The organism is Escherichia sp. KTE96, from assembly GCF_000408525.1.
In the GTDB taxonomy this organism is placed as follows: domain Bacteria; phylum Pseudomonadota; class Gammaproteobacteria; order Enterobacterales; family Enterobacteriaceae; genus Escherichia; species Escherichia marmotae.
This window is the reverse complement of sequence record NZ_KE137149.1, coordinates 2,505,039-2,596,584: the sequence shown is the minus strand read 5'-3', so window position 1 is coordinate 2,596,584 and position 91,546 is coordinate 2,505,039. Positions and strand designations below refer to the sequence as shown.

Below are 91,546 nucleotides of genomic sequence, written 5' to 3'. Positions count from 1 at the left end.
CTAACGCCGAGCCGGAAGAACAGGTTGATCCGCGCAAGGCTGCCGTCGAGGCCGCTATTGCCCGCGCCAAAGCGCGTAAACTGGAACAACAGCAGGCTAACGCCGAGTCAGAAGAACAGGTTGATCCGCGCAAAGCGGCAGTTGCCGCGGCTATTGCCCGCGTTCAGGCAAAAAAAGCCGCCCAGCAAAAGGTTGTAAACGAGGACTAAATGGTATTCAGAATAGCTAGCTCCCCATATACCCATAACCAGCGCCAGACATCGCGCATTATGCTGCTGGTACTGCTCGCAGCCGTGCCTGGAATCGCGGCACAACTGTGGTTTTTTGGCTGGGGCACTCTCGTTCAGATCCTGCTGGCATCGGTCAGTGCATTGTTAGCCGAAGCGCTTGTGCTTAAGCTGCGCAAGCAGTCAGTAGCCGCAACGTTAAAAGATAACTCAGCATTACTAACAGGCTTATTGTTGGCGGTAAGTATTCCACCTCTCGCGCCGTGGTGGATGGTCGTGCTGGGTACGGTGTTTGCGGTGATCATCGCTAAACAGTTGTATGGCGGTCTGGGGCAAAACCCATTCAACCCGGCAATGATTGGTTATGTAGTATTACTGATCTCCTTCCCGGTACAGATGACCAGTTGGTTGCCGCCGCATGAGATTGCGGTCAACATCCCTGGATTTATCGACGCTGTGCAGGTTATCTTCAGCGGCCATACCGTCAGCGGCGGTGATATGAACACGCTACGCTTAGGCATTGATGGTATCAGCCAGGCGACGCCGCTGGATACGTTCAAAACCTCTGTCCGCGCCGGTCATTCGGTTGAGCAAATTATGCAGTATCCGATCTACAGCGGTATTCTGGCAGGCGCTGGCTGGCAATGGGTAAACCTCGCCTGGCTGGTTGGCGGCGTGTGGTTGCTATGGCAGAAAGCGATTCGCTGGCATATTCCCGTCAGCTTCTTAGTGACGCTGGCGCTATGCGCAACGCTGGGCTGGTTGTTCTCACCGGAGACGCTGGCATCACCGCAAATTCATCTGCTGTCTGGCGCGACCATGCTTGGCGCATTCTTTATTCTGACCGATCCGGTGACCGCTTCTACGACTAATCGTGGTCGTCTGATTTTTGGCGCACTGGCGGGCTTATTAGTCTGGTTGATCCGCAGTTTCGGCGGCTATCCTGACGGCGTGGCTTTTGCTGTCCTGCTGGCGAACATCACGGTTCCTCTGATCGATTACTATACGCGTCCGCGCGTTTACGGCCATCGCAAAGGATAAACCATGCTGAAAACTATCCGAAAACACGGTATTACGCTGGCACTGTTTGCCGCCGGTTCAACAGGTTTAACGGCGGCCATCAACCAGATGACCAAAACGACGATTGCTGAACAGGCCAGCCTGCAACAAAAGACGTTATTTGATCAGGTGTTGCCAACCGAACGCTATAACAATGAGCTGGCACAAAGTTGCTATTTAGTGAATGCGCCTGAGCTGGGTAAAGGTGAACATCGGGTTTACATCGCTAAACAGGATGGCCAGCCGGTAGCTGCCGTTCTGGAAGCGACTGCGCCGGATGGCTATTCAGGCGCGATTCAGCTACTGGTCGGAGCCGATTTTAACGGCACTGTACTTGGCACACGCGTGACAGAACATCACGAAACGCCAGGGCTTGGCGATAAAATCGAACTGCGCCTCTCTGACTGGATCACTCATTTTGCGGGTAAAAAAATCAGCACCGCAAATGACGCTCACTGGGCGGTAAAGAAAGATGGCGGTGATTTCGACCAGTTCACCGGCGCGACCATTACGCCTCGCGCGGTGGTGAATGCGGTAAAACGCGCCGGGTTGTACGCCCAAACGTTACCAGAACAACTTTCTCAACTTCCTGCCTGTGGAGAATAGACCGTGAGCGAAATTAAAGACGTTATTGTTCAGGGGTTATGGAAGAACAACTCCGCACTGGTTCAGTTGCTCGGTCTCTGCCCGCTGCTGGCAGTCACGTCAACTGCCACCAACGCACTGGGTTTAGGGCTTGCGACTACGCTGGTGTTGACTCTCACCAACCTGACTATCTCGACGCTGCGTCACTGGACGCCAGCCGAGATCCGTATCCCTATTTACGTGATGATCATCGCCTCGGTGGTCAGTGCCGTACAAATGCTGATCAACGCCTACGCCTTTGGTCTGTATCAATCGTTAGGAATTTTTATTCCGCTGATTGTCACTAACTGTATCGTTGTTGGTCGCGCTGAAGCCTTCGCTGCAAAAAAAGGTCCGGCGCTTTCGGCGCTGGACGGATTTTCGATTGGCATGGGTGCAACCTGCGCAATGTTCGTGCTGGGTTCACTGCGCGAAATTATCGGCAACGGAACGTTATTTGACGGTGCCGATGCGCTGTTGGGTAACTGGGCAAAAGTATTGCGCGTGGAGATCTTCCACACTGATTCCCCTTTCCTGCTCGCAATGTTACCACCAGGGGCATTTATTGGCCTGGGACTGATGCTGGCAGGAAAATACCTGATTGATGAAAAAATGAAAAAGCGCCGCACTGAAGCAGCCGCTGAACGCGAGTTGCAAAACGGTGAAACAGGGAATGTCTGATGAACAAAGCAAAACGACTGGAGATCCTCACCCGCCTGCGTGAGAACAATCCTCATCCCACAACCGAGCTTAATTTCAGTTCGCCTTTTGAATTGCTGATTGCTGTACTACTTTCTGCCCAGGCCACTGATGTCAGCGTTAATAAAGCAACAGCGAAGCTCTACCCGGTAGCCAATACGCCTGCCGCGATGCTCGAACTGGGTGTTGAAGGCGTGAAAACGTATATCAAAACCATTGGGTTATATAACAGCAAAGCGGAAAATATCATCAAGACCTGCCGTATCTTACTGGAGCAGCATAATGGCGAAGTTCCGGAAGATCGCGCTGCGCTGGAAGCATTGCCCGGCGTTGGACGCAAAACAGCTAACGTGGTGTTGAATACCGCTTTCGGCTGGCCGACCATTGCTGTAGATACCCACATTTTCCGTGTCTGCAACCGCACCCAATTTGCTCCCGGGAAAAACGTCGAACAAGTTGAGGAAAAACTGCTAAAAGTAGTTCCTGCAGAATTTAAAGTCGACTGCCATCACTGGTTAATCCTTCACGGGCGTTATACCTGCATTGCCCGCAAACCGCGCTGTGGCTCCTGCATTATTGAAGATCTTTGTGAATACAAAGAGAAAGTTGACATCTGACACAAACAGGTACTGCCGTTTCTTCATCCATTACCGCTACTCATCCTCTTCAAAAACAACTTTCTAACGTTAATGATGCCGCCTCGCTGCGGCATCATTAGGCAATCCGTTTGTGAATAACCAAAAATGCAGGTTAATTGTTTTTTAATAGCGAAATTTTCTATTCATTTGTGATCGAAATCACACTGATACACAAATGTAAAAATAATGCACCTCAAAAGTTAAATTTGACAAAGCATTGATTCAATCCGACCTGAAACCTACAAAACATTACACTGGCTATTTTTCAGATAATGGACTATCCCACTACATGAAACACCTTATAGCAGAACATATCGCCAAAGAGGAATTATTACCCGGCTCCAGTAGTGAAAAAATCTGCCGTTACGTTTTTTGAAAAATTTAACGCTGGATAACATTTCCCAAAGCCGATGAATTCTCCAGGCCAGTTATATGTAACAGATTATTACAAAGGACTTGTCTGAAAGTGCAAGATGGTGAACATTACCTGCCGTTTCCCCTCCCACTATAACAATTGCGCGTATGTTTTTTAGACATCACGCGAGAATGCACCCCCGTTAATATGGGATGTAAAAAAAGAGGTAAAAGTGTCCACTGCAAACCAAAAACCAACAGAAAGCGTTAGTTTGAACGCTTTCAAACAACCGAAGGCGTTCTATCTCATCTTCTCGATTGAGTTATGGGAACGTTTTGGTTATTACGGCCTACAAGGAATTATGGCTGTCTACCTGGTTAAACAACTGGGTATGTCTGAAGCGGATTCAATCACACTTTTCTCTTCCTTTAGTGCCCTGGTTTATGGTCTGGTCGCTATCGGCGGCTGGTTAGGTGACAAGGTACTGGGTACTAAACGCGTCATTATGCTTGGCGCTATCGTGCTGGCGATTGGCTATGCGCTGGTTGCGTGGTCTGGTCACGACGCAGGTATCGTCTATATGGGTATGGCGGCAATTGCTGTCGGTAACGGCCTGTTTAAAGCCAACCCGTCTTCGCTGCTCTCGACTTGCTATGAGAAAAACGACCCGCGTCTGGACGGTGCATTTACCATGTACTACATGTCCGTCAACATCGGTTCTTTCTTCTCTATGATTGCAACCCCGTGGCTGGCGGTTAAATACGGCTGGAGCGTCGCGTTTGCGCTTAGCGTAGTCGGTCTGTTGATCACCATTGTTAACTTTGCCTTCTGCCAGCGCTGGGTTAAACAGTACGGTTCGAAACCTGACTTTGAACCAGTCAACTACCGTAACCTGCTGCTGACCATTATTGGCGTTGTGGCACTGATCGCGGTTGCAACCTGGCTGCTGCACAACCAGGAAGTTGCGCGTATGGCGCTGGGCGTTGTTGCCTTCGGTATCGTTGTTATCTTCGGTAAAGAAGCGTTCGCCATGAAAGGTGCTGCGCGTCGTAAAATGATCGTTGCCTTCATTCTGATGCTTGAAGCAATCATCTTCTTCGTGCTGTACAGCCAGATGCCGACGTCGCTGAACTTCTTTGCGATTCGTAACGTTGAACACTCCATTCTGGGGATGGCGGTTGAACCTGAACAGTATCAGGCTCTGAACCCATTCTGGATCATCATTGGTAGCCCGATTCTGGCCGCTATCTATAACAAGATGGGCGACACTCTGCCGATGCCGACCAAATTTGCAATCGGTATGGTGATGTGTTCCGGCGCATTCCTGATCCTGCCAGTGGGCGCGAAATTCGCTTCTGACGCCGGTATCGTTTCTGTAGGCTGGCTGGTAGCAAGCTATGGCCTGCAGAGTATCGGTGAACTGATGATCTCCGGTCTGGGTCTGGCAATGGTTGCTCAGCTCGTTCCTCAGCGTCTGATGGGCTTCATTATGGGTAGCTGGTTCCTGACCACTGCCGGTGCAAACCTGATTGGTGGTTATGTTGCGGGCATGATGGCTGTTCCGGATAACGTAACCGATCCGCTGATGTCGCTGGATGTGTATGGCCGCGTGTTCTTGCAGATTGGTGTCGCCACTGCCGTTATCGCAGTGCTGATGCTGCTGACCGCACCGAAACTGCATCGCATGACTCAGGACGATGCTGCAGACAAAGCAGCGAAAGCTGCCGTAGCATAAATTTCAGGGAAACTCTTTTACAAGCCGCTAACTTTTCGTTAGCGGCTTTTTTTTATTCAACAACGCACTACCATTCTTTAAACCACAGCCAAAAGGAGTTACCGATGAAACTGTTCTATAAACCGGGCGCCTGCTCTCTTGCTTCCCATATCACCCTGCGTGAGAGCGGAAAGGATTTTACGCTCGTCAGTGTGGATTTGATGAAAAAACGCCTCGAAAATGGTGATGATTACTTTGCCATTAACCCTAAGGGACAGGTTCCTGCGTTACTGCTCGATGATGCCACGCTACTGACAGAAGGCGTGGCGATTATGCAATACCTTGCCGATAGCGTACCCGACCGTCAATTACTGGCTCCGGTAAATAGTATTTCGCGCTATAAAACCATCGAATGGCTGAACTATATTGCCACCGAACTACATAAAGGCTTTACCCCGCTGTTTCACCCGGCTACACCAGAAGAGTTCAAACCGATTGCGCGCGCACAACTGGAGAAAAAACTGCAGTATGTTAACGACGCGCTGAAAGATGAGCACTGGATCTGTGGGCAACGTTTTACTATTGCTGATGCCTACCTGTTTACGGTTCTGCGCTGGGCATACGCGGTGAAACTGAATCTGGAGGGTTTAGAGCACATTGCGGCATTTATGCAACGTATGGCTGAACGTCCGGCGGTGAAAGCTGCGTTGACGGCGGAAGGATTGCAGTAATAGTCATCGGCCCACAGGAAACTGTGGGCCGAAAAGAGGTATTTCAGAGTTTCGTTGCGCTGAAATAATGTTCCGGTTTGGCTATACGATCTTGTGCTGCAACCACCTGCAGCTCATATTCCTGCATTGCTTTGGTGGTCACCATAATTTCGTATACTGCGGCAGTCACATGTTCCAGCGCCTGTTGCAACGTTGCGCCCTGCAACAGTTTCACCAACAGTAAACCGCTCGTCACATCACCAACACCGACCGGCTGACGCATACCAAAATCTACCAGCGGACGGCTGATATGCCAGGCTTCATCGGCAGTAACCAGCAGCATTTCAAAACGATCGCGGCTGTAACCCGCACGCGCCAGGTGTTTAACCAACACAATTTGTGGCCCTTGCGTAATGAGTTCGCGCGCAGCTTTAACGGCTTCTTCGACGGTATGTACCGGATGCTCACAGAGGATTTCCAGCTCCACCAGATTCGGCGCGATGATATCGCTGGCAGGCAGACCGTGACGCACATGAAACTCCGCCACACCCGGCGCGACGATGCAACCTTTTTCAGGATGCCCCATTACCGGATCGCAAAAATATTTCGCCTGTGGATTCGCCGCTTTCACCTGACGGACAATACCGAGGATATGTTCCCCCTGTTCCGCCGACCCCAGATAACCACTGAGTACAGCATCACAGGTATGTAATTTATCGATGGCGGCAATGCCCTGAACAATTTCGGTTAAATGGCTGGGCGGCATTACGCAGCCAGTCCATTTGCCGTATTGGGTGTGATTAGAAAATTGAACGGTATTCAACGGCCAGACATTCGCGCCCAGGCGGCGCATCGGAAACTCTGCCGCACTGTTACCCGCATGACCATAGACAACGTGAGACTGGATAGCGAGAATATTTTTCATCGTGTTCCCTGTATAAAAACCAGGGGAGTGATTTCTCACTCCCCTTTTCCACTTAGTGCATTATTTCCAGCAAATCAGACAGTAATTCTTTTTGCCACGACGCAGTAAGGTATAACGACCAAACAGACGATCTTCTTCTTTAAAGAAGTATTCAGGATCGGACTGTTTTTCACCGTTAATGGTGATGGCATTGGACGCGATAGTTTTACGCGCCTGACCACGGGACGGTTGGAGCTCAGAATCGACCAGTGCCTGCATCAGATCAGCGCCTTTTTCCATCTCAACCATCGGTACGCCGTCCTGCGCTAGCTGTTCGAAGTCCGCTTCACTAAGCGCACTCAAAGAACCGCTGAACAGGCATTCGGTAATACGTTTCGCGGCTTGCAAACCCTCTTCACCGTGAACCAGACGCGTCACCTGCTCCGCCAGTACATACTGGGCGCGTGGTGCTTTACCACTGTTCTTATCTTCCTCTTCGAGGGCATTGATCTCTTCAATGCTCATGAAGGTGAAGAACTTCAGGAAGCGGTAAACGTCGGCATCAGCGGTATTGATCCAGAACTGGTAGAACTTGTACGGACTGGTTTTCTTCGGATCCAGCCATACGGCTCCGCCTTCAGTTTTACCAAACTTAGTGCCGTCAGCCTTGGTGATCAAAGGAACGGTCAGGCCAAACACCTGATTCTGATGCAGACGGCGAGTCAGATCGATACCAGAGGTGATGTTCCCCCACTGGTCAGAACCGCCAATCTGCAACGTCACACCATACTGTTTATTCAGGCAGGCGAAGTCATAGCCCTGCAACAGGTTATAAGAAAACTCGGTGAACGAAATACCTTGATCTTCACGGTTGAGACGCTGCTTAACCGCTTCTTTGTTGATCATCTGGTTAACGGAGAAGTGCTTACCGATATCGCGCAGGAAGGTCAGCACGTTCATATTGCCGAACCAGTCATAGTTGTTCGCGGCGATAGCAGAATTTTCTCCACAGTCGAAATCGAGGAACGGGGCAACCTGCTTGCGGATTTTGTCCACCCACTCCTGAACAGTTTCTTCGGTGTTCAGCTTACGCTCGGCAGCTTTGAAGCTCGGGTCGCCAATCAGACCCGTCGCGCCGCCTACCAGCGCAACCGGCTTGTGGCCCGCTTGCTGGAAGCGTTTCAGGCATAACAATGGAACAAGATGCCCCAAATGCAAGCTGTCAGCGGTAGGATCGAAGCCGCAATAGAGCGCGATCGGGCCTTGCGCCAGTCGCTCTGCTAACGCTTCTTCGTCCGTCACCTGGGCCACCAGCCCCCGCTCTTGCAATTGTTTAATCAAGTTACTGCTTGCCATCAAAATCTCCATGTATATAACGACTGCACCTTTGCCGGTACACGACTTTTCGCCAGATGCGAAAGAGACATAGAATAAAGTGCCGGAATCAGGAGTGCCAGCGATTAAAGCAAGATTTTTGCATCTTTTCAGGGTGCGAGACGATCGATTTTCCACGCCTCATTTTCACGCTGGTACAAAAAGCGGTCATGCAGACGATGCTCACCACCCTGCCAGAACTCAACCTGCTCAAGACTGACGCGGAAACCGCCCCAGAAACTCGGTAAAGGGACTTCACCCTGCTGAAACTTCTGCTTCAGCTCAAGGAATTTACTCTCAAGGATCCCGCGCGCGGAAATACGGCTGGACTGCTTCGATACCCACGCGCCAATCTGGCTGTCACGGGGACGGCTATGAAAATATTTCATCACTTCGAGAGTCGAAAGACGTTCCGCTTTACCGATAACCATCACCTGGCGCTCAAGAGTATGCCAGGGGAAAAGCAGGCTAACGCGCGGATTTTGTTCGATTTGATGCGCTTTGCGACTACCAAGGTTAGTGTAAAACACCATACCTTTTTCGTCGTAATGTTTGAGTAAAACGATGCGCTGATAAGGCTGACCATGTTCATCAACGGTCGCGACGACCATCGCTGTAGGATCAGCCAACTTAGCTTCACACGCCTGGGAGAGCCAGCGTTCGAAAAGGGTTAATGGATCGGCGGGAAGATCGCGGCGGCGTAAACCGCCTTTGGTGTATTCACGCCGCAGATGCGCGATTTGCTGCAATTCGTCGTTATCAGACATGGTTTTCTTTACGGATTGTCAGTGGGTGACGCTATTGTGCGCCGCCCCTGGAAAAATCTCAACGCTGTGGATTTTGTAACTGACAGTTATTCAAGACAATGCGGTCACGCTTATAGACCGTCGCCTCATTGCCTTTCGACCAGAAAACGTAGATACCGTCGGTATAACGCGCGCCTGATGCTGAAATGCCCTGTTTAAGGTGCAGTAATTGATTGTCGTAGACAAAACTGACTTCCTGACGTGGATTATTCAGTTTTACCGTCAACGGTTTTTCATCACACTGGTATTCCAGCGTATCGGTTTGCATGCGCTCAACCAGTTGATTGAACGCGCTACAGCCGGTGAGAAGCACCGGTAAACAGATCAGTAACAGTTTTTTCATAAACATATCCCAAAGACTTTCCTGGTCCGGAGAGCAAAACGCTCTCCTCAACATCCAAGTGTAACGGCAGACGCAGTAGGAAAAATTCAGTTAACTCTGATATCGCGGGTTTGCGGGAAAAATTGCGCCCAATACCGTCGCCTCGCTTGCGCCAGTGACCGAGGGCAGATTGCCAGGCAGCCCCGCCAGCGTCCGCCAGGCAAGCCAGGCGAAGGCCAATGCTTCCATGTCATCACCGCTAATGCCGACAGCATCAGTGGTGGTCACTTCCGTTCCTGGCAGCAAGGCAGCAAGTCGCGTCATCACTAATGGATTACGGCTTCCGCCACCACATACCATCAAACGATCACAACCACCACTCAATAACACCTGTTCAGAAATGGTCACTGCTGTCAGTTCCACCAGCGTCGCCTGGACATCGCGCGCATCAACGCCCGGGAATTGACGCAGGTGACGCTCCAGCCAACCGTAGTTAAAGTATTCACGCCCGGTGCTTTTTGGCGCAGGCTGGGAAAAATACGCATCACTAAGCATATTTTGCAGCAGAGGGAGAATGACCTTGCCCGCGCGTGCCCACTCAGCGTCTTTATCGTAAGGTTTACCCGCCTGACGCCAGATCCACGCATCCATCAGCATGTTACCCGGTCCGGTATCGTAGCCACCCACCGGTTGCCCAGGAATGAGCAGTGACAAATTGGCAATACCACCAATGTTGAGCACCATACGCCGCTCAGTAGGATGAGCCAGCAATGCATGATGAAACGCTGGCACCAGCGGTGCGCCCTGTCCACCCAGGGCGATATCGCGACGGCGAAAATCCCCGACGACAGTAATTCCAGTGCGCGCCACAATTTGGTTGTTATCCCCAATCTGTAGAGTATGCGGCGCGACGCCCGTGGGTTCGTGCCATACAGTCTGACCGTGACAACCAATAGCAACGATATCTTTCGGCTGCAAATTTTCTTCTTTGAGCAATGCGTTAACGGCATCGGCAAACAGGCGACCAAGTTGAGTATCCAGTTGACCAAACTGCGAAAGTGTAAGCTGCTGTCCCTGGCAAATATCCAGCACCGCTTGTTTAAGTGATGGAGGGATCGGCCAACTCAAACTTGCCAACTGCGCCACCCTGTGTTCATCGATTGTCGCCAGCACAACATCGACACCATCCAGACTAGTGCCTGACATTACGCCAATAAAGCGGCCTGATTTCATAGTTCATCCTTTTTCAACCTGACGTTTGCGCTCCACTCAAACACAAACCTCTCGCGAATTCCATGCATGAGTGCCGATTTTTACCGTTGGTAGGAAAACATTATATTTATATCAATAACTACTATGAATGTTTTGTTTATACTTGGTTAACCGTATTCTAATTATGATTCCATCATGTTTTAGTGGAACATGTAATCATAGTTATACCAATGCCATTTACTTTGGCCATGAGGGATGCTTGTGAGGCGTTTCATGGTAATCAGGAGATTTTTCAATGATTAAGCGCGTACTGGTTGTATCAATGGTCGGTCTGTCTCTTGTCGGTTGTGTCAACAACGATACCCTTTCTGGTGATGTCTATACCGCCTCTGAAGCGAAGCAAGTGCAGAATGTCAGCTATGGCACAATCGTTAATGTACGACAGGTACAAATTCAGGGTGGTGATGATTCCAACGTTATCGGCGCAATTGGCGGTGCGGTTCTCGGTGGCTTCCTTGGAAATACCGTTGGCGGCGGAACCGGGCGTTCTCTGGCTACCGCGGCAGGTGCTATCGCAGGCGGTGTAGCCGGTCAGGGCGTGCAGAGCGCAATAAACAAAACCCAGGGTGTGGAGTTGGAAATTCGTAAAGATGATGGCAACACCATCATGGTGGTACAGAAACAGGGCAATACCCACTTCTCTCCGGGACAACGTGTCATTCTGGCCAGCAACGGCAGCCAGGTGACTGTTTCCCCGCGCTAAACACGTTAACGTGTGGTCAGGTAACTGGCCACACGCCTCCTTCATTTCACCCTTTGGCCTGTAACTCTATGATGTTATGCTCAATTTTTACAATGAGCTTAATCAATTGTTCCAGCTCCTCTGCGGAAATCCCATGCAAAATTTCCGCCCGGGTTTTGTTAATCACAGCTTCCATTTCGCTAATCAGCGGCTCCGCCTTTTCCGTCAGTTTAATGCGTTTGGCCCGACGATCACTGGCACAAGTTTGACGCGAAATTAACCCTTTTTCTTCCAGTTGGTCCAACGTACGAACCAGTGAAGGCTGCTCAATGCCGATCGCTTTTGCCAGTTGAATTTGCGACTGGTCTGGAGGTAACTGATGGATATTGTGCAACGTTACCCAATGGGTTTGCGTTAACTCCAGCGGTTTCAGGCGATGGTCTATCAGAGCACGCCATATGCGCACCAACCGTGCCAGATCAGAACCTAGTGGCGATTCCAATTTCATCTCCTTATAATTAGCTTGCTAAGATATTATACAGCTTTTAGAATAGTGTGCAGCAATTGTATTGCTAAAACAAATGTATTGCTGCATTTGCTTACCATCAGACATGCTTTTCAGAAATAGCGAGTAACTTTCTCGCACATAAAGAATATTTATTAATCTAAAGCAATATATTCAGCCGTAAAGGAATCTATTTTGTGAAGTTTATGCATAGTGCAACAGGATTACCCTTACAAGATCTGGTGTTCGGTGCATCCATCTACTTTCCTCCGTTTTTCAAAGCGTTCGCGCTTGGATTTGTCATCTGGCTCGTTATACACCGCCTGCTTCGCGACAAAATCTACGCCGGAGACATCTGGCATCCCTTGTTAATGGATTTGTCGCTGTTTGCGATTTGCGTTTGCTTTGCCCTGGCAATACTGATTGCGTGGTAACTATGTCAATTAAAACCATTAAATATTTCTCAACAATTATTGTAGCGGTTTTTGCAGTTCTTGCCGGATGGTGGCTATGGAACTACTACATGCAGTCCCCATGGACACGCGACGGAAAAATACGCGCAGAACAGGTTTCTATCACGCCACAGGTGTCTGGACGTATTGTTGAGCTGAATATAAAAGACAACCAGTTGGTTAACGCGGGTGATATTCTGTTCTCTATCGATAAAACGCCCTTTCAGATTGCTGTGCTTAATGCCCAGGCTCAGTTGGCAAAAGCGCAATCTGACCTCGCCAAAGCCAATAATGAAGCTAACCGTCGCCGCCATCTCTCACAAAACTTTATCTCTGCCGAAGAGCTGGATACCGCTAACCTCAATGTTAAAGCGATGCAGGCAAGTGTCGATGCCGCACAAGCAACGCTGAAACAGGCACAATGGCAACTGGCGCAAACGGAAATTCGCGCCCCGGTGAGTGGATGGGTCACTAATCTCACCACCCGCATCGGTGACTACGCCGACACCGGAAAACCACTGTTTGCTCTGGTGGACAGCCACTCGTTTTACGCCATTGGTTATTTTGAAGAAACCAAATTGCGCCATATCCGGGGCGGTGCGCCAGCACAAATTACACTCTACAGCGACAATAAAACGTTACAGGGTCACGTTTCCAGTATTGGTCGGGCGATTTATGATCAGAGTGTGGAAAATGATTCCAGCCTGATTCCCGACGTTAAACCTAACGTTCCCTGGGTTCGTCTCGCCCAACGTGTTCCTGTTCGTTTTGCTCTCGATAACGTCCCCGGCGATGTCACGCTGGTATCCGGCACCACCTGTAGTATCGCTGTAGGCCCGTAATGAACGTACCGCCATGGTCGCTGCACAATTTCCCCTGGTTCAGAGCCACGCTGGCGCAATGGCGTTATGCGTTACGCAACACCATTGCCATGTGTCTGGCGCTGACGGTTGCCTATTATTTAAATCTTGATGAACCTTACTGGGCAATGACCTCGGCGGCGGTGGTCAGCTTCCCCACCGTTGGCGGTGTCATCAGCAAAAGCATGGGACGTATTGCTGGCAGTTTGCTCGGAGCTATCGCGGCACTGATTCTTGCCGGACATACTCTCAACGAGCCGTGGTTTTTTCTGTTGAGCATGTCTGCGTGGCTTGGCTTTTGTACCTGGGCCTGCGCGCATTTCACGAATAACGTGGCCTATGCATTTCAACTGGCGGGCTATACTGCGGCCATTATCGCCTTTCCGATGGTCAATATTACTGAAGCCAGCCAGCTATGGGATATCGCTCAGGCACGTGTTTGTGAAGTGATTGTCGGTATTCTTTGCGGCGGCATGATGATGATGATCCTGCCGAGCAGTTCTGATGCCACCGCTCTTTTAACCGCACTGAAAAACATGCATGCTCGTTTACTGGAGCATGCCAGTTTGCTTTGGCAGCCCGAAACGACCGATGCCATTCGCACAGCACATGAATCGGTAATTGGGCAAATACTGACCATGAATTTGCTGCGTATTCAGGCGTTCTGGAGCCACTATCGTTTCCGCCAGCAAAATGCACGCCTGAATGCACTACTCCACCAGCAATTACGTATGACCAGCGTCATCTCCAGCCTGCGACGTATGTTGCTCAACTGGCCCTCACCGCCCGGTGCCACACGGGAAATTATCGAACAGTTACTGACGGTGCTCGCCAACTCGCAAACAAATTTTTACACCGTTGCGCGCATTATTGCCCCGCTACGCCCAACCAACTTAGCCGACTACCGGCACGTCGCCTTCTGGCACCGATTACGTTATTTTTGCCACCTTTATCTGCAAAGTAGTCAGGAATTGCATCGCCTGGAAAGCAGCTCAGATGATCATACCAGGCTCCCTCGCGCATCTGGTCTGGCACGTCATACCGATAATGCCGAAGCTATGTGGAGCGGACTGCGTACATTTTGTACATTGATGATGATTGGCGCATGGAGTATTGCCTCGCAATGGGATGCTGGTGCCAATGCATTAACGCTGGCAGCAATTAGTTGCGTACTTTACTCCGCAGTCGCGGCACCGTTTAAGTCGTTGTCGCTACTGATGCGCACGCTGGTATTACTTTCGCTATTCAGTTTTGTGGTTAAGTTTGGCCTGATGGTTCAGATTAGCGATCTGTGGCAATTTTTGCTGTTTCTCTTCCCGCTACTGGCGACAATGCAGCTTCTCAAGTTGCAGATGCCAAAACTGGCCGCGCTGTGGGGACAACTGATTGTATTTATGGGGTCGTTTATCGCTGTCACTAATCCTCCGGTGTATGATTTTGCTGATTTTCTTAACGATAACCTGGCAAAAATCGTTGGCGTGGCGCTGGCATGGTTAGCATTCGCCATTTTGCGACCGGGGTCCGATGCCCGCAAAAGCCGCCGTCATATTCGCGCACTGCGACGGGATTTTGTCGATCAACTTAGCCGTCACCCAACCCTGAGTGAAAGCGAATTTGAATCGCTCACTTATCATCACGTCAGCCAGTTGAGTAACAGCCAGGACGCGCTGGCTCGCCGTTGGTTATTACGCTGGGGCGTGGTGCTGCTGAACTGTTCACATGTTGTCTGGCAATTGCGCGACTGGGAATCACGTTCCGATCCTTTATCGCAGGTGCGAGATAACTGTATTTCATTGTTGCGAGGAGTGATGAGCGAGCGTGGCGTTCAGCAAAAATCACTGGCGGCCACACTTGAAGAGTTACAGCGAATCTGCGACAGCCTTGCCCGCCATCATCAACCCGCTGCCCGTGAGCTGGCGGCGATTGTCTGGCGACTGTACTGCTCGCTTTCGCAACTTGAGCAGGCACCACCACAGGGTACGCTAGCCTCTTAATTAATAACACCACAGGCATAGCGTTCACCGCCGCCGCCCAGCGGTTTTGGTTGATCGGACATATTATCGCCGCCAACGTGGATCATCAGCGCCTTGTCTTTAACTTCGTCGAGTGATTTCAGACGAGGCGCAATGACGGCATCGGTTGCTTTACCGTCATTATTGACCACCAGCGCAGGCAGATCGCCTAAATGCCCTGCACCTTCTGGCCCTTCATGTTTACCGGTATTTTTGGGATCAAGATGTCCGCCTGCAGATTGCGCCGCAGTAGCTTTGCCATCTTTCGTTGCTGGCTGGCAGCTTCCTTTGGCATGAACATGGAAGCCATGCTCACCGGGCGGTAATGCTTTCAGATCGGGCGAAAATTCCAGACCTTTATCGGTTTCAGTAATCGTTATGCTGCCAATTGACTGCCCAATCCCCTGTGATGTGACGAGGTTCATCTCGACTTTTTCACTGGCGGCTTGCGCGCCGGTCGCAACAACCAGCGTCAGAATAGCCAGACTAAAACGTTTCATAAGACCTCCGCTCAATGTGCATACCTGAATAAGTGTAAACCAGTGACACATATTTGAACGGAGGCGATTCCGAAAGTGCTTACGGGACGTCGTAACCTAATGCCGCTTTACGGATACGGAACCACTGCTGGCGTGTCATTTTCAGGGATTCCGCTTCAACGGCGGCACGCACACGCTCAATTTTACCGGAGCCAATAATCGGCAGCGGCTGCGATGGCAGACGCAATATCCAGGCATAAACCACCTGCTCGATAGAACCCGCGTTTAATTCTTCCGCCACCACAGCAAGTTCATCACGTAGCGGCCTGAAATAATCATCATTAAATAAACGGCCACCGCCAAGACAAGACCAGGCCATCGGGCGAATACGCAGTTGTTGTAGTTGATCGAGCGTACCATCCAGCAACAACGGCTGATGCACCGGAGAAATTTCCACCTGATTAGTGGCTAGAGTAAATGGCAAACGCGATTGCAGCAGGGCAAATTGCGCAGGCGTGAAGTTCGATACGCCAAAATGGCGCACTTTGCCGCTCTGATGCAAATGTTTAAACGCATCCGCCACTTCATCGGCATCCATTAACGGGTCGGGACGGTGGATTAACAGTAAATCCAGATGATCGGTCGCGAGATTAATTAGCGACTGTTCGGCACTTTTAATAATATGGTCGCGATCGGTGATGTAATGACCAATAACGTTTTCTTCACGCGCAGTCGTCGCGATGCCGCATTTGCTGACAATTTCCATCCGTTCACGCAAATGCGGTGCCAGTTTCAGCGCCTCGCCAAATGCCGCTTCGCACTGATAGCCGCCATAAATATCAGCGTGATCCACGGTGGTCACACCGAGATCCAGATGCTCTTCAATAAAACTAACTAACTGGCGTGCGGACATATTCCAGTCCATCAGTCGCCAGTAGCCCATCACAAAACGGGAAAACTCCGGGCCTTGCGGCGCAATAGTAATACGCTGAACCATAATCGCTTCCTCTTATCAGATATGAGAGGAGTATACGCAAGATTGCTCTCAAAAGAGTGATGGTTGCTCTGGTTCGTCTGATGACGTTGGCCTGTTCGCGCGTAATTTACGCATAAGTCGTTGTCGGCAAAGTCGCAGAACCTCCTGTTTTTCACCATCACTCATTTTATTCCAGTTAAAACGCTCATCCCGGCTACGAAAACAGCCACGGCAAAATCCGCGTTCGTCAGACTGGCAAATTCCCCGGCATGGGCTCTGGACGGGAAAGAACTCTAATTGCTCCGCCACCTCGCCCTCCTTATATAAGATTATTACCACTATTGAAGCTGTTAATGCCCAAAGTAGCAACTTTGCTTGCACTAGACCGACCGGTCTACTACACTCAAGCGCATGAACAAACATCCTGAACACGATACTCGCGAACACCTCCTGGCAACCGGAGAGCAACTCTGCCTGCAGCGTGGGTTTACCGGAATGGGGTTAAGCGAATTACTGAAGACCGCCGAAGTGCCAAAAGGGTCTTTCTACCACTACTTTCGTTCTAAAGAGGCGTTTGGTGTTGCCATGCTTGAACGCCATTACGCGGCATACCACCAACGACTGACGGAGTTGCTGCAATCTGGCGAGGGAAATTACCGCGACCGTATTCTGGCCTATTACCAGCAAACGCTGAACCAGTTCTGCCAGCATGGGACGATCAGCGGCTGTCTGACAGTAAAACTTTCTGCTGAAGTGTGCGACCTGTCAGAAGATATGCGCAGCGCGATGGATAAAGGTGCGCGCCAGGTCATCGCTCTGCTCGCCCAGGCGCTGGAAAATGGCCGCGATAGCCACTGTTTAACCTTTTGCGGAGAACCGCTGCAACAGGCGCAAGTTCTCTATGCGCTGTGGCTGGGGGCCAATCTGCAAGCCAAAATTTCGCGCAGCTCCGGGCCTCTGGAAAACGCGCTAACACATGTCAAAACCATTATTGCGACGCCTGCCGTTTAGCAGGCATTTTTTATTTTATCACCAGACGACCGGGAGTCTTTATGTCATCTGAAAAACTGTATTCCCCACTGAAAGTGGGCGCAATCACGGCGGCAAACCGTATCTTTATGGCTCCTCTGACGCGCCTGCGTAGCATTGAACCGGGTGATATCCCTACTCCGTTGATGGCGGAATATTATCGCCAACGCGCCAGTGCAGGTTTGATCATTAGCGAAGCCACCCAGGTTTCCGCCCAGGCAAAAGGGTATGCGGGCGCGCCAGGCATTCATAGTCCGGAGCAAATCGCCGCGTGGAAAAAAATTACCGCCGGTGTTCATGCTGAAAATGGTCATATCGCCGTGCAACTTTGGCACACGGGGCGCATTTCTCACGCCAGCCTGCAACCTGGTGGCCAGGCACCGGTAGCGCCTTCTGCACTTAGTGCGGGTACACGAACTTCTCTGCGCGATGAAAATGGTCAGGCGATCCGCGTCGAAACCACCATGCCGCGTGCGCTGGAGCTGGAAGAAATCCCGGGTATTGTCAACGATTTCCGCCAGGCTATCGCCAACGCCCGTGAAGCCGGTTTTGATCTGGTGGAACTCCACTCCGCTCACGGTTATTTACTGCATCAGTTCCTCTCTCCATCCTCCAACCATCGTACCGATCAGTACGGCGGCAGCGTGGAAAATCGCGCTCGTCTGGTGCTGGAAGTTGTTGATGCCGGGATTAAAGAATGGGGTGCCGATCGCATTGGTATTCGCGTTTCGCCAATTGGTACTTTCCAGAATACCGATAACGGCCCGAATGAAGAAGCCGATGCGCTGTATCTGATTGAACAACTGGGTAAACGCGGCATTGCTTATCTGCATATGTCCGAACCAGACTGGGCAGGCGGCAAACCATATACCGAGGCGTTCCGCGAAAAAGTACGCGCCCGTTTCCACGGCCCGATTATCGGGGCTGGTGCATATACGGTAGAAAAAGCAGAAACGCTGATCGGCAAAGGGTTAATTGATGCGGTGGCGTTTGGTCGTGACTGGATTGCAAACCCGGATCTGGTCGCTCGATTGCAGCGCAAAGCTGAGCTTAACCCACAGCGTGCCGAAAGTTTTTACGGCGGCGGTGCGGAAGGTTATACCGACTACCCTACGCTGTAATCCAACATTGCGAGCGGCGCAAAACCGCCGCTATACTAAAACAACATTTTGAATCTGTTAGCCATTTTGAGGATATAAAGATGCGTCTTCTTCACACCATGCTGCGCGTTGGCGATCTGCAACGCTCCATCGATTTTTATACCAACGTGCTGGGCATGAAACTGCTGCGTACCAGCGAAAATCCGGAATACAAATACTCGCTGGCGTTTGTTGGCTACGGCCCGGAAACAGAAGAAGCGGTAATTGAACTGACCTATAACTGGGGCGTGGATAAATACGAACTTGGCACCGCTTATGGTCACATCGCCCTTAGCGTCGATAACGCCGCAGAAGCTTGCGAAAAAATCCGTCAGAACGGCGGTAACGTTACCCGTGAAGCGGGTCCGGTAAAAGGCGGTACTACGGTTATCGCTTTTGTGGAAGATCCAGACGGTTACAAAATTGAATTGATTGAAGAGAAAGACGCCGGTCGCGGTCTGGGCAACTAATCTCCTGCCGGGCGTGAACTCATCGCGCCCGCATCTTTACTGCATCAGCGGGTAATATTTGTCATAATGCACGCTGCAATTTTTCCGTATTAAGAGAATCAGATGTCCGATAACGCTCAACTTACCGGTCTGTGCGACCGTTTTCGTGGTTTTTATCCTGTTGTGATCGATGTCGAAACCGCCGGATTTAACGCCAAAACCGATGCACTGCTTGAGATCGCCGCCATCACCCTGAAAATGGATGAACAAGGCTGGCTGATGCCGGACACCACATTACATTTTCACGTCGAGCCGTTTGTCGGCGCTAATTTGCAACCAGAAGCCCTCGCCTTCAATGGTATTGACCCGAACGATCCCGATCGCGGTGCAGTCAGCGAATATGAGGCGTTGCATGAGATTTTCAAAGTTGTCCGTAAAGGCATTAAAGCGAGCGGCTGTAACCGCGCCATTATGGTGGCGCACAATGCCAATTTCGACCACAGTTTTATGATGGCTGCCGCAGAACGCGCCTCACTGAAACGTAACCCGTTCCACCCTTTTGTCACTTTCGACACCGCGGCACTGGCCGGGCTGGCTCTCGGACAAACCGTATTATCAAAAGCCTGCCAGACCGCTGGCATGGATTTTGACAGCACCCAGGCGCATTCCGCGCTGTACGACACTGAACGCACCGCCGTGCTGTTTTGTGAAATCGTCAACCGCTGGAAACGACTGGGCGGCTGGCCGCTCCCTGCCGCTGAAGAGGTGTAATCGAGTCGATGCCTGATGACATGTAATGACTCAGGCATCTATAGTGAGGCTATTCCACGAATCATGCATGATATTCACGGGGAATAGCGTTAATTGTTGTTCCGGGAAGTCGCCACCTGGTTCTCGAACGCTGTCACGATGAAATTGGCGACTGGCGTATTATTTTACACTCCCCTTATGGGCGGCGAGTGCATGAACCGTGGGCGGGGGCGCTGGTAGTCATTGCTGGCGGAAAATTGTTGCTCTACCTGGCACAAGGCGGCAAGAAGATGCTGGTATGGTAAGAAAAAGATGAACTGCTCCCCCCAGAAGTATTCCACGCACTGGCAACCGCACTACGCCGCGAACCACGGCTACGCTTTACATTGACAGAAGTGAATGATCAACCGGTACGGCAAACGCCGATGTTTACGCTGCTGCGTGAGGCGGAATTTTCCAGTTCGCCACAAGGGCTGGATTGGGGATAAAAAACACTGACGGATGCCCGTTAGCCTCCGTCAGTATTGCGGGACGGATTATTCCGCGTCCGGCTCTTCAGACTTGTATTTAGCGGCGGTTTCTTTGATTAGCTGCTGCAGTTCGCCACGCTGATACATTTCGATCACGATATCACAGCCACCTACCAGCTCGCCGTCCACCCACAACTGTGGGAAAGTCGGCCAGTTAGCGTATTTCGGCAGTTCCGCGCGAATGTCCGGATTCTGCAGGATATCAACGTAGGCAAAACGTTCGCCACATGCGGCAAGCGCCTGAACTGCCTGGGCAGAAAAACCGCAGCTTGGCAGTTTCGGTGAACCTTTCATGTACAGCAGGATCGGATTTTCAGCAATCTGGCGTTGGATTTTTTCGATAGTGGTGCTCATTGTCTTGCTTCCTCAAACTTCTTTACGGCAGTAATCTGACATTGTAGCGGGTCAGTGCGGCAACGGAAAATAACATTTTCATCACGCTTTTGCTATTTTATCCCTTTGCTCTATTTGTTGCATTTCAAATATTCGTTTCTTCGCTGTTGCGCTGCAAACTGGCGTATTTATGACCATTTCCAGCTTTCACTGCTGCATTTTTTTACGCTCACCGACGAAATATATTTTTTAACAATAAAAGCTATTAACTTTCTCTTCTCCTATGCATTAGAATCATCAAGTTTTGTAAATCAGACGCAGGCATGATAGACCTGCCTTAACAGAGGGACGCTCAGTGGCGCGGATAAACCGTATTTCGATCACGCTCTGTGCTTTACTTTTTACCACCCTGCCTTTAACGCCTATGGCCCATGCTTCAAAGCAAGCCAGGGAGAGTTCTGCTACTACTCACATCACCAAAAAAGCAGATAAAAAGAAAAGCACGGCAACCACCAAAAAGACCAATAAAGCCAGCCAGAAAACAGCGAAAAAAGCCGCCAGTAAAAGTACCACTAAAAGTAAAACTGCTTCTTCCGTAAAAAAATCCTCCATTACCGCTTCTAAAAACGCCAAAAACCGCAGCAAACAAGTTGTGAATAAAACAGCGGCAGCCAGCTTTACGGAAAAGTGCACTAAACGTAAGGGTTATAAAACACATTGCGTGAAAGTTAAAAATGCCGCACCAGGAACCCTCGCTGACGCGCATAAAGCCAAAGTACAGAAAGCCACTACCGTGGCAATGAATAAACTGATGCAACAAATTGGCAAGCCATATCGCTGGGGCGGCAGCTCACCGCGTACCGGTTTCGATTGTAGTGGGCTGGTTTATTACGCCTATAAAGATCTGGTGAAGATCCGTATTCCACGTACAGCTAACGAAATGTATCACCTGCGTGACGCCGCACCGATCGATCGCAGTGAATTGAAAAATGGCGACCTGGTCTTCTTCCGCACTCAGGGTCGCGGAACCGCCGATCACGTTGGCGTGTATGTTGGCAACGGCAAATTTATTCAGTCTCCGCGCAGTGGACAGGAAATTAAAATCACTTCTTTAAGCGAAGATTACTGGCAGCGCCACTATGTAGGTGCTCGTCGGGTAATGACCCCAAAAACACTTCGCTAAAACTTTACCCTGTTGTTACAGCAACAGGGTAAGTTCATCTTTTGTCTCACCTTTTATTTTGCTACCCTATCCTCACGCACAATAAGGCTATTGTACGTATGCCAATTAATAATAAAGGAGAGTAGCAATGTCATTTGAATTACCTGCACTACCATATGCTAAAGATGCTCTGGCACCGCACATTTCTGCGGAAACTATCGAGTATCACTACGGCAAACATCATCAAACTTATGTCACTAACCTGAACAACCTGATCAAAGGTACTGCGTTTGAAGGTAAATCACTGGAAGAGATTATTCGTAGCTCTGAAGGTGGCGTATTCAACAACGCTGCTCAGGTCTGGAACCATACTTTCTACTGGAACTGCCTGGCACCGAACGCCGGTGGCGAACCGACTGGTGAACTGGCTGACGCTATCGCCGCTTCTTTTGGTAGCTTTGCCGATTTTAAAGCGCAGTTTACTGATGCTGCGATCAAAAACTTTGGTTCTGGCTGGACCTGGCTGGTGAAAAACAGCGATGGCAAACTGGCTATCGTTTCTACTTCTAATGCCGGTACTCCGCTGACCACCGATGCGACCCCGCTGCTGACCGTTGATGTCTGGGAACACGCTTACTACATCGACTATCGCAATGCGCGTCCTGGCTACCTGGAACACTTCTGGGCGCTGGTGAACTGGGAGTTCGTGGCGAAAAATCTCGCTGCATAATAACTGATGGCAAATGCAACATTGCCTGATGCGTTACGCTTATCAGACCTACGCGGATGAGGCGTTAACACCACATCTGGCAAGATAAATCGCACTTTGCCTGCAAACTGTAACGCAGAAGGTTATCCTTCTGCGTTTTTGTTTTATTAGCTGTTGGCAACGCAAACTGCTTCAGGTTGTTTTCTGGCTGACATAAACACCAACAATAATGCCAGTCCCGCGACAATCGCCCCCATCACCGGCACAAAACTGTACCCCAGACCACCGGAAATCACCGCACCACCAGCAGCCGCTCCCAATGCATTTCCAAGGTTAAAGGCACCAATATTCACCGATGATGACAGACCCGGCGCTTCGCTGGCGACTCGCATCACTCGCATCTGCAAGGGCGGTACGACCGCAAAGGTTGCCGCGCCCCACACTACCATGCTGATTGCCGCACCGAACTCATTACGGGCCAGGAACGGGATTGCCAGCATAATCACCATCAGCAGCAACAAAAATCCCTTCAGCGTGCCGTTGACCGAACGATCTGCCAGTTTACCGCCGAGATAGTTACCGATAGAGAATCCGACACCAATCAGCACCAGCATGGCTGTAACAAACACCGGCGTCGCGTGGGTGATACTTTGCAGCACCGGAGAAATATAAGTGTAGAGCGTAAACATTGCGCCAGCCCCCAGCACCGTCGTCAGTAAAGCCGATAACACCTGCGGACGCAGCAGCACCGCCAGCTCTTTTTTCACTTCTGGTCGCGCCCCTGCGCCACCTTTCGGTAAAGAGAAGTACAGGCTAATCATCGAAATCACGCCCAACCCCGCCGTTGCCAGGAACGACATTCGCCAGCCAATAGTTTCACCCAGCCAGGTCGCCGCCGGAACACCGCCGATATTCGCCAAAGTTAAGCCCATAAACATGGTCGCAACTGCGCTGGCCTGTTTATGTTTTGGCACAACGCTTGCGGCCACAACTGACCCCAGGCCAAAAAATGCACCGTGATTCAGACTGGTCAAAATACGTGAAAGCAGCAGTGTCATGTAATCCGGGGCAATGGCAGAAAGTACATTACCAAGGGTAAAAATCGCCATCAGGAAAATCAGCGCGCTGCGGCGGGCACGATGAGAAAGTAATAATGTCATCAGCGGCGCGCCAACCATCACACCAACCGCATAGGCACTGATTAACATTCCGGCAGCAGGGATCGAGACATCCACACCGCGCGCAATGACGGGCAACAGGCCCATTGGCGAGAACTCCGTTGTCCCGATACCAAACGCGCCAATCGCCAGCGCCAGCAACGGATAGTTAATTTTCATGCCTAATCTCCACCTCTTCGCGTCATCACGCGATGTTCATCAAAGTGGCGAAAGCATGACATCAATCACAAAAGAATGAAAATAACAAAAAGAGAAAACACTTTTGCCATTTTGCTAACAAAGAGGAGAGAGATGCGAGGGAGAACGCGCTCCCTCGAGGGGAAATCAGTGCAGCGCGGCAGTCAAACCCACTGCCACGATCAAACCAAGAACGATAATGGTTGTTACCAATGAAAATTTAAGGTCGGTGCTCATCAAGTTTTCTCCTTTTTTATTACCACACAAAAAATGATATTACTCATTTTTACACAGTGTGATGAAAAAATCTCCCGGCATTTATAATGATAAGTGTTTTTACTACTTCCCCTTTTCATCAAGATCGGCCAAAATTCCACGCTTACACTATTTGCGTACTGGCCATTGACCCCTTCCTGACGCTCCGTGTCATTTTTCCGGCGTACCGCAACACTTTCGTTGTGCGTAAGGTGTGTAAAGGCAAACGTTTACCTTGCGATTTTGCAGGAGCTGAAGTTAGGGTCTGGAGTGAAATGGAATGGCAACAATAAAAGATGTAGCGAAACGAGCAAACGTTTCCACTACAACTGTGTCACACGTTATAAACAAAACGCGTTTTGTCGCGGAAGAGACTCGTAACGCTGTGTGGGCAGCGATTAAAGAATTACACTACTCTCCTAGCGCGGTGGCGCGTAGCCTGAAGGTTAACCACACCAAGTCTATCGGTTTGCTGGCGACCAGCAGCGAAGCGGCCTATTTTGCCGAGATCATTGAAGCGGTAGAAAAAAATTGCTTCCAGAAAGGCTACACACTGATTCTGGGCAATGCGTGGAACAATCTTGAGAAACAGCGGGCCTATCTGTCGATGATGGCGCAAAAACGCGTCGATGGCCTGCTGGTCATGTGTTCTGAGTATCCGGAACCATTGCTGGCGATGCTGGAAGAGTATCGCCATATCCCGATGGTGGTGATGGACTGGGGCGAAGCAAAAGCGGACTTTACCGATGCAGTTATCGATAACGCTTTTGAAGGCGGCTACATGGCCGGGCGCTATCTGATTGAACGCGGTCATCGCGAAATTGGCGTTATTCCTGGTCCGCTGGAGCGCAACACCGGCGCTGGCCGTCTGGCGGGTTTTATGAAAGCGATGGAAGAAGCCATGATCAAGGTGCCGGAAAACTGGATTGTGCAGGGTGACTTTGAGCCTGAATCGGGTTATCGCGCCATGCAGCAAATCCTGTCGCAACCGCACCGCCCTACTGCTGTCTTCTGTGGCGGCGATATCATGGCTATGGGCGCACTTTGCGCCGCTGATGAAATGGGTCTGCGCGTACCGCAAGATATTTCGCTGATCGGTTATGATAACGTGCGCAACGCCCGTTATTTTACTCCGGCGCTGACGACTATCCATCAGCCAAAAGATTCGCTGGGCGAAACGGCGTTCAACATGCTGTTGGATCGTATCGTCAACAAACGCGAAGAACCGCAGTCAATTGAAGTTCATCCGCGGCTTATTGAACGCCGCTCCGTGGCTGACGGCCCGTTCCGCGACTATCGTCGTTAATCATCCGTTGCGGGAGTCTCTTCCGGCTCCCGCAGCCATTCCTTATTCAGCGTCTCGCTATCACCGAGATACTCCAGCAGCCAGGTTAACGCAGGCGACATATCATTCTGCTGCCAGGTCAGACAACATGCCGAATCAGGGAATGGATTTTCCAGTTTTAATGCTACCCACTTCCCCTCGTTCAGCCACGGTTTAGCGAAATGGGTCGGCACCATGCCAATGCATAACCCGGCCGAGATACAGGTTGCCGATGATTCCCAGTCCGGGACAACCAGGCGCTTTTGGTTATCGAGCAGCCAGGTAATACGTTTGGGCAGCGTCCGTGACGTGTCTTCGCGCACCAGTGACGGCCAGTTGCGCAACGTATCATCGCTGAACGGCCCATTCATCGACGCAAGCGGATGGTGGCGGGCAACAACACAACTCCAGCTCAACATTCCCATATCACGGAAGGCGTAACGCCCACCTACCGGAATCGCCCGTGTCGCACCAATCGCCAGTTCCACACGTCCGTCGGAAAGCGCATCCCAGACACCGTTAAACACCTCCTGAAAAACCAGAAGTTCGACGTCATCAAAATGGCGATAGAAATCAACAATCATCTGCCGCGTGCGTTCTGGCCTGACAATATTATCTACCGCGATGGCTAACTGACCGCGCCAACCGTTCGCTATCTGCTGACATTGCTGGCGAGTGATCTGCATTTTTTTGACAACAGAACGCCCTTCTTTGAGAAACCACGCCCCGGCAGCGGTCAGTTCCACGTCACGATGACGCCTTTCAAAAAGCGGCACTGCCAGCCACTCTTCCAACTGACGAACGGTATAGCTGACCGCAGAAGGAACGCGATGCAACTCCTGGGCCGCGGCGCTAAAACTACCATTACGCGCCACCGCATCAACCACTTCGAGAGAATACTCAGACCACATAGTTTGCCTGCAAAATTTTTGAAACCAGTCATCAAATATTACCGTTTCACAACACGAATTTCACTCCCTACACTTTGCGACGGTGTTTAATTGAGAAATTTAGAGAATATACATGCAACCTGGGAAAAGATTTTTAGTCTGGCTTGCGGGTTTGAGCGTACTCGGTTTTCTGGCAACCGATATGTATCTGCCTGCTTTCGCCGCCATTCAGGCCGATCTGCAAACGCCTGCGTCTGCTGTCAGTGCCAGCCTTAGTCTGTTCCTTGCCGGTTTTGCCGCAGCCCAGCTCTTGTGGGGGCCGCTCTCCGACCGATATGGTCGTAAACCGGTGTTATTGATCGGCCTGACAATTTTTGCTCTGGGTAGTCTGGGGATGTTATGGGTGGAAAACGCCGTCACTCTGCTGGTATTGCGGTTCGTGCAAGCTGTGGGGGTCTGCGCCGCGGCAGTTATCTGGCAGGCGTTGGTGACGGACTACTACCCTTCACAAAAAGTGAATCGTATTTTCGCCACTATCATGCCGTTAGTGGGGCTGTCTCCGGCGCTTGCTCCTCTTTTAGGTAGCTGGCTGCTGGTCCATTTTTCCTGGCAGGCGATTTTCGCCACCCTGTTTGCCATTACCGTAGTACTGATTCTGCCCATTTTCTGGCTTAAACCCACGACTAAAGCACGTAATGATAGCCAGGATGGTCTGACCTTTACCGATCTGCTGCGTTCAAAAATCTATCGCGGAAACGTACTGATTTATGCTGCCTGTTCAGCCAGTTTCTTTGCCTGGCTGACCGGTTCTCCGTTCATCCTTAGCGAAATGGGTTACAGCCCGGCCGTCATTGGTTTAAGTTATGTCCCGCAAACTATTGCGTTTCTGATTGGTGGTTATGGCTGTCGCGCCGCGTTGCAGAAATGGCAAGGTAAGCAGTTGTTGCCGTGGCTACTGATGCTGTTTGCTGTCAGCGTCGTGACAACCTGGGCGGCAGGATTCATTAGCCATGTTTCACTGGTCGAAATTCTGGTCCCATTCTGTGTGATGGCGATTGCCAACGGCGCAATCTACCCGATTGTTGTCGCACAGGCGTTGCGGCCCTTCCCACATGCAACCGGACGCGCCGCAGCCTTGCAGAACACTCTGCAACTGGGACTGTGCTTCCTCGCAAGCCTGGTGGTTTCCTGGCTTATCAGCGTTAGCACACCTCTGTTCACCACCACTAGCGTGATGTTATCAACTGTGGTGCTGGCCGCTCTGGGTTACATGATGCAACGTTGTAAAGAACGAGACTGCCAGAATCAAAGCAATGCCGAAGTCGCTCATAGTGAATCGCATTGATATATATCGATATCTTTATACTTAGGCCGCTAACAAAATTTTGTTGTATGATTGAAATTAGCGGCCTATACTAATTTTCAGTTGTTAAGATTACGATAAATATTATGTTTCTACGGGGACAGGAGTGTTCCCGGTTTACTATGGATGGTCATTTCGGCAAGGGTTCCTCCTTTCCCTCTGTTCTACGTCGGATTATAGACTCGCGGTTTTTTCTGCGAGATTTCTCACAAAGCCCAAAAAGCGTCTACGCTGTTTTAAGGTTCTGATCACCGACCAGTGATGGAGAAACTATGAGTTCATCGTGTATAGAAGAAGTCAGTGTACCGGATGACAACTGGTATCGTATCGCCAACGAATTACTTAGCCGTGCTGGCATTGCTATTAATGGCCCTGCTCCGGCAGATATTCGTGTTAAAAACCCCGATTTTTTTAAACGCGTCCTGCAAGAAGGATCGTTAGGGTTAGGCGAAAGTTATATGGATGGTTGGTGGGAATGTGACCGACTGGATATGTTTTTTAGCAAGGTCTTGCGCGCAGGTCTCGAAAACCAACTCCCCCATCATTTCAAAGACACACTGCGCATTGCTGGTGCACGCCTTTTCAATCTACAAAGTAAAAAACGTGCCTGGATAGTTGGCAAAGAGCATTACGATCTCGGTAATGACTTGTTTAGCCGCATGCTTGATCCCTTCATGCAATACTCCTGCGCTTACTGGAAAGATGCCGATAATCTGGAATCAGCCCAGCAAGCGAAGCTCAAAATGATCTGTGAAAAATTGCAGTTAAAACCGGGTATGCGCGTACTGGATATTGGCTGTGGTTGGGGCGGTCTGGCACATTACATGGCGTCTAATTATGACGTAAGTGTGGTGGGTGTCACGATTTCTGCCGAACAGCAAAAAATGGCTCAGGAGCGCTGCGCAGGTCTGGATGTCACCATCTTGCTGCAAGATTACCGGGACCTGAACGACCAGTTTGACCGTATTGTTTCGGTTGGAATGTTCGAACATGTCGGGCCGAAAAATTACGATACCTATTTCGAAGTGGTGGATCGTAATCTGAAACCGGAAGGTATTTTCCTGTTGCATACTATCGGCTCGAAAAAAACCGACCTGAATGTTGACCCGTGGATAAATAAATATATTTTTCCGAACGGTTGTCTGCCCTCTGTTCGGCAAATTGCTCGCTCCAGCGAACCGCATTTCGTGATGGAAGACTGGCATAACTTTGGTGCCGATTACGACACCACGTTAATGGCCTGGTATGAGCGATTCCTCGCCGCATGGCCAGAAATTGCTGATAACTACAGTGAGCGCTTTAAACGGATGTTTACCTATTATCTGAATGCTTGCGCTGGTGCTTTCCGCGCCCGCGATATTCAGCTCTGGCAAGTGGTGTTCTCACGTGGGATCGAAAGCGGTCTTCGGGTTGCACGCTAAATGTCATTCTATCGCCCCCGTTTTGGGGGCGATGTCATTTCAAATCAGGCTTCAGTATCTTATTGATTCAAGGCCTGCTCACGCATTGCCAGCACACGTTCTACCGTATCTACCACTGCCTGAGTTTGTGGATCGATTTCGATATTGACACGCGCGCCGAGTTTTTTCTTACCGAGGGTGGTACGTTCCAGCGTTTCCGGAATTAAATGCACACAGAAACGGGTCGACGTTACTTCGCCTACGGTCAGGCTAATACCGTCGATTCCGATAAATCCTTTATACAGGATATATTTCATCAACTGACTATCCTGCACTTTAAACCAGATCTGGCGATTATTTTCAGAGGTTAATATTTTCGCGACTTCGGCGGTGGTCATAATATGACCCGACATTAAATGCCCACCTATTTCATCACTGAATTTCGCCGCACGTTCTACATTTACCCAATCCCCAACCTGTAAATCGCCAAGATTGGTAATGCGTAACGTCTCTTTCATCAGGTCAAAACTGATATGGTTACCGTTGATTTCCGTCACGGTCAGGCAACAACCGTTGTGTGCTACAGACGCACCGGTCTCCAGACCATCAAGCATGTAGTCAGGTAACTCAACCACATGAGTACGAAAATTTGGTTTCTCGTCAATCGACACCAGTTTTGCAGTGCCCTGCACTATCCCCGTAAACATACTTACAACTCCTGAAATCAGTTAAGGCATTCTGTTCAGCACAATAGCAGGTGGGAAACACCCTTGCCAGTAAAGGGGGCTGAATGGTTATTTTTTCACTGGAGAATTAATAAATCCTCGCTACAATAGACTGAATTTCCCCTGCTTCTTCTTTTTGCTGCCCATTCAGGCGGCTTTTTAGTCTCTCATATAACAACAATATAAAAGGTGTTCACGTGCAGAAGTATATCAGTGAAGCGCGTCTGTTATTAGCATTAGCAATCCCGGTGATTCTCGCGCAAATCGCCCAAACCGCAATGGGTTTTGTCGATACCGTGATGGCGGGCGGCTATAGTGCCACCGACATGGCGGCGGTGGCTATCGGTACGTCAATCTGGCTTCCGGCCATCCTCTTTGGCCACGGACTGCTACTGGCATTAACGCCGGTTATCGCGCAATTAAATGGTTCTGGTCGCCGTGAGCGCATTGCGCACCAGGTGCGACAAGGTTTCTGGCTTGCCGGTTTCGTTTCAGTGCTCATTATGGTGGTACTGTGGAATGCGGGTTATATCATCCGCTCCATGCAAAATATCGATCCGGCGCTCGCTGATAAAGCGGTAGGTTATCTGCGAGCACTGTTGTGGGGCGCACCGGGCTATCTATTCTTCCAGGTCGCACGTAACCAGTGTGAAGGTCTGGCAAAAACCAAACCTGGGATGGTGATGGGTTTTATTGGCCTGTTGGTGAACATTCCAGTGAACTATATCTTTATTTATGGTCATTTTGGGATGCCAGAACTCGGTGGCGTCGGCTGTGGTGTGGCGACTGCGGCTGTGTATTGGGTGATGTTCCTCGCTATGGTTTCTTATATTAAACGTGCCCGCTCCATGCGCGATATCCGCAACGAAAAAGGCACCGCTAAACCGGATCCAGCCGCCATGAAACGCTTGGTGCAACTTGGTCTTCCTATCGCGCTGGCGCTGTTCTTTGAAGTGACGCTGTTTGCTGTGGTGGCGCTGTTGGTATCCCCACTCGGTATTGTCGATGTGGCAGGCCACCAGATTGCACTGAACTTCAGTTCGTTGATGTTCGTTCTTCCAATGTCACTGGCTGCAGCGGTAACCATCCGCGTAGGTTATCGTCTGGGCCAGGGTTCGACGCTGGATGCACAAACAGCCGCACGGACAGGGCTTATGGTTGGCGTTTGTATGGCGACTCTGACCGCAATTTTCACGATTTCACTGCGGGAGCAAATCGCCCTGTTGTATAACGATAACCCAGAGGTTGTGACGCTGGCGGCTCACTTAATGTTACTGGCAGCGGTGTATCAGATTTCTGACTCCATACAGGTGATCGGCAGTGGGATTTTGCGTGGTTATAAAGATACGCGTTCCATTTTCTATATCACCTTTACGGCTTACTGGGTGCTGGGTTTGCCGAGCGGCTACATTCTGGCTCTGACCGATCTGGTGGTTGAACCAATGGGGCCAGCAGGCTTCTGGATCGGTTTTATTATCGGCCTGACTTCTGCTGCCATTATGATGATGCTGCGTATGCGTTTTCTGCAACGTTTACCGTCAGCCATTATTCTGCAACGAGCCGCTCGTTAATAAAGACAAGGCGCAACCTTCGCGGGTTGCGCCTTTGTTTTCATGCAGGCCGGAGCGTTGCGCCAATCCCGTCTTCGTCTGGCTGAAGTTTAAGCGCGCTACAGACAGGTTGCCGACTGGCATCCGTTATCTCAACGTGAATATCACCGCTAACTTCCCCTTTCACACTGATAGAGTCAGGCGAAATCTCTTTCGCACTGGTTTGCAGGCAGATCGTTCCTTCTCCGCGCAGGCTTTTCGCTTTCAGTTGTACATGCGTTGCTGCCGCCGTGATCAGCCACACTTTTCCACCGTCAAGCTTTAACTCTCCAATACGAAAAGTGACACTGTCACCTTTCGCCGTGCTACCATCGAGGATTAACACGCCACCCTGCTGTACCGTAACCGTTGACTGCTGTAAATCGGCACCATAACCAATAATCAAAGAGCTACTTTCTTGTACGGCGACGTTACCCATCAGTTCAACTGGCGCACAATCCTCTTCCACTACAAATTTATCGTCCGCGCTGGTGGGAGACATAACAATCATCGTGCCACCTTTCACCACCACATTTTCCACCGTCCCCGCATGAATTTCAGCCCGTCCTCCCGTATTCACCGCCAAATCTTTGGCCTTACCGGAACTGTAGATCTGTAGACCGTCCGTCCCCAGGCGATAAACGGCGCTATTCTCAACCAGGGTGTGGATGTCTTCTCCACCAAGATTATTCATGGCACCGCCCACAAGTGTCGTATCGCTGGCTTTCCCCGCCAGCATAAAGACACCGCCCTGGTTAATCATACTGTTGGAAGCTTCTCCACCTGGGTAAACCAACAATTCACCGCCTTCATCCACTATCGCAGATGAAGTTGTTCCGTTAACCAACAAACCACCAGCCTGATCGAGAATGATTTTTTCTGCCCGATGACCTTCCAGTACGCGCAAGTTACCGCCGTTCTCCAGCAACAAACCGCAGGCATAGCCCTGATCAACGCTAAATTCACCTTCAGGATGGCGGCCATTAACAGTAGCGAACGTTGAAAGGCTAATTGCTCCACCGTCGGACTGAACAATATCTGTGGCAATGGCCCCGTCACTGACTGATAACGTGCCATTGTTGCCGTACTGTGCCCCCCTGGCGATCCCGCCTGCTTCCACTTTCAGCCAGCCCGCACCAGTCACTATGGTGTTTTCTGCCCTTCCGCCAGCCTCAATAATCAACTCACCGTCCGTAAGTTGAGTCGCACCGACGACCTCGCCTGTCTTAACAATTTGCACGTTCCCGTCGCTCATCAAATTTTTTTCATCAGATCCCATGATTTATTCCTTTGCTGCATCTGTGTGCCCTTATCACCACCTAAGTGTAAAGGCTACGAAGGATTTATCCACGCCAGAATTGATATGGAGGCAAACGGCACGGTTTACATCCTGATGCGCGAGGCCATTGACTGTGTCAGATGTAAATATGACTCTGAACAAAAACCGCCCTTTAAAATCAACAAAATATAGACAATTTGCTTAAAAGCTCTGCAAACGGTCGAAATGGTGCAGAAAATTACGTTTTACCTCTTGCCACCTTTCCACTCTGCCGCTAATATTCGTCCCCGTTGTCACCTACAACGTTGCGTTCATAGCTCAGCTGGTTAGAGCACCACCTTGACATGGTGGGGGTCGTTGGTTCGAGTCCAATTGAACGCACCATCCTGCGTCCGTAGCTCAGTTGGTTAGAGCACCACCTTGACATGGTGGGGGTCGGTGGTTCGAGTCCACTCGGACGCACCAGATTTTCTTAGTCTGGTCTCCTCATTTTTATTCCCTTATTTATTCTCTGTATCCAATACGTTAAAAGATTTACACTATTTTCGTATGTGTTATCAGAAGGAGAATAACGATGGCGACTTTGTTACAGCTTCACTTTTCATTTAATGGTCCCTTTGGCAATGAAATGGCCGAACAGCTTAAACCGCTTGCCGAGTCGATTAATCAGGAACCCGGTTTTCTGTGGAAGGTGTGGACGGAAAGTGAAAAGAACCACGAAGCCGGTGGCATCTATCTCTTTGCTGATGAAAAAAGCGCTCTTGCCTATCTGGACAAACATACAGCTCGCCTGAAAAATCTCGGTGTCGATGAAGTTATTGCCAAAGTTTTCGATGTCAATGAGCCACTGAGTCACATCAATCAGGCAAAACTCGCCTGACAGATCTTAATGAAGGGCGGTTAGCGCCCTTTTCATCCCTGTCTGAAATTTCTCATTTTATATAGATTTCAACCAAACTTATCTGATAACGCTAAATTCGAAAGAATGCACACAGGTAAGTAACAATGAAAAAAATCGCCATTGTGGGTGCCGGACCAACAGGGATTTATACTTTCTTCTCACTTTTACAGCAACAAACGCCGCTTTCTATTTCCATCTTCGAGCAGGCCGACGAAGCCGGTGTCGGTATGCCGTACAGCGATGAAGAAAATTCTAAAATTATGCTGGCAAATATTGCCAGTATTGAAATACCACCGATTTATTGTACTTATCTGGAATGGTTACAAAGGCAAGAGGCCAGTCACCTGCAACGTTACGGCGTTAAAAAAGATACCTTGCACGATCGCCAGTTTTTACCGCGTATTCTGCTGGGTGAGTATTTTCGCAATTGCTTTTTACAATTAGTTGAACAAGCCCGACAGTTGAATTTTGAGATAAACGTGTATGAATCATGTCAGGTGACCGATCTGCAGGTCACAGACTCCGGTGTCATTCTTGCCACAAATCAGGATCTACTCACAGAGACGTTTGATTTAGCGCTGATAGCTACCGGTCACGTCTGGCCTGATGAAGAAGAAGTCACCCGAACGTATTTCCCCAGCCCGTGGTCAGGATTACTGGAAGCGAAAATTGATGCCTGTAACGTCGGCATTATAGGCACATCCTTGAGCGGACTGGATGCAGCAATGGCGGTTGCCATTCAGCACGGTTCGTTTATTGAAGAAGATAATCAACACGTTCGCTTTCAACGCGATAGTAACAGTGAAAATCTGCATATTACGTTGATGTCCCGTACAGGTATTTTGCCGGAAGCCGATTTCTATTGCCCTATCCCCTACAAACCATTACGCATCGTCACAGAACAGGCTTTAAATAGAGAAATAGAAAAAGGTGCAGACGGTCTGTTGGATCGGGTATTCAAATTGATACAACAAGAAATTAGTTCTGCCGATCCTGACTGGAGTCAACGTATAGCGTTAGAGAGCCTCAATGTAGATACCTTTGCTCAAGCCTGGTTTGCCGAGCGTAAACAACATGATCCTTTTGGCTGGGCGGAAGAGAACTTAGCCGAAGTCGAGCAAAATAAACGGGAAAAACATACTGTCCCCTGGCGTTATGCCATTCTGCGTTTGCATGAAGCCGTACAGGAAATTGTGCCGCATCTGAATGAACACGACCATAAACGATTCAGTAAAGGACTTGCCAGAGTCTTTATCGATAATTATGCGGCAATCCCTTCAGAATCTATTCGTCGCCTGCTGGCCTTGCGCGAGGCTGGGATCATTCATATTCTCGCCCTTGGTGAGGACTACGAGATGGAAACCAACGAAACGCACACCGTTCTGAAAACAGCAGACAACAGCTACTCGTTTGATGTTTTTATTGATGCCCGGGGTCAACGTCCACTCAAAATACAAGATATTCCTTTCCCTGGGCTGCGCGAACAGTTGCAGAAAACAGGCGAGGAAATCCCTGATGTTGGTGAAGATTATTCGTTACAGCAGCCTGAAGAATTACGGGGGCGCGTGGCATTCGGCGCGTTACCCTGGCTGATGCACGACCAGCCTTTCGTTCAGGGGCTTACGGCTTGTGCAGAAATTGGCAAGGCTATGGCACAGGCCATCGCAAAGCCTGCTTCCCGTTCACGCCGGCGTCTTACGTTTGATTAAAGGTAAAGTTATCAGCACTCAACAAACTGATGTTGCTCATTGAGACGATAGCGAACTCCGGCACAAATATTATTTTCGCCTTCAACGGCGACGGCAAAGCGCACTCTTTCGCCGTCATGATATGCCAGCACGGCGCTGCAACCTGGACCGAGAATATTAGCCATGATTTTTCCTTTGCAAGACTCACACAGTAATATCTTTCCACTCGGTTATTTTTTACTTTTGGTATTTACGGTGGCCATCATCCACGGACATGCCGTAGTACAGGCACTACAGCCAATACGCTATAAATTAAAATACATATCGAAATTATGATAATTCCCTTTTATACCTTTCTTAAAACAAATCCTCATAGAGCAATAAAATAATAGAGGATGAAGTATTGCACTCCATCCCCGAACAATTATTTCACCAGTGCGTTAATAACTGTTTCCATCGCTTGCTTTTCCAATTCGCTACGCTGAATACGTTTATTTGCTAATGCTGTACGCAACACACCAGCGATGACTATGTGTTTTGGCTCCTGACCCAAATCGCGCATCTCCAGAACCACCTTCCCTACCACTCTGCACATTTCGCGGTACAGCTCGTCATCTTTTGTCCGGTTGCCCATTATTCATACCCATTTATCATGCCAGTCATCAGCATATATCAATCTCATCAATTAAACAAAAAACAAACAAAATCAAACAAATAACCCGATAAATTATTTTAATTGTATCAGTTGAATGGTATGACTTTGCGCCAGCAGACCTTCTCTCTCCAGCTATCGTTTTCACGTTGCGCAAACAGTGATGTTTTTGCGTAATCTCTTTCTGAGGACGTTAAATCTTTGATAACAATTTATTGTGAATATGGATGATTGTTTTTTGAAACGCTGTTTTTGTTTTCCTTTTGGATTAAATTCAGCGTATAATGCGCGCCAATTGACTCTTGAATGGTTTCAGCACTTTGGACTGTAGAACTCAACGACTCAAAAACAGGCACTCACGTTGGGCTGAGACACAAGCACACATTCCTCTGCACGCTTTTTCGATGTCACCTATCCTTAGAGCGAGGCATCATCACTTTCGTAATACCGGATTCGCTTTCCGGCAGTGCGCCCAGAAAGCAAGTTTCTCCTATCCTTCTCAACTTAAAGACTAAGACTGTCATGAAAAAGACCAAAATTGTTTGCACCATCGGACCAAAAACCGAATCTGAAGAGATGTTAGCTAAAATGCTGGACGCAGGCATGAACGTCATGCGTCTGAACTTCTCTCATGGTGACTATGCAGAACACGGTCAGCGCATTCAGAATCTGCGCAACGTGATGAGCAAAACCGGCAAAACTGCCGCTATCCTGCTCGATACCAAAGGTCCGGAAATCCGCACCATGAAACTGGAAGGCGGTAATGACGTTTCTCTGAAAGCAGGCCAGACCTTTACTTTCACCACTGACAAATCTGTTATCGGCAACAGCGAAATGGTTGCGGTAACTTATGAAGGTTTCACTACCGACCTGTCCGTCGGCAACACCGTGCTGGTTGACGATGGTCTGATCGGTATGGAAGTTACCGCTATCGAAGGTAACAAAGTTATCTGTAAAGTACTGAACAACGGTGACCTGGGCGAAAACAAAGGTGTGAACCTGCCGGGCGTTTCTATTGCCCTGCCGGCACTGGCTGAAAAAGACAAACAGGATCTGATCTTCGGTTGCGAACAAGGTGTAGACTTTGTTGCAGCTTCCTTTATCCGTAAGCGTTCTGACGTTATCGAAATCCGTGAACATCTGAAAGCGCACGGTGGCGAAAACATCCAAATCATCTCCAAAATCGAAAACCAGGAAGGCCTCAACAACTTCGACGAAATTCTCGAAGCCTCTGACGGCATCATGGTTGCACGTGGTGACCTGGGCGTAGAAATCCCGGTTGAAGAAGTTATCTTCGCCCAGAAGATGATGATCGAAAAATGTATCCGTGCACGTAAAGTCGTTATTACTGCGACCCAGATGCTGGATTCTATGATCAAAAACCCGCGTCCTACCCGTGCAGAAGCCGGTGACGTCGCGAACGCCATCCTTGACGGTACTGACGCAGTCATGCTGTCTGGTGAATCCGCAAAAGGTAAATACCCGCTGGAAGCTGTTTCTATCATGGCAACCATTTGCGAACGTACTGACCGCGTGATGAACAGCCGTCTCGAGTTCAACAACGATAACCGTAAACTACGCATTACCGAAGCAGTTTGCCGTGGCGCGGTTGAAACGGCTGAAAAACTGGATGCTCCGCTGATCGTCGTCGCAACCCAGGGCGGTAAATCTGCTCGTGCAGTGCGTAAATACTTCCCGGATGCAACTATCCTGGCCCTGACCACTAATGAAAAAACTGCACATCAATTAGTGTTGAGCAAAGGCGTTGTACCGCAACTGGTTAAAGAAATCACCTCTACTGATGATTTCTATCGTCTGGGTAAAGAACTGGCTCTGCAGAGCGGTCTGGCGCACAAAGGCGACGTTGTAGTAATGGTTTCTGGCGCACTTGTCCCGAGCGGCACTACCAACACTGCATCTGTTCACGTCCTGTAATATTGCTTTTGTGAATTAATTTGTATATCGAAGCGCCCTGATGGGCGCTTTTTTTATTTAATCGATAATCAGAAACAATAAAAAATCAAATCGGATTTCACTATATAATCTCACTTTATCTAAGATGAATCCGATGGAAGCATCCTGTTTTCTCTCAATTTTTTTATCTAAAACCCAGCGTTCGATGCTTCTTTGAGCGAACGATCAAAAATAAGTGCCTTCCCATCAAAAAAATATTCTCAACATAAAAAAGTTTGTGTAATACTTGTAACGCTACATGGAGATTAACTCAATCTAGAGGGTATTAATAATGAAAGCTACTAAACTGGTACTGGGCGCGGTAATCCTGGGTTCTACTCTGCTGGCAGGTTGCTCCAGCAACGCTAAAATCGATCAGCTGTCTTCTGACGTTCAGACTCTGAACGCTAAAGTTGACCAGCTGAGCAACGACGTGAACGCAATGCGTTCCGACGTTCAGGCTGCTAAAGATGACGCAGCTCGTGCTAACCAGCGTCTGGACAACATGGCTACTAAATACCGCAAGTAATAGTACCTGTGAAGTGAAAAATGGCGCACATTGTGCGCCATTTTTTTTTGCCTGCTAATGACTGCTATTGCGTCGCGCGTAACATATTTCCCTGCTCAGGCTCGCCATTCTGCGCTGACTCAACTGCGGACGCATTGCTGGCTGCGGGCGTCGCTCCGTTGCTCACCGCAACCGGATACCCTGCCCGACGATATAATGCTTTATCAACTAGCGTCTGATCTACCGCCTTATTATCTTTGAATTGTGTAAAACCAACGGGCAGTTTATACGGCATCGTCTGAACGTTCTGCTGTTCCTCTGCCGATAGCGGTCGATGCACTTCCACATAACGCATTCCGTTCGGTTCTACGGAGTATTTCACCGGCTCATTGATCACTTTAACCGGCGTTCCCGTTCTCACGCTGGAGAACAACGCTTTAATATCCGGCGCATTCATACGAATACAGCCCGAACTGACGCGCAAACCAACGCTGTCCGGCGCGCTGGTGCCATGAATGAGATACTCGCCATTACCATGCGCCAGGCGCAGTGCGTAGCGTCCTAGTGGGTTATTTGGCCCGGCGGGTACAACTGGCGGTAATTTGATGCCTCGCTCCAGTGAGCGTTGACGAATACCTGCAGTTGGCGTCCAGGTAGGATTCGGGATTTTTTGCCCTACCCGTGTTTCCATCACCGGCGTTTCCAGTCCCTGCAAACCAATTCCTATCGGGTAGACCTGTACGATATTTTCTCCCGGCGGATAATAATAAAGTCGCAGCTCAGCAAGGTTAACAATAATTCCCTGACGCGGCGCATCAGGTAATAATAATTGCGAAGGGATGGTTATCATCGTGCCAGGTTTTGGTACTGGTGCAATGGTGTTATTGGCTTCAAGGATCAACATTGCCGCAGTATCAAAACGTCGTGCGATAGCCTGAAGGTTTTTATCCCCCTCTTGAACCGTATAGGTTTGATTCTGCCCAACCAGTCGGCTTCCGGTTGGTGGAAGCGGATAATCTACCGCCCAGGCCGCGTGGATGGCGCTAAAAGCACCGATAAGAGTCAGTGTAAGCAGAGACGCGCGTTTCATTGTAAACCTCCTGTATTTGCCGGAGACTCACGCTGAGACGTCGGATGGTGCTTTTGCTTACCTGAAGCCAAAACACTCCTGTGCTGGCCAGAGTAAACATCGACCATCCGGCAATGTGAGTCATCCGGATGAAAGCTGTTCTTTTAGTTTAGCTAAGTGCAGCGGCTTTGGCGCGAATTGCACGAATCATCGCTTCCAGACCTTGTGAGCGAGACGGGGTGAGATGTTGGGTGAGCGCCATTTTTTCAAACCACGGACGCACGTCAAAATTAATAATATCCTGCGGCGTCATCTGGTCGTAGAGAATAAAGACGACCGCGATAAGCCCTTTCACAATGGCGGCATCGCTGTCGCCCTGTAATTCAATAATTCCCTGCGCATTCTGACGCATCACAATCCACACCTGACTCTGGCAGCCCTGAATGCTATTTTGCGGGCTTCTGTCTTCGTCACGTAATTCAGGCAGACGCTGGCCCAGCTCAATAATGTAGAGGTATTTTTCTTCCCAGTTGGTGCAACGTAAAAAATTACGCAGCAATTTTTCTTTATCTGGCAACACAGCCATAGAGCCTCCCTGTTATCCCAGCAGACGGTGAATACGTTGTAATCCTGTTACCAGACGATCCACTTCTTCATGGGTGTTATACATAGCCAACGATGCCCGACACATAGCGGGCACGTTGTAATACGCCATTAATGGCATCGCGCAGTGATGACCAGTACGCACAGCAATGCCATAGTTATCAAGAAAACTGCCGACGTCATAGGCATGATGTTTACCGAGATTAAAGGCAATAACGCCAAGTCTGTTCTGTGGGCCATAGAGAGTAAGATCCGGCACTGCTGCCAGTTGTGACAGCGCGTAATGCATCAGATTCTGTTCATACTCAGCAATGTGCTTAAGCCCCAGCGCCGAAACATATTCCAGCGCCGCGCCAAGTCCAATAATGCCGCCGGTATTGGGCGTACCTGCTTCAAACCGCCACGGCGCTTTGGCCCAGGTGGTGCCTTCGCTAAGACTAACGGTGGCGATCATTGATCCGCCCCCTTCCCACGGCGGCATCTCCTGCAACAAGGCTTCTTTAACATAAAGAATGCCAATCCCGGTGGGACCATACAGTTTATGCCCGGAGAAAACGTAGAAATCGCAATCCAGCGCCTGCATATCCACCGGATGATGCATCACTGCCTGAGCGCCATCCACCAGCACTTTTGCGCCATGCTGATGCGCAAGAGCAATCATTTCCGGTAGCGGATTTTCCGTCCCCAGCACATTAGACACGTGAGTAATCGCCAGCAGGCGGGTTTTCTCATCGAACAGATTAGGCAGCGTCTCCAGTTGCAGCGTACCATCGGGGTTGAGGGGGATCACCCGCAACTCTGCACCAACGCGCGCACAAAGCATTTGCCAGGGAACGATGTTAGCGTGGTGCTCCATCTGACTGATAATGATGTTATCGCCCGCCCGCACGTTGCTGTTGCCCCAGCTATTGGCCACCAGATTGATGCCTTCCGTTGTACCGCGAACGAACACCAGTTCTTCCGCCGAGCGGGCATTGATAAACAGCGACGCCCGCTTGCGCACGTTCTCCATTTTCTCGGTCGCCTGGGCGCTCAACGTATGAATACCGCGATGCACCGCCGCATAGCCGTGACGATAGAACCCGGCTTCAGCGTCAATCACCTGGCTCGGTTTCTGCGCGCTGGCGGCGCTGTCGAGATAAGCCAGCGGCAGACCGTTCACCTCACGCGAAAGTACCGGAAAGTCGGCCCGCACTTTGTCGACGGAAAAAGTCATCTTGCACCTCCCGGCAGCCGTTGACCGATACGGGCCAGCACCTGCTGTTTAAGCCCCTCATCACGCAATGCTTCTGTCAGTTCAGCAGCAAAGGCGTAGATAATCATCTGCAGGGCATCCTGCTGATTGATCCCGCGCGAACGCAGATAGAACATCTGTTCGTCATTGATGCGCCCGACCGTTGCGCCGTGGCTACATTTCACATCATCAGCATAGATTTCCAGTTGCGGTTTGGTATCCACTTCCGCCAGCTTGCCCATCAACAGATTATTGTTGGTCATCTGGCCGTCAGTTTTAATGGCGTGCTGCGCGACGTTAATCAAACCATTAAATACCGCGCGCCCTTTGTCGCTGACGATGGTTTTGTGCAACTGACGGCTGTTACAAAACCCTTTATTATGTTCAAGCCAGGTGCGGGTATCACATACCTCGTTTTTCACCGGCATCGCCAGGCTATTAATACGTAACGTGCTGTTTTCGCCATTGAGTTGCGTACTGGTGTTATGGCGTAAAACAGCGCCACCAAGCAGGAAACTGTGGCTAAATGCGGTGGCATCGCCCGCCAGCAGCAAATCGTTATGTGCAAAGTGGTGGCTTACAGGATTTTCAAACGCGAGCTTGATATGCTGCAAGTGGGCGTTCGCGGCAACGTTGATAGTGAACCGCGCTCCGGTAAAATGACGAGCGTCATTCAGGCTGACAAAATGTTCAATCACCGTGGCTTCGGCACCTTCCGCCAGATCCAGATGATGCCGATAGTGGGCGGTGTTCACTTCTTCACCTGCCACGCCCTGGGTAATATGCATTAACAGCAATGGCTTCGCGGGCCGTTGACCGCGCTTCACGGCAATATGTGTCACGCTTTGTGCCAGGCTTTCCGTCAGATGCAGAAACACTTCCGGCTGTATGGCATCAGGCAGTCCCTGACGTTCGTCGTTAATACTCACCTCATAGCCGCTGCCTTCGGTCGTATCGCTAAGTGATGGCACGTAGCGTCCATCGACAAACACCAGCCGCACGGCGTCTAAAGTGAGTGCTAAAGCATCTCGCTGTTGCGGGGATATCTCACCCGCAATGCTGACAAACTGGCTATTGGTCAGCCCTTCCAGTGGCGTATATTTCCAGTGCTCATGTTTACGTGTCGGCAGTCCGGTACGCAGCAGTTGTTGTAAATGCTGCTGTGCTTGCGGGGAGCGTTTCGCCCCTCCGACCTCAAACAAGTGATGCCACTGTTGCAGCATGTTACTGCTGTTCGCTAAGCCAGCCATAACCCTGCTCCTCCAGTTGTTTGACCAACGTGAAATCACCGGATTTCACAATTCGCCCCTGATACAAAACATGGACATAATCAGGTTTGATGTAATCAAGAATGCGCTGGTAATGCGTAACGATGATGAACGAGCGTTTGCCATCACGCAGCGAGTTCACACCATCAGCAACCACTTTTAATGCGTCAATATCCAGCCCGGAGTCCGACTCATCAAGAATACACAGTTCCGGCTCCAGCACGGCCATTTGCAAAATATCGTTGCGCTTTTTCTCGCCCCCGGAAAACCCAACGTTAACCGAACGGGTTAATAAATCTTCCGGCATTTTCAGCAGGGCGATTTTCTCTTCCATCAAATCCTGAAAATCGAAGCGGTCGAGTGTTTCCTGGCCGCGATAGCTGCGCACCGCATTGAGCGCCGTTTGCAGGAAAAACTGGTTACTGACGCCAGGGATTTCCACCGGATACTGGAAGGCCATAAAGATACCTTCACCTGCACGATCTTCCGGCGACAACTCAAGCAAATCTTTGCCTTTAAACTCAACCGTCCCCCCCGTCACTTCATAATCTTCGCGCCCGGCAAGCGTTGCCGATAAGGTACTTTTCCCCGAACCGTTTGGCCCCATAATGGCGTGAACTTCACCTGGACGAACGTCGAGGCTTAATCCGCGCAGGATAGCTTTATCTTCCACGCTGACGTGTAAATCTTTAATACTTAACATATTTATTCCTTATCCGACGCTATGTTCAAGACTGATGGCGAGGAGTTTTTGTGCTTCAACGGCAAATTCCAGCGGCAGTTCAGAGAACACATCTTTGCAGAAACCGTTAACAATCATCGAGATGGCGTCCTCTTCACTGATCCCGCGTTGCAGGCAATAAAACAACTGATCTTCGCCAATGCGCGACGTAGTCGCCTCGTGCTCCAGTTGCGCGCTGTTATTGCGACACTCGACATACGGGAAAGTATGCGCCCCGCAGTTAGCGCCAATCAGCATTGAGTCGCACTGAGTGAAATTGCGCGCATTGGTTGCCGTTGGCATGATTTTCACCAGGCCGCGATAACTGTTCTGGCTGTGCCCTGCGGAGATCCCTTTCGAGATAATGGTCGATTTGGTGTTCTTACCGATGTGGATCATCTTGGTGCCGGTATCAGCCTGCTGATGGCCACTGGTCAGCGCCACCGAGTAGAACTCACCGATTGAGTTATCGCCGCGCAGAATGCAGCTTGGGTATTTCCAGGTAATCGCTGAACCGGTTTCCGATTGCGTCCACGACATTTTACTGTTTTCTCCTTCACACAAGGCGCGCTTGGTGACGAAGTTGAGAATACCGCCAGTATTGTTATCGCCTGGGAACCAGTTTTGCACCGTGGAATATTTCACCTCGGCGTTTTTATGGATGATGACTTCCACCACCGCCGCGTGTAGCTGATAGCTATCTCGCACTGGTGCGGAGCAGCCTTCGATGTAGCTGACATAACTGTCTTCGTCGGCTATCAGAATAGTGCGCTCAAACTGCCCGGTTTTTTCTGCGTTAATACGGAAATAGGTCGAAAGTTCCATTGGGCAGCGCACACCTTTAGGTACATAAATAAACGTACCGTCGGAAGCTACTGCCGCATTGAGTGCGGCAAAGAAATTGTCATTACCTGGCACCACAGTGCCGAGATATTTCCTCACCAGTTCCGGGTGTTCATGAATCGCTTCGCCAAAGGAGCAGAAGATGATCCCTTGCTCTGCCAGTTTTTCACGGTAGGTGGTGGCAACCGAAACAGAATCGAAAATGGCATCCACCGCCACCTCTTTGCCTTCACGCACCGGTACGCCCAACTGCTCAAATGCCGCTTCCACCTCTTTACTTAAAAAAGCGTTCGCACCCGTTTGTTGCACGGCACCAGGTTCCGACGCACAAGTATCATCACAGTTACCGCACGATGGTGCCGAGTAATAGCTGTAATCCTGATAATTCAGCTTGTCATAGTGGCCTTTCAGCCAGTGCGGTTCTTCCATCTCCAGCCATGCGCGGTAGGCATTGAGCCGAAATTCCAGCATCCATTCTGGCTCATTACGCTTAGCCGAAATTGCGCGCACCACTTCTTCGTTTATGCCCTTAGCCAGCTCATCAGTGGCTAACTGGGTGAAGAATCCTTCTTTATAATTCAGTGGGCCGCCGGTCCAGGTTTTGACATCGTCAGTTGCTTCAGTATTACGAGACATAGTACCGCCTATACCCCAAAGCTTTCGCCACAGCCACATTCATTCTGGGCTTTCGGGTTGTGAAATTTGAATATCTGATTAAGTCCTTCGTGAACGAAATCGACTTCCGTGCCATCAATAAACGGCATCGCTTGCAGCGGGACGAACAACTTCGCGCCGTCGTGTTCAAACAGCAGATCGTCTTTGTCCGGCTCGCTGACGCTGTCGAGTACATAGCCAAAGCCCGCACAGCCCGTTTGTTTAACACCTAATCGCACGCCGACCATGCCCGACTGCTTCGCCACCAACTCACGGATGTGTGCTGCCGCTGCCGGTGTTAGCGTTAAGCCTTGCCAGGCGAAATCCTCTGGATTAAACGTTCCTGAATGCATGTCCATCGATTTACCTCACTTAAATCGCTTACCGCGGATAACAGCATGTTAGTGATAATGATTATCAGTTCAACCCAGCAAACGCAGGGGCTTTCCCGTAAAACATGCTTTTTGCCTGCATTTAATAAGCATAGACCCTGATTTGTGGGTTAACAGGTACGCTAAGAATTAGGTATCTCATTGTTAGATAATGATTATTATAGAAATAGAGTTAAGGCGGTGATGGAAAAGGAAAAGTTGTATCGAAAATGACTATTTAAGGGATAGGTAAAAAAGTAGCGAGTTCAGAAATAAGAAAACCCTTAAGTCTGTTCGACACAGACTTAAGGGTTTCTACCCCATCCGGCGCTTATCTCCGGCACTCACAGTGGCTTAGCTCTTGAAGGGGCGATAAGAATAATCTCATAAGACCAGGCCACCGTTTTAACACAAACTGCGATTTGTATTCTTTTTAAGCGAGATCAAGCGGGTAAAATAAGCAGCATTAAGGAAGCCGTCGAGCCTGGACGGAGGTTAATCCAGGTCGATTTGGCGAGCTTTCGGCATTACACCACAATCAATGCACGCCCAGACGCCAGGCGAAGTAGATTTCTTCTTTTAATTCAGCAGAAGAGAGTGTGAGCAGGTCAGCGAATTCAAGTTCTAATTGTTTCAGTCGTTTGAGATATTGGGCAGGAGAAAGATTGCTCTGGTCACGGCGTAAAAATTCCATAGCCAGTTGGGTGGGATCAAGTTGAGTAGACATAGCATCCTCGTTTGTAGACAAGACCTGCACAGTATACCACCGTTTACTGCGCAGATAATAACCAAAAACAATATGCGTCACATTTTTCTGGTGACAACGTCACAAAATGGCGGTCGTCAATCGTGACGAACAGCACAAACGCTCTTTCTCATCGAAGATTTCAATCTGCCAGACCTGGTGCCTTGAACCGAGATGCAGCGGTTTGCAAACGCCGCGAACCCGCCCTTCTCGCGCCGACCGGACATGGTTGGCATTGATTTCCAGACCAACGACTTTTTGCTCGCCTTCGGTACATAAATAACCGGCAACGGAACCGATACTCTCAGCCAGAACCACAGACGCCCCGCCATGCAGCAACCCAAAAGGCTGCTTCGTCCGCTGATCTACTGGCATTGTCGCTTCCAGCGTGTCATCACCAATATGTTCAAAGCGAATATCCAGTAACCCCACCATGTTTCCTTCACCCATGACATTTAGCGCCTCAAGGGTGATTTTACGTTTCCATATCATTTAATAATCTCCAGTAATGCCTGCACAGGATGGCGTACCCCCGTGCCTTCAACCCGTTTTACCTGGCTTCGGCAGGAATATCCGGTTGCCAGGCAGCGATTACGCGGCAGTCGCTGCATCGCCTGATGCCAGGATAACTCATAGATCCCGAGCGAATTTTTATGATTTTTCGCTTCATGTCCGTAAGTCCCCGCCATGCCGCAGCAACCCACACTGACATTTTCCAGCTTCGCGCCAAAACGGGCAAATATCGTGGCCCACTGCGCTGGCGCACCCGGCAAGGCGGTGACTTCGGTACAGTGGCCAAAGAAATACCACGGCTCGCCACTAACCGCTGCCACCGGCTGTGGCTGAAGTGCGTTTGCCAGCCATTCATTTGCCAGTAAGACCTGAAAATCACCGCGCTCCTCGCCCAGCGTCAGCTTATATTCGTCGCGATAACAAAGCACCAGAGCTGGATCGACGCCCACCATTGGCATTCCCAGCTTCGCCATGCGGTTGAGGAAATCCGCCGTCTTTTTCGCTGTCTTTGCAAAACGATTGAGAAAGCCTTTGATATGCTGCGCTTTACCATTTGGTGAGAACGGCAGTAACACGGGCTGGAAACCTAATTTCTCGACCAGACGGACAAAATCCGCTACCACCTGTGCATCGTAATAACTGGTGAAAGGGTCTTGCACCACCAGCACCGTGCGTGCTTTCTGCTCAGCATTAAGCACTTCAAGCTGTTCCAGCGTCATGTTTGCCGAGCGATGCCCCACCATTTGTTGTTGCAACGACGGCACCGAAAGCAGCGGCAAGTCGACCATGCCGATATGTTTTTTCGACAGTTTGCGCACCAGCGGTTGGTTAATGAAGAAGTTAAACGTCTTCGGCGCTCGCGCCATCAGCGGCGCATAACTCTCGACCGTCGCCACCAGATGGTCACGCAGCGGGCGTAAATAACGGGTGTGATAAAGTTGCAGGAAACGAGAGCGGAACTCCGGCACATCAATTTTGATAGGGCACTGGGTTGAACAGGCTTTACAGGCCAGGCAGCCAGACATCGCCTCTTTGACTTCGTGGGAGAAGTCATACTCACCTTTATTGGCATGCCAGCTATTACGAGTGCGGGCAATCAACGTGCGCAAACTGGCCCGCGTTTCAGGCAGTTCTTGTTCCAGTTTTAATGGGTCAACACCACGGTCAGCCAGCAAACGCAACCATTCGCGCACCAGCGTCGCGCGCCCTTTCGGTGAATGGATACGATTCTGGGTTATCTTCATCGACGGGCACATTGGGCTACGAGTATCAAAGTTGAAGCATAAACCGTTGCCGTTACATTCCATTGCCCCGCGCCACTGCTGACGAACTGCGATAGGGATCTGCCGGTCAAACGTACCGCGTTTCACCGCGTCCACTTTCATCATCGGCGCGTCGATACCTTCTGGCGGACAAATTTTCCCCGGATTAAGCCGATTATGCGGATCAAACGCCGCTTTAACTTTGCGCAGTTCAGCGAAAAGTTCCTCACCGAAAAACGCCGGGCTGTATTCGGCACGAAAACCTTTACCGTGCTCCCCCCACAACAAACCACCGTATTTCGCGGTAAGCGCCACCACGTCATCAGAGATTTGTTTCATCAAAATCTCTTGTTGCGGATCGCACATATCCAGCGCCGGACGGACGTGCAAGACCCCCGCATCGACGTGGCCAAACATACCATAGCTTAAATCGTGACTGTCGAGCAGTGCGCGAAATTCAGCAATATAATCCGCCAGATGTTCCGGCGGTACGCAGGTATCTTCGGCAAATGGGATCGGTTTGGCTGCCCCTTTAGCATTGCCAAGCAGGCCAACAGCTTTTTTACGCATCGCATAAATGCGCTCGACTCCAGCCAACTCACGACACACCTGCCAGCCGATCACGCCCGCTTGCTGGCTGGCGATCAGCTCATCCAGCCGCGCACAGAGTGCGTCTACCCGCTCGTCGATCAACGCCTCATCGTCCCCGGCAAATTCAACAATGTTCAGCCCGAGCATCTCTTTGTCGGGCACATCGGTAATCAGTTCGCTAACGGAATGCCAGACGATATCTTCCCGCGCCAGATTCAGCACTTTAGAGTCCACCGTCTCTACTGAAAGCGCGCGCGCCTCAACCATAAACGGCGCATTACGCAGCGCGGAGTCAAAAGAGTCATATTTGACATTCACCAGACGGCGCACTTTAGGCAAACGAGTAATATCCAGTCGCGCTTCGGTAATAAAGGCCAGCGTCCCTTCTGAACCCGTCAGAATACGAGTCAGGTCGAACTCGGTCATCTCATCGTTAAAGACATGGCGCAGATCGTAACCGGTAAGAAAACGGTTAAGTTTGGGGAACTTGTCGATAATTAACTGCCGCTGCTGGCGGCAGCGTTGATAAACCGTTTTATAGATACGCCCGATAGCGGTGTTGGTTTTACCCAGCGTTTCAGCCAGTTCTACGGGTAAAGGTTGCGTATCGAGAATATCGCCCCCCAACAACACCGCCCGCACGCCCAGCACGTGATCTGACGTTTTGCCATAGACCAGCGATCCCTGACCGGAAGCATCGGTATTAATCATCCCGCCAAGCGTTGCCCGGTTGCTGGTCGAAAGTTCCGGTGCAAAGAAATATCCGAACGGTTTCAGATACTGGTTAAGTTGATCTTTAATCACCCCAGCTTCAACGCGCACCCAGCCCTCTTCAGGATTAATTTCGATGATGCGGTTCATATGGCGAGACATATCAACAATAATCCCCTGGTTGAGCGCCTGACCGTTAGTGCCGGTGCCACCGCCGCGTGGGGTGAAGATCAGCGATGAATAGCGTTCCTGCGCAGCCAGACGGGCGATTAACGCCACATCTGCGGTTGAACGTGGAAATACCACCGCATCGGGGAGAAGTTGGTAAATGCTGTTGTCGGTCGACATTGTCAGACGATCGGCATAACTTGTCGCCGTATCGCCAGTAAAACCCTGTTGCTCCAGCTCTTGCAAAAAATTAAGCACCAGTTGAACGACGCCGGGTGCCTGGGAAATCTGTGGAATCATTATATTGACCCTTTCCTGCGGTCTGTGATGAGAGATTAATCGTTTGCGTGTTATGTCACTTGTTGTACCACATTTTTTTCTTACACGCCCATCAGAATTAAGGGCAGAATCGGCCTGTTAAAAACCGCTGAAATTGCTCATCATTATGCAGGTGAGTTTCACGTGTTCACGTCGCGTCGACGATTTGACGCACAAAAAAGGTGAAAAGTAGTTATGGTAAATGTTCGTCAGCCCAGGGATGTCGCACAAATTCTGCTTTCGGTGCTGTTTTTAGCCATCATGATTGTGGCATGTCTGTGGATTGTTCAACCCTTTATTCTCGGCTTTGCATGGGCCGGTACGGTGGTTATCGCCACCTGGCCGGTATTGTTACGTTTGCAAAAAATCATGTTTGGCCGCCGCTCTCTCGCCGTTCTGGTAATGACGCTGTTGTTGGTGATGGTGTTTATCATCCCTATTGCCTTACTGGTTAACAGTATTGTCGATGGCAGCGGTCCGGTAATTAAAGCCATTTCCAGCGGTGACATGACGTTACCCGATTTAGCGTGGCTTAATACCATTCCGGTGATTGGCGCGAAGCTGTATGCAGGCTGGCACAATTTGCTGGATATGGGGGGGACGGCGATCATGGCGAAAGTCCGTCCTTATATTGGCACCACCACCACCTGGTTCGTCGGACAAGCGGCACATATTGGTCGCTTTATGGTGCATTGTGCGCTGATGCTGTTATTCAGCGCCCTGTTGTACTGGCGCGGTGAACAGGTAGCGCAAGGTATTCGCCATTTTGCGACTCGTCTGGCAGGCGCTCGCGGTGATGCCGCTGTACTGCTGGCGGCGCAGGCTATCCGCGCAGTAGCGCTGGGCGTTGTGGTGACTGCGTTAGTACAAGCCGTTCTTGGTGGGATCGGTCTGGCCGTTTCCGGCGTTCCTTACGCCACGCTGCTGACGGTATTAATGATCCTCTCCTGCCTTGTCCAGCTTGGTCCGTTGCCGGTGTTGATTCCGGCGATCATCTGGCTTTACTGGACCGGCGATACCACCTGGGGCACGGTATTGTTAGTGTGGAGTGGCGTGGTCGGCACACTGGATAACGTTATTCGCCCGATGTTAATTCGCATGGGAGCAGATTTACCGCTCATCCTCATCCTCTCCGGGGTCATCGGTGGTTTGATTGCCTTCGGTATGATCGGCTTGTTTATTGGTCCGGTACTTCTGGCTGTTTCCTGGCGTCTGTTTGCCGCGTGGGTGGAAGAAGTCCCGCCGCCGACTGACCAGCCGGAGGAAATTATCGAAGAACTGGGCGAAATTGAAAAAACGAATAAGTAAATCTCTCATCAGGCGGCTTTGCCGCCTGATTGTTAATCAGGGCTAATTAATATTTCCTTTTTTTCATTCACCCTCTTGCTTACTGCCATTCAGCAACGCTTACCTGTCGCAAATCCTTTACAGTTTTTAAACTAATGAGACGAATCTGATCGACGCAAAAAGTCCGTATGCCTACTATTAGCTCACGGTTATAAATCAACATATTGATTTATAAGCATGGAATCCCCTGAGTGAAAAACGAATTGCTGTGTGTAGTCTTTGCCCATCTCCCATGATGGGCTTTTTTTTAACACTTTTTCGCCCCAACAACTCGCCTCTCGATATCTCCAGGAATATTGCACAAGATACTGTGATTCTCTTCAAGCCGTTAGCTGGCTGATAGTGTTATTTATATTTTATCCTTTTATTCATGCAGCCATTACACAATGAACGCTTATGAACTCCAGGCACTACGCCATATTTTTGCCATGACTATTGATGAATGCGCGACCTGGATTGCCCTGACGGGTGACAGTGAAAGCTGGAAACAGTGGGAAGACGGCAAACGTGCCATTCCTGATCGCGTTGTTGAACAACTGCTGGCTATGCGTCAGCAAAGAAAAAAACATCTTCACGCTATCATAAAGAAAATAAATAACCGCATCGGCAATAATACCATGCGTTCCTTCCCTGACTTAACTGCGTTTCAACGTGTCTACCCTGATGGCAATTTTATTGACTGGAAGATTTATCAATCGGTAGCCGCTGAATTATATGCGCACGATCTTGAGCGTCTTTGTTGATATTTTAACGGGAATCAATAGCCATTATTACAAGAATAATGACCGGATATTGACGCAACATCGCCACACTTTTTAAAGCAAAATTGCTAAGTGGAACTTATGAAAATGCTGTTTTTATTTGGTATTCCTGCCTGCCCGAATTTAACCCTCGCTTACTGTCTGGCTGTGTGCGTCGGTATCGCCAACTCAGCACTGGATACTGGTGGCTACCCCGCGCTGATGGAATGTTTCCCGAAAGCCTCCGGTTCAGCGGTAATTCTGGTTAAAGCGATGATCTCATTCGGGCAAATGTTCTATCCAATGCTGGTGAGTTATATGCTGCTGAATAACATCTGGTACGGCTATGGGTTAATTATCCCAGGCATATTATTTGTACTTATTACATTGATGCTATTGAAAAGCAAATTCCCCAGCCAACGGGTTGATGCTGGCGTTGCCGGAGAATTACCGCAAATGAACAGCAAACCGTTAGTCTGGCTGGAAGGTGTTTCATCGGTAGTGTTCGGTGTCGCGGCATTCTCGACCTTTTATGTGATAGTGGTGTGGATGCCCAAATATGCGATGGCATTTGCCGGTATGTCGGAGGCCGAGGCTTTAAAAACCGTATGGGTTCGCTGGTCTGTGTCTTTATCTTTGCTGCGCTACTGAAAAAATGGTACGCCCCATCTGGGCTAATGTTTTTAGCTCTGCGCTGGCAACGATCACTGCCGCCATTATCTATCTCTACCCTTCTCCGCTGGTGTGTAATGCCGGAGCCTTTGTTATCGGTTTCTCTGCTGCTGGCGGTATTTTACAGCTCGGTGTTTCGGTCATGTCAGAGTTCTTCCCAAAAAGCAAAGCCAAAGTCACCAGTATTTATATGATGATGGGGGGATTGGCTAACTTTGTTATTCCACTGATTACCGGTTATCTGTCGAATATCGGCCTGCAATATATCATCGTTCTCGATTTCACTTTTGCTCTGCTGGCTCTGGTGTTAATTATGGATGTTACGGCTAAATATGAATTAATTGGGCTGATGGCTTATCCTATCCGCCATAGCTTATCGCCTGAAATGCAGAATAAAGCCTTAGAAAAAGCGGGATTGCCATTTACCTATATGGCCTTTGAGGTGGATAACGACAGCTTTGCCGATGCAATTGAAGGATTAAAAGCCTTGAAAATGCGCGGAACCGGTGTGTCGATGCCAAACAAACAACTGGCGTGTGAATATGTTGATGAATTAACGCCAGCGGCAAAACTGGTGGGGACGATCAATACCATCGTCAATGATGACGGCTACCTGCGCGGCTATAACACTGACGGTACGGGTCATATTCGCGCTATTAAAGAGAGCGGTTTTGATATCAAAGGCAAAACTATGGTGCTTTTAGGTGCCGGTGGCGCATCAACGGCAATTGGCGCTCAGGGTGCAATTGAAGGTTTAAAAGAAATTAAACTCTTTAACCGTCGGGATGAGTTTTTCGATAAAGCCCTCGCCTTCGCGCAACGGGTTAATGAAAACACCGATTGTGTCGTAACCGTCACCGATCTTGCCGACCAGCAAGCCTTTGCTGAAGCGCTGGCTTCTGCCGACATTTTAACCAACGACACAAAAGTAGGAATGAAACCCCTTAAGAATGAGTCTTTAGTTAATGATATCAGTTTGTTACATCCAGGACTTCTGGTCACTGAATGCGTGTATAACCCGCATATGACGAAGTTATTACAGCAGGCGCAACAAGCAGGTTGCAAAACGATTGATGGATACGGCATGTTGTTGTGGCAAGGGGCTGAACAGTTCACGTTATGGACTGGCAAAGATTTCCCTCTGGAATACGTTAAACAGGTCATGGGGTTCGACGCCTGACAGGCTGACCGCGTGCAGAAAGGGTAAAAAATGAAAACCGTAACCGTAAAAGATCTCGTCATTGGCACGGGCGCACCAAAAATCATTGTCTCGCTGATGGCGAAAGATATCGCCAGCGTGAAATCTGAAGCTCTCATCTATCGTGAAGCGGACTTTGATATTCTGGAATGGCGCGTGGATCACTTTGCCGACCTCTCCTGTGTAGAGTCGGTCATGGCAGCGGCAAAAGCTATCCGTGAGATAATGCCGGAAAAACCACTGCTGTTTACCTTCCGCAGCGCCAAAGAAGGCGGTGAGCAGGCACTTTCGACAGAAGCGTATATTGCGCTCAATCGCGCAGCCATCGACAGTGGTCTGGTCGATATGATCGATCTGGAGTTATTTACCGGCGATGATCAGGTTAAAGAAACCGTCGCCTACGCTCACGCGCATGATGTGAAGGTTGTCATGTCCAATCATGATTTCCATAAAACGCCAGAGGCCAAAGAAATCATCGCCCGTCTGCGCAAAATGCAGTCCTTCGACGCCGATATTCCCAAAATTGCACTGATGCCACAAAGCACCAGCGATGTGCTGACATTACTTGCCGCGACCCTGGAGATGCAGGAACAGTATGCCGATCGTCCTATCATTACGATGTCGATGGCAAAAACTGGCGTAATTTCTCGTCTGGCCGGTGAAGTATTTGGTTCGGCGGCAACCTTTGGCGCAGTAAAAAAAGCCTCTGCGCCGGGGCAAATATCGGTGAATGATTTACGCACAGTATTAACTATTTTGCATCAGGCATAATAAATAACGCTCCGGCGGGAACTTCCTTACCCGCCGAAATAAAAGTAAGTATTTTAAGAGTATTTAATAAAAATATTCCGTGAATATCTGCGCGCTATTTTCTGGCTGACGCAGGGAAATTCACACCTGAATCAGGAAAAAAATAATGAAACCTGTAAAACCATCTCGTATTAATGGACGAGTGCCGATCCTGTCGGCACAGGAAGCAGTAAATTATATCCCCGACGAAGCAAGGCTTTGTATATTAGGCGCTGGCGGCGATATTCTGGAGGCCACCACATTAATTACCGTTCTTGCTGATAAATATAAGCAGCCCCAGACACTGCGTAATTTATCAATTATTAGCCCTACAGGGCTTGGCGATCGCGGTATTAGTCCGCTGGCGCAAGAAGGTCTTGTGAAATGGGCATTATGCGGACACTGGGGACAATCGCCGCGTATTTCTGACCTTGCAGAACAAAATAAAATTGTTGCCTATAACTATCCACAAGGTGTGCTCACCCAAACATTGCGCGCCGCCGCTGCCCACCAGCCGGGGATTATTAGCGATATTGGTATCGGCACATTTGTCGACCCTCGCCAACAAGGCGGAAAACTTAATGAAGTGACCAACGAAGACCTGATTAAACTGGTCGAGTTTGATAATAAAGAATATCTCTATTACAAAGCGATTGCGCCGGATATCGCCTTTATTCGCGCCACCACCTGCGACAGCGAAGGCTATGCCACCTTTGAAGATGAAGTGATGTATCTCGACGCATTGGTTATTGCCCAGGCGGTGCACAATAACGGCGGTATCGTGATGATGCAGGTGCAGAAGATGGTTAAGAAAGCCACGCTGCATCCCAAATCTGTCCGTATTCCGGGTTATCTGGTGGATATCGTTGTTGTCGATCCCGATCAAACTCAGCTTTATGGCGGCGCACCGGTTAATCGCTTTATTTCTGGTGACTTCACGCTTGATGACAGCACCAAACTTAGCCTGCCCCTTAACCAACGTACACCATCCGGTAAAATACAAAAGTTTTTGTTAAGGAAAGATATTATTCAGCGATTAACCCAGCGTTATTGCGAAATCATGGAATAAGTTTCGTATGCGGAAATAGCGTAAGCCCGGCGACAGGACGCCGCCGGGTATTTATTTTACTTCTTCAGTTCAGCCAGACTTAACCATGTTTGCACCACGGTATCCGGGTTCAGGGACAAGCTATCGATCCCTTCCTCCATCAACCATGCTGCAAAGTCCTCGTGGTCAGACGGGCCCTGACCGCAAATCCCGACATATTTGCCCTGTTTCTTCGCGGCACGGATCGCCATTGATAACAGTGCTTTCACGGCGTCATTGCGCTCATCGAACAGTTCAGAAACTACGCCGGAGTCACGATCCAGACCGAGCGCCAACTGTGTCATATCGTTTGAGCCAATAGAAAAACCATCGAAATATTCGAGGAACTGTTCAGCGAGCAAGGCGTTGGACGGAATTTCACACATCATGATGATCTTCAGCCCGTTCTCACCACGTTTCAGCCCCTGACGCGCCAGTTCTTCAACCACCGCTTTCGCCTGCTCAACGGTACGCACGAATGGGATCATGATCTCAACGTTGGTTAACCCCATGTCGTTGCGCACACGTTTCACCGCTTCACACTCCAGCGCGAAGCAGTCGCGGAAACTTTCGGAAACGTAGCGCCCCGCGCCACGGAAGCCAAGCATCGGGTTCTCTTCATGCGGCTCGTAACGCTCGCCGCCCACCAGGTTGGCGTATTCGTTAGATTTAAAGTCCGAGAGACGAACAATGACGCGCTTCGGATAAAACGCAGCGCCCAGCGTCGCGATCCCTTCGGTCAGACGACCAACATAAAATTCACGCGGAGAATCAAAACCTTTCATCATCTCGCGGATTTCGTTTTGCAACTGCGGTTCCTGGTCGTCAAACTCGAGCAGTGCGCGCGGGTGAACGCCAATCATGCGGTTGATGATAAATTCCAGACGCGCCAGACCCACGCCTTCGTTTGGCAGGCAGGCGAAGTCAAACGCACGATCCGGGTTACCGACGTTCATCATCACTTTCAGCGGCAGATCCGGCATGGTTTCCACGCTGGAGCTTTTCACGCTGAATTCCAGCAGTTCGGCATACACGTAACCGGTGTCGCCTTCGGCACAGGAAACGGTAACCTTCTCACCGTCTTTCATCCGTTCGGTTGCATCACCACAGCCGACTACCGCCGGAATACCCAGTTCACGAGCGATGATCGCCGCGTGACAGGTACGCCCACCACGGTTAGTGACGATGGCCGACGCTTTCTTCATGATCGGTTCCCAGTCCGGGTCGGTCATGTCGGTGACCAGCACATCACCTGGTTCGATGCGGTTCATTTCGCTGATGTCATGAATGACTTTCACCGGGCCTGCGCCAATGCGATGGCCGATAGCACGGCCTTCTGCGATAATCTTGCCCTGTGAATGCAGGGTATAACGTTCCGTGACCTGGCCGCGTGAACGCACGGTTTCTGGACGCGCCTGCACAATGAACAATTTGCCGGTGTGACCATCTTTTGCCCACTCAATGTCCATCGGGCGACCGTAGTGTTTCTCAATTTGTACGGCCTGTTTTGCCAGTTCCTGCACTTCTTCGTTGGTCAGCGAGAAGATGTCACGCTGTTCCTGTGGCACATCTTCAATTTTAACCTGTTTGCCATGTTCCTGAGTCGGCGCGTAGACCATGCGGATTTTTTTCGACCCCATCGTGCGGCGCACGATAGCCGGACGATTCGCCGCCAGCGTCGGTTTATGCACGTAAAATTCATCCGGATTAACCGCGCCCTGCACCACCATTTCACCGAGGCCCCATGCGGAAGTGATAAACACCACCTGGTCGAAACCGGATTCGGTATCAATGGAGAACATCACGCCAGAGGATGCGAGGTCGGAACGCACCATCCGCTGAACACCGGCGGAGAGCGCCACGCCACGGTGATCGTACCCCTGGTGAACGCGATAAGAGATAGCGCGATCATTAAACAGGGACGCAAAGACATGTTTCACAGCTACGAGGACGGCGTCAAACCCCTGAACGTTAAGGAAAGTTTCCTGCTGACCGGCAAAGGAGGCATCCGGCATGTCTTCTGCGGTGGCAGAGGAACGCACTGCAAAAGAGGCGTTTTCGTCATCGGCAGAAAGCTGGGCATAGGCTTCGCGGATGGCATTTTCCAGCTCAGGCTGGAAGGGAGTGTCGATAATCCACTGGCGGATTTGCGCGCCCGCTTTCGCAAGCTGGGTAACATCGTCAATATCCGTTTTATCCAGCAGTTCATAAATGCGCTGGTTTACGCCGCTTTGATCCAGAAACTGGTTAAACGCATCGGCGGTTGTGGCAAAACCATTCGGAACGGAAACACCCATTCCGGAAAGGTTAGTAATCATTTCACCCAGGGAGGCATTTTTGCCCCCAACCCTGTCTACATCATTCATGCCGAGTTGGTTATACCAAAGCACCAGCGGTGACGAGCCATTGTTGGACATCGAACAATCCTTTTGTGATAAATGAACGGTTTGAGAAACACATTTCTGCGCATTTATCTTTGCATATTTAACCGGATGAAAAAAACGGTGAATCGTTCAAGCAAATATATTTTTTTGCTTTTTAAGACTGCTCCCAGCGTTGCGCAAATCCACTATCTTCGATAATTCCCACATAAACCATCGGTATAAACGAAACCATAAAAATGAAATGCTATTTTCATAAAAAATAAAATTGAAGGTTCATTTTATAAACCAGTCATAACGTTCTACGCTTCTGTGCATTTTTAATTTATGCTTTCATAGAATTATGTCTGCATCTCGGGAAGAACAAAATGGATAATGCTGTTGATCGCCACGTTTTTTATATTTCTGATGGTACGGCAATTACTGCGGAGGTATTAGGTCACGCAGTCATGTCGCAATTTCCCGTTACTATCAGCAGCATTACGCTGCCGTTTGTCGAAAATGAGAGCCGTGCACGGGCGGTGAAAGATCAGATCGACGCGATTTACCAGCAGACGGGCGTGCGCCCGCTGGTCTTTTACTCCATTGTGTTACCGGAGATTCGCAACATCATTTTGCAAAGCGAAGGGTTTTGTCAGGATATTGTTCAGGCGCTGGTTGCTCCGCTACAACAAGAGATGAAGCTGGACCCGACACCAATTGCTCACCGTACCCACGGCCTGAACCCTAATAATCTTAATAAATATGATGCGCGCATTGCGGCGATTGATTACACCCTCGCCCATGATGACGGCATTTCGTTGCGCAATCTGGATCAGGCGCAAGTGATCCTGCTCGGCGTCTCTCGCTGTGGTAAAACACCTACCAGCCTTTACCTCGCGATGCAGTTTGGCATTCGCGCAGCAAACTACCCCTTTATTGCCGATGATATGGACAACCTGGTCCTGCCTGCGTCGCTCAAACCACTTCAGCATAAGTTGTTCGGCCTGACTATTGACCCGGAGCGGCTGGCAGCCATTCGCGAAGAACGTAGAGAGAACAGCCGCTATGCCTCGTTGCGTCAGTGCCGGATGGAAGTCGCAGAAGTGGAAGCGTTGTACCGTAAAAATCAGATCCCGTGGATCAACAGTACCAATTATTCGGTAGAAGAGATTGCCACCAAAATCCTTGATATCATGGGACTTAGTCGGAGAATGTACTAGAAAACTAGTATAGAAGTTCGTTTTTTTGTTACTATGCCGTCAATTGCGCGAGGTGTTGCCTGCCTCGCACTTGAAATCAGCAGGGATTGGTTTATCGTGATGCGCATCACTTCCTGGCAACCCTGCCGTTGAAGCAACAAATTTCTGAGACTTGTAATGAACAGAACTGACGAACTCCGTACTGCGCGTATCGAGAGTCTGGTAACGCCCGCTGAACTCGCGCTGCGGTATCCCGTAACGCCTGGCGTTGCCAGCCATGTAATTGATTCCCGGCGCAGAATTGAAAAAATATTGAATGGTGAAGACAAGCGACTGTTGGTCGTTATTGGTCCCTGTTCGATCCACGATCTTACCGCTGCAATGGAGTACGCCACCCGTCTGCAGGCGCTGCGTAATCAGTACCAGTCACGGCTGGAAATCGTAATGCGCACTTATTTTGAAAAACCGCGCACCGTTGTCGGCTGGAAAGGATTAATTTCCGACCCGGATTTAAACGGCAGCTATCGCGTAAATCACGGCCTCGAACTGGCGCGCAAGTTACTGTTGCAGGTGAATGAACTGGGTGTGCCCACTGCCACTGAGTTTCTCGATATGGTGACCGGTCAGTTTATTGCCGATCTGATTAGCTGGGGGGCGATTGGCGCACGCACAACCGAAAGCCAGATCCACCGTGAAATGGCTTCAGCTCTCTCCTGCCCGGTAGGTTTTAAAAATGGCACTGATGGCAACACGCGGATTGCCGTAGATGCAATCCGTGCTGCCCGCGCCAGCCATATGTTCCTCTCGCCAGACAAAAACGGCCAGATGACCATTTACCAGACCAGCGGCAACCCGTATGGCCACATTATTATGCGTGGCGGCAAAAAACCGAATTACCATGCCGATGATATCGCCGCCGCCTGCGATACATTGCACGAGTTTGATTTACCAGAACATCTGGTGGTGGATTTCAGCCACGGCAATTGCCAGAAGCAGCATCGTCGCCAGTTAGAAGTCTGTGAAGATATTTGTCAGCAAATCCGCAATGGCTCTACGGCGATTGCCGGCATTATGGCGGAAAGTTTCCTGCGCGAAGGTACGCAAAAAATTGTCGGCGGTCAGCCGCTCACCTATGGCCAATCCATTACCGACCCGTGTTTAGGCTGGGAAGATACCGAACACCTGATCGAAAAACTCGCCTCTGCGGTAGATACCCGCTTCTGAATGCGTGCCCATTCCGTCGGGAATGGGCATTTCTGCTCAACCTGTTGTCTTCTCAACGAATTATTACTTGCCCTGACGCAATATTATATTGATAATAAGAATCATTGTTATATCAATTATTATTAATTTTTATGAGCTATACGGATAGCAGCAGACTCACGCCTAAAACGGATGCAAATCAGAAGGCTCCTTCTCCACAGCCCATTCGGCGGATTGCCAGCCAGACACTGCTAGGTCCGGATGGCAAGCTCATCATTGATCATGACGGACAAGAATATCTGCTACGTAAAACACAGGCAGGCAAACTGTTGCTGACCAAGTAGCGTTTAACTTGAACAACTGACTTCCAGCCGTTTGCCCCAGTCCGGTGGACGGCTGACATAATCATCATCTCTGTCGCTGAAAGGATTTCGCAACGCCTCATGCAGGCGATGTAACTCCGTCATATCGCCTTGTTCTGCCGCCTCGATGGCCCGTTGTGCCAGCCAGTTACGCAACACCAGCGCCGGATTGACGCTCTGCATAAGTTGCTGACGTTCGCTGTCGGTGACTTCATCTTGCTGCAAACGCGCCCGATAACGCGCAAACCAGTTATCAAACGCCGCACGATCAATAAATTCATCACGCAGTGGTGATGCCGCGCTGTGCTGCCCGGTCAGACTCAACATGCGGAATGTGCGGGTATAATCGCTGCGCTCTCGCGCCATCAGGCTGAATAATTCACTCAGCAAAACGTTATCCTCTTTTTGTTCCGTCATGAAGCCCAGTTTTCGGCGCATCCGTTGCCCATATTGGCTCAACAAAACCTGCTGATAGCTGTCCAGTGCCTCATTCAACGCATCCACAGAAATAAATGGCGATAATGTCTGTGCCAGACGCTGTAAATTCCACAACGCGACGGCAGGTTGATTATCAAAACTGTAACGCCCTTGATGATCCGAGTGATTACAGATAAAGCCCGGTTCGTAATCATCAAGAAAACCAAACGGTCCGTAATCGAGCGTCAATCCGAGAATTGACATATTGTCAGTGTTCATCACGCCATGTGCAAAGCCGACTGTCTGCCAGTTAGCAATTAACGACGCGGTACGTGCGACAACATCGGTAAACCAGAGACGGTATTTGTTCTCATCATCCTGAAGGTGCGGCCAGTAATGACGAATGGCAAAATCAGCCAACTGGCGAACTTTTTCCGGCTCGCGGCGATAATAAAAGTGCTCGAAGTGGCCAAATCGTAAGTGACTGCGCGCCACACGCATCAGCATCGCGCCCGATTCCACCGTTTCCCGATAAACCGGCGTATCGCTGGTGACAATACTTAAAGCGCGCGTCGTTGGAATGCCCAGGTAATGCATCGCCTCGCTGGCGAGGCTTTCGCGAATCGTAGAGCGTAATACCGCCCGTCCATCGCCCATTCGCGAATAAGGCGTCAGCCCCGCACCTTTCAAATGCCAGTCCATTGTGGTGCCATCGGCAAGCTGTTGCTCACCAAGTAGAATGCCGCGCCCGTCACCCAACTGGCCCGCCCAGACGCCAAACTGATGACCACTGTAGACCTGCGCCAGTGGTGACATGCCCGGTAGTAATGTTTCTCCTCCCCAGACGCCCGCGCCACTTTCAAACAGCGACGATGGAATACCCAGCGTATTAGCCAGTTCGGCGTTATACCAGATCAGCCGGGCATTATTTAAAGGCGTGGGGGAAAGTGATGTATAAGTTGCAGGTAATTCATCACGCCAGCGAGTAATAAAAGACAGGGTCATAGATCCTCCTGTCTGATAGTGTAGACGGTAACCCTCGTCTTAAACACCAGCAAACAAAGGGGTTATCGCTGAACCAGAGTTGTTACCTTGCTTACGGGAACGGCTGGCCATAAGCTTCCTTGTAGGGCATGGAAACCATACGGCGTTATTTTCGCCAACATTCCTGAGGTATCAATACCCGCCGCAATGATATAGTTGCAACAGGGTGATATTTGCGCATGAATAGCACGAATAAATGGCGCGAAGGATGTATTAGCTATTTGTTGCTGAACAAAGCCTTTATCCAACATAACTCGGGTGAAAAGACCATCAAATATCGCTTTCATGGTACTGTTTCCCGCACCTAAATTTCCCAATACCAATGGAAAAATTTGCGATAAGTGCAAAAGGTTGTAATTATCTTTCCCCTCATTAAGCTGTGGATAATTTTCATTAATCCGCAATTCAACAAAGGGAATTTTTAATAGTTGGGCTGCGTAATTATTATCAATTAATAATAACCTTGCCACTTGCGGTGTCAAATTAACCCATGCAAAGAGTTTGTGTCGAATAAAAAAATGTTGGCATGATTTAAGTAATTCCAACTGCTCGACAAATAACTGCCAATGCTGCTCCTCGGAAAGTTGCGCCATAACCCGCGTCGTCGGGATGCGAACCGTACCGTCTTCACTGGAGAAATGGGTTATTAATTCAATCCCAACAAGATTTTGCTGACTATCTCTTATCGGCAGAAAATAGCAATCAGAATGATAAACATTCTCCAGTAGAACCTTCATGGTAACCACCCTTCTCCAGGAATGTTTTTGCAATTCCGGCTAAAAAAGATGAGACCATAAGGCATAAAAAATACAGATCGGATAACTTTCATTTTTTCCTTGTTAACCACTTTTTCAGGGGTCCCTTTTAAGATTATCCTAATTATAAACGAATATTCCATTTACGGAATTTTTGTCTGAAAAATACTACTTTATTCAGAAGTAAAAGGACGGCGATGTATCATCACCGTCCTTTTTGACATACTAGATCCGTCTTGCTTGCCAGAAATTTTTCTGCCAGTAGACATTATCAAGGGAAGAACGCATCACCCCTTTGCTGGTAGAAGCATGAATAAATTGGTTGTTGGTATCATAAATACCCACATGTAAACCATTTTGCCCGGAGCCAGTTTTGAAAAAAACCAGATCGCCTGGAAGCAACTCTTCTTTATCAATTTGAGTACCGATAGAGGCCTGCTGCTTTGTTTCACGCGGCAACTGCAAATCGAAACGATCGCGCATCGTTACGACCACAAAGCCTGAGCAGTCCACCCCACGACGACTCATGCCGCCATAACGATAAGGTGTACCATGCCAGCTTTGTAGTTGATCGTTCAAACCGGCAATGACGGTAATAGAGTCAGAAAGTCTGGCATTTGGCGGCGGCGCTTTGTGATGGCTACACCCAACCAGAAACAGTGCTGTGATTAAAATAAGGCAGAAACGCATTCCGTACGAATCCTCTGTTTTTTATTCTTGCATTAATTTAGCGTCGAAATTACCCGATTTTCAAGATGCTATTGCTATCAGGCAGTCGAAATCAGCATTCTGTGTCCTTCAATGTCCAGACGGCGGAAATTCATCCCGTAAGCCTGGGCCAGGTTCGGCGGCGTCAAAACTTCATCCCGGCGTCCACTGGCTAACAGTTTCCCTTGTTTAAGTAACCAGGCCCGATGCGCGTGACGCAATGTGTGATTGAGATCGTGACTGCTCATCACTATCGCCAGTCCTTGCTGGCACAGCGCGCTCAGAATTTTGTCTAACGCACTTTGCTGGGCAACATCAAGGCTGTTCATGGGTTCATCGAGAAGCAGCAATTGACCATCAGGATTGGCTTGCGGCGTGATTTGCAGTACCACCGCAGCAAGACGCACTCGTTGCCATTCACCGCCGGAAAGTTGATTAGTGTTACGTCCGAGTTTGTCATCAAGGGCCAGCGCCCCGGCAACATCATTTAGCAGGTCAGTACGCGTTTTATCATGCTGATGCATGGTCAGGTAATGCCATACCGGCATAGCAAATGGCGGCGTTTGTTGCTGCGAAAGGTAAGCACGATGCAGCGCGAGCTTCGCCGCGGACCATGCTTCCAGTGGCTGGCCAGCAAACTGAATGTTTCCCATACCGCTGGTCATTCCGGCCATCCGCGCCAGCAACGTACTCTTGCCTGCGCCGTTCGGCCCCACCAGATGCAGGATCTCCCCTGCCCGGACTTCGCCAGAAAGCGGCCCCAGGCGGGTTGATTCCGCAACATCCTGTAACTGCATCACAATAGACATTATTTCGCCAACGCCAGTTTAATGCTTTCCATCACAATAGGATCTTCCGGCGTCATATCCGGGGAAAAACGCTGGATAACCTTACCATCCCTGCCCACTAAGAATTTTTCAAAATTCCATAAAATATCATCAGGATACAGTGGTGCTCGCCCCTTACTGGCCAGGCGCGTATAGAATCCGCTTTCTTCCGGCGCAACGGCGGTCGGCGCTGCGGCAATCAATTTTTGGTACAGCGGATGACGACCTTCGCCATTAACTTCAACCTTACTGAACATCGGGAACGTCACACCCCAGGTCGTTGTACAGTAAGTTTTAATTTCTTCATCGCTGCCCGGCTCTTGCTCAAGAAACTGGTTGCACGGAAATCCCAATACTATAAAACCACGATCGGCCCAAGCTTTCTGAATGTTCTCTAACTGTTCATATTGCGGCGTTAAGCCACACTTTGAGGCGACATTGACAATCAGTAGCACATTACCGGCATATTTCTCCAGCGTGGTCACTTCACCGTCAATCGTCTTCACTACGGTGGTCAGTATGGAATCTTGCATCGTGTCTCCTGGATGAGGTCAGTAAAAATCTTAGCTTTTAATCATAGACCGTCTTTTGCGGCTAACGCCCTGCTTTTAACAATAACCAGATAAACACTGGCGCTCCCAGGGTTGCGGTGACCACACCAATGGGCAACTCGGCGGAAACCAGTGCCAGGCGAGCGACAATATCAGCGAGAAGCAATGCGGTAGCTCCCGCCAACGCACAGCCGGGAAGCAATACACGATGATCGGTTAACCCGCACAGCCGCAGAATATGCGGGATCACCAACCCAATAAATCCGATAGCACCAGCAAGCGCCACACTGACGCCGACCATCCAGCCGGTCGCGGCCACCAGCACATTGCGCCAGAACCACAGAGGCAAACCTAACTGTCGCGCCGGGATCTCACCAAGCGCTAACATATTCATCGGTCTGGACTGGCAGCAGACCCACAGCAGCACGGGAATCAACGCCAGCATCAACCAACTTTGCCGCCACTCAACGCCGCCAAAGCCGCCCATCATCCAATACATCAACTGCCGTAAATCAACAGAAGTGGAAAAGTAGATGGCCCACGTCATTAATGCACTACAGATAATCCCTAATGCAACCCCCGCCAGCAATAATCGGCTGGTCGAAAGATGACGACGAGCAAAACGTAAGAGAATTAAAGTGATAATGAGCGCACCAGCAATAGCACAAAGTCCCAGCGCCCACTCAGGTAATTGCCCTTGCCCCAGCAATACAGCAGCAATAAGCCCCACACCTGCACCGTTAGAGACGCCGAGTAGCCCGGGTTCTGCCAATGGGTTTTCAAATAACGCCTGCATCACTGCACCGGACAATGCCAGCGCCGCTCCAACCAATAGCACAGCCAGCGTGCGCGGAAGACGTATTTGCCAGATAAAAAGCTCGCCTCGGGGGGTAAACCAGTCATCTGGCGAGATCCATTGTTCACCAGCACAAAGGCTTAAAAGAAGCGCCAGCAGCATTAATGCTGACAAGGTAAATAACCAGCGTACATTTTGTCGCTGTTGTTGGCGGGCAAGTGTCAGCATGATATCCGTTCAGCTTCAGAATAATGCTGTTGATTTTACGGTGACTCAGCGGGAGTGAAAAGAAAAAAGGCCGCAGAGCGGCCTTTTTAGTTAGATCAGATTACTCGTCTTTGGGCGAAGCGTTTTCGACCCGGCTTTTTAACTTCTGCCCTGGTCTGAAGGTCACCACGCGCCGTGCTGTAATGGGAATATCTTCGCCCGTTTTCGGGTTACGTCCCGGACGTTGATTCTTATCACGCAGATCGAAGTTACCAAAGCCAGAGAGTTTTACCTGCTCGCCGTTTTCCAGAGCGCGACGGATCTCTTCGAAAAACAGTTCAACCAGTTCTTTGGCATCCCGCTTGCTAAGCCCAAGCTTATCAAACAGATATTCTGACATTTCAGCTTTTGTAAGCGCCATAGGTTCAATCCCTCAATGATGCCTGGAATCGCTCTTTTAATGCCTCTACACATTTGGCGACGGTAGCGGCAATCTCCTCTTCTTCGAGTGTACGGCTGGTATCTTGCAGGATCAGGCTTATGGCGAGGCTCTTATACCCCTCCGCAACACCCTTACCGCGGTACACGTCAAATAAGTTTACGCCAACTACCTGATTTACGCCAACTTTCTTACATTCGGATAAAATATCCGCAGCGGGAACGTTTTCTGCGACCACAACCGCGATGTCGCGACGGTTCGCCGGGAAGCGAGAAATCTCGCGCGCTTGAGGCACCACGCGGTCTGCGAGCTTGCTCCACTCCAGTTCGAACACCAGAGTGCGACCGTTGAGATCCAGTTTACGTTCCAGTTCAGGATGAACAACCCCAACAAAACCAATGCGTTCACCTTTCAGATAAATCGCTGCGGATTGTCCAGGATGCAGCGCCGGATTCGCTTCTGCACGGAACTCAACCTCATTCAGTTTACCAGTCAGGTCGAGAACGGATTCCAGATCACCTTTCAAATCATAGAAATCAACGGTCTCTTTTGCCAGGTTCCAGTGCTCTTCATAACGGTTACCGCAAATAACACCAGCTAACATCAGATCCTGACGAATGCCCAATGGTGCCTGGGTGTCCGGAACAAAACGCAGGCCACTTTCGAAAATACGCACACGGTTTTGCTGACGGTTCTGGTTGTACACTACCGTTGCCAGCAGGCCAGTCCACAAAGAAAGGCGCATTGCTGACATTTCAACCGAGATCGGACTTGGCAGCAGTAACGCTTCTGCACCCGGGTGGATCATCTGCTGAACTTTCGGATCCACGAAGCTGTAGGTGATCACTTCCTGATAGCCTTTGTCGTTGAGAAGCGTTTTCACACGCTTGAGCGACAGGTCAGCTTCGCGGTGAGTGCCCATAATCAGGCTCGCCTGCACCGGCTCGTCCGGAATGTTGTTGTAGCCATAAACACGAGCGACTTCTTCGACCAGATCCTCTTCAATCTCCATGTCGAAACGCCAGCTCGGCGCAACTGCCTGCCACTCGTCCTTACCTTCGGTCACTTTGCAGCCGAGGCGGCGCAGAATGTCGGTAACCTGCTCATCGGCAATATGATGGCCGATCAGGCGATCCAGTTTGCTGCGACGTAAAGTGATAGTCGCACGCTTCGGCAGCGTTGCTTCGTTGGTGATATCGATAACCGGACCTGCTTCACCGCCGCAAATGTCAATCAGCAGACGAGTCGCACGTTCCATTGCTTTATGCTGCAGTGCCGGATCAACACCACGCTCGTAACGGTGAGACGCATCGGTATGCAGGCCATGACGACGAGCACGACCGGTGATAGACAGCGGGCTGAAGAAAGCGCATTCCAGCAAAACGTTTTGCGTTTCTTCATTTACGCCAGAATGTTCGCCGCCGAAGATGCCACCCATTGCCAGTGCCTTGTTGTGGTCAGCAATAACCAGAGTGTCAGCATTCAGCTTCGCTTCAGTGCCATCGAGCAACACCAGCGTTTCACCCTCTTTCGCCATCCGCACCACAATACCGCCTTCAATGCGATCTTTATCGAAAGCGTGCATCGGTTGACCCAGTTCAAGGAGCACGTAGTTGGTCACGTCAACGACCGCATCGATAGAACGAATGCCGCAGCGACGCAGTTTTTCTTTCATCCACAGCGGAGTTGGGGCTTTAACGTTAATGCCTTTTACGACGCGACCAAGATAACGCGGGCAGGCTTCAGGCGCTTCTACTGCAATCGGCAACGTATCGTCAATGGTTGCACCAACCGGAATGATTTCCGGTTCAACCAGCGGCAACTGGTTCAGCACAGCAACGTCGCGCGCAACACCAATGATGCCTAAGCAGTCGGCACGGTTTGGCGTAACGCTGATTTCGATAGTGTTATCATCGAGTTTCAGGTATTCACGAATGTCAGTACCAATCGGCGCATCCGCTGGCAGTTCAATAATGCCGTTATGATCGTCAGAAATGCCCAGCTCGGAGAAAGAGCACAGCATCCCTTCAGACGGTTCGCCACGCAGTTTCGCCGCTTTAATTTTAAAATCACCCGGCAGAACAGCACCAATGGTCGCTACCGCCACACGCAGGCCCTGGCGGCAGTTTGGTGCGCCACAGACAATATCCAGCAGGCGATCACCACCAACGTTGACTTTCGTCACTCGCAGTTTGTCAGCGTTTGGATGCTGTGCGCACTCAACTACTTCACCAACAACCACGCCATGGAAGCTACCGGCAACCGGTTCTACACCGTCAACTTCCAGACCCGCCATAGTGATTTGATTCGCCAGCGCATCGCTATCAATCGCTGGGTTCACCCATTCGCGTAACCACAGTTCACTGAATTTCATAATCTATTCCTGCCTTATTTAAACTGTTTGAGGAAACGCAGATCGTTTTCGAAGAATGAACGCAGGTCGGTGACGCCGTAACGCAACATAGTCAGGCGCTCCATCCCCATCCCAAAGGCAAAACCGGAGTAAACTTCCGGGTCGATACCGACGTTACGCAGCACATTTGGATGCACCATGCCGCAACCCAGCACTTCCAACCATTTGCCGTTTTTACCCATAACGTCCACTTCTGCAGACGGTTCGGTGAACGGGAAGTAGGAAGGACGGAAGCGGATCTGCAAATCTTCTTCAAAGAAGTTACGCAGGAAGTCGTGCAGTGTGCCTTTCAGGTTGGTAAAGCTGATGTTGGTGTCAACAATCAGGCCTTCCATCTGATGGAACATCGGTGTGTGAGTCTGGTCGTAGTCGTTACGATAAACACGGCCAGGTGCGATGATACGAATCGGTGGCTGCTGGGCTTTCATGGTGCGGATCTGTACGCCAGACGTCTGGGTACGCAGCAGGCGAGTAGCATCAAACCAGAAAGTGTCGTGGTCAGCGCGCGCCGGGTGGTGACCTGGAATGTTCAGAGCATCAAAGTTATGATAATCGTCTTCGATTTCCGGCCCGGTAGCCACGGTAAAGCCAAGCTCACCGAAGAAACTTTCGATACGGTCGATAGTACGGGTCACCGGATGCAGACCGCCGTTTTCAATACGACGCCCCGGCAAGGAGACATCAATAGTTTCTGCTGCCAGACGCGCATTCAACGCCGCGCTTTCCAGCTCGGCTTTACGCGCATTCAGCGCCTGCTGCACCTGCTCTTTTGCTTCGTTGATAACCGCACCGGCTGCCGGACGCTCTTCTGGCGGCAGCTCACGCAGGGTCGTCATCTGAAGGGTCAAGTGCCCTTTTTTACCCAAATATTCGACGCGCACATTGTCTAACGCGGCAACATCTGACGCCTGGCTAATGGCCGCCTTCGCACTGGCAACCAGTTCTGCGAGATGTGACATGGTTTTCCTCATTGTGTCGGTGGTGACACTGGTTCGTTGGACTTAGAGCCTATCCCATCAGACTATTTTACTTGCCATTTTGTCCCGGGCAGTGCTCGAAATCCTCACGTACTTAAGTACGCTCCGGTTTCTCCGCACTGGCCGTGTCCAAACTGACTGCGACAGTTACGCCTGATGAGACAGGCTTTTTATTTTTCAGAACGCGCATACAAAAAAAGCCTCCACTGGGAGGCTTTCAGGCGCTGTTTTCCGTTTCTCTTCTCACGCGCTAGCCTCCTGGAGTCAGGTGCTAAAGTAAAAAAAGAAGCGGAAAATAGCAGCATTCATTGCTTGCGTTACCTTTTGGAACTTTTCAAAAGACCTTTATTGAAAAGGCTACGACGATAAAAGTCAATGTTCTGATAGTGTTGAAACGAAAAGAGGGAGACAAGCTCCCTCTTTCAACTGGCTTATGCCAGAGCTGCTTTCGCTTTTTCAACCAGAGCGGTGAACGCTACTTTGTCGAATACTGCGATGTCAGCCAGGATCTTACGGTCGATTTCAACAGAGGCTTTTTTCAGGCCATTGATGAATTTGCTGTAAGAAATACCGTTCTGACGTGCTGCTGCGTTGATACGCGCAATCCACAGTTGACGGAACTGACGCTTACGTTGACGACGGTCACGGTAAGCATACTGACCAGCCTTGATAACAGCCTGGAAGGCAACGCGGTATACGCGAGAACGCGCACCGTAGTAGCCTTTAGCTTGTTTCAAAATTTTCTTGTGACGTGCGCGTGCAATAACACCACGTTTTACGCGAGCCATATGTGCTCTCCTGTATCTATTCTAATTAAAAAGTTAAAAAACGTTAACGGCTTATGCGTACGGCAGGCACGCGATTACCAGGCCCAGATCGCCTTTAGAAACCATGGCTTTCGGACGCAGGTGACGTTTACGTTTGGTCGCTTTTTTGGTCAGAATGTGACGCAGGTTAGCGTGCTTGTGCTTAAAACCACCTTTACCGGTTTTTTTGAAGCGCTTAGCAGCACCGCGTACGGTCTTAATTTTTGGCATTTTAATAACTTCCACTTCGCATTGTTGATAAACAGAAACAAAGGCGAATCACCCTGTGAGCCGAGGCCCACAGGAATGATTACTTGATGGCCTTACTGTTTCTTCTTAGGAGCGAGCACCATGATCATCTGGCGGCCTTCGATCTTCGTTGGGAAGGATTCGACCACTGCCAGTTCTTGCAAATCGTCTTTCACGCGATTAAGCACTTCCATACCGATTTGCTGGTGCGCCATCTCACGACCGCGGAAACGCAGTGTGATTTTGGCTTTATCACCCTCTTCCAGAAAGCGAATCAGGCTGCGGAGTTTTACCTGATAGTCGCCTTCATCGGTACCAGGACGGAATTTAATTTCCTTAACCTGGATAACTTTTTGCTTTTTCTTCTGTTCCTTAGAAGACTTGCTCTTTTCATAGAGGAATTTGCCGTAATCCATGATACGACAAACCGGCGGCTCGGCGTTAGGGCTGATCTCGACTAAGTCTACTCCGGCTTCTTCAGCTTTCTCCAGAGCTTCTCTCAGACTCACAATACCAAGCTGCTCGCCTTCCAGACCTGTTAAGCGAACTTCCTGGGCGCGAATTTCGCCATTAATACGGTTAGGGCGCGCCGTTTGAACTCGTTTTCCGCCTTTAATACCTTATTCCTCCAATTGTTTAAGACTGCGGCTGCGAATCTCTTGTTGCAGCTTCTCGATCACTTCATTTACGTCCATGCTTCCCAGGTCTTTACCACGGCGGGTGCGAACGGCAACTTTGCCAGATTCCACCTCTTTATCACCACAGACCAACATATACGGGACGCGACGCAAAGTGTGCTCGCGGATTTTAAAGCCAATCTTCTCATTTCTCAAGTCTGCTTTAACACGAATGCCCGCATTTGATAGTTTTTGCGTCAATTCGTTAACGTATTCAGACTGCGAATCAGTAATGTTCATGATAACAACCTGAACCGGCGCAAGCCAGGTCGGGAAGAAACCAGCGAACTCTTCGGTCAGGATACCGATGAAACGTTCCATAGACCCCAGAATTGCGCGGTGAATCATTACCGGAACCTTACGCTCGTTGTCTTCGCCCACATAGGAGGCGCTCAGACGAGACGGCAAGGAGAAGTCCAGCTGTACCGTACCGCACTGCCATGCACGATCGAGGCAGTCATACAGGGTAAATTCAATTTTCGGACCGTAGAAAGCGCCTTCACCCAGTTGATATTCAAACGGGATGTTGTTTTCTTCCAGCGCAACTGCCAGGTCCGCCTCAGCACGATCCCACATTTCGTCGCTGCCAATACGTTTTTCAGGACGAGTGGAAAGTTTGACCACGATTTTCTCGAAGCCAAAAGTGCTGTACATATCATAGACTAAACGGATACATCCGTTAACTTCATCGCGAATTTGTTCTTCAGTACAGAAGATATGCGCGTCATCCTGGGTGAAACCACGTACACGCATCAGTCCATGCAGAGAACCTGACGGCTCGTTACGGTGGCAGCTACCGAACTCGGCCATACGCAGCGGCAGATCGCGATACGACTTCAGCCCCTGGTTGAAAATTTGTACGTGACCCGGGCAGTTCATCGGCTTAATGCAGTATTCACGGTTCTCTGAAGACGTGGTGAACATCGCATCTTTGTAGTTTTCCCAGTGTCCGGTTTTTTCCCACAGGACGCGGTCCATCATGAACGGACCTTTTACTTCCTGATACTGGTACTCTTTCAGTTTAGAACGTACGAACACTTCCAGTTCACGGAAGATTGTCCAGCCGTCATTGTGCCAGAACACCATACCCGGCGCTTCTTCCTGCATATGATACAGGTCAAGCTGCTTACCGATTTTACGGTGGTCGCGTTTCGCGGCTTCTTCCAGGCGCTGCAGGTAAGCGTTGAGGGCTTTTTTGTCTGCCCACGCAGTACCGTAAATACGCTGCAACATTTTGTTGTTGCTATCGCCGCGCCAGTAAGCCCCTGCCGTTTTCATCAGTTTGAAGTGATGGCAGAAACGCATGTTCGGTACGTGCGGACCGCGGCACATATCGACATATTCTTCATGAAAATAGAGACCCGGCAGGTCATCATGGGCAATATTTTCGTCCAGGATGGAGACTTTATAGCTCTCGCCGCGTTTAACAAACGTTTCACGCGCTTCGTGCCAGCTAACTTTCTTCTTAATGACGTCGTAGTTTTTCTCAGCAAGCTCATGCATCCGCTTCTCGAGTGCTTCGACATCTTCCTGGGTTAACGTGCGGTCAAGATCAACGTCATAATAGAAACCGTTGTCAATAACCGGGCCGATTGCCATTTTGGTATGCGGCCAAAGTTGTTTAATTGCGTGCCCTAACAGGTGCGCGCAGGAGTGACGAATGATCTCCAGACCTTCTTCGTCTTTAGCGGTAATGATCGCCAGTTTAGCGTCGTTTTCAATCAAATCGCACGCATCTACCAGTTCGCCATTAACGCGCCCTGCGATACAGGCTTTCGCCAGACCTGGACCAATGTCCAGCGCAACATCCATGGGGCTTACAGCGTGGTCGTAATGGCGTTGGCTGCCATCAGGAAGAGTAATAACAGGCATGTTATATCCTTATTTGCAGTGGTGACCCACACGAAAGATCACATACAAAGATTCATATGAAATTTACCAAAAAGGTTTGGGTTGATTCCCGCTTCACTCTGCGAAATATGTCACAGCATACCGGTTGGTGATGCCAGACCTACACCCACTTTCTGATAATACCGCCTGGCAGTTTACACGGTATTTGTTGTCGGGCAAAGCGACAATCACCATGATCGATATGATATAAATCAACACAGGCAACACCTGCCCATTTTGTTACACTCGATTATCGACTACTCGAAATACGCAGGAAAATCGCATGCCGACAAAACGTTTTGACAAAAAACACTGGAAGATGGTGGTGGTACTACTGGCTATCTGTGGCGCGATGCTGTTACTGCGTTGGGCAGCAATGATTTGGGGCTGAATGGTAAGACTCTATCCGCTAACGTAAAAGCCAGACCGCACGTCGCAGTCCGGCAGTAATAGTTACATTTTATATCCCAGCGATAACGTTGTTCGGCGGTCAGTATGTTCTGGGGCCGATTCAGGCGGTTCAGAGTTCCACGTGACGTTGTAAGCCACTTTAAGACCGAAATGCTCATTGATGGCAACATTCAGCGCACTTTCCGAGTTTAACGTCGTGTCTTCCGCGCCAAAGACGGAAACACCTTGGGTAAATTTAGTGTTGTCGGTCAACTGCCACGCATAAGCCCCGGAAGCATAACCCAGCGGCTGAGTTTCACTGGCATTGTCGGTATATTTGTCGTAACGCACGCCAGGACCGAATTCAAAGCGGAAACTGTGTACCGGACCATTCAAAAACTGGCGACCATAACCCGCAGTCAGCACATCGCGTTCGCGATAACCGTTATAACGGTCTGTCAGCCAACTAGCCTGACCAAATAAATAGTCATAGTCAGTTAAATTAAAACGGCTACGCCCGCCCACCGCATATTTTTCCGAAGAACGTTCATCATTAGAAGACGTATTGCTGGCGTTCCCCCACAGCGACCAGGCAGTAGTATACCCATACCAGGTCATAGTGGTATCAGCCGTTAGTGAAGAACTTTTCGTGTTACCTGATTGTGCAAGGTAACCTGCATTCAGATTACCTTCGAAAGGTTTTTTGGCGCTGGCAGGGTCGTCCATGACAGTAAAAACGGAATCATCGGCAGTTGCATTCAGAGACGCAAACATACCTCCCGCCAACATAACGATGGCAGGAACTGTCTTCAAAAGCTTCATTTATTAAAAGTCCGTACAACAAAAAAAGAGACCATCGCGGTCCCGGAAACTTTCTTGAGGATCAAAGAGTAGCGTCCCTGGAAAGGTAACAAATTATAAAAAGGAGTGAAAAACTTAGCAATGACTTCTTATTTCATTTTTTGAATAAGCACATTGCGAAAACAGATATTTATTTATATATCTTTACCCGATTAATTTTATATAAATATCCAATAAATCATATTGTTAATTTCTTCACTTCCCACTGATTCAGTGCCAGACTGAAATCAGCCTATAGGAGGAAATGATGGTACGTATCTATACGTTGACACTTGCGCCTTCTCTCGATAACGCAACAATTACCCCGCAAATTTATCCCGAAGGAAAACTGCGCTGTACCGCCCCGGTGTTTGAGCCTGGTGGCGGCGGTATTAACGTCGCCCGCGCCATTGCTCACCTTGGGGGTAGCGCCACGGCAATCTTCCCGGCTGGCGGCGCAACCGGCGAACATCTGGTTTCACTGCTGGCTGATGAAAATGTCCCGGTTGCCACTGTCGAAGCAAAAGACTGGACCCGCCAGAATCTGCACGTACATGTAGAATCTACGGGTGAGCAGTACCGATTTGTCATGCCTGGCGCGACGTTAAGTGAAGATGAATTTCGTCAACTTGAAGAACAGGTTCTGGAAATTGAATCTGGGGCTATCCTGGTCATAAGCGGCAGTCTGCCCCCAGGTGTGAAGCTGGAAAAATTAACTCAACTTATCTCCGCTGCACAAAAACAAGGGATTCGTTGCATTGTCGACAGTTCCGGCGATGCACTAAGCGCGGCACTGGCCATTGGCAATATCGAACTGGTGAAACCTAACCAGAAAGAGCTCAGCGCACTGGTCAATCGCGAACTCACCCAGCCAGATGATGTGCGCAAAGCCGCGCAGGAAATCGTAAATAGTGGTAAGGCCAAACGGGTTGTTGTTTCTCTTGGCCCGCAAGGGGCGTTGGGAGTGGACAGCGAAAACTGCATTCAGGTAGTGCCGCCACCGGTGAAAAGCCAGAGTACCGTCGGTGCAGGTGACAGCATGGTCGGCGCGATGACGCTGAAGCTGGCGGAAAATGCCCCTCTTGAAGAAATGGTTCGTTTTGGCGTAGCCGCAGGTAGTGCCGCCACGCTCAATCAAGGAACTCGCCTGTGCTCCCATGACGATACGCAAAAAATTTACGCTTACCTTTCCCACTAATAGAGATATTCCCCCAACATTGGGGGAATCACCACAAACCTGTCGGCAACGCGTTTCTCCGACTATGCTAAAAAATCACGTGATAACAAAGAGGTGAATTATGGCCGGTGGCGACCTTGTCCGCTATGTCATTACCGTCATGTTGCATGAAGACACATTAACTGAAATTAATGAGTTAAATAACTTTCTGACACGCGACGGTTTTTTACTGACCATGACGGATGATGACGGAAATATCCATGAGCTGGGAACGAACACCTTTGGGCTTATCAGTACTCAAAATGAAGATGAAATAAGAGAGCTGGTTGCCGGGCTTACCCAAAGTGCAACCGGCAAATCCCCGGAAATCACAATCACCACCTGGGAGAAATGGTATAGCGACAGAAAATAAATGGTTTTTGGGCAATAATCAGTCTGTGGTGTGCGTTAGCTCGTGTTTTTTCACCGCATTCTTGCGCTAACTTTATGATCTGGCAGACAACATGGGAGAGACATCATGTGGCAGGCAATCAGTCGTCTTTTGAGCGAGCAGTTAGGTGAAGGCGAAATCGAACTGCGTAATGAACTGCCTGGCGGGGAAGTCCATGCCGCATGGCATTTGCGCTATGCTGGACGTGATTTTTTCGTCAAATGTGATGAAAGGGACCTGCTTTCCGGTTTTACCGCCGAAGCCGATCAACTGGAATTATTATCACGCAGTAAAACCGTTACTGTGCCCAGAGTCTGGGCTGTTGGCGCTGACCGGGACTACAGTTTTTTGGTGATGGACTATCTCCCGCCTCGCCCGTTGGATGCACATAACGCATTTATTTTAGGGCAGCAAGTTGCGCGCCTGCATCAATGGAGTGATCAGCCACAATTTGGCCTCGATTTCGATAACGCACTTTCGACTACTCCACAACCCAATACCTGGCAACGTCGCTGGGCAACGTTTTTTGCTGAACAACGTATTGGCTGGCAACTGGAACTGGCGGCAGAAAAAGGGATCGCCTTCGGCAATATCGACGCCATCGTCGAACACATTCAGCAACGTCTGGCCTCACATCAGCCGCAGCCGTCACTGTTACACGGTGATTTATGGTCCGGAAACTGTGCGCTGGGTCCGAATGGCCCGTACATCTTCGATCCCGCTTGTTACTGGGGCGACAGAGAGTGCGATCTGGCGATGTTGCCGCTGCACACTGAACAACCGCCGCAAATCTATGACGGCTATCAGTCAGTTTCACCGCTACCGGCAGATTTCCTCGAACGTCAACCAATTTACCAGCTCTACACGTTACTTAATCGTGCAAGGTTGTTTGGCGGGCAGCATTTGGTTATTGCTCAGCAGTCACTGGATAGATTATTAGCGGCATGATGTGAGTTGATGATAATGGCCGCTTCGCGCGGCCTTTTGATTAAATAAACCCAAGCAGAGAAAAAAACACATACCCAGCAGCAATACAAATGACCGGCAAGATATAGAGTGAAAAAAACTGCAAGAAAATGGTATGGTGCGGAACAACAATGCGTGACTCAATCTGTTCACGCGTTAACCCCTCGTCTCCTTTAGCCTTCTCCAGAATGAGTTGATCCTCAACACCTTCACGTAAGAAACGCGCCTGGCGGCTCATACGGGCACCGGAATCTTGCAACGCAAGTCCAACAAATATCAGGATGAAAATCACCCAGAACATAATATTCACACCGCCATTAAAATTGGGCGTCGGTGAGTTGTACCAGAACAGATTCAAAAAAGGCGTATTCGCCTGCATCATATCGATCATGACATGGGTAAAGTCGAGCATGACCGCATTAATGCCTTCCTGATTTTCCTGCCGGGTATTCATAAATTTCAGCAAAGAAATCAGCGTAGAGATCAGTGCGGGTATAAAAATCACCCAACCGAAAATCCTTTTCAAAACAGCAATGCGTCCAGCTTGTTGATACGTCATGAGTTCTCCTTGATTAAGACGCGTCGATTCACTTAGTTTACCTGTAGATATCTGTTTTCGCCCATTCTTTAAAGGCGATATGATAGGCGCTTAATCATAAGCACTGCTTAATACCTTACACTTAATGCTCTAAAGGAGAGGTTGTAATGTCAACCCCGCGACAGATTCTTGCTGCAATTTTCGATATGGATGGATTACTTATCGACTCTGAACCTTTATGGGATCGAGCCGAACTGGATGTGATGGCAAGCCTGGGGGTGGACATCTCCCGTCGTAACGAGCTACCGGACACCTTAGGTTTACGCATCGATATGGTGGTTGATCTGTGGTACGCCCGGCAACCGTGGCGTGGGCCGGGTCGTCAGGAAGTGGTAGAACGGGTTATTGCTCGTGCCATTTCACTGGTTGAAGAGACTCGGCCATTACTGCCTGGTGTGCGTGAGGCCGTTGCGCTGTGCAAAGAACACGGTTTATTGGTTGGCCTGGCCTCTGCGTCGCCGTTACATATGCTGGAAAAAGTGCTGACCATGTTTGACTTACGTGACAGTTTCGATGCCCTCGCCTCCGCAGAAAAACTGCCTTACAGCAAACCGCACCCGCAAGTGTATCTCGACTGCGCAGCAAAGCTGGGTATTGATCCGCTGGCCTGCGTGGCGCTGGAAGATTCTGTAACCGGTATGATCGCCTCTAAAGCAGCCCGTATGCGTTCCATCGTCGTTCCTGCGCCAGAAGCGCAAAATGATCCACGTTTTGTGTTGGCAAACGTGAAGCTTTCATCTCTCACCGAACTCACCGCGGAAGACCTCCTCGGCTAATAAAAATCGGGCAGTGTCATCACTGCCCCTGGTTTTTTATCTGAATTTTTATTCAACTGGCGGATTTATCATCATTTTGTGATAAAGAGTTACACCGTCACCACTTCCGCGCACTGTATAAAAATCCTATACTGTACGTATCGACAGTTTAGTGAGTTTTATCATGACGGCGGAAGGTCACCTTCTTTTTTCTATTGCTTGCGCGGTATTTGCCAAAAATGCCGAACTAACGCCCGTGCTGGCACAGGGTGACTGGTGGCATATTGTCCCTTCCGCAATCTTAACGTGTCTGTTACCGGACATCGACCACCCAAAATCGTTTCTTGGGCAGCGATTAAAGTGGATATCAAAACCCATTGCCCGGGCATTTGGACACCGTGGATTTACCCACAGTCTGCTGGCGGTCTTTGCGTTGCTGGCGACCTTTTATCTTAAAGTTCCGGAAAGCTGGTTTATTCCGGCTGATGCTTTGCAAGGTATGGTGCTGGGTTATTTGAGCCATATCCTTGCCGATATGCTGACACCGGCTGGCGTTCCCCTCCTCTGGCCATGTCGCTGGCGCTTCCGCCTGCCAATTCTGGTGCCACAAAAGGGCAATCAACTGGAACGTTTTCTCTGCATGGCATTATTTGTCTGGTCGGTGTGGATGCCCCATTCATTGCCCGAAAACAGTGCCGTGCGTTGGTCATCGGAAATGATCAATACCTTGCAGATCCAGTTTCATCGCCTTATTAAGCATCAGGTTGAATATTAAAGCGGCAAAAACCGTCTTTCTGGAATAAGCAATTCCATTTGAATATAAGAGCCAGCTCACAGTTCTGTTAATCTTGCGACAACACTATGACTGTTACACAGTGATAGAAATAATAAGATCAGGAGAACGGGGATGAACTTTCCATTAATTGCGAACATCGTGGTGTTCGTTGTGCTGCTGTTTGCGTTGGCCCAGACTCACCACAAACAGTGGAGTCTGGCAAAAAAAGTGCTGGTGGGTCTGGTGATGGGCGTGGTCTTTGGCCTTGCTCTGCACACCATTTATGGTTCTGACAGCCAGGTACTTAAAGATTCTGTACAGTGGTTTAACATTGTCGGTAACGGCTATGTTCAGCTACTGCAAATGATCGTCATGCCGTTAGTATTCGCCTCTATTCTGAGCGCAGTTGCTCGCCTGCATAACGCATCTCAGTTAGGCAAAATCAGTTTTCTGACCATCGGTACGCTGCTGTTTACCACGCTGATTGCGGCGCTGGTCGGTGTGCTGGTGACCAACCTGTTTGGTCTGACTGCTGAAGGTCTGGTTCAGGGTGGCGCAGAGACGGCGCGTCTGAACGCTATCGAAAGCAACTATGTTGGTAAAGTTGCAGACTTAAGTGTTCCGCAACTCATTCTGTCCTTTATCCCGAAAAACCCGTTTGCCGATTTGACTGGTGCCAATCCGACGTCAATTATCAGCGTGGTAATTTTTGCCGCCTTCCTTGGTGTCGCCGCGCTAAAACTGCTGAAAGATGATGCGCCAAAAGGTGAACGCGTCTTAACCGCTATCGACACGCTGCAAAGCTGGGTGATGAAACTGGTTCGCCTGGTCATGCAATTGACCCCTTACGGCGTGCTTGCGCTGATGACCAAAGTCGTTGCCGGTTCCAATCTGCAAGACATCATTAAGCTGGGTAGCTTCGTTGTCGCGTCCTACCTGGGTCTTATCATTATGTTTGCGGTACATGGCATTCTGCTGGGTATTAACGGCGTAAGCCCGCTGAAATACTTCCGTAAAGTATGGCCAGTACTGACGTTTGCCTTCACCAGTCGCTCCAGCGCCGCGTCTATTCCGCTGAACGTAGAAGCGCAAACGCGTCGTCTGGGTGTTCCTGAATCCATTGCCAGTTTCGCCGCTTCTTTCGGTGCGACCATTGGTCAGAACGGCTGTGCTGGTTTGTATCCGGCAATGCTGGCGGTGATGGTTGCGCCTACAGTTGGCATTAACCCACTGGATCCAGTGTGGATTGCGACACTCGTCGGTATCGTCACGGTGAGTTCAGCAGGTGTTGCAGGTGTTGGTGGTGGTGCGACATTCGCCGCGTTGATTGTTCTGCCAGCAATGGGCTTACCGGTAACGCTGGTGGCTCTGCTAATCTCCGTTGAACCGCTTATCGATATGGGCCGAACTGCATTGAACGTTAGCGGCTCAATGACCGCAGGTACGCTGACCAGCCAGTGGCTGAAGCAAACCGATAAGTCCATTCTGGACAGCGAAGACGACGCCGAGCTGGCACACCGTTAATCCTGGTTTATAACGCAAAACGCCTGTCATCCGACAGGCGTTTATTTATTCTTCGATCTCATTTTCTTGCCGCACCTGATTTGCCCAACGCTGGGCCGACTCCGGTACGCTAAACGCCGGTGAGCGCAGGAATGATTCCCCCACCAGGACAAACGCCACATACTTGCCGCGCAGTATCCAGACATCACGAAACGAATCCATTTTAACCGCATGTTCTGGCGGCGCGGGTTCTGTGCGCGGAACATAGCTAATAATCGGGCGGTTTTGCTGACGTAGCGGTTTCTTCATTACTGGCTTCACTAAACGCATATTAAAAATCAGAAAAACTGTAGTTTAGCCGATTTAGCCCCCGTCCGTCCTGCTTTGCGTACATTCCCAAAAACCTTCTCTGGCACCACTTCCAGAGCGAGATCCCCCTGGTGGTCTATAGTTAGAAGGTTTTTTGACCAAAACAGCGGCCCTTTCAGCAATGAAATAAGGAGACGAGTTCAATGTCGCAACATAACGAAAAGAACCCACATCAGCACCAGTCCCCCCTGCACGATTCGAGCGAAGCGAAACCCGGGATGGACTCACTGGCACCTGAGGACGGCTCTCATCGTCCAGCGGCTGAACCGACCCCGCCTGGTGCGCAACCTACTGCGCCAGGTAGCCTGAAAGCGCCGGATACGCGTAATGAAAAAATAAATTCCCTGGAAGATGTGCGTAAAGGTAGCGAGAATTATGCACTGACCACCAATCAGGGCGTACGCATAGCCGACGATCAAAACTCCCTGCGTGCCGGTAGCCGTGGGCCTACGCTGCTGGAAGATTTTATTCTGCGTGAGAAAATCACTCACTTTGACCACGAACGCATCCCGGAGCGTATTGTTCACGCACGCGGTTCTGCTGCTCACGGCTATTTCCAGCCGTATAAAAACTTGAGCGACATCACCAAAGCCGATTTTCTGTCTGATCCGAACAAAATCACTCCGGTATTTGTGCGCTTCTCTACCGTTCAGGGAGGCGCTGGCTCGGCAGATACCGTGCGTGATATCCGTGGTTTCGCCACCAAGTTCTATACCGAAGAAGGTATTTTTGATCTCGTTGGCAACAACACGCCGATCTTCTTTATTCAGGATGCACACAAATTCCCCGATTTTGTTCATGCGGTAAAACCGGAGCCGCACTGGGCGATCCCACAGGGAGGCAGCGCCCACGACACTTTCTGGGATTATGTTTCCCTGCAACCTGAAACCCTGCATAACGTAATGTGGGCGATGTCAGACCGTGGGCTCCCCCGCAGTTATCGCACAATGGAAGGCTTCGGCATTCACACCTTCCGCCTGATTAACGCCGAAGGTAAAGCAACCTTTGTGCGTTTCCACTGGAAACCACTGGCAGGTAAAGCCTCGCTGGTATGGGATGAGGCGCAGAAACTGACGGGGCGAGACCCGGACTTCCACCGTCGCGAACTGTGGGAAGCGATTGAAGCGGGCGACTTCCCGGAATATGAACTTGGCTTCCAGTTGATTGCGGAAGAGGATGAATTCAAATTCGACTTCGACCTGCTTGACCCAACAAAACTTATCCCGGAAGAGTTAGTCCCCGTTCAGCGCATCGGTAAAATGGTGCTCAATCGTAACCCGGATAACTTTTTTGCCGAAAATGAACAAGTGGCTTTCCATCCTGGACACATTGTCCCCGGTCTGGATTTCACCAACGATCCGCTGTTGCAGGGGCGTTTGTTCTCCTACACCGACACACAAATCAGCCGTCTTGGCGGGCCGAATTTCCATGAAATTCCAATTAACCGCCCCACCTGCCCGTACCACAATTACCAGCGTGACGGCATGCATCGGATGGGAATCGACACTAACCCAGCAAACTACGAACCGAATTCGATCAACGATAACTGGCCGCGAGAAACACCGCCGGGGCCGAAACGCGGAGGTTTTGAATCCTATCAGGAGCGCGTAGAAGGCAATAAGGTGCGCGAGCGTAGCCCATCGTTTGGCGAATATTATTCCCATCCGCGCCTGTTCTGGTTAAGCCAGACACCATTCGAACAGCGCCATATTATCGATGCTTTCAGCTTTGAGTTGAGTAAAGTTGTACGCCCATATATTCGTGAGCGCGTTGTTGACCAGCTAGCGCATATCGATCTCAACCTGGCGCAAGCGGTAGCAAAAAATCTCGGTATCGCACTGACAGACGACCAACTGAACATTACGCCACCACCGGACGTGAACGGGCTGAAAAAAGATCCTGCGTTAAGTCTGTATGCCATTCCGGATGGGGATGTGAAAGGCCGTGTGGTCGCGATTTTGCTTAATGATGAGGTGAGATCGGCAGACCTTCTGGAAATGCTCAAGGCACTGAAAGCTAAAGGCGTTCATGCCAAACTGCTTTATTCACGGATGGGAGAAGTGACAGCAGATGACGGTACAGTATTGCCAATAGCCGCTACCTTTGCTGGAGCCCCCTCACTGACGGTTGATGCGGTTATTGTCCCATGCGGCAATATCGCGGATATCGCAGACAACGGCGACGCAAACTACTACCTGATGGAAGCCTATAAACACCTTAAACCGATAGCCCTGACGGGAGATGCACGCAAGTTCAAGGCAACAATCAAGGTCGATGACCAGGGTGAAGAAGGGATTGTTGAAGCCGACAGAGCTGACGGCAATTTTATGAATGAGTTACTGACTCTGATAGCGGCGCACCGCGTCTGGTCACGTATCCCTAAGATTGACAAAATCCCTGCCTGAATATAGGCGGCGCAGTTGCGCCGCCTTTGCCTGATGCGCTGCGCTTATCAGGTCTAGCGTAATAATTCATAATATATTGAAATTGCGACACTTTGCTGGCCGGATAAGGTATTTACGCTACATCCGGCAAAACAACATTACCTACACATCAAGATAACTACCCAACCGATAACCTCGCTCGGCAATGGCATACTTCAACGATGCTGATGTCAACACTTCCAGCTCCGTTAACCGTGGAAAACAGTAAGCACTCTGGCGAATCGTATTATCAATAAACGCCGGATGGCACATCACTTCCAGCGAGCGCTCACCGCGATGACTGGAATCATCCACCGCTTGCAGGAACAGGGACTCGCTGATCTCTTCACCATAGAATGCGCTACTGAAGCCCTGCGAACTGCGCAATTTAGCCGGTAAATCACTATCGTTAAATACTGGCTGACGATCGATGCGCAACGCAATCCCCTCTTCAGCGGCAAACCTGGCCACAATCGGGAAAATCTGCGGAAACATATGCACATGATGATGACTATCAAGATGGGTAGGTTTGCGCCCAAACAGCTCAATGAAACGCAGATACTGGCTGGCAAGTTCCTGAGCAATTTCCTCCAGTGGTAAAGCATCTTCTTTTGCCAGTTGCCAGATCCATTTCCCCAACACGCCTTCGCGGGTTAAACCGGGCATTGCAGTTAGCGGCTTGCCCAGGGTGAGGACAAAATGCATCCCGACGGCCAGGCTCGGCTCATCACGACTCAACTGCACCGCATGGTCGATGGCTTCACCATTTACCAGCGCCGTCGTCGACGTGACAATCCCGTTGCGACAGGCCTCGATAATGCCGTAGTTCTGACCTTTACTTAAGCCAAAATCATCTGCATTAACAATCAGTAAGCGTTCCATAATCAGCCCCGGTTAATGTGCTTTTTTGAGATCTACAATACAGTCAGCAAAGTTTGGTAGCCACTTCTCGTGCGCCAGAATCATCTCACGTGCCAGCAACTCTGCGTCATGATCGGAATGCACCAACGGGCTAAGGTTTAGCGCCAGTAACACATCGTTAAATTCACCGCTAAGTGCTGCGTTGCTGGCGGCAATTTCAAAGCCTTTAATGGTGTGGATCAGCCCCATGACTTTGTCATCAAAATGGGTAATTCGCGGATGTGGCGTCGCGCCATTGCGACCCAGCGTACAGGTCATTTCTACCGCCCAGTCAGGCGGAATATTATCAATATGCCCATGATGCGGGATATTAATGTAATGTTCCGTTTGCTTGTCGTTGTAGATAGCGTTAATCACCTCGCACGCCGCGTCTGAGTAATAAGCCCCACCGCGCTGCTCCAGCTCTTTCGGTTTAACTTTCAGCTCCGGGTTTTTATACAGATCAAAGAGTTGTTTCTCGACTTTCTGCACTATCTGCGCACGCGCACCGCCTTTGTAGTATTCACCCATTTCAATCGCCAGCATCTCTTTTTGCTTGAAGTAATAAAGCAGATAAGAACATGGCAACAGATTCAGCGAACGAATTAAGCCTTCGCTAAACGGCAGATCGAAAATGTTTTTTACGCCAGACGCTTTTAACTGCCCGGATGCCACGCCGTCGAGCAATTCGGCAAAGCGCGATTTGCCATTTACCAGCACATCCTTAATAAACACCATATGGTTCAGGCCGAACAGATCGATAGATAAATCATCGCTCTCATTCAACGCTAAAACATCGCTGATAAACATTTTCATACCCACAGGAATATTACACACGCCGATAAAGCGTTTAAATCCAGTGTGACGATAAACCGCTTCAGTGACCATTCCCGCCGGGTTAGTAAAGTTGATAACCCACGCATTCGGACATAGTTCTTCAACATCGTTCACAATATCGAAAATCACCGGAATGGTGCGCAGACCTTTAAACAGGCCTCCCGCACCGTTGGTTTCCTGGCCAAGATAGCCATGACTTAACGGAATGCGTTCATCCAGTTCACGTGCCGGTAATTGACCTACGCGCAGTTGGGTAGTGACAAAATCAGCCCCTTTCAGCGCCTCACGACGATCAAGCGTTTTATAAAGCTTTATCGGTACGCCAGCGTTATCAATCATGCGCTGACAGAGTTCAAAAATAATATCCAGTTTCGCTTTACCACCTTCGACATCCACCAGCCATAATTCAGTAACCGGCAATTCGTGATAACGCTTAATAAACCCTTCCAGTAACTCCGGGGTATAACTACTCCCGCCACCAATAGTGACGATTTTTAATTTCTGGTTCATAATTTCTCCCTTCATCAGGAAATACTGATATTCTTCATGCCTGCCTCTGTGTCAGGAATATCCCGGTTTCCCCAGGATAAACAAGGCACGCATGTAAATTTAATGATCAGCGATAACAGCTACTGATTAAATTCAGTCAATTTCTTACGATAGCTATTTGGCGTAAAAGACGTTAGTTTCTTAAACGTTTTAATGAACAGACTTGGGCTACTATAACCAGCTTCAAATGCAATATCCGTCACAGAATAGTTGGTCATTTCCAGTTGTTTTTTGGCAAAGTTAATGCGGATTTCATTAATAATCTGCATCGACGTTTTGCCATAGTATCGCTGAGTCGCACGCGTCAAATACTCCTGCGATTTAGCCGATAACGTCACCATGTTTTCCAACGCATTTTCACTGAACTGCACTTTATCATGCATCTTTTCAACCGTATTTTTTAGCCACTGTGGCACATCATCAATCACCTGTTCTTCGCGGTAATGGCGTAAACGGTTAATGACATAAAAAGTGACTATCTCAACAAATTCTTCCAGCCCGGTTTCACTGAAATTCAATGAAGAAATTACCGTTTCCACATAAGTGAGAAAAGCATTATTAGTGCGGTAAACCTGTGAAGCAACAAAGCAATAAGGTAACAACGGTAAATAATGCTGTTCAAAAAAATGTTTACTGATCCCAACGTTCAATATGCGCGTGGCACCAAACGCATAAAAACTTTGATGGTGTGATCCTAACGGAATAAAAACAAAATCGCCCCGTTCCAGCAACACACGCTTGCCGTTAATCTCCTGGAAATAACGACCGGTTAAAACCAGGGTAAATTCATAATAGTCATGCTGATGCAACCCAGTAATACTTTCGGTTTTATTGTAGATAAACACATGGAAATTTTTGCCATTAAATAATTGCTGCTCACGGGCAGTGGCAATTTCCGGCGCGTTAATCACTGGCTGCATCATTGACTCCTTATGCTTTCAGTTTTTCATGAAGCTCAATTAATTCACTAATCAGTTCACGCGCGAGCATTGAAGTCATTAAATGATCCTGCGCGTGGACCAGCACCAGGCTAACTTTCATCTTTCCTTCGCCCTGATCGCCTTCAATCAGCTTCGTCTGTACCAGATGCGCTTCATTCAAGGCCATCCGCGATTGATCCATCATCGTTCTGGCGGCTGCAAAATCGCCCTGCTTCGCCTGCTTCAGCGCGGCATACGCCAGACTACGTGCCTGTCCGGAGTTGATGATAAGCCCCATCACCACTTCTTCCAGTTCTTCGGCTTCGGTTTGCGTGTCAGGAATGTTTTCGAGATCCATCATACATCGTTCCTCTCTATTCTTACCGGCACGAGTTGCCCGCGCCGGTGTCGATTAAAATTTCAGGGCGTTAGCAATATCTTCTTCACTCTCTTCTTTATCAATCACGTTCTGCGCTTTGTTCGCCACCACAACAAATGGCAGATAAATCAGCGTTGCGATACCAAGGTTGAAGAGTGCGACCAGCAATGCGGCGACGCTACCGTTAGTATTAAAGAAGGCTCCCAGACCGGTTGGCATGGTCCACGGCGCAATGTTGGTCACCGGCGGGATAATGCCCATGTAGTACGTCGCCAGGGTAATTGCCGCCAGAATTGGTTGCACCAGCACGAACGGGATAAACATTACCGGATTCATGATAATCGGCAGACCAAACAGAATCGGTTCGTTAATCTGGAAGATGCCTGACGGCAGTGCCAGTTTTGCCACCTGACGATAGTCAGCACGACGAGAAGCGATAAAAATGGCCAGGATAAGCCCCAGGGTCGCGCCGCTGCCGCCGAGGAAAATAAAGGAGTCCAGCATCGGCTTGGCCCAGATATGGAAAGTCTTACCGGCTGCCAGCGCCGCTTCGACGGAACCATATTGCTGGTAGGTGGCGATGTTTTCCAGCGCCCACGGCGTCATAATGCCGTTGTCCAGGGCGGTCAACGCCAGCGCGCCATGAATACCGAAGAACCAGAGCAGCGGAACAAAGATCACATAGGCCCAGCCAACCACGCTACCCAACGATGCCAGCGGCGTCGAAATGGTATCCATAATAATCTGGTGGAAGTTAGTGCCCCAGGTAGTCAGCGCCCAGGCAATAATCCCCATCATGGAAAGAATAATAAAGCCGGGAATTAATGCAGAGAAAGAACGCGATACCGATGTCGGTACGCTGTCGGGTAATTTAATGACCCAGTTGCGGCGGACAATAAAGGTAAACATTTCTGCTACCACCAGGCCGATAATAATCCCGGAGATAATATTCGCGCCGCCTAACCAGTTTGCGCCGACCGCATAGGCTTCACCGACGCTATAAGGAGTGACGGTCATAAATGCCGCAACGGATAACAATCCTGCCGCCAGTGCATCGACTTTACGCTCTTCTGCCAGCGCCATGCCGATAAAGAACGGTGTCATTAAAGACATAATCCCTAACGTTCCGTTATAAACGTTGCCGCCAATACCCTTCAGCCCATTGAGTGTTTCAATAGTTGAGGCATCAAGGCGAATACCTAACGAGTAAAAAAACGACCCCTCCCCAAAGCTCAGAAAAACGTTATTGATTAATACAAACATGGCCCCTGCGAGGGTTAACGGCATTAAGCGAATAAAGCCGTTTTTGATTGCATTAACGTGTGGCTGCTTTCCTATTTTGACTGCAAAAGGGAGGAGTACCTTTTCAAGCGATGCAATAACATTACTCATAGAAAAATACCCTTAAAAACCGCAATTAAAATATTGCGGTATAGATTTATGAAATAACTCTTTGACGGAAAATTTAAAAATTAATTTGCTGCGGCTTTTTTAATTGCTGCAACTGCAGCCTTAAGCACGCCTAAACCATCGACTTTGCCATATAACAGTGAGTCAATTACTTCAACCGGTTTGTTGGGTAACAAACGCTGGATTTCGGGCAACATATAAGCAATCTGCGGCCCCAATAACACGACATCGGCATTCTGACCTTTTTCACCAGCCAGTGTTTCCGGAAATGCTTCAATAATGACCGGAACTTCATATTTTTCTGCCTGAGCGCGCATTTTTGATACCAGTAAAGAGGTAGACATGCCCGCAGAACAAAACAGATAAATGTGTTTCTTTTCCATAAAACTGCCCTCATCAACGACTATCTGTCAGCCAGACACTCCGCAAGTCTTAACCTGCTTCCATGCTCTGGGTAACTTGCGAAACCAACATGACTTTTTTTGGTGGCTGAAAAGAGTATACGGTATTGACCTGAACGATAGTATTTCCTTGACCTCATAAATTGTCTCTCCTTGACCTGCCGTTATGACCTTCTTCACATTTCAGTTAAATAATTCGCGACAATAAATAAGAACAAGGGTCAAAAAAAAACCGGCGCAATGGCCGGTTTCTGTTGTAACTCAAGCTTTCTGGCGAAGAAATTACTTCGCTGCTTGTGGATCGGTGTCGTATTCGGCACAGGTCTGATAGCCGGAGTTGATGACATGTCCGGTATCATCTAACGCGACAAAATAGGTTTCTGCTTTACCATCACGTTGACCCAGGATATAGGTCTGGCAAGTACCACGAGCATGGATCATGCTCACTTCAGACGAAGGTTTACCCGCAATTTGTGCAACCTGCGCCCGGCTCATGCCTTTTTTGACGTCTTTCACCACAGGCTGTACAAACTGGTCTTTGGTACGATCATACGCCGTACAACCTGCCAGCATGGTTAATACCGCCGCTGCACCCAGAATTCCTGCCATATTCTTGTTCATATTTCGTCCTCTTGTTTATCAGCGTGTTAGATAAGCCTGGAATACATCGGGGGCTTTTTCAAGCCCGTGAACGAAACGGCTCCGCTTTCAGAGGATTCCTGTATGACGTTTTAACCGCCATTCAACTTGCTGTCGCTTGTCGTTTCTGTAGCAACGGGTTAGCTTTAAGGAAGTTTTATTTTTTGTCTGGAGGGGTTCAATGACATTGCAACAACAAATAATAAAGGCGCTGGGCGCAAAACCGCAGATTAATGCCGAAGAGGAAATTCGCCGCAGTATCGATTTTCTGAAAAGCTATCTGCAAACCTATCCGTTCATTAAATCACTGATACTTGGTATTAGTGGCGGTCAGGACTCCACGCTTGCCGGGAAACTGTGTCAGATGGCGATTAACGAACTTCGTCAGGAAACGGGCAACGAGGCACTGCAATTTATTGCAGTACGCCTGCCCTACGGTGTTCAGGCCGATGAACAGGATTGTCAGGATGCCATTGCCTTTATTCAACCGGATCGCGTATTAACCGTTAATATCAAGGGCGCGGTATTGGCCAGCGAACAGGCACTGCGCGAAGCGGGTATTGAATTAAGTGATTTCGTTCGTGGCAATGAAAAAGCACGTGAGCGGATGAAAGCACAATACAGCATTGCAGGCATGACCCACGGCGTCGTGGTGGGCACCGATCATGCGGCAGAAGCCATTACCGGATTCTTCACTAAATACGGTGACGGAGGCACTGACATTAACCCGCTATACCGTTTGAACAAGCGTCAGGGTAAACAATTACTGGCAGCGTTAGGTTGCCCGGAGCATCTCTATAAGAAAGCACCAACCGCCGATCTGGAAGATGATCGTCCGTCACTGCCGGATGAAGTCGCGCTTGGCGTCACTTATGACAACATTGATGACTATCTGGAAGGGAAAACCGTACCGGAACAGGTCGCCAGAACCATTGAGAATTGGTATCTGAAAACCGAGCATAAACGCCGCCCGCCCATTACCGTTTTTGATGATTTCTGGAAAAAATAACGCAGACATGCTGTGTCAGATATCACCAGTGTTATCGGGCGCAGCATTCTAATAATGAATCACTGAACTTGATCCGGTGAATAGCCTGCAAGCCAGCTAATTTCACTGAACAGCAGTTTGCCTTGCGGTTGTAAAAGCCGCAGGGTGTGCCTGCCATCGTACCAGCATGCGCCCTGGTCGGTAGTCAACAGCTTGTCGCCCAGTTGCCACGCTCCGCTAATAACAAACACCACCCCACCACGTGAGCCAAAAGTGGTGAACGTGCGATCGGCAATTCTGACTTTCGCCTTACAGGCATCAAGGCGCGTCATAATGTTGAAATCCAACGACATCTGCCCTTCGGTCAGTTTTGCTTTTACCACCTGGTCCGCCGCGAAGGCAAAAGGCTGTAACGGTTTTAAGGTATGGCTAAAATGGCCTGCGCTTTCAAGGAGCATCTCGCCACCTTCCAACAGCGTCACACTCCTTTCCATGCCCGGAAACAAAGAAAACTCACCATTTGCGGCAATGGAAGCAATGCTGGCGCGCCAGTAAAAATCACGTTTTGCCGGGGGAAAGCTACAGATTTCGCGAGTTTCACCGGCAGCGTTTCGCCACAGGTTCACCGACATTTTACGCATATCAAAGTATTCCATACTCGCTCCCGGCATGCTCTTTTCATTGTTATCGTTCAGGCAACCGGGGATTGTTATCGGCAACTCGGGTGATTTACCTTAGTGGTGATTAGGCTTTTTTTGCAAAAGTTGAGCAGCAGAAAAGAAAACCGCCGATCCTGTCCACCGCATTACAGCAAGGTAGTGGACAAGACCGGCGGTCTTAAGTTGTCAGGCTGAAAG

The 91,546-nt window shown here is 49.7% G+C and carries 94 protein-coding genes, 2 tRNA genes, 1 other RNA gene, 5 pseudogenes and 1 other annotated feature; of the genes and pseudogenes, 48 read left to right on the top strand and 54 right to left on the bottom strand.

Going from position 1 to position 91,546, the window contains the following annotated elements; translation table 11 throughout:
* From A1WG_RS02445 to gstA, 7 genes and pseudogenes are all read left to right on the top strand, one after another.
* A pseudogene (locus tag A1WG_RS02445) lies at positions 1–209 on the top strand (electron transport complex subunit RsxC); the annotation flags it as partial.
* Positions 210–1,268, top strand: coding sequence for an electron transport complex subunit RsxD (gene rsxD, locus A1WG_RS02450; RefSeq protein WP_001516335.1), 1,059 nt, complete (start codon positions 210–212; stop codon positions 1,266–1,268).
* A 3-nt stretch (positions 1,269–1,271) separates the two neighbouring features.
* Positions 1,272–1,892, top strand: coding sequence for an electron transport complex subunit RsxG (rsxG, locus tag A1WG_RS02455; protein ID WP_001516334.1), 621 nt, complete (start codon positions 1,272–1,274; stop codon positions 1,890–1,892).
* Between the two features lie 3 nt (positions 1,893–1,895).
* Positions 1,896–2,591 carry an electron transport complex subunit RsxE gene (gene rsxE / locus A1WG_RS02460; protein ID WP_001289639.1) on the top strand — a complete coding sequence of 232 codons (696 nt, stop codon included), beginning with the start codon at positions 1,896–1,898 and terminating at the stop codon, positions 2,589–2,591.
* Positions 2,591–3,226 carry an endonuclease III gene (gene nth, locus A1WG_RS02465; protein ID WP_001030339.1) on the top strand — a complete coding sequence of 212 codons (636 nt, stop codon included), beginning with the start codon at positions 2,591–2,593 and terminating at the stop codon, positions 3,224–3,226. The genes rsxE and nth overlap by 1 nt, the downstream gene beginning before the upstream one ends.
* A 608-nt stretch (positions 3,227–3,834) precedes the next feature.
* Positions 3,835–5,337 (top strand): dipeptide/tripeptide permease DtpA, encoded by a 1,503-nt coding sequence (dtpA, locus tag A1WG_RS02470; protein WP_000100948.1) that lies wholly within the window; start codon positions 3,835–3,837, stop codon positions 5,335–5,337.
* Between the two features lie 104 nt (positions 5,338–5,441).
* Positions 5,442–6,047 (top strand): glutathione transferase GstA, encoded by a 606-nt coding sequence (gene gstA, locus A1WG_RS02475; RefSeq protein ID WP_000765734.1) that lies wholly within the window; start codon positions 5,442–5,444, stop codon positions 6,045–6,047.
* A gap of 43 nt (positions 6,048–6,090) precedes the next feature.
* Here the strand turns inward: gstA and pdxY are convergent, their stop codons facing one another.
* The 5 genes from pdxY to anmK form a co-directional block, all read right to left on the bottom strand.
* Positions 6,091–6,951 carry a pyridoxal kinase PdxY gene (gene pdxY / locus A1WG_RS02480; protein WP_000789755.1) on the bottom strand — a complete coding sequence of 287 codons (861 nt, stop codon included), beginning with the start codon at positions 6,949–6,951 and terminating at the stop codon, positions 6,091–6,093.
* A 60-nt stretch (positions 6,952–7,011) separates the two neighbouring features.
* Complete coding sequence (gene tyrS / locus A1WG_RS02485) at positions 7,012–8,286, bottom strand: tyrosine--tRNA ligase (RefSeq protein WP_001516333.1); 1,275 nt, start codon at positions 8,284–8,286, stop codon at positions 7,012–7,014.
* Between the two features lie 128 nt (positions 8,287–8,414).
* A complete protein-coding gene (gene pdxH / locus A1WG_RS02490) occupies positions 8,415–9,071 on the bottom strand; it encodes a pyridoxamine 5'-phosphate oxidase (RefSeq protein ID WP_001516332.1) in 657 nt (218 codons plus the stop codon).
* Positions 9,072–9,129: 58 nt separating this feature from the next.
* Complete coding sequence (gene mliC, locus A1WG_RS02495) at positions 9,130–9,459, bottom strand: C-type lysozyme inhibitor (protein WP_000480882.1); 330 nt, start codon at positions 9,457–9,459, stop codon at positions 9,130–9,132.
* An 84-nt stretch (positions 9,460–9,543) separates the two neighbouring features.
* Positions 9,544–10,665, bottom strand: a complete 1,122-nt coding sequence (anmK, locus tag A1WG_RS02500; protein ID WP_000835033.1) for an anhydro-N-acetylmuramic acid kinase — start codon at positions 10,663–10,665, stop codon at positions 9,544–9,546.
* A 274-nt stretch (positions 10,666–10,939) separates the two neighbouring features.
* Between anmK and slyB the strand changes: the two genes are divergently transcribed.
* Positions 10,940–11,407: an outer membrane lipoprotein SlyB gene (gene slyB, locus A1WG_RS02505; protein WP_000597202.1), complete on the top strand. Its 468-nt coding sequence runs from the start codon at positions 10,940–10,942 to the stop codon at positions 11,405–11,407.
* Positions 11,408–11,453: 46 nt separating this feature from the next.
* Here slyB and slyA read toward each other — a convergent pair whose 3' ends face one another.
* The gene (slyA, locus tag A1WG_RS02510) at positions 11,454–11,888 is read right to left on the bottom strand and encodes a transcriptional regulator SlyA (protein ID WP_001516330.1); all 435 of its coding nucleotides are present in this window, start codon (positions 11,886–11,888) and stop codon (positions 11,454–11,456) included.
* A gap of 200 nt (positions 11,889–12,088) precedes the next feature.
* On the opposite strand from slyA, the gene A1WG_RS02515 reads away from it, so the two are divergent.
* The 3 genes from A1WG_RS02515 to A1WG_RS02525 are packed head-to-tail and all read left to right on the top strand — an operon-like array spanning position 12,089 to position 15,197.
* Positions 12,089–12,325, top strand: coding sequence for a DUF1656 domain-containing protein (locus tag A1WG_RS02515; protein ID WP_000670973.1), 237 nt, complete (start codon positions 12,089–12,091; stop codon positions 12,323–12,325).
* Positions 12,326–12,327: 2 nt separating this feature from the next.
* Positions 12,328–13,185, top strand: a complete 858-nt coding sequence (locus A1WG_RS02520) for an efflux RND transporter periplasmic adaptor subunit (RefSeq protein ID WP_000023825.1) — start codon at positions 12,328–12,330, stop codon at positions 13,183–13,185.
* Complete coding sequence (locus A1WG_RS02525; protein ID WP_001516329.1) at positions 13,185–15,197, top strand: FUSC family protein; 2,013 nt, start codon at positions 13,185–13,187, stop codon at positions 15,195–15,197. The genes A1WG_RS02520 and A1WG_RS02525 overlap by 1 nt, the downstream gene beginning before the upstream one ends.
* Here A1WG_RS02525 and sodC read toward each other — a convergent pair.
* The 3 genes from sodC to A1WG_RS0122445 form a co-directional block, all read right to left on the bottom strand.
* Positions 15,194–15,715 carry a superoxide dismutase [Cu-Zn] SodC gene (sodC, locus tag A1WG_RS02530; RefSeq protein ID WP_000819798.1) on the bottom strand — a complete coding sequence of 174 codons (522 nt, stop codon included), beginning with the start codon at positions 15,713–15,715 and terminating at the stop codon, positions 15,194–15,196. The two genes, A1WG_RS02525 and sodC, sit on opposite strands and share 4 nt — an antisense overlap.
* A 79-nt stretch (positions 15,716–15,794) precedes the next feature.
* Positions 15,795–16,691 carry an aldo/keto reductase gene (locus tag A1WG_RS02535; RefSeq protein ID WP_000250649.1) on the bottom strand — a complete coding sequence of 299 codons (897 nt, stop codon included), beginning with the start codon at positions 16,689–16,691 and terminating at the stop codon, positions 15,795–15,797.
* Between the two features lie 48 nt (positions 16,692–16,739).
* Positions 16,740–16,979, bottom strand: coding sequence for a DUF1289 domain-containing protein (locus A1WG_RS0122445; protein ID WP_024191872.1), 240 nt, complete (start codon positions 16,977–16,979; stop codon positions 16,740–16,742).
* A gap of 102 nt (positions 16,980–17,081) precedes the next feature.
* Between A1WG_RS0122445 and nemR the strand changes: the two genes are divergently transcribed.
* From nemR to A1WG_RS25195, 5 genes and pseudogenes are all read left to right on the top strand, one after another.
* Positions 17,082–17,681, top strand: a complete 600-nt coding sequence (nemR, locus tag A1WG_RS02540; protein WP_001032896.1) for a DNA-binding transcriptional regulator NemR — start codon at positions 17,082–17,084, stop codon at positions 17,679–17,681.
* A gap of 41 nt (positions 17,682–17,722) precedes the next feature.
* Positions 17,723–18,820: an N-ethylmaleimide reductase gene (gene nemA / locus A1WG_RS02545; RefSeq protein WP_000093624.1), complete on the top strand. Its 1,098-nt coding sequence runs from the start codon at positions 17,723–17,725 to the stop codon at positions 18,818–18,820.
* An 80-nt stretch (positions 18,821–18,900) separates the two neighbouring features.
* Positions 18,901–19,308 (top strand): lactoylglutathione lyase, encoded by a 408-nt coding sequence (gene gloA, locus A1WG_RS02550; protein ID WP_001237802.1) that lies wholly within the window; start codon positions 18,901–18,903, stop codon positions 19,306–19,308.
* Positions 19,309–19,410: 102 nt separating this feature from the next.
* Positions 19,411–20,058, top strand: coding sequence for a ribonuclease T (gene rnt, locus A1WG_RS02555; protein WP_001282288.1), 648 nt, complete (start codon positions 19,411–19,413; stop codon positions 20,056–20,058).
* A 95-nt stretch (positions 20,059–20,153) separates the two neighbouring features.
* Positions 20,154–20,525: pseudogene (locus tag A1WG_RS25195) on the top strand (hypothetical protein); the annotation flags it as partial.
* Positions 20,526–20,573: 48 nt separating this feature from the next.
* On the opposite strand, the gene grxD reads toward A1WG_RS25195, so the two are convergent.
* Positions 20,574–20,921 carry a monothiol glutaredoxin 4 gene (gene grxD / locus A1WG_RS02560; protein WP_000108172.1) on the bottom strand — a complete coding sequence of 116 codons (348 nt, stop codon included), beginning with the start codon at positions 20,919–20,921 and terminating at the stop codon, positions 20,574–20,576.
* 334 nt (positions 20,922–21,255) lie between these two features.
* Between grxD and mepH the strand changes: the two genes are divergently transcribed.
* Together mepH and sodB are read left to right on the top strand one after the other, a co-directional pair.
* The gene (gene mepH / locus A1WG_RS02565) at positions 21,256–22,083 is read left to right on the top strand and encodes a peptidoglycan DD-endopeptidase MepH (protein WP_001516328.1); all 828 of its coding nucleotides are present in this window, start codon (positions 21,256–21,258) and stop codon (positions 22,081–22,083) included.
* Between the two features lie 127 nt (positions 22,084–22,210).
* Positions 22,211–22,792, top strand: a complete 582-nt coding sequence (gene sodB / locus A1WG_RS02570; RefSeq protein WP_000007276.1) for a superoxide dismutase [Fe] — start codon at positions 22,211–22,213, stop codon at positions 22,790–22,792.
* A gap of 146 nt (positions 22,793–22,938) precedes the next feature.
* On the opposite strand, the gene A1WG_RS02575 is transcribed toward sodB, so the two are convergent.
* Both A1WG_RS02575 and cydH read right to left on the bottom strand, forming a co-directional pair.
* On the bottom strand, positions 22,939–24,108 hold the full coding sequence (locus A1WG_RS02575; RefSeq protein ID WP_000701022.1) for an MFS transporter: 1,170 nt from the start codon (positions 24,106–24,108) through the stop codon (positions 22,939–22,941).
* Positions 24,109–24,273: 165 nt separating this feature from the next.
* Positions 24,274–24,363 (bottom strand): cytochrome bd-I accessory subunit CydH, encoded by a 90-nt coding sequence (cydH, locus tag A1WG_RS02580; RefSeq protein WP_000102278.1) that lies wholly within the window; start codon positions 24,361–24,363, stop codon positions 24,274–24,276.
* A gap of 298 nt (positions 24,364–24,661) precedes the next feature.
* Between cydH and purR the strand changes: the two genes are divergently transcribed.
* Positions 24,662–25,687, top strand: a complete 1,026-nt coding sequence (gene purR, locus A1WG_RS02585; protein ID WP_000190977.1) for an HTH-type transcriptional repressor PurR — start codon at positions 24,662–24,664, stop codon at positions 25,685–25,687.
* Here the strand turns inward: purR and punR are convergent.
* Complete coding sequence (gene punR, locus A1WG_RS02590; protein WP_001516327.1) at positions 25,684–26,616, bottom strand: DNA-binding transcriptional activator PunR; 933 nt, start codon at positions 26,614–26,616, stop codon at positions 25,684–25,686. The genes purR and punR overlap by 4 nt on opposite strands.
* A 112-nt stretch (positions 26,617–26,728) precedes the next feature.
* Between punR and punC the strand changes: the two genes are divergently transcribed.
* Both punC and cfa read left to right on the top strand, forming a co-directional pair.
* Positions 26,729–27,940: a purine nucleoside transporter PunC gene (punC, locus tag A1WG_RS02595; protein ID WP_001182378.1), complete on the top strand. Its 1,212-nt coding sequence runs from the start codon at positions 26,729–26,731 to the stop codon at positions 27,938–27,940.
* Positions 27,941–28,230: 290 nt separating this feature from the next.
* Positions 28,231–29,379, top strand: a complete 1,149-nt coding sequence (gene cfa, locus A1WG_RS02600; RefSeq protein WP_000098885.1) for a cyclopropane fatty acyl phospholipid synthase — start codon at positions 28,231–28,233, stop codon at positions 29,377–29,379.
* A gap of 59 nt (positions 29,380–29,438) precedes the next feature.
* On the opposite strand, the gene A1WG_RS02605 is transcribed toward cfa, so the two are convergent.
* Positions 29,439–30,065: a riboflavin synthase gene (locus A1WG_RS02605; RefSeq protein ID WP_000493961.1), complete on the bottom strand. Its 627-nt coding sequence runs from the start codon at positions 30,063–30,065 to the stop codon at positions 29,439–29,441.
* Positions 30,066–30,280: 215 nt separating this feature from the next.
* Here A1WG_RS02605 and mdtK point away from each other — a divergent pair, with 215 nt between their 5' ends.
* The gene (gene mdtK, locus A1WG_RS02610) at positions 30,281–31,654 is read left to right on the top strand and encodes a multidrug efflux MATE transporter MdtK (RefSeq protein WP_001174974.1); all 1,374 of its coding nucleotides are present in this window, start codon (positions 30,281–30,283) and stop codon (positions 31,652–31,654) included.
* Positions 31,655–31,694: 40 nt separating this feature from the next.
* On the opposite strand, the gene A1WG_RS02615 is transcribed toward mdtK, so the two are convergent.
* On the bottom strand, positions 31,695–32,951 hold the full coding sequence (locus A1WG_RS02615) for an AIDA repeat-containing protein (protein ID WP_001516326.1): 1,257 nt from the start codon (positions 32,949–32,951) through the stop codon (positions 31,695–31,697).
* Positions 32,952–33,258: 307 nt separating this feature from the next.
* On the opposite strand from A1WG_RS02615, the gene A1WG_RS02620 reads away from it, so the two are divergent.
* The 4 genes from A1WG_RS02620 to A1WG_RS02635 all read left to right on the top strand — a co-directional run bounded on the left by A1WG_RS02620 (position 33,259) and on the right by A1WG_RS02635 (position 35,561).
* Positions 33,259–33,335 (top strand) — tRNA-Val (locus A1WG_RS02620).
* A 4-nt stretch (positions 33,336–33,339) separates the two neighbouring features.
* Positions 33,340–33,416, top strand: a tRNA-Val gene (locus tag A1WG_RS02625).
* 109 nt (positions 33,417–33,525) lie between these two features.
* On the top strand, positions 33,526–33,831 hold the full coding sequence (locus A1WG_RS02630) for a monooxygenase (RefSeq protein WP_001516325.1): 306 nt from the start codon (positions 33,526–33,528) through the stop codon (positions 33,829–33,831).
* 125 nt (positions 33,832–33,956) lie between these two features.
* Positions 33,957–35,561, top strand: a complete 1,605-nt coding sequence (locus A1WG_RS02635) for an FAD-NAD(P)-binding protein (RefSeq protein ID WP_001516324.1) — start codon at positions 33,957–33,959, stop codon at positions 35,559–35,561.
* Positions 35,562–35,572: 11 nt separating this feature from the next.
* Here A1WG_RS02635 and A1WG_RS24905 read toward each other — a convergent pair.
* The 3 genes and pseudogenes from A1WG_RS24905 to fumD form a co-directional block, all read right to left on the bottom strand.
* A pseudogene (locus A1WG_RS24905) lies at positions 35,573–35,719 on the bottom strand (hypothetical protein); the annotation flags it as partial.
* Between the two features lie 54 nt (positions 35,720–35,773).
* A pseudogene (locus A1WG_RS25190) lies at positions 35,774–35,842 on the bottom strand (hypothetical protein); the annotation flags it as partial.
* A 122-nt stretch (positions 35,843–35,964) separates the two neighbouring features.
* Positions 35,965–36,174 carry a fumarate hydratase FumD gene (fumD, locus tag A1WG_RS02640; protein ID WP_000528337.1) on the bottom strand — a complete coding sequence of 70 codons (210 nt, stop codon included), beginning with the start codon at positions 36,172–36,174 and terminating at the stop codon, positions 35,965–35,967.
* Positions 36,175–36,512: 338 nt separating this feature from the next.
* Here fumD and A1WG_RS25185 point away from each other — a divergent pair, with 338 nt between their 5' ends.
* From A1WG_RS25185 to lpp, 3 genes are all read left to right on the top strand, one after another.
* Positions 36,513–36,707 (top strand): protein YnhH, encoded by a 195-nt coding sequence (locus A1WG_RS25185; RefSeq protein WP_242664678.1) that lies wholly within the window; start codon positions 36,513–36,515, stop codon positions 36,705–36,707.
* Positions 36,708–36,714: 7 nt separating this feature from the next.
* Complete coding sequence (gene pykF / locus A1WG_RS02645; protein ID WP_000751442.1) at positions 36,715–38,127, top strand: pyruvate kinase PykF; 1,413 nt, start codon at positions 36,715–36,717, stop codon at positions 38,125–38,127.
* Positions 38,128–38,437: 310 nt separating this feature from the next.
* Positions 38,438–38,674 (top strand): murein lipoprotein Lpp, encoded by a 237-nt coding sequence (gene lpp / locus A1WG_RS02650; protein WP_000648420.1) that lies wholly within the window; start codon positions 38,438–38,440, stop codon positions 38,672–38,674.
* Between the two features lie 64 nt (positions 38,675–38,738).
* Here the strand turns inward: lpp and ldtE are convergent, their stop codons facing one another.
* The 10 genes from ldtE to A1WG_RS02700 form a co-directional block, all read right to left on the bottom strand.
* Entirely contained in the window at positions 38,739–39,743 is a 1,005-nt protein-coding gene (gene ldtE / locus A1WG_RS02655) for a L,D-transpeptidase LdtE (protein WP_000817073.1), read from the bottom strand.
* A 148-nt stretch (positions 39,744–39,891) separates the two neighbouring features.
* Positions 39,892–40,308, bottom strand: a complete 417-nt coding sequence (sufE, locus tag A1WG_RS02660; protein WP_001516323.1) for a cysteine desulfuration protein SufE — start codon at positions 40,306–40,308, stop codon at positions 39,892–39,894.
* A 12-nt stretch (positions 40,309–40,320) separates the two neighbouring features.
* Positions 40,321–41,541 (bottom strand): cysteine desulfurase SufS, encoded by a 1,221-nt coding sequence (gene sufS / locus A1WG_RS02665; RefSeq protein WP_000144599.1) that lies wholly within the window; start codon positions 41,539–41,541, stop codon positions 40,321–40,323.
* Positions 41,538–42,809, bottom strand: coding sequence for a Fe-S cluster assembly protein SufD (gene sufD / locus A1WG_RS02670; RefSeq protein ID WP_000907679.1), 1,272 nt, complete (start codon positions 42,807–42,809; stop codon positions 41,538–41,540). The genes sufS and sufD overlap by 4 nt, the downstream gene beginning before the upstream one ends.
* Entirely contained in the window at positions 42,784–43,530 is a 747-nt protein-coding gene (gene sufC / locus A1WG_RS02675; RefSeq protein WP_000948879.1) for a Fe-S cluster assembly ATPase SufC, read from the bottom strand. Before sufC ends, sufD begins: the two co-directional genes overlap by 26 nt.
* Positions 43,531–43,539: 9 nt before the next feature.
* Complete coding sequence (sufB, locus tag A1WG_RS02680) at positions 43,540–45,027, bottom strand: Fe-S cluster assembly protein SufB (protein WP_001516322.1); 1,488 nt, start codon at positions 45,025–45,027, stop codon at positions 43,540–43,542.
* Between the two features lie 8 nt (positions 45,028–45,035).
* Positions 45,036–45,404 carry a Fe-S cluster assembly scaffold SufA gene (gene sufA, locus A1WG_RS02685; RefSeq protein WP_000367150.1) on the bottom strand — a complete coding sequence of 123 codons (369 nt, stop codon included), beginning with the start codon at positions 45,402–45,404 and terminating at the stop codon, positions 45,036–45,038.
* 550 nt (positions 45,405–45,954) lie between these two features.
* Positions 45,955–46,143, bottom strand: coding sequence for a YdiH family protein (locus A1WG_RS02690; protein ID WP_001516321.1), 189 nt, complete (start codon positions 46,141–46,143; stop codon positions 45,955–45,957).
* A gap of 99 nt (positions 46,144–46,242) precedes the next feature.
* Positions 46,243–46,653, bottom strand: coding sequence for a 1,4-dihydroxy-2-naphthoyl-CoA hydrolase (menI, locus tag A1WG_RS02695; RefSeq protein ID WP_000637992.1), 411 nt, complete (start codon positions 46,651–46,653; stop codon positions 46,243–46,245).
* Positions 46,650–49,706, bottom strand: coding sequence for a D-2-hydroxyglutarate dehydrogenase YdiJ (locus A1WG_RS02700; protein WP_016242632.1), 3,057 nt, complete (start codon positions 49,704–49,706; stop codon positions 46,650–46,652). Before A1WG_RS02700 ends, menI begins: the two co-directional genes overlap by 4 nt.
* Positions 49,707–49,919: 213 nt before the next feature.
* Between A1WG_RS02700 and ydiK the strand changes: the two genes are divergently transcribed.
* The 7 genes and pseudogenes from ydiK to A1WG_RS02720 all read left to right on the top strand — a co-directional run bounded on the left by ydiK (position 49,920) and on the right by A1WG_RS02720 (position 55,539).
* The gene (ydiK, locus tag A1WG_RS02705; protein WP_001516319.1) at positions 49,920–51,032 is read left to right on the top strand and encodes an AI-2E family transporter YdiK; all 1,113 of its coding nucleotides are present in this window, start codon (positions 49,920–49,922) and stop codon (positions 51,030–51,032) included.
* A gap of 184 nt (positions 51,033–51,216) precedes the next feature.
* Positions 51,217–51,322, top strand: an RNA gene (gene rprA / locus A1WG_RS23855) — antisense sRNA RprA.
* A 135-nt stretch (positions 51,323–51,457) separates the two neighbouring features.
* Positions 51,458–51,814 carry a YdiL family protein gene (locus tag A1WG_RS02710; protein WP_000995294.1) on the top strand — a complete coding sequence of 119 codons (357 nt, stop codon included), beginning with the start codon at positions 51,458–51,460 and terminating at the stop codon, positions 51,812–51,814.
* A 96-nt stretch (positions 51,815–51,910) separates the two neighbouring features.
* Positions 51,911–52,817 (top strand): annotated as a pseudogene (locus A1WG_RS24740) (MFS transporter); the annotation flags it as partial.
* Positions 52,797–53,663 (top strand): quinate/shikimate dehydrogenase, encoded by an 867-nt coding sequence (gene ydiB / locus A1WG_RS0122435; RefSeq protein ID WP_024191871.1) that lies wholly within the window; start codon positions 52,797–52,799, stop codon positions 53,661–53,663. The pseudogene A1WG_RS24740 and the gene ydiB, both read left to right, overlap by 21 nt.
* A gap of 30 nt (positions 53,664–53,693) precedes the next feature.
* The gene (aroD, locus tag A1WG_RS02715; RefSeq protein WP_001516316.1) at positions 53,694–54,452 is read left to right on the top strand and encodes a type I 3-dehydroquinate dehydratase; all 759 of its coding nucleotides are present in this window, start codon (positions 53,694–53,696) and stop codon (positions 54,450–54,452) included.
* Positions 54,453–54,597: 145 nt separating this feature from the next.
* The gene (locus A1WG_RS02720; RefSeq protein WP_001516315.1) at positions 54,598–55,539 is read left to right on the top strand and encodes a CoA-transferase; all 942 of its coding nucleotides are present in this window, start codon (positions 54,598–54,600) and stop codon (positions 55,537–55,539) included.
* A 56-nt stretch (positions 55,540–55,595) separates the two neighbouring features.
* Here the strand turns inward: A1WG_RS02720 and ppsA are convergent, their stop codons facing one another.
* Complete coding sequence (gene ppsA, locus A1WG_RS02725) at positions 55,596–57,974, bottom strand: phosphoenolpyruvate synthase (protein ID WP_000069391.1); 2,379 nt, start codon at positions 57,972–57,974, stop codon at positions 55,596–55,598.
* Positions 57,975–58,306: 332 nt separating this feature from the next.
* Here ppsA and ppsR point away from each other — a divergent pair, with 332 nt between their 5' ends.
* The 3 genes from ppsR to hemP all read left to right on the top strand — a co-directional run bounded on the left by ppsR (position 58,307) and on the right by hemP (position 60,666).
* Positions 58,307–59,140: a posphoenolpyruvate synthetase regulatory kinase/phosphorylase PpsR gene (ppsR, locus tag A1WG_RS02730; RefSeq protein WP_000368060.1), complete on the top strand. Its 834-nt coding sequence runs from the start codon at positions 58,307–58,309 to the stop codon at positions 59,138–59,140.
* Positions 59,141–59,296: 156 nt separating this feature from the next.
* A complete protein-coding gene (gene aroH, locus A1WG_RS02735) occupies positions 59,297–60,343 on the top strand; it encodes a 3-deoxy-7-phosphoheptulonate synthase AroH (protein WP_001516314.1) in 1,047 nt (348 codons plus the stop codon).
* A gap of 131 nt (positions 60,344–60,474) precedes the next feature.
* The gene (gene hemP, locus A1WG_RS02740; RefSeq protein ID WP_001516313.1) at positions 60,475–60,666 is read left to right on the top strand and encodes a hemin uptake protein HemP; all 192 of its coding nucleotides are present in this window, start codon (positions 60,475–60,477) and stop codon (positions 60,664–60,666) included.
* A gap of 3 nt (positions 60,667–60,669) precedes the next feature.
* Here hemP and selO read toward each other — a convergent pair whose 3' ends face one another.
* The 14 genes from selO to thrS form a co-directional block, all read right to left on the bottom strand.
* Positions 60,670–62,106, bottom strand: a complete 1,437-nt coding sequence (gene selO, locus A1WG_RS02745; RefSeq protein WP_001516312.1) for a protein adenylyltransferase SelO — start codon at positions 62,104–62,106, stop codon at positions 60,670–60,672.
* A gap of 62 nt (positions 62,107–62,168) precedes the next feature.
* Positions 62,169–62,882: an EAL domain-containing protein gene (locus A1WG_RS02750; protein WP_000866247.1), complete on the bottom strand. Its 714-nt coding sequence runs from the start codon at positions 62,880–62,882 to the stop codon at positions 62,169–62,171.
* A gap of 243 nt (positions 62,883–63,125) precedes the next feature.
* Positions 63,126–63,590 carry a C40 family peptidase gene (locus A1WG_RS02755; protein ID WP_001209789.1) on the bottom strand — a complete coding sequence of 155 codons (465 nt, stop codon included), beginning with the start codon at positions 63,588–63,590 and terminating at the stop codon, positions 63,126–63,128.
* A 77-nt stretch (positions 63,591–63,667) separates the two neighbouring features.
* The gene (gene btuD / locus A1WG_RS02760; RefSeq protein WP_000029478.1) at positions 63,668–64,417 is read right to left on the bottom strand and encodes a vitamin B12 ABC transporter ATP-binding protein BtuD; all 750 of its coding nucleotides are present in this window, start codon (positions 64,415–64,417) and stop codon (positions 63,668–63,670) included.
* Entirely contained in the window at positions 64,417–64,968 is a 552-nt protein-coding gene (gene btuE / locus A1WG_RS02765) for a bifunctional thioredoxin/glutathione peroxidase (protein WP_001154204.1), read from the bottom strand. The genes btuD and btuE overlap by 1 nt, the downstream gene beginning before the upstream one ends.
* Before the next feature lie 61 nt (positions 64,969–65,029).
* Positions 65,030–66,010 (bottom strand): vitamin B12 ABC transporter permease BtuC, encoded by a 981-nt coding sequence (gene btuC, locus A1WG_RS02770; RefSeq protein WP_000956546.1) that lies wholly within the window; start codon positions 66,008–66,010, stop codon positions 65,030–65,032.
* A 100-nt stretch (positions 66,011–66,110) separates the two neighbouring features.
* Positions 66,111–66,410, bottom strand: a complete 300-nt coding sequence (gene ihfA / locus A1WG_RS02775) for an integration host factor subunit alpha (RefSeq protein WP_001229265.1) — start codon at positions 66,408–66,410, stop codon at positions 66,111–66,113.
* A 4-nt stretch (positions 66,411–66,414) separates the two neighbouring features.
* Positions 66,415–68,802: a phenylalanine--tRNA ligase subunit beta gene (gene pheT, locus A1WG_RS02780; RefSeq protein ID WP_000672317.1), complete on the bottom strand. Its 2,388-nt coding sequence runs from the start codon at positions 68,800–68,802 to the stop codon at positions 66,415–66,417.
* A 14-nt stretch (positions 68,803–68,816) separates the two neighbouring features.
* Positions 68,817–69,800: a phenylalanine--tRNA ligase subunit alpha gene (gene pheS, locus A1WG_RS02785; protein ID WP_000018588.1), complete on the bottom strand. Its 984-nt coding sequence runs from the start codon at positions 69,798–69,800 to the stop codon at positions 68,817–68,819.
* A 208-nt stretch (positions 69,801–70,008) separates the two neighbouring features.
* Positions 70,009–70,133 (bottom strand) — a sequence feature (Phe leader region).
* Complete coding sequence (pheM, locus tag A1WG_RS24900; RefSeq protein ID WP_001386830.1) at positions 70,083–70,127, bottom strand: pheST operon leader peptide PheM; 45 nt, start codon at positions 70,125–70,127, stop codon at positions 70,083–70,085. (Overlaps the previous feature by 45 nt.)
* 116 nt (positions 70,134–70,249) lie before the next feature.
* A complete protein-coding gene (gene rplT, locus A1WG_RS02790; protein ID WP_000124850.1) occupies positions 70,250–70,606 on the bottom strand; it encodes a 50S ribosomal protein L20 in 357 nt (118 codons plus the stop codon).
* A gap of 51 nt (positions 70,607–70,657) precedes the next feature.
* Positions 70,658–70,855, bottom strand: a complete 198-nt coding sequence (rpmI, locus tag A1WG_RS02795; protein ID WP_001124225.1) for a 50S ribosomal protein L35 — start codon at positions 70,853–70,855, stop codon at positions 70,658–70,660.
* A 92-nt stretch (positions 70,856–70,947) separates the two neighbouring features.
* Entirely contained in the window at positions 70,948–71,490 is a 543-nt protein-coding gene (infC, locus tag A1WG_RS0122420; RefSeq protein WP_001700733.1) for a translation initiation factor IF-3, read from the bottom strand.
* Positions 71,491–71,493: 3 nt separating this feature from the next.
* A complete protein-coding gene (gene thrS / locus A1WG_RS02800) occupies positions 71,494–73,422 on the bottom strand; it encodes a threonine--tRNA ligase (protein ID WP_001144185.1) in 1,929 nt (642 codons plus the stop codon).
* Positions 73,423–73,723: 301 nt separating this feature from the next.
* Between thrS and yniD the strand changes: the two genes are divergently transcribed.
* The gene (gene yniD, locus A1WG_RS02805) at positions 73,724–73,831 is read left to right on the top strand and encodes a small membrane protein YniD (protein WP_001142445.1); all 108 of its coding nucleotides are present in this window, start codon (positions 73,724–73,726) and stop codon (positions 73,829–73,831) included.
* Positions 73,832–73,893: 62 nt separating this feature from the next.
* Here the strand turns inward: yniD and A1WG_RS02810 are convergent, their stop codons facing one another.
* On the bottom strand, positions 73,894–74,652 hold the full coding sequence (locus A1WG_RS02810; protein WP_000771407.1) for a DUF481 domain-containing protein: 759 nt from the start codon (positions 74,650–74,652) through the stop codon (positions 73,894–73,896).
* A 286-nt stretch (positions 74,653–74,938) separates the two neighbouring features.
* On the opposite strand from A1WG_RS02810, the gene pfkB reads away from it, so the two are divergent.
* The 3 genes from pfkB (at position 74,939) to A1WG_RS02825 (ending at position 77,225) form a co-directional block, all read left to right on the top strand.
* On the top strand, positions 74,939–75,868 hold the full coding sequence (pfkB, locus tag A1WG_RS02815) for a 6-phosphofructokinase II (protein WP_001516311.1): 930 nt from the start codon (positions 74,939–74,941) through the stop codon (positions 75,866–75,868).
* A 100-nt stretch (positions 75,869–75,968) separates the two neighbouring features.
* The gene (gene ghoS / locus A1WG_RS02820; RefSeq protein WP_000896961.1) at positions 75,969–76,259 is read left to right on the top strand and encodes a type V toxin-antitoxin system endoribonuclease antitoxin GhoS; all 291 of its coding nucleotides are present in this window, start codon (positions 75,969–75,971) and stop codon (positions 76,257–76,259) included.
* A 105-nt stretch (positions 76,260–76,364) separates the two neighbouring features.
* A complete protein-coding gene (locus tag A1WG_RS02825; RefSeq protein WP_001516310.1) occupies positions 76,365–77,225 on the top strand; it encodes a fructosamine kinase family protein in 861 nt (286 codons plus the stop codon).
* A gap of 40 nt (positions 77,226–77,265) precedes the next feature.
* Here A1WG_RS02825 and A1WG_RS02830 read toward each other — a convergent pair whose 3' ends face one another.
* The gene (locus A1WG_RS02830) at positions 77,266–77,802 is read right to left on the bottom strand and encodes a YniB family protein (RefSeq protein WP_000222161.1); all 537 of its coding nucleotides are present in this window, start codon (positions 77,800–77,802) and stop codon (positions 77,266–77,268) included.
* A 146-nt stretch (positions 77,803–77,948) separates the two neighbouring features.
* Here A1WG_RS02830 and hxpB point away from each other — a divergent pair, with 146 nt between their 5' ends.
* From hxpB to tcyP, 3 genes are all read left to right on the top strand, one after another.
* Positions 77,949–78,617 carry a hexitol phosphatase HxpB gene (gene hxpB / locus A1WG_RS02835; protein ID WP_001516309.1) on the top strand — a complete coding sequence of 223 codons (669 nt, stop codon included), beginning with the start codon at positions 77,949–77,951 and terminating at the stop codon, positions 78,615–78,617.
* A gap of 163 nt (positions 78,618–78,780) precedes the next feature.
* Positions 78,781–79,371 carry a metal-dependent hydrolase gene (locus A1WG_RS02840; protein ID WP_001516308.1) on the top strand — a complete coding sequence of 197 codons (591 nt, stop codon included), beginning with the start codon at positions 78,781–78,783 and terminating at the stop codon, positions 79,369–79,371.
* A gap of 132 nt (positions 79,372–79,503) precedes the next feature.
* Positions 79,504–80,895, top strand: coding sequence for a cystine/sulfocysteine:cation symporter (tcyP, locus tag A1WG_RS02845; RefSeq protein WP_001516307.1), 1,392 nt, complete (start codon positions 79,504–79,506; stop codon positions 80,893–80,895).
* Positions 80,896–80,940: 45 nt separating this feature from the next.
* On the opposite strand, the gene cedA is transcribed toward tcyP, so the two are convergent.
* Positions 80,941–81,204 (bottom strand): cell division activator CedA, encoded by a 264-nt coding sequence (gene cedA, locus A1WG_RS02850; protein ID WP_001241549.1) that lies wholly within the window; start codon positions 81,202–81,204, stop codon positions 80,941–80,943.
* A 182-nt stretch (positions 81,205–81,386) separates the two neighbouring features.
* Here cedA and katE point away from each other — a divergent pair, with 182 nt between their 5' ends.
* Entirely contained in the window at positions 81,387–83,648 is a 2,262-nt protein-coding gene (gene katE, locus A1WG_RS02855; RefSeq protein ID WP_001516306.1) for a catalase HPII, read from the top strand.
* A gap of 141 nt (positions 83,649–83,789) precedes the next feature.
* Here the strand turns inward: katE and chbG are convergent, their stop codons facing one another.
* The 7 genes from chbG to osmE form a co-directional block, all read right to left on the bottom strand.
* Positions 83,790–84,548: a chitin disaccharide deacetylase gene (chbG, locus tag A1WG_RS02860; RefSeq protein WP_000440424.1), complete on the bottom strand. Its 759-nt coding sequence runs from the start codon at positions 84,546–84,548 to the stop codon at positions 83,790–83,792.
* A gap of 12 nt (positions 84,549–84,560) precedes the next feature.
* Positions 84,561–85,913, bottom strand: a complete 1,353-nt coding sequence (celF, locus tag A1WG_RS02865; protein WP_001516305.1) for a 6-phospho-beta-glucosidase — start codon at positions 85,911–85,913, stop codon at positions 84,561–84,563.
* Between the two features lie 119 nt (positions 85,914–86,032).
* The gene (gene chbR, locus A1WG_RS02870; RefSeq protein WP_077633348.1) at positions 86,033–86,875 is read right to left on the bottom strand and encodes a transcriptional regulator ChbR; all 843 of its coding nucleotides are present in this window, start codon (positions 86,873–86,875) and stop codon (positions 86,033–86,035) included.
* A gap of 7 nt (positions 86,876–86,882) precedes the next feature.
* Positions 86,883–87,233 (bottom strand): PTS N,N'-diacetylchitobiose transporter subunit IIA, encoded by a 351-nt coding sequence (gene chbA, locus A1WG_RS02875; protein ID WP_001516303.1) that lies wholly within the window; start codon positions 87,231–87,233, stop codon positions 86,883–86,885.
* A gap of 51 nt (positions 87,234–87,284) precedes the next feature.
* Positions 87,285–88,643, bottom strand: a complete 1,359-nt coding sequence (gene chbC, locus A1WG_RS02880; RefSeq protein WP_001516302.1) for a PTS N,N'-diacetylchitobiose transporter subunit IIC — start codon at positions 88,641–88,643, stop codon at positions 87,285–87,287.
* An 80-nt stretch (positions 88,644–88,723) separates the two neighbouring features.
* Positions 88,724–89,044, bottom strand: a complete 321-nt coding sequence (chbB, locus tag A1WG_RS02885; protein WP_000412169.1) for a PTS N,N'-diacetylchitobiose transporter subunit IIB — start codon at positions 89,042–89,044, stop codon at positions 88,724–88,726.
* A 300-nt stretch (positions 89,045–89,344) separates the two neighbouring features.
* Entirely contained in the window at positions 89,345–89,683 is a 339-nt protein-coding gene (gene osmE, locus A1WG_RS02890; RefSeq protein WP_001039038.1) for an osmotically-inducible lipoprotein OsmE, read from the bottom strand.
* A gap of 199 nt (positions 89,684–89,882) precedes the next feature.
* Here osmE and nadE point away from each other — a divergent pair, with 199 nt between their 5' ends.
* The gene (gene nadE, locus A1WG_RS02895; RefSeq protein WP_001516301.1) at positions 89,883–90,710 is read left to right on the top strand and encodes an ammonia-dependent NAD(+) synthetase; all 828 of its coding nucleotides are present in this window, start codon (positions 89,883–89,885) and stop codon (positions 90,708–90,710) included.
* A 59-nt stretch (positions 90,711–90,769) separates the two neighbouring features.
* Here the strand turns inward: nadE and ves are convergent, their stop codons facing one another.
* Complete coding sequence (ves, locus tag A1WG_RS02900) at positions 90,770–91,345, bottom strand: environmental stress-induced protein Ves (RefSeq protein ID WP_001516300.1); 576 nt, start codon at positions 91,343–91,345, stop codon at positions 90,770–90,772.
* Positions 91,346–91,546: the final 201 nt, after the last annotated feature.

Excerpts from the sequence above, each read along its gene's own strand:
- A1WG_RS02605 (WP_000493961.1), bottom strand. The coding sequence starts at position 30,065 with ATGTTTACGGGGATAGTGCAGGGCACTGCAAAACTGGTGTCGATTGAC.
- chbR (WP_077633348.1), bottom strand. The coding sequence starts at position 86,875 with ATGATGCAGCCAGTGATTAACGCGCCGGAAATTGCCACTGCCCGTGAG.
- A1WG_RS02840 (WP_001516308.1), top strand. The coding sequence starts at position 78,781 with ATGACGGCGGAAGGTCACCTTCTTTTTTCTATTGCTTGCGCGGTATTT.
- ydiB (WP_024191871.1), top strand. The coding sequence starts at position 52,797 with ATGGATGTTACGGCTAAATATGAATTAATTGGGCTGATGGCTTATCCT.
- rpmI (WP_001124225.1), bottom strand. The coding sequence starts at position 70,855 with ATGCCAAAAATTAAGACCGTACGCGGTGCTGCTAAGCGCTTCAAAAAA.
- sufC (WP_000948879.1), bottom strand. The coding sequence starts at position 43,530 with ATGTTAAGTATTAAAGATTTACACGTCAGCGTGGAAGATAAAGCTATC.
- selO (WP_001516312.1), bottom strand. The coding sequence starts at position 62,106 with ATGACCCTGTCTTTTATTACTCGCTGGCGTGATGAATTACCTGCAACT.
- A1WG_RS02690 (WP_001516321.1), bottom strand. The coding sequence starts at position 46,143 with ATGTCTACTCAACTTGATCCCACCCAACTGGCTATGGAATTTTTACGC.
- A1WG_RS02830 (WP_000222161.1), bottom strand. The coding sequence starts at position 77,802 with ATGACGTATCAACAAGCTGGACGCATTGCTGTTTTGAAAAGGATTTTC.
- katE (WP_001516306.1), top strand. The coding sequence starts at position 81,387 with ATGTCGCAACATAACGAAAAGAACCCACATCAGCACCAGTCCCCCCTG.
- nemR (WP_001032896.1), top strand. The coding sequence starts at position 17,082 with ATGAACAAACATCCTGAACACGATACTCGCGAACACCTCCTGGCAACC.
- pfkB (WP_001516311.1), top strand. The coding sequence starts at position 74,939 with ATGGTACGTATCTATACGTTGACACTTGCGCCTTCTCTCGATAACGCA.
- nadE (WP_001516301.1), top strand. The coding sequence starts at position 89,883 with ATGACATTGCAACAACAAATAATAAAGGCGCTGGGCGCAAAACCGCAG.
- ppsR (WP_000368060.1), top strand. The coding sequence starts at position 58,307 with ATGGATAATGCTGTTGATCGCCACGTTTTTTATATTTCTGATGGTACG.
- chbB (WP_000412169.1), bottom strand. The coding sequence starts at position 89,044 with ATGGAAAAGAAACACATTTATCTGTTTTGTTCTGCGGGCATGTCTACC.
- slyB (WP_000597202.1), top strand. The coding sequence starts at position 10,940 with ATGATTAAGCGCGTACTGGTTGTATCAATGGTCGGTCTGTCTCTTGTC.
- A1WG_RS02720 (WP_001516315.1), top strand. The coding sequence starts at position 54,598 with ATGAAACCTGTAAAACCATCTCGTATTAATGGACGAGTGCCGATCCTG.
- fumD (WP_000528337.1), bottom strand. The coding sequence starts at position 36,174 with ATGGGCAACCGGACAAAAGATGACGAGCTGTACCGCGAAATGTGCAGA.
- A1WG_RS02635 (WP_001516324.1), top strand. The coding sequence starts at position 33,957 with ATGAAAAAAATCGCCATTGTGGGTGCCGGACCAACAGGGATTTATACT.
- A1WG_RS02575 (WP_000701022.1), bottom strand. The coding sequence starts at position 24,108 with ATGAAAATTAACTATCCGTTGCTGGCGCTGGCGATTGGCGCGTTTGGT.
- chbG (WP_000440424.1), bottom strand. The coding sequence starts at position 84,548 with ATGGAACGCTTACTGATTGTTAATGCAGATGATTTTGGCTTAAGTAAA.
- hxpB (WP_001516309.1), top strand. The coding sequence starts at position 77,949 with ATGTCAACCCCGCGACAGATTCTTGCTGCAATTTTCGATATGGATGGA.
- A1WG_RS02520 (WP_000023825.1), top strand. The coding sequence starts at position 12,328 with ATGTCAATTAAAACCATTAAATATTTCTCAACAATTATTGTAGCGGTT.
- A1WG_RS02755 (WP_001209789.1), bottom strand. The coding sequence starts at position 63,590 with ATGCGTTTCTGCCTTATTTTAATCACAGCACTGTTTCTGGTTGGGTGT.
- thrS (WP_001144185.1), bottom strand. The coding sequence starts at position 73,422 with ATGCCTGTTATTACTCTTCCTGATGGCAGCCAACGCCATTACGACCAC.
- A1WG_RS02710 (WP_000995294.1), top strand. The coding sequence starts at position 51,458 with ATGAACGCTTATGAACTCCAGGCACTACGCCATATTTTTGCCATGACT.
- pdxH (WP_001516332.1), bottom strand. The coding sequence starts at position 9,071 with ATGTCTGATAACGACGAATTGCAGCAAATCGCGCATCTGCGGCGTGAA.
- A1WG_RS02525 (WP_001516329.1), top strand. The coding sequence starts at position 13,185 with ATGAACGTACCGCCATGGTCGCTGCACAATTTCCCCTGGTTCAGAGCC.
- pdxY (WP_000789755.1), bottom strand. The coding sequence starts at position 6,951 with ATGAAAAATATTCTCGCTATCCAGTCTCACGTTGTCTATGGTCATGCG.
- sodC (WP_000819798.1), bottom strand. The coding sequence starts at position 15,715 with ATGAAACGTTTTAGTCTGGCTATTCTGACGCTGGTTGTTGCGACCGGC.
- yniD (WP_001142445.1), top strand. The coding sequence starts at position 73,724 with ATGCCGACAAAACGTTTTGACAAAAAACACTGGAAGATGGTGGTGGTA.
- lpp (WP_000648420.1), top strand. The coding sequence starts at position 38,438 with ATGAAAGCTACTAAACTGGTACTGGGCGCGGTAATCCTGGGTTCTACT.
- gstA (WP_000765734.1), top strand. The coding sequence starts at position 5,442 with ATGAAACTGTTCTATAAACCGGGCGCCTGCTCTCTTGCTTCCCATATC.
- gloA (WP_001237802.1), top strand. The coding sequence starts at position 18,901 with ATGCGTCTTCTTCACACCATGCTGCGCGTTGGCGATCTGCAACGCTCC.
- cydH (WP_000102278.1), bottom strand. The coding sequence starts at position 24,363 with ATGAGCACCGACCTTAAATTTTCATTGGTAACAACCATTATCGTTCTT.
- tcyP (WP_001516307.1), top strand. The coding sequence starts at position 79,504 with ATGAACTTTCCATTAATTGCGAACATCGTGGTGTTCGTTGTGCTGCTG.
- pykF (WP_000751442.1), top strand. The coding sequence starts at position 36,715 with ATGAAAAAGACCAAAATTGTTTGCACCATCGGACCAAAAACCGAATCT.
- mliC (WP_000480882.1), bottom strand. The coding sequence starts at position 9,459 with ATGTTTATGAAAAAACTGTTACTGATCTGTTTACCGGTGCTTCTCACC.
- rsxD (WP_001516335.1), top strand. The coding sequence starts at position 210 with ATGGTATTCAGAATAGCTAGCTCCCCATATACCCATAACCAGCGCCAG.
- btuD (WP_000029478.1), bottom strand. The coding sequence starts at position 64,417 with ATGTCTATTGTGATGCAGTTACAGGATGTTGCGGAATCAACCCGCCTG.
- hemP (WP_001516313.1), top strand. The coding sequence starts at position 60,475 with ATGAGCTATACGGATAGCAGCAGACTCACGCCTAAAACGGATGCAAAT.
- osmE (WP_001039038.1), bottom strand. The coding sequence starts at position 89,683 with ATGAACAAGAATATGGCAGGAATTCTGGGTGCAGCGGCGGTATTAACC.
- tyrS (WP_001516333.1), bottom strand. The coding sequence starts at position 8,286 with ATGGCAAGCAGTAACTTGATTAAACAATTGCAAGAGCGGGGGCTGGTG.
- cedA (WP_001241549.1), bottom strand. The coding sequence starts at position 81,204 with ATGCGTTTAGTGAAGCCAGTAATGAAGAAACCGCTACGTCAGCAAAAC.
- rplT (WP_000124850.1), bottom strand. The coding sequence starts at position 70,606 with ATGGCTCGCGTAAAACGTGGTGTTATTGCACGCGCACGTCACAAGAAA.
- sodB (WP_000007276.1), top strand. The coding sequence starts at position 22,211 with ATGTCATTTGAATTACCTGCACTACCATATGCTAAAGATGCTCTGGCA.
- btuC (WP_000956546.1), bottom strand. The coding sequence starts at position 66,010 with ATGCTGACACTTGCCCGCCAACAACAGCGACAAAATGTACGCTGGTTA.
- purR (WP_000190977.1), top strand. The coding sequence starts at position 24,662 with ATGGCAACAATAAAAGATGTAGCGAAACGAGCAAACGTTTCCACTACA.
- aroD (WP_001516316.1), top strand. The coding sequence starts at position 53,694 with ATGAAAACCGTAACCGTAAAAGATCTCGTCATTGGCACGGGCGCACCA.
- pheS (WP_000018588.1), bottom strand. The coding sequence starts at position 69,800 with ATGTCACATCTCGCAGAACTGGTTGCCAGTGCGAAGGCGGCCATTAGC.
- ydiK (WP_001516319.1), top strand. The coding sequence starts at position 49,920 with ATGGTAAATGTTCGTCAGCCCAGGGATGTCGCACAAATTCTGCTTTCG.
- sufA (WP_000367150.1), bottom strand. The coding sequence starts at position 45,404 with ATGGACATGCATTCAGGAACGTTTAATCCAGAGGATTTCGCCTGGCAA.
- A1WG_RS02810 (WP_000771407.1), bottom strand. The coding sequence starts at position 74,652 with ATGAAGCTTTTGAAGACAGTTCCTGCCATCGTTATGTTGGCGGGAGGT.
- A1WG_RS02700 (WP_016242632.1), bottom strand. The coding sequence starts at position 49,706 with ATGATTCCACAGATTTCCCAGGCACCCGGCGTCGTTCAACTGGTGCTT.
- punR (WP_001516327.1), bottom strand. The coding sequence starts at position 26,616 with ATGTGGTCTGAGTATTCTCTCGAAGTGGTTGATGCGGTGGCGCGTAAT.
- A1WG_RS02615 (WP_001516326.1), bottom strand. The coding sequence starts at position 32,951 with ATGGGATCTGATGAAAAAAATTTGATGAGCGACGGGAACGTGCAAATT.
- btuE (WP_001154204.1), bottom strand. The coding sequence starts at position 64,968 with ATGCAAGATTCCATACTGACCACCGTAGTGAAGACGATTGACGGTGAA.
- sufD (WP_000907679.1), bottom strand. The coding sequence starts at position 42,809 with ATGGCTGGCTTAGCGAACAGCAGTAACATGCTGCAACAGTGGCATCAC.
- aroH (WP_001516314.1), top strand. The coding sequence starts at position 59,297 with ATGAACAGAACTGACGAACTCCGTACTGCGCGTATCGAGAGTCTGGTA.
- sufE (WP_001516323.1), bottom strand. The coding sequence starts at position 40,308 with ATGGCTGTGTTGCCAGATAAAGAAAAATTGCTGCGTAATTTTTTACGT.
- ves (WP_001516300.1), bottom strand. The coding sequence starts at position 91,345 with ATGGAATACTTTGATATGCGTAAAATGTCGGTGAACCTGTGGCGAAAC.
- A1WG_RS02535 (WP_000250649.1), bottom strand. The coding sequence starts at position 16,691 with ATGGTTCAGCGTATTACTATTGCGCCGCAAGGCCCGGAGTTTTCCCGT.
- A1WG_RS02825 (WP_001516310.1), top strand. The coding sequence starts at position 76,365 with ATGTGGCAGGCAATCAGTCGTCTTTTGAGCGAGCAGTTAGGTGAAGGC.
- ihfA (WP_001229265.1), bottom strand. The coding sequence starts at position 66,410 with ATGGCGCTTACAAAAGCTGAAATGTCAGAATATCTGTTTGATAAGCTT.
- ghoS (WP_000896961.1), top strand. The coding sequence starts at position 75,969 with ATGGCCGGTGGCGACCTTGTCCGCTATGTCATTACCGTCATGTTGCAT.
- A1WG_RS02630 (WP_001516325.1), top strand. The coding sequence starts at position 33,526 with ATGGCGACTTTGTTACAGCTTCACTTTTCATTTAATGGTCCCTTTGGC.
- A1WG_RS02750 (WP_000866247.1), bottom strand. The coding sequence starts at position 62,882 with ATGAAGGTTCTACTGGAGAATGTTTATCATTCTGATTGCTATTTTCTG.
- grxD (WP_000108172.1), bottom strand. The coding sequence starts at position 20,921 with ATGAGCACCACTATCGAAAAAATCCAACGCCAGATTGCTGAAAATCCG.
- ldtE (WP_000817073.1), bottom strand. The coding sequence starts at position 39,743 with ATGAAACGCGCGTCTCTGCTTACACTGACTCTTATCGGTGCTTTTAGC.
- punC (WP_001182378.1), top strand. The coding sequence starts at position 26,729 with ATGCAACCTGGGAAAAGATTTTTAGTCTGGCTTGCGGGTTTGAGCGTA.
- anmK (WP_000835033.1), bottom strand. The coding sequence starts at position 10,665 with ATGAAATCAGGCCGCTTTATTGGCGTAATGTCAGGCACTAGTCTGGAT.
- chbA (WP_001516303.1), bottom strand. The coding sequence starts at position 87,233 with ATGATGGATCTCGAAAACATTCCTGACACGCAAACCGAAGCCGAAGAA.
- rsxG (WP_001516334.1), top strand. The coding sequence starts at position 1,272 with ATGCTGAAAACTATCCGAAAACACGGTATTACGCTGGCACTGTTTGCC.
- celF (WP_001516305.1), bottom strand. The coding sequence starts at position 85,913 with ATGAACCAGAAATTAAAAATCGTCACTATTGGTGGCGGGAGTAGTTAT.
- sufS (WP_000144599.1), bottom strand. The coding sequence starts at position 41,541 with ATGACTTTTTCCGTCGACAAAGTGCGGGCCGACTTTCCGGTACTTTCG.
- chbC (WP_001516302.1), bottom strand. The coding sequence starts at position 88,643 with ATGAGTAATGTTATTGCATCGCTTGAAAAGGTACTCCTCCCTTTTGCA.
- nemA (WP_000093624.1), top strand. The coding sequence starts at position 17,723 with ATGTCATCTGAAAAACTGTATTCCCCACTGAAAGTGGGCGCAATCACG.
- nth (WP_001030339.1), top strand. The coding sequence starts at position 2,591 with ATGAACAAAGCAAAACGACTGGAGATCCTCACCCGCCTGCGTGAGAAC.
- pheT (WP_000672317.1), bottom strand. The coding sequence starts at position 68,802 with ATGAAATTCAGTGAACTGTGGTTACGCGAATGGGTGAACCCAGCGATT.
- rnt (WP_001282288.1), top strand. The coding sequence starts at position 19,411 with ATGTCCGATAACGCTCAACTTACCGGTCTGTGCGACCGTTTTCGTGGT.
- ppsA (WP_000069391.1), bottom strand. The coding sequence starts at position 57,974 with ATGTCCAACAATGGCTCGTCACCGCTGGTGCTTTGGTATAACCAACTC.
- cfa (WP_000098885.1), top strand. The coding sequence starts at position 28,231 with ATGAGTTCATCGTGTATAGAAGAAGTCAGTGTACCGGATGACAACTGG.
- menI (WP_000637992.1), bottom strand. The coding sequence starts at position 46,653 with ATGATATGGAAACGTAAAATCACCCTTGAGGCGCTAAATGTCATGGGT.
- sufB (WP_001516322.1), bottom strand. The coding sequence starts at position 45,027 with ATGTCTCGTAATACTGAAGCAACTGACGATGTCAAAACCTGGACCGGC.